General features: G+C 72.1%; 94 protein-coding genes and 2 tRNA genes (1 of these 96 running past the window's edge). 39 read left to right on the top strand and 57 right to left on the bottom strand.

The features are described 5' to 3' along the window. On the bottom strand, window positions 1–792 hold the 5' portion of the coding sequence (locus tag AB0A95_RS07695; protein ID WP_357554824.1) for a TIGR03619 family F420-dependent LLM class oxidoreductase. The gene continues 84 nt to the left of window position 1, outside the view; only the first 792 of its 876 coding nucleotides appear in the window; it begins with the start codon at window positions 790–792; the stop codon falls past the left edge of the window. A 185-nt stretch (window positions 793–977) separates the two neighbouring features. Here AB0A95_RS07695 and AB0A95_RS07690 point away from each other — a divergent pair, with 185 nt between their 5' ends. Then, complete coding sequence (locus tag AB0A95_RS07690) at window positions 978–1,844, top strand: aminoglycoside phosphotransferase family protein (RefSeq protein ID WP_357554823.1); 867 nt, start codon at window positions 978–980, stop codon at window positions 1,842–1,844. Window positions 1,845–2,016: 172 nt separating this feature from the next. Here the strand turns inward: AB0A95_RS07690 and AB0A95_RS07685 are convergent, their stop codons facing one another. Both AB0A95_RS07685 and AB0A95_RS07680 read right to left on the bottom strand, forming a co-directional pair. Further along, window positions 2,017–2,826: a DNA-formamidopyrimidine glycosylase family protein gene (locus AB0A95_RS07685; protein WP_357554822.1), complete on the bottom strand. Its 810-nt coding sequence runs from the start codon at window positions 2,824–2,826 to the stop codon at window positions 2,017–2,019. A 205-nt stretch (window positions 2,827–3,031) separates the two neighbouring features. Continuing rightward, window positions 3,032–3,208: a DUF397 domain-containing protein gene (locus AB0A95_RS07680; protein WP_357554821.1), complete on the bottom strand. Its 177-nt coding sequence runs from the start codon at window positions 3,206–3,208 to the stop codon at window positions 3,032–3,034. A 239-nt stretch (window positions 3,209–3,447) separates the two neighbouring features. Between AB0A95_RS07680 and AB0A95_RS07675 the strand changes: the two genes are divergently transcribed. From AB0A95_RS07675 to rocD, 3 genes are all read left to right on the top strand, one after another. Continuing rightward, window positions 3,448–4,371 (top strand): thrombospondin, encoded by a 924-nt coding sequence (locus AB0A95_RS07675; protein WP_357554820.1) that lies wholly within the window; start codon window positions 3,448–3,450, stop codon window positions 4,369–4,371. Between the two features lie 627 nt (window positions 4,372–4,998). Further along, a complete protein-coding gene (gene ddaH, locus AB0A95_RS07670; RefSeq protein WP_357554957.1) occupies window positions 4,999–5,814 on the top strand; it encodes a dimethylargininase in 816 nt (271 codons plus the stop codon). Next, window positions 5,814–7,028: an ornithine--oxo-acid transaminase gene (gene rocD, locus AB0A95_RS07665; protein ID WP_357554956.1), complete on the top strand. Its 1,215-nt coding sequence runs from the start codon at window positions 5,814–5,816 to the stop codon at window positions 7,026–7,028. The genes ddaH and rocD overlap by 1 nt, the downstream gene beginning before the upstream one ends. 97 nt (window positions 7,029–7,125) lie before the next feature. On the opposite strand, the gene AB0A95_RS07660 is transcribed toward rocD, so the two are convergent. From AB0A95_RS07660 to AB0A95_RS07630, 7 genes are all read right to left on the bottom strand, one after another. Beyond that, a complete protein-coding gene (locus tag AB0A95_RS07660) occupies window positions 7,126–8,280 on the bottom strand; it encodes an FHA domain-containing protein (protein ID WP_357554819.1) in 1,155 nt (384 codons plus the stop codon). Beyond that, window positions 8,277–8,570, bottom strand: a complete 294-nt coding sequence (locus tag AB0A95_RS07655; RefSeq protein WP_357554818.1) for a 4a-hydroxytetrahydrobiopterin dehydratase — start codon at window positions 8,568–8,570, stop codon at window positions 8,277–8,279. Before AB0A95_RS07655 ends, AB0A95_RS07660 begins: the two co-directional genes overlap by 4 nt. Before the next feature lie 174 nt (window positions 8,571–8,744). Beyond that, the gene (locus AB0A95_RS07650; RefSeq protein WP_357554817.1) at window positions 8,745–9,794 is read right to left on the bottom strand and encodes an acyl-CoA desaturase; all 1,050 of its coding nucleotides are present in this window, start codon (window positions 9,792–9,794) and stop codon (window positions 8,745–8,747) included. Between the two features lie 138 nt (window positions 9,795–9,932). Then, window positions 9,933–13,454, bottom strand: a complete 3,522-nt coding sequence (locus AB0A95_RS07645) for a hypothetical protein (protein ID WP_357554816.1) — start codon at window positions 13,452–13,454, stop codon at window positions 9,933–9,935. A gap of 48 nt (window positions 13,455–13,502) precedes the next feature. Next, a complete protein-coding gene (gene cutA, locus AB0A95_RS07640) occupies window positions 13,503–13,823 on the bottom strand; it encodes a divalent-cation tolerance protein CutA (protein ID WP_357066756.1) in 321 nt (106 codons plus the stop codon). Window positions 13,824–13,832: 9 nt separating this feature from the next. Further along, on the bottom strand, window positions 13,833–14,849 hold the full coding sequence (locus AB0A95_RS07635) for a 1-acyl-sn-glycerol-3-phosphate acyltransferase (RefSeq protein ID WP_357554815.1): 1,017 nt from the start codon (window positions 14,847–14,849) through the stop codon (window positions 13,833–13,835). Beyond that, window positions 14,849–15,682, bottom strand: coding sequence for a patatin-like phospholipase family protein (locus AB0A95_RS07630; protein WP_357066752.1), 834 nt, complete (start codon window positions 15,680–15,682; stop codon window positions 14,849–14,851). The genes AB0A95_RS07635 and AB0A95_RS07630 overlap by 1 nt, the downstream gene beginning before the upstream one ends. Window positions 15,683–15,847: 165 nt before the next feature. Between AB0A95_RS07630 and AB0A95_RS07625 the strand changes: the two genes are divergently transcribed. Then, window positions 15,848–17,500, top strand: coding sequence for a protein kinase (locus AB0A95_RS07625; RefSeq protein ID WP_357554814.1), 1,653 nt, complete (start codon window positions 15,848–15,850; stop codon window positions 17,498–17,500). A 76-nt stretch (window positions 17,501–17,576) separates the two neighbouring features. Here AB0A95_RS07625 and AB0A95_RS07620 read toward each other — a convergent pair whose 3' ends face one another. The 8 genes from AB0A95_RS07620 to AB0A95_RS07585 all read right to left on the bottom strand — a co-directional run bounded on the left by AB0A95_RS07620 (window position 17,577) and on the right by AB0A95_RS07585 (window position 25,971). After that, window positions 17,577–18,632 (bottom strand): glycosyltransferase family 4 protein, encoded by a 1,056-nt coding sequence (locus tag AB0A95_RS07620; RefSeq protein ID WP_357554813.1) that lies wholly within the window; start codon window positions 18,630–18,632, stop codon window positions 17,577–17,579. 160 nt (window positions 18,633–18,792) lie between these two features. Beyond that, the gene (locus AB0A95_RS07615) at window positions 18,793–19,464 is read right to left on the bottom strand and encodes a BON domain-containing protein (RefSeq protein WP_357554812.1); all 672 of its coding nucleotides are present in this window, start codon (window positions 19,462–19,464) and stop codon (window positions 18,793–18,795) included. Window positions 19,465–19,645: 181 nt separating this feature from the next. Next, window positions 19,646–21,340: a trypsin-like peptidase domain-containing protein gene (locus AB0A95_RS07610; RefSeq protein WP_357554811.1), complete on the bottom strand. Its 1,695-nt coding sequence runs from the start codon at window positions 21,338–21,340 to the stop codon at window positions 19,646–19,648. Window positions 21,341–21,402: 62 nt separating this feature from the next. Continuing rightward, window positions 21,403–22,959: a HAMP domain-containing sensor histidine kinase gene (locus AB0A95_RS07605; RefSeq protein ID WP_357554810.1), complete on the bottom strand. Its 1,557-nt coding sequence runs from the start codon at window positions 22,957–22,959 to the stop codon at window positions 21,403–21,405. After that, window positions 22,956–23,657, bottom strand: a complete 702-nt coding sequence (locus AB0A95_RS07600; RefSeq protein ID WP_355033347.1) for a response regulator transcription factor — start codon at window positions 23,655–23,657, stop codon at window positions 22,956–22,958. Before AB0A95_RS07600 ends, AB0A95_RS07605 begins: the two co-directional genes overlap by 4 nt. A gap of 73 nt (window positions 23,658–23,730) precedes the next feature. Beyond that, window positions 23,731–24,342 (bottom strand): PadR family transcriptional regulator, encoded by a 612-nt coding sequence (locus AB0A95_RS07595; protein ID WP_357554809.1) that lies wholly within the window; start codon window positions 24,340–24,342, stop codon window positions 23,731–23,733. Then, on the bottom strand, window positions 24,339–25,163 hold the full coding sequence (locus AB0A95_RS07590) for a DUF4097 family beta strand repeat-containing protein (RefSeq protein WP_357554808.1): 825 nt from the start codon (window positions 25,161–25,163) through the stop codon (window positions 24,339–24,341). The genes AB0A95_RS07595 and AB0A95_RS07590 overlap by 4 nt, the downstream gene beginning before the upstream one ends. 454 nt (window positions 25,164–25,617) lie before the next feature. Then, window positions 25,618–25,971 carry a hypothetical protein gene (locus tag AB0A95_RS07585; protein WP_357554807.1) on the bottom strand — a complete coding sequence of 118 codons (354 nt, stop codon included), beginning with the start codon at window positions 25,969–25,971 and terminating at the stop codon, window positions 25,618–25,620. Between the two features lie 609 nt (window positions 25,972–26,580). Between AB0A95_RS07585 and AB0A95_RS07580 the strand changes: the two genes are divergently transcribed. Both AB0A95_RS07580 and AB0A95_RS07575 read left to right on the top strand, forming a co-directional pair. Continuing rightward, window positions 26,581–27,390, top strand: coding sequence for a helix-turn-helix transcriptional regulator (locus AB0A95_RS07580; protein WP_357554955.1), 810 nt, complete (start codon window positions 26,581–26,583; stop codon window positions 27,388–27,390). After that, the gene (locus AB0A95_RS07575; RefSeq protein ID WP_357554806.1) at window positions 27,377–27,565 is read left to right on the top strand and encodes a DUF397 domain-containing protein; all 189 of its coding nucleotides are present in this window, start codon (window positions 27,377–27,379) and stop codon (window positions 27,563–27,565) included. Before AB0A95_RS07580 ends, AB0A95_RS07575 begins: the two co-directional genes overlap by 14 nt. Window positions 27,566–27,674: 109 nt before the next feature. Here AB0A95_RS07575 and AB0A95_RS07570 read toward each other — a convergent pair whose 3' ends face one another. Beyond that, window positions 27,675–28,619 carry a lysophospholipid acyltransferase family protein gene (locus tag AB0A95_RS07570; protein ID WP_357554805.1) on the bottom strand — a complete coding sequence of 315 codons (945 nt, stop codon included), beginning with the start codon at window positions 28,617–28,619 and terminating at the stop codon, window positions 27,675–27,677. Beyond that, complete coding sequence (locus tag AB0A95_RS07565; RefSeq protein ID WP_357554804.1) at window positions 28,616–29,401, bottom strand: GNAT family N-acyltransferase; 786 nt, start codon at window positions 29,399–29,401, stop codon at window positions 28,616–28,618. Before AB0A95_RS07565 ends, AB0A95_RS07570 begins: the two co-directional genes overlap by 4 nt. A 158-nt stretch (window positions 29,402–29,559) precedes the next feature. On the opposite strand from AB0A95_RS07565, the gene AB0A95_RS07560 reads away from it, so the two are divergent. The 7 genes from AB0A95_RS07560 (at window position 29,560) to AB0A95_RS07530 (ending at window position 39,938) form a co-directional block, all read left to right on the top strand. After that, window positions 29,560–30,207, top strand: coding sequence for a hypothetical protein (locus AB0A95_RS07560; RefSeq protein WP_357554803.1), 648 nt, complete (start codon window positions 29,560–29,562; stop codon window positions 30,205–30,207). A gap of 144 nt (window positions 30,208–30,351) precedes the next feature. Further along, on the top strand, window positions 30,352–31,287 hold the full coding sequence (locus tag AB0A95_RS07555; protein WP_357554802.1) for an ABC transporter ATP-binding protein: 936 nt from the start codon (window positions 30,352–30,354) through the stop codon (window positions 31,285–31,287). After that, on the top strand, window positions 31,284–32,096 hold the full coding sequence (locus AB0A95_RS07550; protein WP_357554801.1) for an ABC transporter permease: 813 nt from the start codon (window positions 31,284–31,286) through the stop codon (window positions 32,094–32,096). Before AB0A95_RS07555 ends, AB0A95_RS07550 begins: the two co-directional genes overlap by 4 nt. Before the next feature lie 277 nt (window positions 32,097–32,373). After that, on the top strand, window positions 32,374–36,165 hold the full coding sequence (locus AB0A95_RS07545; RefSeq protein WP_357554800.1) for a multifunctional oxoglutarate decarboxylase/oxoglutarate dehydrogenase thiamine pyrophosphate-binding subunit/dihydrolipoyllysine-residue succinyltransferase subunit: 3,792 nt from the start codon (window positions 32,374–32,376) through the stop codon (window positions 36,163–36,165). A gap of 178 nt (window positions 36,166–36,343) precedes the next feature. Beyond that, on the top strand, window positions 36,344–36,529 hold the full coding sequence (locus AB0A95_RS07540) for a DUF6104 family protein (RefSeq protein ID WP_030490374.1): 186 nt from the start codon (window positions 36,344–36,346) through the stop codon (window positions 36,527–36,529). Between the two features lie 227 nt (window positions 36,530–36,756). After that, window positions 36,757–38,826: a phosphate acetyltransferase gene (gene pta, locus AB0A95_RS07535; RefSeq protein ID WP_357554799.1), complete on the top strand. Its 2,070-nt coding sequence runs from the start codon at window positions 36,757–36,759 to the stop codon at window positions 38,824–38,826. Continuing rightward, a complete protein-coding gene (locus AB0A95_RS07530) occupies window positions 38,823–39,938 on the top strand; it encodes an acetate kinase (protein ID WP_357554798.1) in 1,116 nt (371 codons plus the stop codon). Before pta ends, AB0A95_RS07530 begins: the two co-directional genes overlap by 4 nt. A gap of 63 nt (window positions 39,939–40,001) precedes the next feature. On the opposite strand, the gene AB0A95_RS07525 is transcribed toward AB0A95_RS07530, so the two are convergent. After that, window positions 40,002–40,175, bottom strand: coding sequence for a hypothetical protein (locus AB0A95_RS07525; RefSeq protein ID WP_357554797.1), 174 nt, complete (start codon window positions 40,173–40,175; stop codon window positions 40,002–40,004). A 23-nt stretch (window positions 40,176–40,198) separates the two neighbouring features. Continuing rightward, complete coding sequence (locus AB0A95_RS07520; RefSeq protein WP_357554796.1) at window positions 40,199–40,636, bottom strand: MerR family transcriptional regulator; 438 nt, start codon at window positions 40,634–40,636, stop codon at window positions 40,199–40,201. 91 nt (window positions 40,637–40,727) lie between these two features. Between AB0A95_RS07520 and AB0A95_RS07515 the strand changes: the two genes are divergently transcribed. Continuing rightward, entirely contained in the window at window positions 40,728–41,777 is a 1,050-nt protein-coding gene (locus tag AB0A95_RS07515; protein WP_357554954.1) for an aldo/keto reductase, read from the top strand. Window positions 41,778–41,875: 98 nt separating this feature from the next. Then, window positions 41,876–42,841 carry a dienelactone hydrolase family protein gene (locus AB0A95_RS07510; protein ID WP_357554795.1) on the top strand — a complete coding sequence of 322 codons (966 nt, stop codon included), beginning with the start codon at window positions 41,876–41,878 and terminating at the stop codon, window positions 42,839–42,841. 67 nt (window positions 42,842–42,908) lie between these two features. Here AB0A95_RS07510 and AB0A95_RS07505 read toward each other — a convergent pair whose 3' ends face one another. The 3 genes from AB0A95_RS07505 to AB0A95_RS07495 form a co-directional block, all read right to left on the bottom strand. Continuing rightward, entirely contained in the window at window positions 42,909–43,871 is a 963-nt protein-coding gene (locus AB0A95_RS07505; RefSeq protein ID WP_357554794.1) for a zinc-binding dehydrogenase, read from the bottom strand. 73 nt (window positions 43,872–43,944) lie between these two features. Next, window positions 43,945–45,123: an NADP-dependent malic enzyme gene (locus AB0A95_RS07500; protein WP_357554793.1), complete on the bottom strand. Its 1,179-nt coding sequence runs from the start codon at window positions 45,121–45,123 to the stop codon at window positions 43,945–43,947. 143 nt (window positions 45,124–45,266) lie between these two features. After that, the gene (locus tag AB0A95_RS07495; protein ID WP_357554792.1) at window positions 45,267–45,617 is read right to left on the bottom strand and encodes a S24/S26 family peptidase; all 351 of its coding nucleotides are present in this window, start codon (window positions 45,615–45,617) and stop codon (window positions 45,267–45,269) included. Window positions 45,618–45,701: 84 nt separating this feature from the next. Here AB0A95_RS07495 and sodN point away from each other — a divergent pair, with 84 nt between their 5' ends. From sodN to AB0A95_RS07480, 3 genes are read left to right on the top strand one after another with little or no spacing between them, the layout of a single operon-like run. Then, window positions 45,702–46,106, top strand: a complete 405-nt coding sequence (gene sodN, locus AB0A95_RS07490; protein ID WP_357554791.1) for a superoxide dismutase, Ni — start codon at window positions 45,702–45,704, stop codon at window positions 46,104–46,106. Beyond that, the gene (locus AB0A95_RS07485) at window positions 46,103–46,663 is read left to right on the top strand and encodes a GNAT family N-acetyltransferase (protein ID WP_357554790.1); all 561 of its coding nucleotides are present in this window, start codon (window positions 46,103–46,105) and stop codon (window positions 46,661–46,663) included. The genes sodN and AB0A95_RS07485 overlap by 4 nt, the downstream gene beginning before the upstream one ends. 32 nt (window positions 46,664–46,695) lie before the next feature. Further along, complete coding sequence (locus AB0A95_RS07480) at window positions 46,696–47,103, top strand: ATP-binding protein (RefSeq protein WP_357554789.1); 408 nt, start codon at window positions 46,696–46,698, stop codon at window positions 47,101–47,103. Between the two features lie 24 nt (window positions 47,104–47,127). On the opposite strand, the gene AB0A95_RS07475 is transcribed toward AB0A95_RS07480, so the two are convergent. Further along, window positions 47,128–47,562 (bottom strand): hypothetical protein, encoded by a 435-nt coding sequence (locus tag AB0A95_RS07475; protein WP_357554788.1) that lies wholly within the window; start codon window positions 47,560–47,562, stop codon window positions 47,128–47,130. On the opposite strand from AB0A95_RS07475, the gene AB0A95_RS07470 reads away from it, so the two are divergent. Together AB0A95_RS07470 and AB0A95_RS07465 are read left to right on the top strand one after the other, a co-directional pair. After that, window positions 47,561–48,511 (top strand): diacylglycerol kinase family protein, encoded by a 951-nt coding sequence (locus AB0A95_RS07470; RefSeq protein WP_357554787.1) that lies wholly within the window; start codon window positions 47,561–47,563, stop codon window positions 48,509–48,511. The genes AB0A95_RS07475 and AB0A95_RS07470 overlap by 2 nt on opposite strands. A 451-nt stretch (window positions 48,512–48,962) precedes the next feature. After that, window positions 48,963–49,220, top strand: a complete 258-nt coding sequence (locus AB0A95_RS07465) for a WhiB family transcriptional regulator (RefSeq protein WP_088950012.1) — start codon at window positions 48,963–48,965, stop codon at window positions 49,218–49,220. A gap of 68 nt (window positions 49,221–49,288) precedes the next feature. Here the strand turns inward: AB0A95_RS07465 and AB0A95_RS07460 are convergent, their stop codons facing one another. The 5 genes from AB0A95_RS07460 to AB0A95_RS07440 form a co-directional block, all read right to left on the bottom strand. Beyond that, the gene (locus tag AB0A95_RS07460; protein ID WP_357554953.1) at window positions 49,289–50,086 is read right to left on the bottom strand and encodes a CbiX/SirB N-terminal domain-containing protein; all 798 of its coding nucleotides are present in this window, start codon (window positions 50,084–50,086) and stop codon (window positions 49,289–49,291) included. Beyond that, window positions 50,083–50,844: a phosphoadenylyl-sulfate reductase gene (locus AB0A95_RS07455; RefSeq protein WP_357554786.1), complete on the bottom strand. Its 762-nt coding sequence runs from the start codon at window positions 50,842–50,844 to the stop codon at window positions 50,083–50,085. The genes AB0A95_RS07460 and AB0A95_RS07455 overlap by 4 nt, the downstream gene beginning before the upstream one ends. Continuing rightward, complete coding sequence (locus AB0A95_RS07450) at window positions 50,841–51,002, bottom strand: hypothetical protein (RefSeq protein ID WP_167393614.1); 162 nt, start codon at window positions 51,000–51,002, stop codon at window positions 50,841–50,843. Before AB0A95_RS07450 ends, AB0A95_RS07455 begins: the two co-directional genes overlap by 4 nt. Beyond that, window positions 50,999–52,711, bottom strand: coding sequence for a nitrite/sulfite reductase (locus AB0A95_RS07445; protein WP_357554785.1), 1,713 nt, complete (start codon window positions 52,709–52,711; stop codon window positions 50,999–51,001). The genes AB0A95_RS07450 and AB0A95_RS07445 overlap by 4 nt, the downstream gene beginning before the upstream one ends. Before the next feature lie 293 nt (window positions 52,712–53,004). Beyond that, window positions 53,005–53,916, bottom strand: a complete 912-nt coding sequence (locus AB0A95_RS07440) for an ArsR family transcriptional regulator (protein ID WP_357554784.1) — start codon at window positions 53,914–53,916, stop codon at window positions 53,005–53,007. 62 nt (window positions 53,917–53,978) lie between these two features. Between AB0A95_RS07440 and AB0A95_RS07435 the strand changes: the two genes are divergently transcribed. Next, window positions 53,979–55,004 (top strand): aldo/keto reductase family protein, encoded by a 1,026-nt coding sequence (locus AB0A95_RS07435; RefSeq protein WP_357554783.1) that lies wholly within the window; start codon window positions 53,979–53,981, stop codon window positions 55,002–55,004. Between the two features lie 36 nt (window positions 55,005–55,040). Then, the gene (locus AB0A95_RS07430) at window positions 55,041–56,546 is read left to right on the top strand and encodes a glycosyltransferase family 39 protein (protein WP_357554782.1); all 1,506 of its coding nucleotides are present in this window, start codon (window positions 55,041–55,043) and stop codon (window positions 56,544–56,546) included. A gap of 182 nt (window positions 56,547–56,728) precedes the next feature. Here the strand turns inward: AB0A95_RS07430 and AB0A95_RS07425 are convergent, their stop codons facing one another. Further along, entirely contained in the window at window positions 56,729–58,321 is a 1,593-nt protein-coding gene (locus AB0A95_RS07425; RefSeq protein WP_357554781.1) for a histidine kinase N-terminal domain-containing protein, read from the bottom strand. A gap of 25 nt (window positions 58,322–58,346) precedes the next feature. Next, window positions 58,347–59,378: an SIS domain-containing protein gene (locus tag AB0A95_RS07420; RefSeq protein WP_357554952.1), complete on the bottom strand. Its 1,032-nt coding sequence runs from the start codon at window positions 59,376–59,378 to the stop codon at window positions 58,347–58,349. 190 nt (window positions 59,379–59,568) lie between these two features. On the opposite strand from AB0A95_RS07420, the gene AB0A95_RS07415 reads away from it, so the two are divergent. After that, a complete protein-coding gene (locus tag AB0A95_RS07415) occupies window positions 59,569–61,398 on the top strand; it encodes a tetratricopeptide repeat protein (protein ID WP_357554780.1) in 1,830 nt (609 codons plus the stop codon). 54 nt (window positions 61,399–61,452) lie between these two features. On the opposite strand, the gene AB0A95_RS07410 is transcribed toward AB0A95_RS07415, so the two are convergent. Next, entirely contained in the window at window positions 61,453–63,039 is a 1,587-nt protein-coding gene (locus tag AB0A95_RS07410) for an MDR family MFS transporter (RefSeq protein ID WP_357554779.1), read from the bottom strand. A gap of 112 nt (window positions 63,040–63,151) precedes the next feature. On the opposite strand from AB0A95_RS07410, the gene AB0A95_RS07405 reads away from it, so the two are divergent. After that, window positions 63,152–63,769, top strand: coding sequence for a TetR/AcrR family transcriptional regulator (locus AB0A95_RS07405; protein WP_357554778.1), 618 nt, complete (start codon window positions 63,152–63,154; stop codon window positions 63,767–63,769). Between the two features lie 15 nt (window positions 63,770–63,784). Here AB0A95_RS07405 and AB0A95_RS07400 read toward each other — a convergent pair whose 3' ends face one another. From AB0A95_RS07400 to AB0A95_RS07370, 7 genes are all read right to left on the bottom strand, one after another. Continuing rightward, entirely contained in the window at window positions 63,785–64,294 is a 510-nt protein-coding gene (locus AB0A95_RS07400; RefSeq protein WP_357554777.1) for a GNAT family N-acetyltransferase, read from the bottom strand. After that, window positions 64,291–64,512 (bottom strand): biotin/lipoyl-binding carrier protein, encoded by a 222-nt coding sequence (locus AB0A95_RS07395; RefSeq protein WP_357554951.1) that lies wholly within the window; start codon window positions 64,510–64,512, stop codon window positions 64,291–64,293. The genes AB0A95_RS07400 and AB0A95_RS07395 overlap by 4 nt, the downstream gene beginning before the upstream one ends. A gap of 415 nt (window positions 64,513–64,927) precedes the next feature. Beyond that, on the bottom strand, window positions 64,928–65,215 hold the full coding sequence (gene rsrA, locus AB0A95_RS07390; protein ID WP_030336658.1) for a mycothiol system anti-sigma-R factor: 288 nt from the start codon (window positions 65,213–65,215) through the stop codon (window positions 64,928–64,930). Window position 65,216: 1 nt separating this feature from the next. After that, window positions 65,217–66,041, bottom strand: coding sequence for a sigma-70 family RNA polymerase sigma factor (locus AB0A95_RS07385; RefSeq protein WP_357554776.1), 825 nt, complete (start codon window positions 66,039–66,041; stop codon window positions 65,217–65,219). Window positions 66,042–66,276: 235 nt separating this feature from the next. After that, complete coding sequence (locus tag AB0A95_RS07380) at window positions 66,277–66,894, bottom strand: alpha/beta family hydrolase (protein ID WP_357554775.1); 618 nt, start codon at window positions 66,892–66,894, stop codon at window positions 66,277–66,279. 52 nt (window positions 66,895–66,946) lie between these two features. Beyond that, window positions 66,947–67,339 carry a WhiB family transcriptional regulator gene (locus tag AB0A95_RS07375; protein ID WP_357403254.1) on the bottom strand — a complete coding sequence of 131 codons (393 nt, stop codon included), beginning with the start codon at window positions 67,337–67,339 and terminating at the stop codon, window positions 66,947–66,949. Window positions 67,340–67,535: 196 nt separating this feature from the next. After that, window positions 67,536–68,246 (bottom strand): SOS response-associated peptidase, encoded by a 711-nt coding sequence (locus AB0A95_RS07370; RefSeq protein ID WP_357554774.1) that lies wholly within the window; start codon window positions 68,244–68,246, stop codon window positions 67,536–67,538. 102 nt (window positions 68,247–68,348) lie between these two features. Between AB0A95_RS07370 and aroA the strand changes: the two genes are divergently transcribed. The 4 genes from aroA to AB0A95_RS07350 all read left to right on the top strand — a co-directional run bounded on the left by aroA (window position 68,349) and on the right by AB0A95_RS07350 (window position 72,635). Further along, entirely contained in the window at window positions 68,349–69,647 is a 1,299-nt protein-coding gene (gene aroA / locus AB0A95_RS07365) for a 3-phosphoshikimate 1-carboxyvinyltransferase (protein ID WP_357554773.1), read from the top strand. A gap of 147 nt (window positions 69,648–69,794) precedes the next feature. Continuing rightward, window positions 69,795–70,805, top strand: coding sequence for a ribosome small subunit-dependent GTPase A (gene rsgA, locus AB0A95_RS07360; protein WP_357554772.1), 1,011 nt, complete (start codon window positions 69,795–69,797; stop codon window positions 70,803–70,805). Between the two features lie 28 nt (window positions 70,806–70,833). Beyond that, entirely contained in the window at window positions 70,834–71,652 is an 819-nt protein-coding gene (hisN, locus tag AB0A95_RS07355) for a histidinol-phosphatase (RefSeq protein WP_357554771.1), read from the top strand. A gap of 59 nt (window positions 71,653–71,711) precedes the next feature. Then, the gene (locus tag AB0A95_RS07350; RefSeq protein WP_357554950.1) at window positions 71,712–72,635 is read left to right on the top strand and encodes a hypothetical protein; all 924 of its coding nucleotides are present in this window, start codon (window positions 71,712–71,714) and stop codon (window positions 72,633–72,635) included. Here the strand turns inward: AB0A95_RS07350 and AB0A95_RS07345 are convergent. Continuing rightward, on the bottom strand, window positions 72,593–73,792 hold the full coding sequence (locus AB0A95_RS07345) for a glycosyltransferase (RefSeq protein WP_357554770.1): 1,200 nt from the start codon (window positions 73,790–73,792) through the stop codon (window positions 72,593–72,595). The genes AB0A95_RS07350 and AB0A95_RS07345 overlap by 43 nt on opposite strands. 224 nt (window positions 73,793–74,016) lie before the next feature. Between AB0A95_RS07345 and AB0A95_RS07340 the strand changes: the two genes are divergently transcribed. The 3 genes from AB0A95_RS07340 to AB0A95_RS07330 all read left to right on the top strand — a co-directional run bounded on the left by AB0A95_RS07340 (window position 74,017) and on the right by AB0A95_RS07330 (window position 76,498). After that, window positions 74,017–75,015, top strand: a complete 999-nt coding sequence (locus tag AB0A95_RS07340; RefSeq protein WP_357554769.1) for an SDR family oxidoreductase — start codon at window positions 74,017–74,019, stop codon at window positions 75,013–75,015. After that, on the top strand, window positions 75,015–75,845 hold the full coding sequence (locus AB0A95_RS07335) for an ATP-binding protein (RefSeq protein ID WP_357554768.1): 831 nt from the start codon (window positions 75,015–75,017) through the stop codon (window positions 75,843–75,845). Before AB0A95_RS07340 ends, AB0A95_RS07335 begins: the two co-directional genes overlap by 1 nt. An 80-nt stretch (window positions 75,846–75,925) precedes the next feature. Then, complete coding sequence (locus AB0A95_RS07330) at window positions 75,926–76,498, top strand: DUF5709 domain-containing protein (RefSeq protein ID WP_112583682.1); 573 nt, start codon at window positions 75,926–75,928, stop codon at window positions 76,496–76,498. Window positions 76,499–76,502: 4 nt separating this feature from the next. Here the strand turns inward: AB0A95_RS07330 and AB0A95_RS07325 are convergent, their stop codons facing one another. After that, window positions 76,503–77,156: a response regulator transcription factor gene (locus tag AB0A95_RS07325; protein WP_357554949.1), complete on the bottom strand. Its 654-nt coding sequence runs from the start codon at window positions 77,154–77,156 to the stop codon at window positions 76,503–76,505. A 14-nt stretch (window positions 77,157–77,170) separates the two neighbouring features. Further along, window positions 77,171–78,304: a DUF5931 domain-containing protein gene (locus AB0A95_RS07320; RefSeq protein WP_357554767.1), complete on the bottom strand. Its 1,134-nt coding sequence runs from the start codon at window positions 78,302–78,304 to the stop codon at window positions 77,171–77,173. 119 nt (window positions 78,305–78,423) lie between these two features. Here AB0A95_RS07320 and AB0A95_RS07315 point away from each other — a divergent pair, with 119 nt between their 5' ends. Next, entirely contained in the window at window positions 78,424–78,879 is a 456-nt protein-coding gene (locus tag AB0A95_RS07315; protein WP_357554766.1) for an ATP-binding protein, read from the top strand. Window positions 78,880–79,095: 216 nt separating this feature from the next. On the opposite strand, the gene AB0A95_RS07310 is transcribed toward AB0A95_RS07315, so the two are convergent. After that, entirely contained in the window at window positions 79,096–80,034 is a 939-nt protein-coding gene (locus AB0A95_RS07310) for a ribose-phosphate pyrophosphokinase (protein WP_357554765.1), read from the bottom strand. Between the two features lie 77 nt (window positions 80,035–80,111). Here AB0A95_RS07310 and glpK point away from each other — a divergent pair, with 77 nt between their 5' ends. After that, the gene (gene glpK, locus AB0A95_RS07305) at window positions 80,112–81,596 is read left to right on the top strand and encodes a glycerol kinase GlpK (protein ID WP_357554764.1); all 1,485 of its coding nucleotides are present in this window, start codon (window positions 80,112–80,114) and stop codon (window positions 81,594–81,596) included. A gap of 15 nt (window positions 81,597–81,611) precedes the next feature. Here glpK and AB0A95_RS07300 read toward each other — a convergent pair whose 3' ends face one another. After that, window positions 81,612–82,445, bottom strand: coding sequence for a phosphoribosylaminoimidazolesuccinocarboxamide synthase (locus AB0A95_RS07300; RefSeq protein WP_357554763.1), 834 nt, complete (start codon window positions 82,443–82,445; stop codon window positions 81,612–81,614). 138 nt (window positions 82,446–82,583) lie between these two features. On the opposite strand from AB0A95_RS07300, the gene AB0A95_RS07295 reads away from it, so the two are divergent. Continuing rightward, complete coding sequence (locus AB0A95_RS07295) at window positions 82,584–83,912, top strand: extracellular solute-binding protein (protein WP_357554762.1); 1,329 nt, start codon at window positions 82,584–82,586, stop codon at window positions 83,910–83,912. 61 nt (window positions 83,913–83,973) lie between these two features. Here the strand turns inward: AB0A95_RS07295 and AB0A95_RS07290 are convergent, their stop codons facing one another. Then, a complete protein-coding gene (locus tag AB0A95_RS07290; RefSeq protein WP_357554761.1) occupies window positions 83,974–84,228 on the bottom strand; it encodes a hypothetical protein in 255 nt (84 codons plus the stop codon). A gap of 162 nt (window positions 84,229–84,390) precedes the next feature. Between AB0A95_RS07290 and AB0A95_RS07285 the strand changes: the two genes are divergently transcribed. After that, the gene (locus tag AB0A95_RS07285; RefSeq protein ID WP_357554760.1) at window positions 84,391–88,170 is read left to right on the top strand and encodes a S8 family serine peptidase; all 3,780 of its coding nucleotides are present in this window, start codon (window positions 84,391–84,393) and stop codon (window positions 88,168–88,170) included. Between the two features lie 64 nt (window positions 88,171–88,234). Here AB0A95_RS07285 and AB0A95_RS07280 read toward each other — a convergent pair whose 3' ends face one another. From AB0A95_RS07280 to AB0A95_RS07270, 3 genes are read right to left on the bottom strand one after another with little or no spacing between them, the layout of a single operon-like run. Next, entirely contained in the window at window positions 88,235–91,480 is a 3,246-nt protein-coding gene (locus AB0A95_RS07280) for a LamG-like jellyroll fold domain-containing protein (protein WP_357554759.1), read from the bottom strand. A gap of 21 nt (window positions 91,481–91,501) precedes the next feature. Next, window positions 91,502–97,639 (bottom strand): RHS repeat-associated core domain-containing protein, encoded by a 6,138-nt coding sequence (locus AB0A95_RS07275; RefSeq protein ID WP_357554758.1) that lies wholly within the window; start codon window positions 97,637–97,639, stop codon window positions 91,502–91,504. 44 nt (window positions 97,640–97,683) lie between these two features. Beyond that, the gene (locus AB0A95_RS07270; protein ID WP_357554757.1) at window positions 97,684–103,938 is read right to left on the bottom strand and encodes an RHS repeat-associated core domain-containing protein; all 6,255 of its coding nucleotides are present in this window, start codon (window positions 103,936–103,938) and stop codon (window positions 97,684–97,686) included. Between the two features lie 178 nt (window positions 103,939–104,116). Between AB0A95_RS07270 and AB0A95_RS07265 the strand changes: the two genes are divergently transcribed. Continuing rightward, window positions 104,117–106,930, top strand: coding sequence for a BTAD domain-containing putative transcriptional regulator (locus AB0A95_RS07265; RefSeq protein ID WP_357554756.1), 2,814 nt, complete (start codon window positions 104,117–104,119; stop codon window positions 106,928–106,930). A 78-nt stretch (window positions 106,931–107,008) separates the two neighbouring features. On the opposite strand, the gene AB0A95_RS07260 is transcribed toward AB0A95_RS07265, so the two are convergent. From AB0A95_RS07260 to AB0A95_RS07240, 5 genes are all read right to left on the bottom strand, one after another. After that, window positions 107,009–107,085: transfer RNA gene (locus tag AB0A95_RS07260), tRNA-Met, on the bottom strand. Between the two features lie 131 nt (window positions 107,086–107,216). Beyond that, a tRNA-Met gene (locus tag AB0A95_RS07255) sits at window positions 107,217–107,290 on the bottom strand. 84 nt (window positions 107,291–107,374) lie between these two features. Continuing rightward, complete coding sequence (locus AB0A95_RS07250) at window positions 107,375–107,509, bottom strand: hypothetical protein (protein ID WP_357554755.1); 135 nt, start codon at window positions 107,507–107,509, stop codon at window positions 107,375–107,377. A 95-nt stretch (window positions 107,510–107,604) separates the two neighbouring features. After that, entirely contained in the window at window positions 107,605–110,619 is a 3,015-nt protein-coding gene (locus AB0A95_RS07245) for a UPF0182 family protein (protein ID WP_357554754.1), read from the bottom strand. A 96-nt stretch (window positions 110,620–110,715) separates the two neighbouring features. Next, window positions 110,716–111,729 (bottom strand): PDZ domain-containing protein, encoded by a 1,014-nt coding sequence (locus AB0A95_RS07240; RefSeq protein WP_357554753.1) that lies wholly within the window; start codon window positions 111,727–111,729, stop codon window positions 110,716–110,718. A gap of 184 nt (window positions 111,730–111,913) precedes the next feature. Between AB0A95_RS07240 and AB0A95_RS07235 the strand changes: the two genes are divergently transcribed. Beyond that, window positions 111,914–113,134, top strand: a complete 1,221-nt coding sequence (locus AB0A95_RS07235) for a zinc-dependent metalloprotease (RefSeq protein WP_357067187.1) — start codon at window positions 111,914–111,916, stop codon at window positions 113,132–113,134. A 60-nt stretch (window positions 113,135–113,194) separates the two neighbouring features. Here AB0A95_RS07235 and AB0A95_RS07230 read toward each other — a convergent pair whose 3' ends face one another. Both AB0A95_RS07230 and AB0A95_RS07225 read right to left on the bottom strand, forming a co-directional pair. Next, on the bottom strand, window positions 113,195–113,803 hold the full coding sequence (locus AB0A95_RS07230; protein WP_357554752.1) for a hypothetical protein: 609 nt from the start codon (window positions 113,801–113,803) through the stop codon (window positions 113,195–113,197). 218 nt (window positions 113,804–114,021) lie between these two features. Further along, window positions 114,022–114,552, bottom strand: coding sequence for a M48 family metallopeptidase (locus AB0A95_RS07225; RefSeq protein WP_357524826.1), 531 nt, complete (start codon window positions 114,550–114,552; stop codon window positions 114,022–114,024). Window positions 114,553–115,065: 513 nt separating this feature from the next. Between AB0A95_RS07225 and AB0A95_RS07220 the strand changes: the two genes are divergently transcribed. Further along, window positions 115,066–115,236, top strand: coding sequence for a DUF5679 domain-containing protein (locus tag AB0A95_RS07220; RefSeq protein WP_167457767.1), 171 nt, complete (start codon window positions 115,066–115,068; stop codon window positions 115,234–115,236). Window positions 115,237–115,343: the final 107 nt, after the last annotated feature.

The following is a 115,343-nucleotide window of genomic DNA, read 5'->3' as shown; positions in this document are numbered from 1 at the left end:
TTCGGGTTGGTGGATCTCGGTCAGGTCGCCGTTGAACGGGTCGAGCACGACCGTCTCCGCGCCGAGCAGCCGGATCTGGTCGAGGTCGGCGGTGATCTGCTCGATGGTGCCCACACCGGCGAGCCGGTCGGGGCCGGTGACCGGGTCGCGGGTCTCCTGGAGTGCGATGCGCGGCATCAGCGCGGGCACGGGGAGACCCAGGTCGTCGGCGATGGTGGTGAGCCGTCCGGTCGCGTCGGCGAGGTCGCCGAGCGTGAGGCGCAGCGGATGCCAGGCGTCTCCGAGTCGAACGGCGCGGCGCATGCCGGCGTCGCTGTTGCCGCCGACCCAGATCGGGATCGCACCAGAGTCGTAGTCGTCGGCGTTCTGCCAGGCGTCGCGCATCGCGCGCAGGTAGTCGTCGGTCAGCGCGCCGCGCCGCTGGAACGGCACGCCGAGCGCCTCGAACTCCTGCCGGGCCCAGCCGACGCCGACGCCGAGGACGAGCCGGCCGCCGCTGAGCCGGTTGAGGTTCGCCGCCATCCGGGCGGTGAGCAGGGGATGGCGGTACGGCACGATGAGCACCGTGGTGCCCAGCCGGACCCGGCGGGTCACCCCGGCCAGCCAGGACAGCGTGGTGAACGGCTCGTAGAACGGCGCCGGGTATTGCTCGGCCACGTCCGGGGTCACCGCGATGTGGTCGGAGACCATCAGCAGGTCGAACCCGAGTCCCTCGATCGTCTGCGCCCACCGTCGCAGCACGTCGGGGTCGGTGCCCGGGCCGAAGTTCGGGACGTTCACGCCAATGTGCACGGGCTTACGCTAGCCACTGTGGACCGGCGTGTGAACACCATGATCCCTGCCGATGCTGGCCCTGGACGCGGATCGGCCGGCAGGTGGGGGCCGCGTACCCTGACGAGCCCTGCCCGGTCGTGGTCCGCGCCGGACGCCGGCCCGGTCCGGCGCGGCGGATGAACGCCCTGCCCCAGGATGGCCGGATGGAGCTACCCGAGGGGCTTGGTTGGGTAGGCGCGGCACCGACCGGCCGGGCCTGGCTCGCCACCCTCCCGGCCTGGTTGGTGGAGTGCGCCGAGCAGTGGTCGCTGCGTCTCGGCCCGCCCTTCCAGCAGGCGTACGCCTCGCTGGCGCTGCCGGCGGACCTGCCGGACGGCACGGCGGCGGTGCTGAAACTCCAGTACCCGGACGACGACAGCCGGCACGAGGCCGACGCGCTGGCCGTCTGGAACGGCGACGGGGCGATCCGGCTGCTCGCCCACGACCCCGCGCGACGTGCCCTGCTGGTGGAGCGCTGCCGGCCCGGCGATCCGCTGCACGAGCTGCCCATGAACCGGGCGCTGGACGCGGTCACCGGGCTCCTGCCCCGGCTCTGGCGAGCGGCCGGCACGCCGTTCACCCCGTTGGCCGAGGAGGCCGCCGGGTGGATCGACCGGATGCCTCACGCGTGGGAACGGGCTGGCCGGCCGTACGAGCGACGGCTGCTGGACGTGGCGCTCACCCTGCTCACCGACCTGGCGTCGAGCCAGGGCGAACAGGTGCTGGTCAACCAGGACCTGCACGCCGGCAACGTGCTCGCCGCCGACCGGGAGCCGTGGTTGGCGATCGACCCGAAGCCGCTGACCGGCGAGCGGGAGTTCTCCATCGTGCCGATGGTGCGCGGTCCGGAGTTGGGCCACTCGCCGGCCGCCGTCCGGCACCGACTGCACCGGCTCAGCACCGACCTCGGGCTGGACACCGAGCGGGTCCGGGGTTGGACGATCGGGCACTCGCTGGCCTGGAGCATCGCCGGCGACGTCGTCTTTCCGCACCAGATCGAGGTGGTCCGCTGGCTGCTCGGCGGCGACTGACCGATCAGTCGCTCCCGTCCCGGGTTGACTCGGCGGCTACAGCCCTAACGCAACGGTTTTGTCCAGGATGTAGTGCTCTGTCCGCTCCGCGAGGCCACGCTTTCCTTGTTCCAGCACGATCATGGGGGCAGGGCACGCGGTGGTAGCGCTGGCGTGGCGGTGGCGCTGGCGGTCAGCCGACCTGGCAGGTGCGGCACCAGTAGAGGTTGCGCCCGGCCAGCTCGCCCCGGCTGACCTCGGTGCCGCAGACGTGGCAGGGCGCGCCGGGGCGGCGGTAGACGTACACCTCACCGCCGTGCCGGTCCACCCGCGCGGCCCGGCCCATCGCCTCCGGCAGGTGCGCGTCGCGCACGGTGTCGATCCGGCCGTGCTCGACCGCGAAGCGCATCAGGGCGACCAGGTCGGCCCAGAGCGCGTCCCAGCCTGCCCGCGTCAGCAGGCGGCCAGGCATCGTGGGCGACAGTCCGGCCCGAAACAGCGCCTCGGTCACGAAGATCAGCCCGGTGCCGGCCACCACCGACTGGTCCAGCAGCAGCGCCGCGAGGGGCGTCGGGCTGCGCGAGATCCGGCGGTACGCCCGCTCCGGGTCGGCGTCGGCGCGCAGCGGATCCGGCCCGAGGCGGGCCCGCAGCGCGGCCACCTCGGGTGGAGTGATCAGCTCACAGGCGGTGGGCCCGCGCAGGTCCAGCCAGTGCCGATCGCTGGCCAGTCGCAGTCGCACCTGGCCGACCGGCTCCGGTGGCTCCCCCGAGCCGTCGGTGAACTTCCCATAAAGCCCAAGGTGTACGTGCAGAGTCAGCTCGCCGACATAGTGGTGCAGCAGGTGCTTGCCGTACGCCTCGGTGCCCTCCAGCACCGTCCCGGAGAGCCGTGCGGCACCGTCGGCGAAGCGCCCCTGCGGGCTGGCGGCGTGCACCTTGTCCCCGGCGAACAGCTCGGCGTGCCGGGCCGCAAGGCGGTGGATCGAGTGTCCCTCTGGCACGGGTCCCAAGGATAGCCAGCCGCGCCGAGACACCGACCGCCTCGGGCCATGCGCCGCGCCGATCGCCGCCGGGCACCGCCGGGCCGGGCACCGCCGGGCTTGATCGACTCGGGTTTCAGGAAATCGGGGTGTTGTGATGAGCGGGACACCGCGACTTTCAGGAAGGCGAGTCGATCAAGGCGGGAGGGCGCCCTGCACGGCGTGGTCAGCCCCGGCGCTGCCCCTTGACGCCGCCCACGAACGCAGCCCAGGTGGCCGGGGCGAAGGCCAGCGCCGGCCCGGTCGGGTCCTTACTGTCCCGTACGCCCACGACGCCGGGCAGGTCCACGTCCGCACCCACGTCCGGCAAATCGGCCCGGCCCGGCGCTGATCGACTCGGCATCAAGGAAACCGGGGTGTCCCGGTGAGGCGGACACACCGACTTCCTGCAAACCGAGTCGATCACCGCCGGACGCCGATCACCGCCGGACGCCGATCACCGCCGGACGCCGGTCACGGCCCGACGTGGCGACCCCGTACCCGGGATTGGTGTCAGGAAACGCCCAGGTGGGTATTTCAGGGCGGTACCGCGTGGATGCCACCCCTTCCGACGGCCACCACGCATTTATCAGGAGGTGTGTAGTGGTCAGGATTCCTTCGCTGTCCCGCCGGTCCGAGCCGGCACCGCCGCGGGACGAGAACCTCGACGGCCGCGATACCCCGGGCGCTGACCGGGCCAGCACGGCGACCGACACGGGCCGGTCCGACGAGGTCGCCGGCCGACCGGCGGTCACCGACCGGGACGCCGACCAGACGACGTACCGCAGCGCCGCCGCGCCCAGCGGGCAGATCGGCGAAGCCGAGCGGCGTGCCGCCGAGCGGGCCGCCGTGGCCCGAGCCGCCACCGCCCGCCCGGTCGACAGCGACCCCCGCACCGCCCGCCCGGTGGCGACCGCGACCGGCACCGCCCGCCCGGTCGACGGCGAGACCCGCACCGGCGCCGTGGTGGACACCGAGACCCGCACCGCTCGTCCGGTGGCGACCGAGACCCGCAGCGCCCACCCGGTGGCGACCGCGACCCGCACCGGCACCGCCCCGACCGTGGCCCGTACCGCCGACCGGGACGCCGACCTCGACAGCACCAGCGGCCGGTCCGACACGACGGACCGGGTCACCACCGACCGTCCGGTCGATTCGACCCCGGGCGTGACCACGCCGGAGCCGCCCGCGGCGCGCGGCCCGAAGCCGCGGGCCAGCCTGCTCGCCACCCTCGGCCTGATCGTCTCCGTCGCGGGTGCGCTGTTCGTGCTGACCGGCACTCTGGCCGGGTACGGCATCGGGCTTGGCGCTTTTGGCGCGGTGCTCGCGGTGCTCGGCCTGATGGCCACCCGCCGCCGGCACGTCGCCGGCAAGACCGACGCGCTCTTCGGTGTGCTGATCGGGCTGGCCGCGGTGGTGATCGGGGTGCTCGCGATGACCGGGCAGTTCGACTGGCCGACCACGGATGGCGACTGGGTGCAACGCTTCCGGGAGTGGCTTGACTCACAGTTTGTCGACCGTTTCTAGCGGGCACTGTTCCGCTCGCCGGTGATGCACCGGCGACAAGCCGGCGGTTCGCCGGCAGCCCGATCTCATCCGGTGGTTCACCGGCCGGGCGACACCCTTTCAGGGGCGGCGGTTCGCCGCCCCTGAAGTGTTTCCGGGGTCACGGCAGCTCCCCGTGGGATGGCTCGTCGCCTTTGGAGTGCTCGCTGGCCCGGCAGTGACCCCACCTGCCGGCAGTGGACCGGCCACCCCCTGCGTGCACCTTTGCTCTGCACCCGCCGAGGCGACGCTCACGATCTGTAGCTGGCGCCTCCGCGGGTGCAGAGCAAAGGGTGGCCAAGGCCCACCCGCCAGGAGGGGCGGGCGCAGAGCGAAAGTGGCCAAGGCCCACCGGGAGCAGCGCGTGCGGAGCACGGTGAGCCAAGGCCCCACGCTGCGGCGGGGTGGCCCAGAGCCCGAATCCCGGCTGGCGCAACCCCTGACGCAACGATTCGCAGCCGCAGACCGCCTAGACGCAACGAATGTTCGATCTGCGCAACTCTCAGTGGTGGATCCTGCCGCTGGGGCCGCATAGCGTTGAGCAACGGCGCCAGCCCGTGGGCCACGGTGGCCGGGCGCGCCCGACCCCTGGGAGCAGGACTAATGACGATGGACGCCACCAGCCAGCGCCTGTTGATGTGCCGGCCGACGTACTTCGCCGTCGACTACGCGATCAACCCCTGGATGGACCCGAGCACCCCGGTCGACGCCGCGCTCGCCGTCCGGCAGTGGGAGCAGCTCCGCCAGACGTACCTTGACCTGGGCCACACCGTCGAGGAGATCACTCCGGTGCCCGGCCTGCCCGACATGGTCTTCGCCGCCAACGGTGGCACCGTCATCGACGGCAAGGCGATGGCCGTGCAGTTCCGCGACCCGCAGCGCGCCGACGAGGCGCCGGCCTACCGGGCCTGGTTCGAGGACGCCGGCTTCGAGATGTACGACCCGAAGCACGTCAACGAGGGTGAGGGCGACGTCCTGCTGGCCGGCGACCACCTGCTGGCCGGCACCGGCTTCCGCACGGCACACTCCTCGCACGCCCAGTTGCAGGAGGTCTTCGGCTACCCGGTGATCACCATGCAACTGGTCGACCCGCGCTTCTACCACCTGGACACCGCGCTGACAGTGCTCGACGAGCGGACCGTGGCGTACCTCCCGGAAGCGTTCTCCCCCGGCAGCCAGGCCGTGCTGCGCCGGCTCTTTCCCGACGCGGTGCATGCCACCATGGCCGACGCGGAGGTGCTGGGGCTGAACGCGGTCAGCGACGGTCGGCACGTGGTGCTGCCCGCGCAGGCCACCGACCTGGCCGCCAAGCTGCGCGACCGGGGCTACGAGACCATCGGTGTCGACCTGTCCGAGCTGCTCAGGGCCGGCGGCGGACCGAAATGCTGCACGCTGCGACTTCGTCAGGGAAAGGCAAGCCAGTGATCGTGGATGACATCCTGCGGACGCCGGAAGCGGTCCGGGACGCCGAGCGCTGGACAGCGCACAACTACCACCCCCTGCCGGTGGTGATCTCGTCCGCGGAGGGTGCCTGGCTCACCGATGTGGACGGGCGCCGCTACCTGGACTGCCTCGCCGGCTACTCGGCCCTGAACTTCGGCCACCGGCACCCGCAGCTGATCGCCGCCGCGCACGCGCAACTGGACCGGCTCACGCTGACCAGCCGCGCGTTCATCCACGACCAGTTCGCCGACTTCTGCCGGGAACTGGCCGAGCTGTGCGGCAAGGACCTGGTGCTGCCGATGAACACCGGCGCCGAGGCGGTGGAGACCGGGATCAAGGTGGCCCGCAAGTGGGGCTACCAGGTCAAGGGCGTGCCCGCCGGGCAGGCCAACATCGTGGTCGCCGAGGGCAACTTCCACGGCCGGACCACCACCATCGTGAGCTTCTCCACCGACGAGGACGCCCGCGCCGACTTCGGGCCGTACACCCCGGGTTTCACTGTCGTGCCGTACGGCGACCTGGACGCCCTGACCGCCGCGATCGACGAGAACACGGTGGCCGTGCTGCTGGAGCCGATCCAGGGTGAGCAGGGCGTGGTGGTGCCACCCGAGGGCTACCTGCCGGGTGTACGCCAGGTCTGCACCGAGCGCGACGTGCTGTTCATCGCCGACGAGATCCAGTCGGGCCTGGGGCGTACCGGCAGGACCTTCGCCTGTGACCACGAGGGCGTCGTGCCCGACATGTACCTACTCGGCAAGGCGCTCGGCGGCGGCATCATCCCAGTCTCCGCGGTGGCCGCGAACGCCGACGTGCTCGGGGTGCTCAAGCCCGGCCAGCACGGCTCGACCTTCGGCGGTAACCCGCTCGCCTGCGCGGTGGCGATCGAGGTGGTCCGGTTGCTGGCCACCGGGGAGTTCCAGCGCCGCTCGGCAGAGCTGGGTGAGCGGCTGCGGGCCGGCCTGGGAGGGCTGGTCGGCAAGGGCCTCGTCGGGGTACGCGTCCGTGGCCTGTGGGCCGGTCTGGACATCGACCCGGCGCTGATGAGCGGTCGGGAGGCGTGCGAGCGGCTCGCCCAGCGTGGCGTGCTCGCCAAGGACACCCACGGCTCCACCATCCGGCTGGCCCCACCTCTGGTGATCACCGAAGAAGAGATCGACCTAGCAGTGGCCACTCTCGCCGAGGTCCTGGCCGCCTAACCCGCCACCTCCTCGCGTTGATCATGAAGTTATTGCCCGCTGCCGCGGCGTGTCGTGGCAATAACTCCATGATCAACCGGGGTTGGCGCGGGCGGGGTTAGGGGCGGGGTAGGCGCATTGCCATCGTGGGGGCCTCGGCCATCACCGAGGTGGGGGTGAACGGGGCGCCGGTCGGCAACTCCTCCGCGCGGCCGATCTGCACCCCCGGGTACAGCTCCACCATGTCGTTCTCGCCGAGCACCCGGGACTGCTGCGGGGCCAGCGGGATGCGGTCCGACTCGTTCATCGAACCGGCCGGTCGGATGCCGGAGCCGTTGGTGCTCACGTCGGTGACGATGACCTCGCCGACCCGCAGCTCGAAGCGGACGTGACCGCGGCTGATCCACCGCCGGGCCTCGTCGTTGAGCCACTGGCCGAGCATGATCCCGCCGTCCTGCTCGGGTGCCCGGCCAGCCACGATCGGCTGCTCCTCACTGAGCACGAACCGCCGCCGGACCAGACCGCCGACGCGCACCGCGAGCACCTCACTGCGCGGCCGTGGGCCGCCGTCGCCGAGGCGTACGCCGTGTCGGGGGCAGGTCGGCACGCCGTTGCGCAGCGCGGGCGGTGGCTGTGCGGCCGGACTGCGGTCGGCACCCCCGGCCAGGTCGGCGAACGCGCCACCCCCACCACCGCCGCCGAACAACGCGCATCCCGACTCCGGGCAGCGCCACTGGCGGGCCAGCAGCTTCGCCCCGGTCGGCGAGCGCTTGCCGGCGACCGGCGAGTGCCCGCCACCGACGTGCGCGATGAACACCGGCCCACCGGCGCCCGGCACCGGGGCGACCACCCGACCGGGCTGCTCGACCAGCCACGGGAACCGCCCGCGCAGCCCGTCGAAGCGGACCCGGCTGAGCACCGGCAACCCGAGCAGGTCGGCCACCTCCAACATCCGGTCGCCCGGATTGTCGAGCACCTCGACCAGCCCGTCGTCGGCCCAGCGGCGCACCACCATCCGCTCGTTGGACGTGAGGTCGGCGTCGGAGAGCAACGCCCGGTGCACGATCGCGTAGACCTGGACGCTGTCCTCCTCCAACTCGCGGGAGAGCGCGTCGATGACCATGCCCAGCCGTAGCAGGCTGGCCGGCCGCCCACCGTCGATGTCCTGGTAGCGGATCACCTCGGCCAGATCGACCACCGCCCGCGCCAGTGACGGGTCCGTGCAGACCCGACCCTCGATGGCATCCAGAACCTTGCTGATCTCGAATCTCATGACGCACTCCGGACGATGTCGTCGATTTGCCGGGCCAGCTCGACGTCCCGGTGGGTGACCCCACCGGCCGAGTGCGTGACACAGCGGAAGGTCAGGGTCCGCCATCGGATGTCGATGTCGGGATGGTGGTCAAGCTCCTCAGCCACCGCCGCCACCCGGTCCACCACCGCGATGGCGGCCGGGAAACTGCCGAGCTGAGCCGTACGACCGATGCCGGTCGGGTCGCCCGACCAGTCGGGCAACCGGCCCAGCTCTTCTCGCACCGCGTCCGCGGTGAGCAGGTCTGCCATGAGCAGACCCTACCGGTGGCGCGTCCGTCGGGCCGGACGCGCCACCGTGCCACCGACTCCACCCAGGCCAGCCAACCGTCTCGATCAACCTGCCCAGACGCGTCGATGGGGCGGCATCATCAGATGCCGCCCCATCGATCAGTCCTCGCACCAGCCGCGCAGCGGCCGTGCCGTTCAGCCGCGCAGCGGCCGGCCCACCTCGTGCAGGTGGCCGAGCGCCTGCCGGTACGACTCGATCAGCCCTGTCTCGGCGTACGGGATGCCCTGCTCGACGCAGTAGGCACGCACGATCGGCTGGGCCCGGCGCAGGTTGGCCCGGGGCATGTTCGGGAAGAGGTGGTGCTCGATCTGGTAGTTGAGCCCACCCAGCGTGGTGTCCACAAGTCGGCTGCCGCGCACGTTGCGGGAGGTCAGCACCTGCTTACGCAGGAAGTCCAGCTCGTCCTCGGCGGTCGGCATCGGCATGCCCTTGTGGTTGGGTGCGAACGCGCAGCCCATGTAGAGGCCCCACAGCGCCTGGTGCACGACGGCGAAGAGCAGCGCCTTGACCGGCGACATGACCGCCAGCAGCAGCGCCACGTAGCCGACGGTGTGCGCGACGAGCAGCGCGGCCTCGACCGCCCGGTGTCGCATCGGGACGGTGTACTTGCCGTCCTCCCGGCCGACGATCGCCCGGATGCTCGCCACGTGCAGGTTCAGGCCCTCCAACAGGAGCATCGGGAAGAAGAAGTACGCCTGCCGCTGAGCCATCCAACGGCCGAACCCCCGCGTCTCCAGCGCCTGCTCGGGCGTCCACACCAGGGCACCCGCGCCGACGTCCGGGTCCTCGTCCTCGTGGTTCGGGTTGGCGTGGTGCCGGTTGTGCTTGTCGACCCACCAGCCGTAGCTGATCCCCACCGCCACGTTGCCGGCGAACAGCCCCACCAGCTCGCTGGCGCCACGGCGTCGGAACATCTGCCGGTGACCGGCGTCGTGCCCGAGGAACGCGACCTGGGTGGTGGCCACCGCCATCACCGCCGCGAGCGGCAGCTGCCACCAGGAGTCGCCGAGCAGGAACACGGCGATCCAGCCGGCCACGAAGGCGCCGAGGGTGAGCGTGATGCGGGTGACGTACCAGCCGGGGCGCCGTTCGAGCAGGCCCGCCTGGCTGATCCGTCGGGACAACTGTGCGTAGTCACTGCCTCGCCGTCGTACCGGCGGTTCCGCCACCGCTCCGAGCGCCATCACTGCTCCCGATCCACTTGTGCCTGAACCGGTGTGGTTCGGGCCTACTGTCAAGTCTCCGGTCCGCAGTAGCGCTGAGTAACCCTGGCAACCCCCGAATCGGGGGTAGGGCGGGCACTACCCCCGATCGTGTACGGCTCAGCCCAGCCGGGCCACAGTGGCCCGCAACCGGGCCAGGTCACGTCGCCGCCGCTCGTAGGTCGCGGCGAGCCCGACCAGCGCCAGCCCGCCCGCCCCGAGGTAGATCCACCGGGGCAGCAGGTCCCAGCCTCGGGCCACCTCGTGCAGCGCCAACAGCGCCAGCACGCCGCCGCCGAGCAGCACCGGGGCCTGCCACCGGCGGGTCGCTCCGGCCAACACCGCGCCCAGGGCCGCCGCGCCGAGGAGCAGTCGCCGCCACGGCTGCGGATCCGACCCGGCCAGCACCGACACGAGGCTCGGCAGCAGCGCCGCGACCAACCCCGGGCCGAGGGCCGGCCAGCTGGTCAGCCCGGGGCGGGTGCGCAGCGCCAGCAGGCCCGCGCCGAGGGCGAGCGCCGAGGCCGGCAGGGTGTACGCCTCCAGCACCGTCACGCCACCGGCGGCCAGCAGGACCCACGCAGCGAGCAACTCGCTGCCGGCGGCGATGCCGGCGAACGCCCACCGCCGGACGGCCGGCTCACCCCGGCGCAGCAGCCGGAGCGCGACGGCAGCTCCCCAGAGCACGCAGAGGGTGGCAAGGTGCCGCGCCACCTCGACCGCGAGCACGGCCGCCACCAGCGCCACCGCCTGCGCGGCGGCGTCCAGCACCCGCCCGACCCGGACCCGCGGCCCGGTGGTCGCGGCGGCGACGGCCAGCACCAGGGTGGCCACCGCCAACAGCGGGTACGCCGCCGCCCGCAGTGGCTGCCCACCGGCGAGCGGGGCGGTCACCGCCAGCGCGGACGCCGCACCCACCCCGGCCAGGTAACCCGCCAGCCGGACCTCGACCACCCGCGCCCCGACGGCGACGACGACCGCCGCCACCAGCAGCACTGCCTCCGTGGCGAGCGTCCCCGCCCGGGTGGCCAGCAGCCCCGCCACACCGGAGGCGGTCAGCACCGCACCCACCGGCACGGCGATCGGTGCGAGCCTCGGGCGCGCGGTCAGCGCGGCGAGCAGCAGCGCGGCCAACCCGGTGAGCAGGACAACCGCCGGCAGCACCGGCCACGGCGTGCCGATCGCGACGAGCAGCACCGGCAGGGCCGCCGCGCCGAACGGCAGCGCGGGCAGCGCGCGGGCGCGGACCCCCCGACCGGCCACCACGACGGCCAGCGCCAGCACGGCCAGCGCCAACCCGCGCGCAAGCGCCATCGGGTCGGCGACGAGCGTGGGCACCCCCGACCACACCCACCCCGAGCCGTACGGCGACACGAGCGCGCCCCACACCGACGGCAGGGCCGCCAGGACCGTGATCACCGCCAGCAGGCCCCCCGCCGCCAGCAGCACGGCCCGCCGGACCGGTGCCCTGTCGCCGGCCGCCGCCCGCTCCCACCTGGCGACGAGCGCGACGCCGAGCGTCGCCGGTGCGGCGTACAGCGCAAGCGGTTCGTTCCCCGCCACGACCAGCGGCGTGAGTCCGGGAACTGTCACAGCGACCACGGCGCCGATCACCGCGTACCCGGTCAGCTCGATCCGGTGGCGACGCGCCGCGAGCGCCGCGACAAGCGGCAGCCCGGCGGCGGCCAGCGCGAGCCGCGCCTGCCACCAGGGTGGCGCACCTGCGGCGAACAGCGCCACCGCGACGGCCCCGGGCAGCGCGAGCTGCGCGACGAGCAGCCCCACCCCGGCCACCGGCCGGTACGACCCGGTACCCCGTCGCGCGGCCAGGGCCAGCCCGACCCCGACGACACAGCCGAGCGCCACCAGGGCGCCGATCGGGGTGGCCAGGGCGACCAGCAGCCCGTGCCCGAGCAGGACGGCACCACCGAGCGCGCGGGCGAGCAGCGCGGCGGGTCGGGTCGTCGGACGGGCCAGCACGGCGCACAGCAGCCCGACCCCGCCGACCAGGTCGACGGCCACCACCGCCGGCCAGGGGGCCGCCCAGCCGGCGGGCAGGGCGAGCAGCACCACCACCGCGCCGGCCGTGGCGAGCCCCGCCCGCACCCTCCGGGGCAGCAGCAGCACCGTCGCGCCGAGCGCCAACGCCACGGCGGGCGCCAACTGCCAGCCCCAGTCCAGGTCTGGTCCCGTTCCGGCCCCGCGCCAGGGTGGCAGCGAGCGGCCCACGGCGGCGACCGCGAGCACGGCGGTGATCAGCGCGGCCACCTGGGCCGTCACGCCCGCGACCAGCAGCGCACCGGCACGCGGGCCGGTACGCCAACCGCCGGCACCACCCGCCCCCGACTCGACCTCGGCGGGAAGCTCCGCCCCGGCCGGCTCCCGCACCGGCGGCTCCGCCCCGGCCGCTCCCGGCAGTAGCCGCACCGCCCCGGCCAGCACGAGGGCCACCGTCGCCGCCGCGAGCAGCAGCAGGGACGGCCGCAGCTCGGCCACCGGACGCAGCAGGGCGGCGGCGAGCACCGGCAGCAGCAACCCGCCGGCCACCGCCCGCAACGCCCGTCCGCCGACCAACCGGGCCGCGCCGAGACCGGTCAGCGCGACAAGCAACAGCGGCGACCCGGCCAGCCACGGCGAACCCGCCGCCCGCCCGACCACCAGCGGCACCAGGGCACAACTGGCGGCACCCGCGAGCGCGGCGACGTGACCGACCGCCGCCACCACCCGGCCGACCAGCGGTGCCACGCCCGCCCAGCCGCGCAGCGCCACCAGCACGGCCAGGTCCAGCAGCGCCACGGCGAGCAGGACCAGCGCCCATCCGGCCGCGTCCGGCTCGGCCCCGACGGCGAGCAGCGGCACCACCGGCTGGGCGGCCACCAGCGCGGCGAACCAGGGCCCGGTCAACCCGCTCCACCTGCCGTACGCCACGGCGACCGCCGCGCTGGCCCCCCCGACCAGCGCGGCGTACCTGCTGCCGGGCCAGCCGGCCACCCCGGCCAGGTCCACCGACCAGGCCGCGTAACCGTCAAGCACCACGAGCAGCAACCCGACCGCGGCGAACGTCTCCGCCGTGCCGCGCAACCCCCGACGGACCACCAGCAGCGGTACGCCCAGCAGAAGCGCGGTGACCGCCGCCAGGATCGACGCCCGCCCGGCGACACCCACCGCCGCCCAGGCCACTGCGGTGAACACCACAGCGGCCGTGCCCAACAGCAGTCCACCGAGGACGAACAGCACACCCTGGACGGTCCGGGTGGAGGTCTCCGCCACACCCGGCGCCGAACCCGCCGTGCCAGCCGGCCCAGCAGACGCCACCGACCCGCCGAGAGACGCCACCGGCCCGCCGAGAGACGCCGCCGGCCCGACGTGAGACGCCGGGCGCGTCGCCACGGAGGCAGCCAACCCCGCGCGGACGACAGCCGCCAGCTCGGCCCGCCGCCGCGACGCGGCCGACAGGCGTCCGGCCAACTCGGCGTACGCGCGGCGGGCCCGCTCCACCTCCGGCTCCAGCTGGGCGACCTCCCGGCCCAGCCGCACCACCTCGGCGGCGACCGGATCGGGCGCACGCCGGCAGCCGGTGCAGCCGGCACTCAGATCGGCCGGAGCACCACAGGCCGGGCAGGGATAGCGGGTGTCATCCACCCGGTCATCATCGGCAGCCGACCCGGGCGCGGCCCAGAGTCCGCGTACTCAGGGTCGGGTGTGCTCGAACACCCAGGTGGCGTACGCCGGATCGCCGCTGTCCACTCTGGACACCAGGATCTCCGGCACCTCGTACGGATGGCTGACCCGGATCTGGTCCACCAACGCGGCCAGCCGATCCGGTGCGGTCTTGAACTGCACCGACCACTCGGAGCTGGTCTCCACCCCGGACCGCCACCAGTAGGTGCTGTCCACCTGACCGCCCACCTGGGCACAGGCGGCGAGCCGGCCGGCAACGGCCGCGGCCGCCAGCACGTCGGCGACCGAACGCGCGTCCACCACAGTCGTCACCACGCAGATCTGATCCACGCCCGCACCCTACGCGGCATTGTCCCGATTAGACGCTATCCAAGCGTCGATCTGGGCCCACCAGTCGAACAGCCAGTCGATGCGTTGCTGCCGGCCGGTCGGCACGTCCTCCGGCGGCACCGACCAGAACCGCATCACGATCCGCTTGTCCATCGGCAACTCCCGCCACACGTCGGCGACGGTGAGCATCCGGTCCAGCCCGGTGTGGGCGACGAAGATGACCCCCGCGTCCGGGGCGGCGTCCAGCGCGGCGAGCATCCCGCCGGGCTGCGGGGCGAGCACGTGGCGCATCCGTTCGGCGCGCAGGGCCATCCGTTCCAGGCCGAGGGAACGCAGCCGGGCGATGGCGCGCAGTCGCCGCTTGGGGGTGAAGTTGCCACCCTCGGGGAAGATGACGAACGCGTCGTTGTCGTCCAGGCCCGCGGCCAGGTTGCCGACCTGGCGTACCGTCTCCTCGCCGCGCTCCGGCGTCGGCGCGATGAAACGGTTGGGCAGCCGGTTGAGCAGCACGTCGATCGCCGGATCCCACTGGAGGCTGTCCTTGAGGACGATCCGTGGCTCCCGCTTGAACCAGTTGACCAGGCCGTGGATCAGGATGAACGAGTCGCCCGGCCCGGCGTGCCGGCAGAGCACCAGCTCGGGCCGGCCGGGCAACGCCGTGTCCGGGTCGGTGCCGACCACGTCGATGCTCAACCGCAGTGTCCACCGGGCCTGCCAGAACAGCACCCGCAGGAACCAGCCGGCCAGCACGTAGTGGGCACGCTGGAAGGCCGGGGACCGGACCCGCCAGCCGAAGCCGGAGACGACCCAGAGCACGAAGAGCGCGAGCAGCGCGGCAGCGTTCCAGACCAGGTAGACGCAGCCGATCCAGAGCAGCCGCAACGGACGCAACCGGCCCGGGACCAGCGGCGACGCGGCTGCCGCGAGGAACGCCCAGACCGGCAACGTGGTGACCACGACGAAGGCGAGCGCCACCACGGCGGGAGCGATCAACAACCTGCGCAGCCACCTGGGAGGCAGCGGCATCACCGCTCCAGGTGGGTGGCGAGGTAGCGCCGGGAGGCGGTGTACGCCCGGCTGATCCGCCGTCCCACCGCCGCCATGTCCCGGTACGCCCACGGGGTGTCGTCTCGCGGGTTCAGCCCTCCGGTCGGCAGGACGTGCACCTCCACCCCCTCGGGTAGCGCGGCCATCTCGCGGAAGAAGCGATGCCGGCGGGAGATCTCGAACGCGACCTGCGCGATCTCCCACGGCCGCCGGGGCGGCGTCAGCTCCCGTTCGATCCGACCCACCTGGAGGACGTAGATGCGGCGGGCGCCGACGGCCACCGCCTCGCCGATCGGGATGGAGTTGACGATGCCGCCGTCCACGTAGTGCGCGCCGTTGATCTCCATGGGCGGGAGCAGGCCCGGCACCGAGGCCGACGCCATCACCGCCGGCACCACCGGGCCGGTGTCGAACCAGTGCTCGGCGGCCCGTTCGATGTGTGCGGCGCAGCAGCGAAACGGGACCCGCAGGTCGGCGAAGGTGGTGTCCACCCCCAACTCGGTCTCCAGCAGGCGGCGCAGCGGCCGGGGCGAGTGCAGGTGGGTGCGGGCGGCGAAGCGGCGCAACTGCCGGGCGACCGAGTCGCCGTACACCTCGCTCGCCTCCGGCGACGCCCAGAGCCGGACCAGCCGGTCGGTCACCGCTTCCGACGGGTCGGCGGCGACAAGCGCGCCGTTCACCGCGCCGATCGAGGTGCCGAGCACCATGTCGGGTTGGATGCCGGCGCGGAACAGCGCTCGCAGCATGCCCACCTCGACCGCGCCCAGCACTCCCCCGCCGCCGAGCACGAACGCCACAGGTCCCCCCGCCATGTCTCTCATCCTGGCACGGACCCGCAGCCGACCGGCCAGCCGCCGGCGTTGAACGGTCGGCGCACGCCAGGCACCGTCCGTCGACCGGTGGCGGCAACGGCGTTGACAGGCAGGACGCATTCGCGCAACCTGATACCGCTCCCACCCCTGAGGCAGGTGCGATCGGTGAAGGCAGCACTGCATGCGGGCCGATTGCTGGCCCGCAGATACCGGCTTCTCGACCAGATCGGCGCCGGCGGCATGTCCGTGATCTGGCGTGCCCGCGACGAGGTTCTGGACCGGGTCGTCGCGCTCAAGGTGCTCGCCCCCTCGCTGGCCGCCGACGCGCGCTTCCGCGACATGGTGCGCGAGGAGGCCCGGGCCGCCGCCCAGTTGGTGCACCCCCACGTGACCTCGGTGCACGACTACGGCGAGACGGTCGCGCCGGACGGCTCGATCACCTCGTTCGTGGTGATGGAGCTGCTCAGCGGCGAGGAGTTGGAGCTGCGACTCACCGAGGGGCCGTTGCCGTGGACCGAGGCGGTCCAGGTGGCCGCCCAGGTCGCGGACGCGCTGGCCGCCGCGCACCGACTCGGCATCGTGCACCGCGACATCACCCCGGCCAACGTGATGATGACCGGGTCGGGGGTCAAGGTGCTCGACTTCGGCATCGCCACCCGGATCGGCACACCCGACGATGACGAGGACGGCGGCACCTTCGGCACGCCGGCGTACGTCGCCCCGGAACGACTCGACGGTGCGCCGGCCCAGCCGTCCACCGACGTGTACTCGCTCGGCGTCCTGCTGTACGAGGCACTCACCGGCCGGGTCCCCTATCCGGCGGAGACCTGGGAGCAGCTCAGCGCCGCGCTGGCCAACGGTCCGGCGCCGACGCTTGCCGAGTTGCCGGAGCTGCCCCCGGCGGTGACAGGGATCTGCCTGCGGAGCCTCGCCCGCGACCCGGCCGACCGGCCGACCGCCCGACAGGTCGCCAACACGCTGCGCGACCAGTTGGCGCCGGCCGATCCGTCACCCACGACCGCCCGGCTGCCCACCCAGCCCCTGCCACCGCACCCAGTCGCCGTCCCGGCGGCCGACGGGACCCCGAACGGATGGACGCCGGCCGACGGGACCCCGAACGGATGGACGCCGGACGGCGCGACTCCGAACGGATGGACGCCCGCCGGAGCAACAGCGGGCGGCTGGACGCCGGCCGGAGCGACCCCAGGCGGATTGACGCCCGCCGGCGCGACAGCGAACGGATGGACGCCGGCCGGAGCGACCCCAGGCGGAGCGACGCCCGCCGGAGCGACGGCGGCCGGAGCGACGGCGGCCGGGTCGAAGTGGTCGCGACGGCGGCTGGCGCTGCTGCTCGTGCCCGTGGTCCTGGCGGTCACGGCGGCGCTGATCGGGGTGGCCCTGCTGCCCGACCAGCAGCCCACCCGGCGAGCGCAGCCCTCGGCGGGCCCGATGACGACCCCGACGCCCGCCCCGGCGACATCCGCGCCGGCAGCGCCGACGACGGCACCGCCGGCGGGGCCGCGGACCGCGTCGCCCACCTCGGGTCCGGGCACTCTCGTCGAGGCCGCCAACCGGGTCGACGAGCTGATCTCCGCCGGGCTGAGCGCCGGGGAGATCCGCGACGACGTCGGCCTCGACCTGCGCAACGAACTCCGCAACCTGACCGCCCGGGTCAGCTCCGGCCGCGACGAGCTGGCACCACCGGTGGCCCGGCTACGCCAGAAGGTCGCGGTCCGCCTCGGCGAGGGTGGCATCAGTCCGGCGTACGCGAGGCAACTCGACGCCGCCATCACCGAACTGGGCATGGCCCGGGTCTGACCGGGGCGACCGCGTCGCGGCGGGCCGGACAACGGGCGTCACGACGGGCCGGTCAGTGGGCGTCGCGGCTGGCCGGTCAGCGGGCCGAGACCCGGGCCGATTCGCGCACGTTTTGCCCGCCGGTGGCGAAGCGCCGGTAGATCTCCGCGTACCCGTCCGCCATCCGCTCGACCGAGAAGTTCCGGGCCACGTGTGCCGCGCAGGCGGCCGGGTCGAGCTGGTCCGCCGCGCGCAGGGCCGCGGGTAGCTCCTCCGGGCGAGCACAGACCAGCCCGGTCACCCCGGGCTGGACCAGCTCCGGCACCGCGCCCCGGTTGAGCGCGACCACAGGTGTCCCGGTCGCCATCGCCTCCAGCATCACCATGCCGAACGGCTCGTCCCACTGGATCGGCATGATCAGGCAACGGGCGTCGACGAGCATCCGCAGCGTCTCGGCGCGGTCGGCGTTGAGCACGACCGTCACGTTCTCGTCGACAAGCGGCTCGACGACCTGTTCGTAGTACCGGCGCTCGGCCGGTTCGTTGCACTTGCCGGCGAGCAGCAGGGGCAACCCGGCCTCCCGGCACGCCTGGATGGCGATGTCGGGGCCCTTGTCCGGGCTGAACCGGGCCAGCCACAGCACCGGCCCCCGGCCGGGCTCGGTCTTGCGCGGCAGGTCGTGGGCATCCAGCGCGTTGTGCACGGTGCCCGCCCAGGGCAGGCCGGGGTTCAGCAGGCGCTGGGCGTGTGAGATCGCCACCAGTGCCACCTCGGCGTCGATGGCGCTGAGCACGTCGCCGTACTCCCCCACGGGGTTGCCGTGCACTGTCGCGACAGTCGGTACGGCCCGGCGACCGGCGAGCAGCGGGCCGATCGTGGTGTGGTCGTGGATCACGTCGAAGTCGGCCGCTGTGATCAGCCGGTTCACCCGGGCCAGGTGGGCCAGCTCGGGCAGTGACTCGCCGAGCCGCTCGTACTGGACCTCGGACACCGTCGAGACGAAGCCGTCGGCGGCGGTGCCGTGGTGGCTGCCGGCGCCGAACAGGGTCACCGCGTGCCCGTGCCTGCTCAACGCGTCCACAAGTGCGGCCACGACCTGTTCGAGGCCGCCGTAGCCGGGAGGCGGCACGGACAACCAGGGCGGAACCACCATCGCGATACGCAGAGACCGCTCCGCAGGGCGGCCCGCAGGCGGGTGGTTCACGGCCACGAGTCCTCCCCGTTGCTCCCCGTGCGGCGTCACCCGCCGGCCGGCGGGTGAGGTCGGCGGCGGGTTCCCGGTGGCGTCCCGGGTAAACCGGACAAGCGGACGCTCACCCGCCGACCAGGAGTTGGTCGTGCACCACCCGCACGCCCGGCGCGCACCAGGCGACCCGCTGGACCTGGTCGCGTTCCCACCAGGACCGGACCACCCCGGCGAGGACCAGCGCGTCGCCGTCCACCTCGACTGTCACCCGATCGGCACCGATCGTGCGGGCCAGTGCCCGCTGGACGTCCCGACGGAGGCGTTCGGCGACCGGTGGGGCCCCAGGTCGTACCTCGATCAGGTTGCCGATCCCCCGGACGCCGGCAAGCCGACGCACCTCGCCCTCGGCGGCGCGGCGCTGCCAGCCGAACTCGACAACACCGCGCACCGTCAGCCAGCCGTTGGCGACTGTGACGTCCAGGCGTTCGGCCGGCAGGGAGCTGTCCCACTCCAGCGCCCGGGAGGCGGCGATGGCGATCTCGGCGTCGGTACGCCCCGGCGTGCCGGGCAGTCGTACCTCGATCGTGTCGGCCACCGCCCGTACGCCCCGAACCCGCTGCGCGGACCGGGTCGCCGCCCAGGCGCGAGCGGCGCCGTCCACGAACCCGGTCAGCGTGACCACCCCCTGGTCGACGCTCACGCCGATCTCGTTCGGTCGCAGCCGGGGGTCCCAGGCCAGCTCCGCGAGGACGTCGCGTTGGATCCGCTGGTCGTCGCGGACACCCACCACCTCGGTCATGGCACCCACCCCCGGTCTCGGTTGCGCACACTCCGCACCGAAACCTGCCTGGTGAACGGGTGACGGCGGTCCACCCGATCCGGGTGAACCGCCGTCCGGGCGGAAAAGAGCGGCGGGTGACGGAGCCGACCCCCTCGGCCCCGCCACCCGCCGCCGGAGGGAGGAGGCAGGTGGATATCTGTTAGGACGTCTCGGCGAGCGTCACGGTTGCCGACTTCTCGACGCCGTTTCGCTTGTACTGCACCTCGACCCGGTCGCCGACCTTGCCGGCCTGCACCGCGCCGACCAGGTCGTCGGAGTCGTTGACCGGCTTGTCACCGAACTTGGTGACGACGTCGCCACGCTGGAGGCCAGCCTTCTCGGCCGGGCTGCCCGGGCTGACCGACGCGACGAGCGCGCCGCCGCCCTCGGCCTGGTTGACGCCCACCCCGAGGGAGGGGTGGCTGACCTTCTCGCCGCGCTGAAGCTTGCCCGCGACGTCCTTGGCCTTGTTGCTGGGGATGGCGAACCCGACGCCGATGTTGCCGGTGCTCTGCCCGGAGGTGGCGATGGCGGTGTTGACGCCGATCACCTCACCCCGGGTGTTGACAAGCGCACCACCGGAGTTGCCCGGGTTGATCGGCGCGTCGGTCTGGAGCAGACCGGAGATCGAGCTGACCGGCTGGCTCTGCTGGCTCGGGTCCTGCTGCTGGCCGTCGCCGGCCCGGATGGTGCGGTCCCGGGCGCTGAGGATGCCCGAGGTCACCGAGCCCTGCAAACCGAGCGGGCTGCCCAGGGCGAGCACCTGGTCGCCGACCTGCATGGCGTCGCTGTCGCCGAACTTGGCCGGCTTGAGGTCGGTGACCCCGTCGGCCTTGACCACGGCCAGGTCGGTCTTCGGGTCGGTGCCAATGATCTTCGCCGGCGCCTTCGTGCCGTCGGCGAAGACCACCTGGACGGTGTCACCACCGGCGGAGGCGACCACGTGGTTGTTGGTCAGCACGTAGCCGTCGTTGGTGAGCACCACCCCGGAGCCCTCGCCACTGCCGGTGGTGATGGAGACGACGCTGTCCTGCACGGACGCGGCGATCTTCGGCAGGTCGGCGCTGTTGAGCACCGGTGCCGCGGTGTAGGTGCGGGTGACGCCGCCGCCGTCACCGTCGAGCGCGAGGGCGAGGGCGCCGCCGGCGACGCCGGAGCCGAGCATCAGCGCGAACACCGCGACGCCAGCGCCGGCGAACTTGGCGATCCGGCCCGGCCGGGGGCCGCTGCCGGGCGGCGCGACCTGCGGGCCCCACGGCGGAATCGGCTGACCGGGGTGCTGCGGGTGCTGCCCGAAGTGCTGAGCTTGCTGAGCGTGCTGCCCGGGGTGCTGCGGGTGCTGGCCGTGCTGCTGGTGCGGCGGGTACGCCATGCCCGGCTGCCCCCCGCCGGCCCAGCCGGACTGCTGGCCCGCGTACCAGGGAGCGCCGGGGTACCGGCCGGCATTCGGCTGCGGGTAGCCGGGCTGGCTTGGCGCCGGGTAGCCGGAGACCGGGTACGGCGGCGCGGAGGGCGTGGCGGCCGGCGGCTCGTACCCGGTGGGCTGCGCGGCGGTCGGCGGCTCGTAGCCGGTGGGCTGCATGACGGCCGGCGGCGTGCTGGCCGGCTGCTCGCCGTAGGCGGGGGCGCCTTCGCTGCCGGCGACGGGCTGCGTGACGGCGGTGGTCTCCGTGTCCCGGGTGGTCGCGGCGTCACCGGTGGGCTGCGCGTCACCGGTGGTCGAGACGACCGAAATGGGAGTGGTCGGGGAGTCGGACTGCGCGCGCTCGTCGCGCGGCAGCTCGGCGGTGGGGTGCGACGGCTCGGCGTCGGTGGGGGCCGGCCGGCGCTGCGGGTCGGACTCGTACTCGGTCATGCCACTACCTTCTCCCTGGGCACTGCAATCAACCTGGAACCGTCCTGGAAGTTGGCTGAAAGTCACTCGCCCGCTTCCTCGGTCTGTGGCAGCAGCGGCAGCCGGACCCGGAAGGTGGCTCCACCGCCGGGTGTCTCGGCCACCTCGACCGAGCCGTGGTGCGCGGTGACAAGCGCCGCCACGATGGCCAGGCCAAGGCCGGTGCCGGTGTTGCCGTCGGCGCGCCGGGTCCGTGCCGCGTCGGCCCGGTAGAACCGCTCGAAGACCCGTTCGGCCTGCTCCGGCGAGAGGCCGGGACCCGTGTCGGCCACCTCGATGACGGCCCGGGCCCCCGGCTCGGCCCGCAACCGCACGCGGATCTCGGCGTCCGGCGGGGTGTGCGTCAGCGCGTTGGTGACCAGGTTGCCGATGACCTGACGCAGCCGAGCGTCGTCAGCGGAGACGACGAGCGGACCGGACCCGGGCTCGATCTCCAACTCGATCCGACGATCCGGGGCCATCACCCGGGCGGCCTGCACGGCGTCGGAGGCGAGCACCGGCAACTCCACCGGGGTCAGCGAGAGCGGCCGTTCCCGGTCCAGTCGGGCGAGCAGCAGCAGGTCCTCCACGAGCAGTCCCATCCGGGACGCCTCGTCCTCGATGCGGCGCAGCAGGCCGGCGGTCTGCTCCGGCTCCCGGGCCGCGCCCTGCCGGTACAGCTCGGCGAAGCCGCGGATGGTGGTCAGCGGGGTCCGCAGCTCGTGCGAGGCGTCCGCGACGAACTGCCGCATCCGCTCCTCCGAGCGGATTGCCCGTGCCTCGGACGCCTGGGCGGCGTAGGCGGCGTCCCGGGCGGAACTCTCCGCCGAGCGTGCGGACATCTCCGAGGCGGCTCTGGCGGTGAACGCCGCCTCGATCTGGGTGAGCATCGCGTTCAGCGCGCGGGAGAGCCGGCCCAGCTCCGAGGTCGGATGCTCCTGCCCCTGCTCCGGGTCGGGCACCCGCTGGGTCAGGTCACCGCCGGCGATGGCGGCGGCGGTGCGTTCGATCTCCACCAGGGGCTTGAGGCTGGTCCGGACGATCGCCGCGCCCACCGACGCCAGCAGGATCAGCACCGACCCGCCGACCAGCAGGTCGATCCAGACGAGCTGCTTCACCGCCCGGTCGACCTCGGTGAGCGGCTGACCCACGGCCAGCACCGAGCCGTCCGGCTGTGCCGCGAAGTAGACCCGCCACCGGGTACGGCCGTCGTGCGACACGACGGTCTTCGGCTCTCCCTCCGAATCCTCGAAGCCGTCCACGCTTGTCGGGAGGGTGGGCAACTGCTCGGGGTCGAGACTCTTTTTGTCGTAGATCGCCCGGTAGACCTGGGTCTCGTCGGCCACCGACACGACGTAGTCACTGGGCAGCATCGCCCTGATCTCGCCGCTGCGCAGGCCCGGGAGCGCCTGCCCGAGACCCTGGGTGGCCGAGCGGACCTGCCCGTCCACCTGGCCCTCCAGGTAGTTGCGCAGGAAGTAGGCGGTCAGCGAGCTGATCACCAGCAGCGCGACGGCGACAAGCGCCAGCACCGACGTGACCAGCTTGACCCGCAGCGGTACGCCCCGCAGCCGTCCCTTCGCCTGCTGAACCGTGTTCACGCCGCCGGCTTGCGCAGCACGTACCCGACGCCACGGAGCGTGTGGATCAACCGGGGTTGGGTGGTGTCGACCTTGCGCCGCAGGTAGGAGATGTAGGACTCGACGATGTTGTCGTCACCACGGAAGTCGTAGTTCCAGACGTGGTCGAGGATCTGCGCCTTGGACAGCACGCGGTTGGCGTTGAGCATCAGGTAGCGCAGGAGCTTGAACTCGGTCGGCGAGAGCTGCACGCGCTGGCCGGCCCGGTGCACCTCGTGGGTCTCCTCGTCCAACTCCAGGTCGGCGAAGGTGAGCCGGGACGGGGCCTGCCCGCCGGTCGTGGTGCGACGCAGCACGGCCCGGATCCGGGCGGTCAACTCCTCCAGGCTGAACGGCTTGGTCACGTAGTCGTCGCCACCCAGGGTCAACCCACGGATCTTGTCGTCGGTGGCGTCCCGGGCGGTCAGGAAGACCACCGGGGTACGCGTGCCGCCCTCGCGCAGCATCCGGATGACCTCGAAGCCGTCCAGGTCCGGCAGCATGACGTCGAGCACCACCAGGTCGGGCCGGTGGTCCTTGGCGGCGTTGAGCGCCGCGCTCCCACTTGTCGCGGTGGCCACGTCGAAGCCCGCGAACCGCAGGCTCGCGGAGAGCAGTTCGAGGATGTTGGGGTCGTCCTCGACGACGAGGAGTCGCGCCTCGGTCTGGGTAGCGGGCATGCGCCCATCATCGGCGACATCACTGCGCCCGCGCTGGACGCTTCCTGCAAAAACCCTGTGAGTCGGATCGTGCTCAGCGCAGGAGGCGGCGCAGCCCGTCCAGAGCGCCGTCGAGCAGCCGGATCGCGGTACGCAACTGGGTGTCGGTGAACTGCCGGGCGCGCATCAGTCGGCCCACCTCGGCGGTGAACGCGGCCAACCGCTGGTCCAACTCGTCGAGCAGCTCGGCGCGTGGCCCGGTGGTCGACGTCGGCCGTGGCGGCGGTGCCGGTGTGTCCCACCGGGTGCGCCGGGTCTGCCGGGTGGCCTCGCTCAGCTCCCGCTTGAGGTCGCGGGCCGAGCCGCGTACCTCGCTGCGGATCTCGCCGGCCAGGCTGGAGAGGTCGGCCACCGAGGCCGCGATGTCCGCTTCGAGCGCAGCCAACTCGTCGGCCCGCTGGCGCAGCTCCGCACGACCGGCGTCGGTGATGTCGTACGTCTTGCGGCCACCGGCAGCGGTGTGGCTGACCAGCCCCTCGACCTCGAGCCGTTGCAGGCGGGGGTAGATGGTGCCGGCGCTGGGCGCGTAGAGCCCGAGGAAACGGTCCTCAAGCAGGCGGATCAGCTCGTAGCCGTGCTTCGGGCCGTCGTCGAGCAACTTGAGCAGGTAGAGCCGGAGCCGCCCGTGGCTGAACACGGCGGTCACGGCAGCTCCTCCCCGTCGTGGTCGACAGCTCGGGCGAGCAGGGCGATGCTCCCCGAGGTCGTGGAAGCCCAGAGCTTACCGTCGCCGGCGCCGAGCACACCCGCGCCGCTGGACGGCGGGAACGGCGAGGTGCGTACCTGCGGAAAGCCGCTGGTGATTCGCCCGGCGGCGGTCTGTAGTTCGACGGCGAGGTCGCTGTCCTCGCGGACCCGGACGGTGATGCCGCCCGTGACGGTGGTCAGCCGGATCTCGCTGCGTCGGGGATTGTCCAGGTCACAGGTGATGGCGCCGGAGACGGTCTGCGCCCGCACCCGCTCGGCGGCGCTGTCGGCGATGATCACCTCGCCGGAGACCGTCTCCAGGGCGAGGTCACCGCGGACGCCGAGCGCCTCCACCGGGCCGGAGGTGATGTGCGCGCTGGTGGTGCCCCGCAGACCCATGAGGGTGATCTGGCCGGCGGTGACCTGGACCGTGGTCTGCTGGCGCAGCCCGGAGGCGACAAGCGAGCCCGCGACCAGGCCCAGGTCGGCGAGGACGTCGGCGGGCACGGCGACGGAGACGTCCACCTTCGGATAGCGGTGGAGCATGCGGAACCACCGCAGGACGTCCGACCAGCTCCGGCCGCGTTCCTGGCGGATGCTGAGCCGCCCGTTGGAATGTTCGATCAGGACCGGCCGACGGCCGACCTGGGTGACGTCGATCCGGGCGGGGCCGTCGGCGGCGACCACGTTGAGCCGTCCGCTGATCAGGCGGACGTCCAGGCGGCTGACCGGCCCGTCCAGGGTGAGCCGCCGCGGGCTCTCGACAGTCCATCCGGCCATGGCGCGTCCTCCCTCTCGACGGCACGCCGACGCGCGCCCCACGAGCAGACAGTAACGCGATACATCGCGACAGCACAAGACAGGTCGCGCGGTCTTGGAACGATGCCGGGCACGGACGGGGCGCAGGGTGGGGCGCGGCCGCCGCCTTCAGGCCGCCAGGTCCAGCTCGCCACCAACGGCCGGGGCTGCCGTGAGCGTGATGCCTGTGAGTCATATCGATGACTCACAGGCATCAGCCGGTACCGGTCCCATCTGCGCCGCCCACCGCTACCCCGAGCCGGCACCGGCACGACGAGGTACTGACAACCCACGCTGAACGCCGCGATCGAGAGCGAGCGCGAGGGGTGCTGTCCCGTGCCAGTACTACCGGCCGTGAAGGTGATGGCGGCAGTCCTGGATCCTGGCCCGGACGCCCGCAGTTCGTTGCTTGGCCAGGGCGGCGACCAGCAGGAATCTATGAGCCGCCAGCCGTCGTCGGGAGATCGACGGCGGGCTTGCGGTACGGGCCCCAGGCGACGAAGCGCTGGAACAGGTCGGTGGGACTGGGCCCGTCGTGCGGGTTCAGGTGGTAGAGATCCTTGGTCGCCTCGTAGTACATGCCGGCCAGGAAGATCGCCAGGCCGACCGGGTTGTCGCCAAACTCGGCCTTGAGCCGCAGCCTCGCGTCGCCACATGGCCAGTGCTGCCCATCCGCTCGGCAGCACCACATCGGGCGCAGCGGAGTGTGCGGAGTCGGCCCGGCGTGGGACCTCGGAAGGTTGGCCGCTGGGCCAGCTTTCGGCGGATGGATCTGGGTGCTGAGTGTCATGTCGACTCCTGCCGTGTGGTTCGTGGCTCGGCGGCCACCGTCCAGTTGATCTGTGTTGACTCGTTCCATGCGGGGTTGAAGGGCGGCACGAAGCCGCCGGTGCGGGATGGTCCGTAGCGGTCGGTCGGCGGCTCGGGGGTGCTGGTCGGCCGCCTCGGTTTACGAGCGGTGCGGCAGGATGGGCAGGCACACTTCCGGCCCCCGGGGAAGCGCCTCGATCGGTGCGGCCGGTGCCGTGGTTGGACCAGGTCGGCATCCTCGTCGTCCACGAACGCTCCTCCTGACTGTTGCCCGGAGACCGGGCCGCGAACTGCATGTCCCCTCCACGACCCGGGCCCCGGATCCTCGGGGTGGGGCCGCCCTGCCACGGGGGGAGCAGAGCGACCCCGAGCCGTCGTGACCACGGGCGACGGCCCAAGCGGACCTGCCCGTAGCTCACCGGAAGGACCGAGGCGTATCCGCTTGGTGACAGTCTGGTGAGGACACCGCTACTGTCGGAATAGACAGACGCCAACCAGGGAGAAGTTCGGTTGACGGGGCCGCTGGTTGGTCGAGCCATGGGAGGGCTCGGGCGTGTCTGGGCGAAGGCTGGGAATCCGAGGAGGAATTGTGGAAGGTGAGCCAACAGCCGACCTGATTCGGGCTCAAGTGCGCCGGCTGCGGACGGTCGCCGGCCTGTCTCAGGAGGATCTGGGCAGGCGGATCGCCTTCAGTGGTTCCCAGGTCTCCGGCGTGGAGACGGGCCAGCGCACCCTGGACAGGATGTTTCTGGCCAGGGTCGATGAGGTCCTGGAGACCGAAGGGCTCCTGGTGTCCCTGCTGAAGCTCGCCGAGCGCGACGGGGAGCCAGTCTGGTTCCGGCCCTGGCTGGAGGCCGAGCGCACCGCTCGTCAGCTCCGGCTCTACGAGCCCCTGCTGATCCCCGGCCCCCTCCAGACGGAGAACTACGCGCGAGCGATCCTGCGGTTCAACGACACGCTGTCGACCGACGAAGTTGAGCGGAGAGTGGCCGCCCGGATGGAGCGGCAACAGATCCTCACCGCCGACGATCCGCCGCAGATCATCGCCGTCCTGGACGAGCGTGCACTACGCGACACCAGCCCCGGCCTGGCCGGGATCATGGCCGAGCAGATCGCCCACCTGATCGCGTTGGCCGAGCTGCCGCACATCCATGTGCACATCATCCCGTCCACGACGGCGCTGCACATCGGCTCGACCGGCCCGTTCGCCCTGGCTCGCTCCGCAGACGGGGGCTGGGTCGGGCACCTGGAGAACCAGCTTGGCGGGGTCGTCATCGACGGGAACGATGGTGTGTCTACGCTCTTGACGAGGTGGGAGGGTGTGCGGAACGAAGCGCTCCCGCGCCAACAGTCCATCGACCTGATGAAGGAAGTGCAGAGCCATCATGGACCTCAGTAACGCCATCTGGCGCAAGTCGAGCCGCAGCGGATCGGGCGGCGGTAACTGCGTCGAAGTAGCGGACAACCTGGTCGGTGTCGTCGGCGTGCGGGACAGCAAGGACCCGTCCGGCCCCGCGCTCACGTTCGACCCGCAGACCTGGAAAGCGTTCGTCGGCTTCGCCAAGCGCGCCTGACGTAGCGCGCAAAGAGGCCCCTCAGCGCGACGCTGAGGGGCCTGTTCGTGTCGCTTGACGAGGTGGATATCGCGGGGCAGGGCGAACGCGCCGCAGCCGACGCTCCCCCTCAGGCCGCCAGATCCAGCCCGCCACCGACGACCGGCGTCGCCGTGGGCAGTGCGCCGGCCGGGGTCGCCGTGGGGACCGGACGCAGCCGGGCCCGCGGCACCGCACCCGCCGCGGGCAACAGGTGTACGGCCGACTCGGCGGCCCGGGCCAGCAACCGCCGGTCGGCGGCACGGGCCGGGTGCAGAGCTGCGGTGATCGTCACCGACACCACAAGTTCCCGCACCGCGACCACCCTGGCGACCGATCGCAACAGCGTGTCCGCGCCGAGGAAGGCGGCTGCCGTGGTGGTCGTACCGGTGGCCGCGCAGCGGTAGGCGAGCCGCAGCGGCACCACCGGGCTGCCCGTGTCGATGGCCGCCTGGAACGTCGCGGGCCGGAAACCGCCGCCGGGGCGGCAGTCGGCGGCACCGTCACCGGCGCACCAGGTCGTACCCTCCGGAAAGACCGCCACCGACCGGCCGGCGCGCAGCGTGTCGGCGACCCGGCCGACCATGCTCGGCAGCGCCCGCGGCCGGGAGCGGTCCACGAAGACGGTCCCCGCCGCCGCGGCCAGGAGGCCGACCACCGGCCAGGAGCGGATCTCCCGTTTCGCGACCATCCGGGTGGGCGCTACCGCCAACACCGCGATGACGTCCAGCCACGAGACGTGGTTGGCGACCAGGAGCGCCCGCCGTCGGGGCAGCCGGCCCCGGATCACCAGCCGGACGCCGAAGGCACGTGCGGTGGCCCGGGCCCAGCCGCGTACCGCCGCCTGCCGTTCCTGGGTCGGCAGTACGGGCAGCAGCACCACCAGGCCGACACCGGCCAGCAGCATGCCGGTCACGGCGACCAGCCGGAGCACCCGACGGGCCACCGGCACCGTGGGCACCTCGCCGTCCGCCGGCAGACAGTCGTCGCCGCAACCCGACGAGGGACGCCACAGGTCGTGCGGTACGGCGGTCACCGCTCCGCCCCGCCGAGGAAGTGCCGCAGGTAACGCGGATTCATCCGGTCCAGGCAGAAGAGCACGTAGAAGTCCGCGCACCCGAAGTCGGGGTCGTACGACGGCTCGCCGCAGATCCACGCGCCGAGCCGGAGGTAGCCACGCAGTAGCGGCGGCACCGCGACGCGCCCGGCCGGATCGGCGGCGGCAGCGGAGGTCGGGGCGGGGGCGCCGGTCGGGTTGGCGAACCAGGGCCGCAGCGGGTGGACCCGCAGCGGCGGCGGTGACAGGTGCCGGGCCTGCGCCTGGGCCCACACGCCGGCGACCGTCCGCCCGCCGTCGTCCACCGGCACCGAGGCGCAGCCGCCGAGCCAGCGGGAGCCCCGCAGGTGCAGGTACCTGGTGATGCCGGCCCACATCAGGTTGATCACCGCGCCGGAGCGGTGGTCCGGGTGCACACAGGACCGACCCGCCTCGACCAGGTCGTCACGGAGCGGATCGAGCGCACCGAGGTCGAATTCGTCCTCGGCGTACCGCCGGTCGGTGCGCCCCGGCGGCAGCAGCCGGTACGTGCCGACCACCTCTCCGGTGCTGTCCTCGCGGACGATCAGGTGGTCGCAGTACGCGTCGAAGGGGTCCACGTCCAGCCCGGCGGTGCCGGAGAGGAGGGTGGCGCCGAGTTCGGTGGCGAACACCTCGTGGCGCAGGCGTTGCGCGGCCGCGACCTGGGTGGGGTCGTCGGCGATCAGCAGGGTGTATCCGCTGGTCGTCAAGGGTGCGCCAGCGGCATGCAGAACGGCCATGGGATCTGTGTAGGTGCCCGGGTTGCCATTCACTCAGACCACCGGTGTCGATCGGATGAACGGCGGCAGGCGAGACCGCTAGCCGCACCCCGCGGTGGGCGTGCGAGGCTGCCGGAGCGACCGGCGAAGGCGCCGGCCCGCCCCATCGGAGGTCGACGATGCGCATCGAGTCCCGCTACAACGGGCCCGCCGGCTCCGGCAACGGCGGCTGGAGCGCGGGAGTGTTCGCCGCCGAGGCGGGCGGCACCGGCCCGGTCGAGGTGACGCTGCGCCGGCCACCGCCGCTGGAGACCGAGTTGACGCTTGTCGGCGACGAGGTCCGTGACCCGGCCGGCGAGCTGGTGGCCGAGGTGCGCCCGGCCGGGGTGGTCGACGCCGTCGTACCCCCTGTCGACCTGGACACCGCGGTGGCCGCGGCGACCCGCTATCCCGGCCTGGTCGAGCATCCGTTTCCGGGTTGTTATGTGTGCGGGCCGCAGCGGACCGACGGGTTGCGGATCTTTCCCGGTCGGCTGCCGGACGGGCGGACCGCGGCGCCGTTCCGGGCGCCCGAGCAGGTCGGCGCGGCCACGGTCTGGGCGGCGTTGGACTGCCCCGGCGGCTGGGCGGTGCTGGCTCCCGGCCGCCCGTACCTGTTGGGTCGGATCGCCGCCGCGGTCACGGCGCTGCCGGACCCGGGCGACGACTGCGTGGTCACCGGGGCGTTACTCGGCGTCGATGGGCGCAAGGCGTTCGTGCACACCAGTCTGTACGGCCCGGACGGTGCGCTGCTCGGCGTGGCCCGGGCGACCTGGATCGCCAGTTGAAACCGCGGCCCGTCGTCCGCAGGGTGGAGTCGCCTCCGCCCCGCGACGGAGGCGAACATACGGACCGCGCCTGATTGACCTTGTTGCCCCGGGCCGTCACGCTGTGCCACGGCGTACCTCGACGCCGTACACGGGAGGAGAACGATGACTGACGGGCAGCGAAGCCCCACCAGCGACGGTCAGATCGTGGTGTCCGGTCTGACGAAGCAGTACAAGAACGTGCGGGCGGTGAACAACCTGTCCTTCACCGTGGCACCGGGGCGGGTGACCGGCTTCCTCGGCCCGAACGGCGCTGGCAAGACGACAACCCTGCGTATGCTGCTGAACCTGGTCACGCCGACCGCCGGCACGGCCACCATCAGCGGCCACCGGTACACCGACCTGTCGGACCCGCTGCGGCACGTCGGCGCGGTGCTGGAGGCCTCCAGCGCGCACAAGGGCCGCACCGGCATCAACCACCTGCGGGTCATCTGCGCGGCGGCCGGGCTGCCCCGGCAGCGGGCCGACGAGGCGCTGGCGCTGGTCGGGTTGACCCCGGCGGCGAAGCGCAAGTTCAAGGGCTACTCGCTGGGCATGAAGCAGCGGCTCGGCATCGCCGCCGCGATGCTCGGCGACCCCCGCGTGCTGATCCTCGACGAGCCCGCCAACGGGCTCGACCCGGAGGGCATCCGGTGGATGCGCGGGTTCCTCAAGAACCTCGCCGTCGAGGGCCGCACCGTGCTGGTCTCCAGCCACCTGCTGTCGGAGATGCAGTTGCTCGCCGACGACGTGGTCATCATCGCGGCCGGTCAGCTGGTCCGGCAGGGACCTGTCGAGCAGGTCCTCGGCTCGATGGCGCAGGGCGCCCGGGTGCGGGTACGCACGCCGCAGGCCGAGGCGCTGGTCGCGGCCCTCAAGGCGCAGTCGGCGACAGTCGACACCGACGAGCAGGGCGTGCTGCTGGTCGCCGGGGTGGACGCCCCGACGATCGGCCGGGCCGCCCTGGCCGCCGGGGTCGAGCTGCACGAACTGACCACCGAACGACCCGACCTGGAACGGGTCTTCCTGGAGCTGACGGCCGGAAAGGCGGGCATCCGATGAACCTGGTCCGAGCCGAACTGCTCAAGATCCGCACCACCAGCACCTGGTGGTGGCTGGCCCTCGGCGCGTTCCTCTCGATCGCGCTGGCGTTCGCGATCAACGCGTGGCTGCTCGTCACGACCCTCGGTGGCGACGCCGGCAACGTCGGCGTCAGCGCCGAGCAGGCGACCCCGCCGGCGCAGGCGGCGAACCTCTACACCTCGGGCCAGTACCTCGGGCTGATGTTCGTGATGCTCATCGGCATCCTGATGGTCACCAACGAGTTCTTCCACCAGACCGCGACCACGACGTTCCTGACGACTCCCCGGCGTACGTCGGTCATCGTCGGCAAGCTCGTCGCCGCCAGCCTGCTCGGCTTCATGTTCTGGTTGGCGACCACGCTCATCGACCTGGCCGCCGGCTCGATCTTCCTGTCCCTGAACGACTACGGCACCCAGCTCGGTGAGTGGCCGGTGCAGCGGGCGCTGCTGTTCAACCTGCTCGCGTACGCCATCTGGACGATCCTCGGGGTGGGCATCGGCACGCTGATCACCAACCAGCTCGGAGCGGTGATCACGGCGGCGGTGCTCTACCTGATCGGCACGCAGGTGGTGGGTCTGCTGTTCCTGCTCCTGTCGAACGTGCTCGACAGCCAGGCGGTGCTCAAGTGGCAGGTGGTCTGGCCCGCTGTGGCGTCCCAGGTCATGATCACGGAGGGCACCTCGGAGTTCACTCCGTCCTGGTGGGTCGGCGCCCTGGTGCTGGTCGGCTACGCGCTGGTCACCGGGGTCGTCGGAGTCCTGATCACCCGACGGCGCGACATCGCCTGACGGCGGTCCCGACCCCGGGGACGGCGGCGACAGTCCTGCCGCTCCGGGGTCGGCGCCCCGCCCTCGCTGGTGACCATGCGTTACCAGTCCCTCACCAGCCGCGCAGCGGTTGCTGAACTTCTGGCATCTTCTGTGAAACCGGCCACGGGACCGAGGCTGAAATGCCTGCGGGATCGGTACGGCGTAGCCTGGGAGCCGTCCAGTCCGTGCTCCTAATCGGGCACGAGGGACACACCGCGTGCCACACAAACCCGCGTGAAAGAGGCGATTACCGGCCGTGTCGACCCAGCAGACTTCGCAGGAGAACCCACTGGCGGGTTTCGGCCCGAATGAGTGGATCGTCGAGGAGATGTACCAGCGGTACCTCGCCGACCCATCGAGCGTCGATTCGGCCTGGCACGACTTCTTCGCCGACTACCGCCCGGCGCCCGGCGCGGCCACGCCAAGCGGGGCCGAGACGTCGGAAAAGCCGGCCGCCGCTCCCGAGCCGGACGGGCAGCCGGAGGCAGCCGCCACGGTCAGCCAGCCGAGCGCCACGCCGCCGGCGACCGCGAGCAAGCCCACCGCCGCCCAACCGTCCGCCGCGCAGCCGGCACCGGCCAAGCCCGCCGCCGCGCAGTCGGCGCCGACCAAGCCCGCCGCCGCGCCGGCCGCGTCCACGGCCTCCCCGGCGAAGGCCGCCCCGGCGAAGCCGGCCGCCGCGCCGAGCGCCGACGGCCCGCAGACCACGCCGTTGCGGGGTGTCGCGGCGAAGATCGTCCAGAACATGGACGCCTCGCTGAGCGTGCCCACCGCGACAAGCGTGCGCGCCGTCCCGGCCAAGCTGCTCGTCGACAACCGCATCGTGATCAACAACCACCTCGCCCGGGGGCGCGGTGGCAAGGTCAGTTTCACCCACCTGGTCGGGTACGCGCTGGTGCGGGCGCTGGTCCAGCACCCCGAGATGAACAACTCCTTCGCCGAGGCCAACGGCAAGCCGGCGATGGTCCGCCCGGCACACGTCAACCTCGGCATCGCGATCGACCTGGCCAAGCCGGACGGCACCCGCAACCTGGTGGTCCCGTCCATCAAGGGCTGCGAGCAGATGGACTTCCGGCAGTTCTGGCAGGCGTACGAGGACGTGGTCCGGCGGGCGCGGCGCAACGAGCTGACCATGGAGGACTACTCCGGCACCACGATCTCGCTGACCAACCCGGGCGGCATCGGCACCGTGCACTCGATGCCGCGCCTGATGCAGGGGCAGAGCGCGATCATCGGCGTGGGCGCGATGGAATACCCGGCTCCCTACCAGGGCATGTCCGAGGCCACCCTCGCCGAGCTGGCCGTCAGCAAGATCATCACGCTGACCAGCACGTACGACCACCGGATCATCCAGGGCGCGCAGTCCGGCGAGTTCCTCAAGGTGATGCACGAGCTGATCCTCGGCGAGCACGCCTTCTACGACGAGATCTTCACCTCGCTGCGCATCCCGTACGAGCCGGTGCGGTGGATGCGCGACGTGGCGGTCAACTCCGAGGGTCAGATCAACAAGACCGCCCGGGTGCACGAGCTGATCCACGCGTACCGGGTGCGCGGCCACCTGATGGCCGACACCGACCCGCTGGAATTCAAGATCCGCAAGCACCCCGACCTGGACGTCCTCCAGCACGGGCTCACCCTGTGGGACCTGGACCGCGAGTTCCCGGTCAACGGCTTCGCCGGCCGGCAGCGGATGAAGCTGCGCTCGATCCTGGGCGTGCTGCGGGACTCCTACTGCCGCCGGGTCGGCATCGAGTACATGCACATCCAGGACCCGGAGGAGCGGCGCTGGGTGCAGGAACGGATCGAGCGCAAGTACGAGAAGCCGGCCGCCGACGAGCAGAAGCACGTGCTCAACCGGCTCAACGCCGCCGAGGCGTTCGAGACCTTCCTACAGACCAAGTACGTGGGCCAGAAGCGCTTCTCGCTGGAGGGCGGCGAGTCGCTGATCCCGCTGCTCGGTGAGGTGCTGGAGTCCTCCGCCGAGAACGGCCTGGACGAGGTCGTCATCGGCATGGCGCACCGCGGTCGACTCAACGTGCTGGCCAACATCGTCGGCAAGCCGTACGAGAAGATCTTCTCGGAGTTCGAGGGTCACCTGGACCCGCGCTCGACGCAGGGCTCCGGCGACGTGAAATACCACCTCGGCCAGAACGGCAAGTTCACCACCCCGGACGGCGCGCACGCGGTCAAGGTGTCGGTGGTGGCCAACCCGTCGCACCTGGAGGCCGTCGACCCGGTGCTGGAGGGCATCGTCCGGGCCAAGCAGGACCGGATCGACCTCAAGCTTGAGGGCTACACAGTGCTGCCGTTGGCGGTGCACGGTGACGCCGCGTTCGCCGGGCAGGGCGTGGTCGCCGAGACGCTCAACCTGTCGCAGTTGCGCGGCTACCGCACCGGCGGCACCGTGCACGTGGTCGTCAACAACCAGGTCGGCTTCACCACCGCACCGGAATACAGCCGGTCCAGCCTCTACAGCACCGACGTGGCCCGGATGATCCAGGCACCGATCTTCCACGTCAACGGCGACGACCCGGAGGCCGTGGTCCGGGTGGCCCGGCTGGCCTTCGAATACCGGCAGACGTTCAACAAGGACGTCGTGATCGACATGGTCTGCTACCGCCGGCGCGGGCACAACGAGGGCGACGACCCGTCGATGTCCAACCCCCAGATGTACAAGATCATTGATTCGAAGCGCTCGGTGCGCAAGCTCTACACCGAGGAGCTGATCGGCCGCGGCGACATCACTGTGGAGGACGCGGAGGAACTGCTGCGCGACTACCAGGCGCAGCTGGAGAAGGTCTTCAAGGCCACCCGGGACGCCGCCTCGGCGCCACGACAGCTCAACCGGCCGCGCCGCGAGGAGGAGCCGGAGCCGCAGGTCGACACCGCCACCGACGCGGCGGTGGTCAAGGCCATCGGCGAGGCGCACGTCAACCTCCCGGAGGGCTTCACCCCGCACAAGCGGATCCAGCAACTGCTGGACCGGCGGGCCAAGATGTCCACCGAGGGCAACATCGACTGGGGCTTCGGCGAGATCATCGCGCTCGGGGCACTGCTGCACGACGGGGTCACCGTCCGGCTGGCCGGGCAGGATTCGCGGCGCGGCACGTTCGTCCAGCGGCACGCCTCGGTGGTCGACTCCCGCACCGGCGACGACTACCTGCCGCTGAAGTCGCTCACCGGCGACGGCGAACGCTCCCGGTTCTTCGTGCACGACTCGCTGCTCAGCGAGTACGCGGCGATGGGCTTCGAGTACGGCTACTCGGTGGAGAACATCAACGCCCTCGTCGCCTGGGAGGCCCAGTTCGGCGACTTCGTCAACGGCGCCCAGTCGGTGATCGACGAGTTCATCTCCTCCGGCGAGGTCAAGTGGGGCCAGCGCTCCGCCATCACCCTGCTGCTGCCGCACGGCCACGAGGGCCAGGGCCCGGATCACACCTCCGGCCGGCCGGAGCGGTTCCTACAGATGTGCGCCGAGGACAACATGCGGGTGTCCATCCCGACGACCCCGGCGAACTACTTCCACCTGCTGCGCCGCCAGGCCCTGTCACCCAAGCGCAAGCCGCTCGTGGTGTTCACACCGAAGTCGCTGCTGCGGCACAAGCTCTGCGTCTCCTCGGTGGAGGACTTCACCACCGGCACCTTCCAGCCGGTGCTGCGCGACCCGGCCGCCCCGGCACCGGAGGCGGTGAAGCGGGTGCTGCTCTGCTCCGGCAAGGTCTACTACGACCTGTTCCAGGCCCGGCAGGAGCGTGGCGTCACCGACACCGCGATCCTCCGCATCGAGCAGCTGTACCCGTTGCCGGTGGAGGAGATCCGGGCCGCCCTCGCGCAGTTCCCGAACGCGGAGGACTTCGCCTGGGTGCAGGAGGAGCCGGCCAACCAGGGTGCCTGGTCGTTCGTCGCGCTCAACCTGCTGGAGCACCTCACGGACGTCCGGCTGCGGCGGATCTCCCGCCCGGCCGCTGCCGCCCCGGCGGTCGGCTCGGCCAAGACCCACGAGGTCGAGCAGAACGCGCTGATCGAGGCGGCTCTCCCCCGCCCGTGACCTGACCTGAGCACGAAAGCCGGGGCAGGGCCGTTTCACAGCGGCCCTGCCCCGGCTCGCATCGGTCCCGCCCGGTCCGACCCGGGCCGGCCGGCGGCCCCACCCGGCCCGCCCGCCGGCCGGTCGACCACCCATCAACCCGCCCGGTCCACGCCGGGCCGAGCACGAGGACGTACCCATGTACTTCACCGACCGTGGCATCGAGGAGCTGGTCGAGCGCCGGGGCGAAGAGCAGGTGACCCTGGAGTGGCTGGGTGAGCGCCTGCGCGACTTCGTCGACCTCAACCCCGACTTCGAAACCCCCATCGAACGCCTGGCCACCTACCTGGCCCGCCTGGACGACCCAGACGACGAAGACGCCTAACCCCGCCCGCCCGCCGCCCCGCCGCCCCGCCAGAGTTGTCAGCCCGTCAGCGTTGATCATGAGGTTAGCCGCGCGTGTCGTCGGCGCGTCGGGCAACAACCTCGTGATCACCGGGGGCGGGCGCACCGGGGGGCGGGCCGGGGCCGGGGGCGGGCCGGCCGGGGGGAGGGCGGGCGGGGTTGGTGGGGGTGGGTTTTTTGGGGTTCACGATCTTTTAGGGTGGTGGCGTGGCTCGCAGTGTGTATCTGACCAGCGTGGGGTCCGGTGGGGGGAAGTCGACGGTCGCGCTCGGGCTGGCGGAGTTGCTGTCCCGTCAGGTGGGGCGGATCGGCGTGTTCCGGCCGTTGGTCTCCGACGCCGGTCCGGACCCGATCCTCGCCCTGCTCAGTGAGCGGTACCGGGTCGAGCTGCCGCTGGCCGAGCTGGCCGGGGCGAGCTACTCCCAGGCCGCGGCGCTTGTCGCCGACGGCCGGCGCGAGGAGCTGATCTCCACTGTCGTCGAGCGGTACCGGGCGGTGGAGCGGCAGTGCCCGGCGGTGGTCGTGGTGGGCAGCGACTTCGACGACCCGGGCGACCCGGCCCATCCTCGGGAGTTGGCCTTCAACGCCCGGCTGGCCACCGAGTTCGGCAGCGTGGTGGTGCCCGTGGTGGACGGCTTCGAGCAGGAGCCGTCGGCGGTGGCGGCGGCCGTGCGCGGGGCGTACCACGATCTGGCCGACCTGGGGGCGACGGTGCTCGCGGTGATCGCCAACCGGGTCTCCGAGCCGATGACGCTGCCCGACCTGCCGGTCCCCGCGTACGCCATCCCGGAGGTGCCGAGCGTGTCGGCGCCGACGGTGGCCGAGGTGGCGGCGGCGCTCGGCGCCACCCTGCTGGCCGGAGACGAGGCGGCGCTCGGTCGGGACGTCCTGGACTTCGTGGTCGGCGCGGCGCACGTGCCGACGCTGCTGGGCCACCTCACCGAGGGCGCCCTGGTGATCACCCCCGGAGACCGGGCCGACCTGCTGGTGGCGGCGAGTGCCGCGCACGTGGCCGGGCAGGTGTCGGTGGCCGGGCTGGTCCTCACCCTCGGCGAACAGCCCGACCCCCGGGTCATGCGGCTGGTGGAGGGCCTGAACACCGGGCTGGCGGTGCTCTCGGTGCGCAGCGACAGCTACGACACAGTGGCCGCGTCCAGCCGGATCGAGGGCCGGCCCAGCACAGCGAACCCGCGCAAGGTGGAGGCGGCGCTGGGGGCGTTCGAGCGCTGCGTGGACACTGACGACCTGGCCCGCCGGCTGCGGGTCAGCCGGTCGACGCGGGTGACCCCGCTGATGTTCGAGAACGAGCTGATCGACCGGGCCCGGTCGAAGCCGCGGCACCTGGTGCTGCCGGAGGGCGCCGACGAGCGGATCCTGCGCGCGGCCGAGATCCTGCTGCGCCGGGGCGTCGCCGAACTGACCCTGCTCGGCCGGCCGGACGACCTCGCCCGACGCACCCGCGAGCTGGGCATCGACCTCGGTGACGCGAACGTCGTCGACCCGGTCACCAGCGGGTGGCGTGACGACTTCGCCGCCGAGTACGCGCGGCTGCGCGCCCACCGGGGCGTCAGCGCCGAGTTGGCGTACGACATCGTGGCCCAGCCCAACTACTTCGGCACGCTGATGGTGGCGACCGGACGGGCCGACGGCATGGTCTCCGGCGCGACGCACACCACCGCCGCGACCATCCGACCGGCGTTCGAGGTCATCCGTACCGTGCCGAACGTGTCGGTGGCGTCCAGCGTCTTCTTCATGCTGCTCGCCGACCGGGTGCTGGTCTACGGCGACTGCGCGGTCAACCGCGACCCGGACGCCCCCCAGCTCGCCGACATCGCGATCTCGTCGGCCGACACCGCCGCCCGGTTCGGCATCGAACCCCGGGTGGCGATGCTGTCGTACTCCACCGGCAGCTCCGGCGCGGGCGCGGACGTGGAGAAGGTCGCCGTGGCCACCGCCCTGGTCCGGGAGCGCCGGCCCGACCTGCTGGTGGAGGGGCCGATCCAGTACGACGCGGCGATCGACCCCGCGGTGGCGGCGACGAAGCTGCCCGGCAGCCCGGTCGCCGGGCAGGCCACGGTCTTCATCTTTCCGGACCTGAACACGGGCAACAACACGTACAAGGCGGTGCAGCGCTCCGCCGGGGCGGTCGCCGTCGGCCCGGTCATGCAGGGCCTGCGCCGTCCGGTGAACGACCTGTCCCGCGGCGCGGGAGTGGCGGACATCGTCAACACTGTGGCGATCACCGCCATCCAGGCGGCAACGGAGGAGCCCTCGTGAGTCGGGTGCTGGTGCTCAACTGCGGGTCGTCGTCGGTGAAGTGGCGTCACTACGACGGGGACCTGGTGCTCGACCACGGCACCGTCGAGCGGGTCGGTGAGCCCGGTGGCGGCCCGGCGGACCACGCCGGTGCGGTCCGACAGATCCTGGACGGTCTGGACCTGACCGGGCTGACCGCGGTGGGGCACCGGGTGGTGCACGGCGGCCGGAGGTTCACCGCACCGGTGCTCGTCGACGACGAGGTGCTGGCCGCGATCAGGGACCTGGTGCCGCTCGCCCCGCTGCACAACCCGGCCAACCTGGCCGGCATCGAGGTGGCCCGCGCGGCGCTGCCGGACGTCGCGCAGGTCGCCGTCTTCGACACCGCGTTCCACCACACCCTGCCGGAGGCCGCCGCGACGTACGCGATCGACCGGGACACCGCTGAGCGTTACGACATCCGCCGGTACGGCTTCCACGGCACCTCGCACGCGTACGTGTCCCGGCGTACGGCGGAGCTGCTGGGCCGCCCGTACGAGCAGGTCAACACGATCACCCTGCACCTGGGCAACGGGGCCAGCGCGTGCGCTGTGGCACAGGGTCGCAGCGTCGCCACCTCGATGGGCATGTCCCCGTTGCAGGGGCTGGTGATGGGCACCCGCAGCGGCGACGTGGACCCGACAGTGATCTTCCACCTGCGCCGGGAGGGTGGGCTGTCCGTGGACGACATCGACGACCTGCTCAACCACCGCAGCGGCCTGTTGGGGCTGACCGGCGCCAACGACATGCGCGAGGTGCTCGAACGCCGGGCGGCCGGTGACCGGGCTGCGGCGCTGGCCTTCGACGTGTACTGCCGGCGGATCACCGAGTATGTCGGGGCGTACTACGCGCTGCTCGGCGGCGTCGACGCGATCGCCTTCACCGCCGGGGTCGGCGAGAACGCCGCGCCGGTGCGGGCTGCCGCGCTGGCCGGTCTGGACCGGCTCGGCATCGCGGTGGACGACGCCCGCAACGACGGCACGGGCGACCGGTTGATCTCACCCGAGGGCGCCGAGGTGAGCGTCTGTGTCATCCGGACCGACGAGGAACGGGAGATCGCCCGGCAGACCCGGGACGTGGTCGGGGCGGCCTGACGTCACACGGGCGCGCACCCCCGGAAGGCCCGAGGGTGCGCGCGCGAGTCGGTTGCGACTCGATCAGCCGGTGGCCAGCCAGGTGACGAGTGCGACAAGCACCACGACGACCACTGCCGCACCGATGATGAGCGGCAGGCGGGACGGGGCCTCCGTCGGCGCCGTACCCTCCGGCGTCTGGTTGAAGGCGCGGAACGCCTCGGTGTTGCCGCTGGGGTCCGTGTAGTTCTCAGGCATGTCGGTGACCCTAGCGAAGCTGGTCAGGCGGCACCGTCCCCGGCCCACTGATCCTGCCGGCCTGGCGCGACCGCGGGCCGGGCCTCGTCGAGCAGATCCTCGTACACCCCGACCTTGAAGGTGATCAGGTCCAGGCTCTGGGTGAGCCTGCCGATCTGCTCCGTGACGCGCCCGTGGTGCTCACGCATGAGCGCGAGTCTCTCCTCCTCGTTGCCCGCGCCCTCGCGGACGAGTTCGGTGTAGCGGCGCAGCGCCGGCAGTGGCATGCCGGAGGCGCGGAGGATGACGCAGACGGTCAGCCAGTCCACGTCGTCCTGGCTGTAGAGACGACGTCCGGTGGACCCACGGCGTACCGGGCTGACGAAGATGCCCTCCTGCTCGTAGAAGCGGAGGGTGTGCACGCTCAGACCGGTGCGTTCGGCGACCTGTCCGATGCTCAGCGTCTCGGTGACCTCAACCATGCCGAGCAGGGTAACGAGGGTTGACCTAGAGCCGACTCCAGCTCCTACGGTGCCAGGTGATCACTACTGGAGCATCGAGGAGAACATCGACATGCGCTATCGCACCCTCGGCGGCACCGGCATCGAGGTGAGCACCCACTGCCTCGGGACCATGATGTTCGGTGCCGTCGGCAACCCCGACCACGACGACTGCGCCCGGATCATCCACACCGCGCTCGACCAGGGCATCAACATGATTGACACCGCCGACATGTACGGCCGGGGCGAGTCCGAGGAGATCGTCGGCAAGGCGCTGCGGGGGCGCCGCGACGACGTCGTGCTGGCCACCAAGGTGCACTTTCCGATGGGCGAGGGCCCCAACCAGGGCGGCAACTCGCGGCGGTGGATCCTGAAGGCGGTCGAGGGCAGCCTGCGTCGTCTGGACACCGACTGGATCGACCTCTACCAGATCCACCGCCCCGACCCCTCGACCGACATCGAGGAGACGCTCTCGGTGCTCACCGACCTGGTCCGCGACGGAAAGATCCGCGCCTTCGGCTGCTCGACGTTCCCGGCCGAGGAGATCGTCGAGGCGCACGAGGTGTCCGAGCGTCGCGGCCTCGGACGGCTGCGCACCGAGCAACCGCCGTACTCGATCCTGGCCCGCGGGGTGGAGGCCGCGACCCTTCCGGTCTGCCAGCGCTACGGGATGGGAGTGCTGGTCTGGAGCCCGCTCGCCTTCGGGTTCCTGAGCGGGAGGTACCGCAGGGACCAGCCCGTCGACCTGACGACCGGGCGGGCCGCGCTGCGGCCGGCACAGTTCGACCCCACGATCGCCGAGAACGCCGCGAAGCTCGACGCCGTCGAACAGCTCGTCGACCTCGCGGCAGGCCTCGGCTGCACGCTTGCGCAGTTGGCCATCGCCTTCACCGTGGCCCACCCGGCCGTGACCTCGGCGATCATCGGACCGCGGACCCTGCCGCAACTGGAGGATCTGCTCACGGGCGCCACGCTCACCCTGGACGACGCGACCCTCGACCGGATCGACGAGATCGTGCCGCCCGGGACGAACCGGTACAACCCCAACGCCGCCTTCCCCAACCCCGCACTGACCGACACCGCACGGCGGCGACGCCCTTTCGCCGAACGCGCCGCCGCCTGAGCGCGCCCGGTGCCGACCGTGCGACGTCGGGTGATCGAATGGACACACCGCGCCAGAACGCACCGGGCCGGCCCGGTGGGCGAGGCACAATCGGATTCATGTCCCGTCGCGTCACCCCGGCACTGCTGGCCGGCACCGTGCTGCTGTCCGGTCTGGTCGGTTGCTCCACTGACGCCCGGAAGACCGAGGGCCGGCAGGCGCCCGTCGAACGGCCGCCCGCCGCCACACCGACCCCGAAGGTTCCGGCCGGCAGGGCCCCGCAACGCAGCTTCGCTGTCGGCGTACGCCAACTGAAGCTGAACCGGGACGGCCGGGCGCTGCCGACGACGCTCTGGTACCCGGCGGCCGGGGAATCCGGCGGCGCGGCCAGACGGTCCGCGACGGCAGCCGAGGGCCGGTTTCCGGTGGTGATGTTCAGCCACGGGCTGGGCGGGCGGCCGGACGACTACGCCACGCTGCTGACCCGATGGGCGGCGGCGGGTTTCGTGGTGGCCGCGCCGGCGTTCCCGCACACCTCCTCCGGTGGCGACAAGAACGTCCTCGACGTGCTCAACCAGCCGGCCGACGTGTCGTACGCGCTAGATCGGGTGTTGGCGCTGGACGGCACCGCCGGCGACGCGTTGCGCGGCCGGGTGGACGGGGAGCGGGTCGCCGCGGCCGGGCACTCGGCGGGCGGGGTGACCACCATCGGCCTGTTCACCGCGAGCCGGGACAAGCGGCTGGACGCGGGCGTGGTGTTCGCCGGCACGGCCCTTGGTGTGGGCACCGCGTTCGCCGGCGCGTCCGCGCCGCAACTGTTCGTGCACGGCGAGCTGGACGAGGTGGTCGACTACGCGGCGGGCAAGGCGGCGTACGACAAGGTGCCCTGGCCCAAGGCGATGCTGAGCCTGCCCAGGGGTGACCACGGGCGGGCGCTGCTTGGCGACGGCGCGACGCTGCGGGTCGTCTCGGACACGACAGTCGAGTTCCTGCGCTGGTCGCTCTACGGCGACGCGGCGGCCAAGAAGCGCATCGCCACCGACGCCACCCGCGGCGACATCGCCACCTTCGACGACCACCTGTGACCCGGCCAGCCTCAGCGCGGCCCGAGGCAGCAGTTTCCCCGATGTTGCGCGGATCATGAAGGCGGCGTCAGGCGGTGTGGTCGATGACGACCTTGCCGAAGGCGTCGCCGGAGTGCAGGCGGGCGAAGGCGTCCTCGACCCGACTGAACGGGACGACTGTGTCCACCACCGGGCGCACCTCGTTGTCCGAGCAGAACGCCAACAGCTCGTACAACTCACCCGGCGTGCCCATCGAGGTGCCCAGGATCTCCAACTGCATCGCGAAGACCCGACGCAGGTTGACCGTCGGCTCGTGCCCGGCGGTCGCGCCGGAGACCACGATCCGGGCCATCGGCGCTGCCGACTTCAGCGAGTGGTCGAAGGTCGCCGCGCCGACCGTCTCGATCACCACGTCGACCCGTTCCGGCAGCCGGGCACCGGGTTCCACGGCGGTGGCGCCGAGGGCCGAGATCCGGTCCCGCTTGACCGCGTCGCGGCTCGTCGCGTACACCCGCTTGCCCATCGCGACGGCGAGCGCGACGGCTGCGGTGGCGACACCGCCGCCCGCGCCCTGGACCAGCACGCTGTCGGCGTCCGCGACGCGGCCCTTGGTGGTCAGCATCCGCCACGCCGTCAGCCAGGCCGTGGGCAGGCACGCCGCGTCGGTCGCCGCCATGCCGTCGGGCAGCGGGACCAGATTCGACCGGGGTACGGCCACCCGGTCGGCGAGTGTCCCGGCGAAGTGCTCGGAGAGGATGGAGACCCCGCGCGGGTCACCCGGAGTGACCACCACCGGGTACACGACCACCGGACGGCCCTCCGGGTCCAGCCCGACCGCGTCGCAGCCGAGGATCATGGGCAGCTGGGCCTCGGCGAGCCCCACCCCGCGCAGCGACCAGAGGTCGTGGTGGTTGAGCGAGGTGGCTCGCACCCGCACCGTCACCCAGTCGTCGGCCGGATGGGTCGGCTCGGGCCGCTCGCCGACGGTGAGCGCGGCGAGCGGGTCGGCGTCGTCGAAGCGGGAGGCAAAGGCAGCACGCATGATCGGCACGGTAACAAGCTGAGCGCTCGTTAAGAAGCCGTGTGGCGGGCCGCGCCCGAGCGACCCCGGCCAACGCTCGCGGCTACCGGCGGGCGACGCCGTCGCGGCGGGCGGCTTCGGCGACCGCCTCGGCGACGGCCGGCGCGACGCGTGGGTCCAGCGGCGAGGGGACGATCGCGTCGACGGTCAGCGACTCGGCCACCACACCGGCGATGGCGTCCGCGGCGGCGACCTTCATCGACTCGGTGATCCGGGTCGCGCCGGCGTCGAGCGCGCCGCGGAACACGCCCGGGAAGGCAAGCACGTTGTTGATCTGGTTGGGGTAGTCGCTGCGCCCGGTGGCGACCACCGCGACGTGCCGGGCGGCCACCTCGGGGTGCACCTCCGGGGTCGGGTTGGCCAGCGCGAACACGATCCCGCCGGGTGCCATCCGAGCCACCGCCGCCTCGGGGATCTGCCCGCCGGACACCCCGATCAGCACGTCCGCGTCGCGCAACGCCTCGGTGATGTCGCCGCGGCGGCCGTCCGCGTTGGTGCTCGCCGCCAGCTCGGCCTTGGTGGCGGTCAGCCCGGTGCGGTGCCGGCCGATGATCCCCCTGGAGTCGCAGACCACCACCTGGTCGGGGTTGACGCCCCCGGCGACGAGCATCTTCGTCACTGCCACCCCGGCCGCGCCCGCACCGCTCACCGCCACCCGCAGGTCACCGAGCTTGCGGTCGAGCAGGGTGGCGGCGTTGCGCAGCGCGGCGAGCACCACGATCGCGGTGCCGTGCTGGTCGTCGTGGAAGACCGGGATGTCCAGCGCCTCGTCGAGCCGGCGCTCGATCTCGAAGCACCGGGGCGCGCTGATGTCCTCCAGGTTGATCCCACCGAACGAGGGGGCCAGCGCCCGGACCACGGCGACGATCTCGTCCGTGTCCTGGGTGTCCAGACAGACCGGCACGGCGTCCACCCCGCCGAACTGCTTGAACAGCACCGCCTTGCCCTCCATCACCGGCAGCGCGGCGCGCGGGCCGATGTTGCCGAGCCCGAGGACCGCCGAGCCGTCGGTGACCACGGCGACGGTGTGCGACACCCAGGTGTAGTCGTCCACCAGGGCGGGATCGGCGGCGATCGCCTCGCACACCCGCGCCACCCCCGGGGTGTACGCCAGGGAGAGATCTTCCCGGCTGGTGAGCGGCACTGTCGAGGTGACTGCCATCTTGCCGCCCCGGTGCAGCAGGAAGACGGGATCAGCGGGGTCCACGGTGGACGAAGACATGGTGGTGACTCCAGGATCTGTCGAGCAGACGAAGCGGGCCAGCCCGGCCGCGAGGTGGGCGGCGAGCGATGGCGCGCGGTGCAGGGGGTCACCCGGTCACTTCCGAGCATAGTGTCGGCCCTACCCCTCGGGTGTGAGCAGGGTCATATCAGGTGGCGGCGCACCCGGCCGGGGCGTGGCCAGTAGCGGACCAGCACCCGCCCCCGCACGTCGGCCACCCCGTACACCCGGGAGTCGTCGGTGACCAGATCGTTGTCCCCGCGCAGCCACCAGCCGCCGTCCTGTTTCCGGACCGCCCGCTTCACCACCAGCAGGTCGGGACGGCTCCGGAAGACCGCGACCACCACGTCCCCGGGTCGGATTCGGCGGCCACCGGGGCGGACCAGCACCGAGTCGCCGTGCCGCAGGGCGGGTGCCATGGACGGGCCGACCACCAGAACGGCGGTCAACGGCCCCCGCAGCCGAGGCGCCTCAGCCGGGTGATCGGTGTCCATTGGTTTCACCTCCACCCGGTTAGGGGAGCATCCCCAGGAGTAATGTCGCCTTTGATCATCGCAAACTTCCCATGGAGGATCCCGATGCGATTTCTGCGCATCCTTGCGCCCCGCGTGACCGCGAGCGCTCACTGCGACCTACCGTGCGGCGTCTACGACCCGGCCCAGGCCCGGATCGAGGCCGAATCGGTCAAAATGATCTGCGAGAAGTACCAGGCGAACACCGACCCGGAGTTCCGCACCCGCGCCGTCATCATCAAGGAGCAGCGCGCCGAGCTGGTCAAGCACCACCTGTGGGTGCTGTGGACCGACTACTTCAAGCCGCCGCACTTCGAGAAGTACCCGAACCTGCACAGCCTGTTCAACGAGGCCACCAAGCTCGCCGGCGCCAGTGGCGTCAAGGGCAGCCTCGACCCGGCCACCGCCGACAAGCTGCTCGCGAAGATCGACGAGATCTCGAAGATCTTCTGGGAGACCAAGAAGGCGTGACCGTACCGGTCACTCCGACGATCCGGCCGGCACGTCCCGAGGACGTGCCGGCCGTCGTCGCCATGGTGCACGACCTGGCGGAGTACGAACAGGCCCCGGACCAGTGCCACCTCACCGCCGAGCAGTTGACCTCGGCCCTGTTCCCGACCGCTCCGACCAGCGGCGTGGCCTCGGGAGCGTCCAGCCCCGCGCCGGCGCTCTTCGGTCATGTCGCGGTCGATGAGCAGGACGAACCGATCGGCTTCGCGTTGTGGTTCCTCAACTTCTCCACCTGGGCCGGTGTGCACGGCATCTACCTGGAAGACCTCTACGTGCGGCCGGCCGCGCGGGGCACCGGGGCCGGTCGGCTGTTGCTCGCCACCCTGGCCGAGATCTGCGTACGACGCGGCTACCGGCGACTGGAGTGGTGGATGATCCACTGGAACCCGGCCGCCGGCTTCTACGCCTCGATCGGCGCGCAGCCGATGAGCGAGTGGGTCCCCTATCGGCTCGGTGGCGACGCGCTGCGCGAGTTGGCCGACCAAGCCGCCACCGCTGGCACGCGTACGGGCGACTGACCGGGTAGAGTCCCCGACCGGGGGGATGAGGCGTGACTCAACTGACTGGCCAGCCAGCGACCGACGACGACGTGGTGCACCTCACGGTGCCTGCCGACGGCGGTTACCTCGGCGTGCTCCGCACCGCCACCGCCGGGCTCGCGGCCCGGTTGCAGTTCGCGCTCGACGAGATCGAGGATCTGCGGATCGCTGTCGACGAGGCGTGCGCCATGCTGCTCGCCATCGCCACCCGCGACGCCGAGTTGGAGTGCCGCTTCAGGGTCACCGAGGACGCGTTGACGGTCGAGGTGACAGTGCCGACAGTGCGCGGTGCCACGCTGCCCGCCGAGTCGTCCTTCGCCTGGAAGGTGCTCACCGCGTTGACCACGTCGGCGTCCGCCACGGCCGTCGACGGTCGTGCCACTATCGCGTTGCTGACCCGCCGCTCCGGCGGCTACTGACCGGCTCGGCGCACGCCGGCCCGGTCACTCGAAGCCGAGCGCCCGGGTCGTCGGTGGGCTGACCAGCAGCCAGCCCACGCCCAGACCGAGCGCCATCAGCGGCACACCCAGCCAGCCCAGCCCGCCCTGGATCATGAACCAGCCGATCGGCAGCAGCATCAGCTGGAGCACGATCGCGGGAGCGCGGGCGCCGGCCTTTCGGCGCGACAGCGCCCGGCCCAGTGCCCAGAGCACGACGGCGGCCCCGATGGCGAACGCTGTCACCAGCAACGCCGACGCCAGATCGGTGGTGGTGGCCGTGAGGTCGGCCCAGACCAACCACGCCGCGATCAGCCCGACGGCGACCGCTTCCGCCCACAGCAGCCGCACCGCCCAGCGGAGCGTGACGGGAAACGGGGCCGAGTCGATGGTCACGCGCGCCACGATACCCGGGCTACCGAGAGGTACAGTGCCGCCCATGCGCGCCGTCCTGGTGGTCAATCCAAAGGCCACCACCACCAGCGAACGCAGCAGGGACGTGCTTGTCCGGGCGCTGCGCAGCGAAGTCGACCTCAGTGTGCGCTACACCCGCCGACGCGGGCACGCCATGGCGTTGGCGCGGGAGGCCGCCGCCGAGGGCGTCGACCTGGTTGTCACCCTCGGTGGCGACGGCACCGTGAACGAGGTGGTGAACGGCCTGATGACGGCCGACCCGCCGACCCGCGCCGACGACGCGCCGATGGCCGAGCGGCTGCCCGCCCTGGCGACAGTGCCGGGTGGCTCGACGAACGTGTTCGCCCGTGCGCTGGGCCTGCCCCGGGAGTGGCCGGAGGCGACCAGCATGATCCTCGAAGGGTTGCGGCTGGGTCGGAGCCGGACGGTCGGGCTGGGCCGCGCTGACGACCGCTACTTCACCTTCTGCGCCGGCTTCGGCCTGGACGCCGCAGTCATCCACCGGGTGGAGCAGGCCCGGCGCAAGGGCCGGGTGTCCACACCGACGCTCTATCTGCGTTCGATCATGAACCAGTACTTCCTCGCCTCGGACCGCCGACACCCGGCGATCAGCCTGGAGCGTCCGGGCGAGCAGGCCGAGGCCGAGCTGGCCACCGTCATCATCCAGAACACGGCGCCCTGGACGTACCTGGGCGACCGGGAGGTCAACCCGAACCCCGCCGCGTCGTTCGACCTCGGGCTGGATGTGCTGGCGTTACGTCAGCTCCGGGTGGCTAGCACAACACGGACAGTGACGCAGTTCCTGTCCCGGCAACCGGATCCGCGCGGTCGGCAGGTGTTACGGCTCCATGACACACCGGAGTTCACCCTGGTCTCCAGCCATCCGCAGGCGTTTCAGCTGGACGGGGACTATCTCGGCGAGCGGGAGAAAGTCAGATTCACCTCCGTTCCCGCCGCACTGAGAGTAATCTGCTAGGTCTCGGGTACTGCCCTAGGTCGACACGGTGGCCACAACCGCATCGATCTGGTCACCGCCACACCGAGGGGGCAGGTGCCGGAAATGTCAGCAATGTCACGCGGACTGTACTATATTGATCCTCGACTGTGGCACGGCGGGTAATCGGGAAGGCCCCGAAAACCGGACAAAGGGGCTGTGGGCTTGCTCACCGCCCGGAGTTTTTCCGAGCGTCACCCTTGACATCACGAGCGTTCGTGAAAGTATTCACAAGCGGACTTGAGTTACCGGGACATTGCCTGGATATGCTCGTCAGGTTGAGCTGTTCCAGCAGGTCCCCGGCGCTGAACGCCTGCTCACGCACTGCCGAATGGACGGATGCTAACTGTCACCATCGGCACTGCGGATGCATATAGGAAAAGCACGACAAGCAATTGTTCGCCACCCATCCAGAATGAGGAGTGTTGCCGCCATGGACTGGCGTCACCATAGTGTCTGCCGCGACGAGGACCCGGAGCTGTTCTTCCCGATCGGGACGTCTGGACCGGCTCTGCTGCAGGTCGAGCAGGCAAAGGCCGTCTGCAGGCGCTGCTCCGTGACCGACCAGTGCCTGCAGTGGGCGCTCGAGTCCGGTCAGGACGCCGGCGTCTGGGGCGGGATGAGCGAAGAGGAGCGGCGGGCCGTCAAGCGGCGCGGCGGCCTCCGCGTGCTGCGCGCTCACTCCGCCTGAACCCCAACGACACGCTGTACGCCCCGGTGGGTTCGCCCACCGGGGCGTTCCGCTGTCCGGTACCGGTTTCAGCCCGCCGGCGCCACGACACGGCCGGACGACCCGTCGTCGACCCGGCGCAGCACCACCTCGACCAACTCCGGCGCGTCGGTCAACGGGGCGGCCACCGCCACCGCACCGGCCGCCCGAGCCGCCTCGGTCACCGCGTCATGGAACAAACCCGGTGCCAGGAAGTACGCGGACACCGCGACCCGCCGGGCGCCGGCCGCCCGTAACCGGGACACCGCCACGCCGGCCGCCGGTGGAGCCGCCGAGGCGTACGCCACCCGGCAGGGCACACCGAACTCCGCGCCGAGCGCGTCCGCGACCCGGCCCACCGAACGGCGTGCCCGCGCGTCCCTGGTGCCCGCCGCCGCCAACGCCAGCGCGTCGAAGCGGCCCGGCCGCGCCTCCGCGAGCCGACGGCGCAGCCCCGCCATCAGCCCCGGGTCGACAGTCCCGTCCGCCGGGCCGAGCACGTCTGTCACGCGTACCGCCAGGGGTGACTCGGCCCGCACCGCCGCGGTGACCGCCGCCGGAATGTCAACCCGATGGTGGTACGCGGCGGTCAGCAGCAGCGGCACCAGGACCGCCCGCGAGTGACCGGCCGCGGCCAGCCCACCGAGCACCTCGGTCGGCCCCGGCTCGGTGTGGTCCAGCCAACTCGCCCACACCGGTGTGCCCGGCCGGGCCGCCGACACGGCTCGGGCCAGTGCCCGGGTGGCGTCGGCCGCCCGCGGATCCCGGCTGCCGTGTGCGACGAGCACCACCGGGTCCGCCCCGCCGGCCGCCCCTGGGCCGGTCGGGGCCGTCGCCGGCGAGGTCAGACGTGCAGCCCGCACTCGGTCTTCTCGAACATGGCCCACCGGCCGGCGCGCGCGTCCTCGCCGGCCTTCGTCCGCCGGGTGCACGGCCAGCAGCCGATCGACCCGTACCCCTGCTTGAACAGCTCGTTCACCGGCACGTTGAAGCGGGCGATGTAGGCGTCGACGTCCTTCTGCGACCACGCCGCGATCGGGTTGACCTTCACCCTGCCGCGCCGCGCGTCGAAGGTCACCACCGGCGTGTTGGCCCGCGTCGGCGACTCGTCCCGGCGCAGACCCGCGGCCCAGGCGTCGTACGCGGTCAGCGCCCGCTCCAGTGGCTCCACCTTGCGCAACTGGCAGCAGTCGTCCGGCGACTTGTTGAACAGCCGGGGGCCGTACTGGCCGTCCTGCTGACCCACTGTGAGCCGGGGACGGATCGACCGGACGTTCACCGGAAGCGTCCGGGCGACCTCGTCGCGGACCCGTAGCGTCTCGGGGAAGTGCAGGCCGGTGTCGAGGAAGACCACGTCCACACCCGGGGCCACCCGGGACACCAGGTGGGCCAGCACGGCGTCGGCCATCGAGCTGGTGACGCAGAACCGGTCGCCGAAGGTCTGCGCCGCCCAGCGGGCGATCTCCAGCGCCGGGGCGCCCTCCAGGTCGCGGCCCGCCTGCTCGGCCAGCGCCCGCAGCTCCTCCGGGTCGCGGCGCGCCGGGTCGGCCTTCGTCGACGCACCGGGCCCGACCAGGCGCAGGTTGGCCGCGGAGACGAGGCTCATCGGGTCACCGCCCGCGAGAGCAGCCCGGTGAACTTCACCGAGAAGACCCGGGTGCAGGCGTGGCACTCCCAGGCGCCGTGGCCCGCCTCGTGCGGCCGCAGGTCTTCCTCGCCGCAGTAGGGGCAGTACAGAGGTGCCGCTCGGTTCTCGCTGCTCACCGCAGTGCCTCCTCGTCGACTCTGATCACCCAGTTGGCGAAGGTCTCGCCCTCGCTCCGGCCGGCCAGGTAGCGGGTGGCCAGCCGTTCCACGTACTCCGGAAGCTCGTCGGCGGTGGTCTTCAGCCCGCGCAGCTTGCGACCGAAGCCGGCCGTCTGCCCCTGGGCCATGCCCAGCCCGCCGCCGAGATGCACCTGGAAGCCCTCCACCTGCCGGCCGTCGGGACCGACCACCAGCTGCCCCTTGAGCCCGATGTCGGCCACCTGGGTGCGGGCGCAGGCGTTGGGGCAGCCGTTGATGTGGATCGAGATGTCCGCGTCGAAGTCACGCAGCCGCTGCTCCAGCCGGGCCACCAACTCCTCGCCGCGGGCCTTCGTCTCGACGATCGCCAACTTGCAGTACTCGATGCCGGTGCACGCCATCGTGCCGCGTCGCCACGCTGACGGCCGGGCCTCCAGGCCAATGCCGCGCAGCGCGTCGACAAGCGACTCCGTCCGCTCCGACGGCACGTCGAGCACCAGCAGCTTCTGGTACGGGGTGAGCCGCACCCGGTCGCTGCCGTGCGCCTCGACCACGTCGGCCAGTTGGGCGAGCTGCCCACCGGAGACCCGCCCCACCACCGGCGCGGCACCGACGTAGTTTCGCCCGTCGGACTGCTCGTGCACCCCCACGTGGTCGACCGGCTTCGACGGCAGGACCGGCGCGGGGCCGTCGAGCAGGGTACGGCCGAGGTACTCCTTCTCCAGGACCTCGCGGAAGCGCTCCACACCCCAGTCGGCCACCAGGAACTTCAGCCGGGCCCGGTTGCGCAGCCGGCGGTAGCCGTAGTCGCGGAAGATGCCGACCACCCCGGCCCACACGTCCGGCACCTCGGCCAGCGGCACCCAGACGCCGAGCCGCTTGGCGAGCATCGGGTTGGTGGACAGACCTCCGCCGACCCAGACATCGAAGCCGGGCCCGTGCTCGGGGTGGTCGACGCCGAGGAAGGCGATGTCGTTGGACTCGTACGGGGTGTCCACCAGCCAGGAGATGGACGTCTTGAACTTGCGGGGCAGGTTGGAGAACTGCTTGTCACCGACGTACCGGGAGACGATCTCGTCGATCGCCGGGGTCGGGTCGAGCAGCTCGTCGCGGGCCACCCCGGCGACCGGGCTGCCCAGCACGATCCGCGGGCAGTCGCCGCACGCCTCGGTGGTCTGGAGGCCGACCGACTCCAACCGACGCCAGATCTCCGGCATGTCCTCGACGCGGATCCAGTGGTACTGGATGTTCTGCCGGTCGGTGATGTCGGCGGTGTCCCGCGCGAACTCCCGGGAGATGTCCGCGATCACCCGCAGCTGGGCCAGGCTGAGCTGGCCGCCGTCGATGCGGACCCGGAGCATGAAGAACTCGTCCTCCAGCTCGTGCGGCTCCAGGACGGCGGTGCGCCCGCCGTCGATGCCCGCCTTGCGCTGGGTGTAGAGGCCCCACCAGCGGAACCGGCCACGCAGATCCTGCGGGTCGATCGAGGCGAAGCCGCCGTGCGCGTAGATGTTCTCGATACGCGCACGGACGTTGAGCGGGTCGTCGTCCTTCTTGATCCGCTCGTTGGGGTTGAGGGGCTCGCGGTGGCCGAGCGCCCACTGACCCTCACCCCGTGGCCGGCGCGGCGCCCGGGCCGGGCGGGTCGTCGGGTCCTCGGAACGGGCAGGAGTGCTGCTGACCGCCATCGCGGCGTCCTCCGTTGTCTGCGGTGCCTCGAAGCAGGCGGGGCGCGACGGCCGGCCCGGCGGAAGCGGGCGGGACAACGGTGTCTGAGACAGCCGGCGCGGAGCGCACCCGAGACAGATTGGTCGGGCGTCGTCAGGAAGCCGGACAGATCGCGCTGCGCACGCGGCCGTAATCGACGTGGCGACGGGCCACGAAGCGGCGGACGACAGCGGCGGTCATGCCCACCATGCTGCCACACGACATGAGCCCCGGCCAATGTCCACGTGCTGGATCCCACATCACGGGCCGGGGATCAGCCGACGAGCTGGTCACCGAGGACAGTCCGGGCATAGCGCACCACTCGCCCCTGTCGTACGCCGACGACCAGGCCGTTGTCCCGCAACGTGGTGAGGTGGTGCGACGCGGTCGCCGCCGCGAGGCCCAACATCGCGGCCAGCTCGCCGGTGCTCAGCGGTGTGTCGAGCAGGGACAGCGCCGCCGCCCTCGTACTGCCGAGCAGCGCGCCGAGCGCGGCGCTGGGCGGCGGCGAGGCCCACAGCCCGCCCAGACCGGCGGGCGGATAGCAGAGGGCCGGGCCGGCGTCCCCCTCCATGATCGCGTGCACCGTCGGGCCGGAGAACGAGGTGGGTAGCAGCGTCCACGGGCGGTCGTCCAGACCGGCCGGTCGGGTGGCGCCGACGGCGACCCGCAGCGCAGCACCGTCCCAGCGGATCAGCGGGTGCAGCTCGCGGAGCAGGGTGCGCCCGCCCTGCTCGCCGGCGAGCAGCGTCCGCCGCCGGATGTCGGCCAGCGCGAGCGCCCGCAGCCGGGGCCAGTCCGGCGCGATCAGCAGGGCGAAGTACCGACGTAGCTGCGCCACCAGCTCGTCCGGGGCCAGCCGGGGCGCGCCGGCCCGGTCCAACTGCCGCCGTACCCGGGTTGGGTCGGTGCTCGCGATCGCCCGCAGCTCGGCAGCCAGGTTCGGGGCCACCCCGATCGGGGTGAGGAAGTCCGGCACGTATCCGTTGGACGACCTGAGCACCGCCAGCAGCGGCTCCAGGCCGGCACCGGGAAGCAGCCGCTCGGCGCGCTCCCGCCAGGGGCGGTGCATCCAGTACTTCGCGGGCTTCCGCAGCGCCCAGGAGCTGGCCACCAGCTCGGCCATCGGCGAGTGCACGAACCGGACCCGACTCAGGTCGTCGGGCGTGAACCGAACCTCGATCACCGACAGATTCGATCACGTTCGAACGGTTCGGCGACAGCGCGCGACCGGTCGAGGATCCTGGCATGGAATACAGGCAACTGGGCCGGTCGGGCCTGCGCGTCAGCGCTGTCGCGTACGGCAACTGGGTCACCCACGGCAACCAGCTCGACGACGAGGCGGCGGGCGCGTGCGTGGCCGCCGCCCTGGACGCGGGCATCACCACCTTCGACACCGCCGACCGGTACGCCCAGGGGCGGGCCGAGGAGGCGCTCGGCAGGGCGCTGAGCGGCGTCCGGCGCAGCTCGATCGAGCTGTGCACGAAGGTGTTCCTGCCGGTCGGACCGGGGGCCAACGACTCCGGGCTGTCCCGCAAGCACATCATCGAGAGCTGCCACGCCTCGCTGCGTCGGCTGGGCACCGACTACGTCGACCTCTACCAGGCACACCGGTACGACGACAGCGTGCCGCTTCCGGAGACGATGCTCGCCTTCGCCGACCTGGTCCGCCAGGGCAGGGTGCTCTACGTCGGCGCCTCCGAGTGGACCGCCGCGCAACTGCGTGCGGGCCTGCGGCTCGCCGCCGACCTGCACGTCCCGTTCATCGCCAACCAGCCGCAGTACTCGATGCTGTGGCGGGTGCCGGAGGCCGAGGTGGTGCCCACCAGCGCCGAGCTCGGGTTGGGTCAGCTCGCCTGGGCGCCGCTCGCGATGGGCGTGCTGACCGGCAAGTACGAGCCCGGCCAGCGCCCGCCCGCCGGCTCCCGGGCCACCGACGGCTTCGGCGGGTCGTTCATCGCCCGTTACTCCTCGGATCTGCTGCTGTCCCGGGTCCGCCAGCTCCGACCGGTCGCCGATGCCGCCGGCTGCACGATGGCCCAGCTGGCGGTGGCCTGGGTGTTGCACCGGCCGACAGTGGCCAGCGCGATCGTCGGCGCGTCCCGACCCGAGCAGCTCGCCGAGACGGCCGCCGCCACCGCGCTCCGCCTGGACGACGAGCTGATGCGGCACATCGATGCGGTGCTCGGCGACCTCGTCGAGCGTGATCCGGCGAAGACCGCCCGGCCGAACGACGTGCCGCCCGCCTGGCGCCCACCGCCTGCGGCCGGCTGACGCCCACGAACGGCACGGCCGTGGCAGGCTCGAACCGTGGGCAGATTGTCCGAGTCGACCGGGGCGGCGTGGGAGCACCTGCGCCGCGTACCGGTCTGGCTCGCCCCGGCGCTGCTGACCCTGGCGGTGACAGTCACCGGGTTGGGCTCCGCCCAGCTCTGGCGCGACGAGTTGGCGACCTGGAGCGCGGCCAGCCGGTCGCCAACGGACCTGGTCCGGCTGGCCGGCACCATCGACGCCGCCACCGGGCCGTACTACCTGCTGATGCACGGCTGGACCGCGCTCGTCGGCGACTCCACGATCGCCCTGCGCGTACCTGCCGTGCTGGCGATGACAGTGGCGGCCGGGTTGCTCGCCGTGCTCGGCGCGTGGCTCGTCGACCGGCGCACCGGTCTGTTCGCCGGGCTGCTGTTCGCGATCCTGCCCGGCACATCCCGCTACGGGCAGGAGGCCCGCCCGTACGCGCTGGCCACCATGCTCGCGGTGCTCGCCACAGTGCTGCTGGTGGCCGCCTTGCGCAGACCGGGCTGGGCCCGCTGGGCCGGGTACGCCGCCGCCGTCGCCGCCCTCGGACTCGTCCACCTGATCGCGCTCACCCTGCTCGCCGCGCACTGCCTGGTCGTCCTGCTCACCTGGTGGCGCGGCCCGGCCACGGCCGGCGTAGCCAGCCGGGACCGGGACGGCGCCGCACGGGACGGGCGGGTGTGGCGGTGGGTGGTCTCCGTGGCGCCGGTCGCGCTGCTTGTCGCCCCCCTGCTGCTCAAGGCCCGCGCGCAGCGGTCCCGGCAGCTCAACTGGGTCCACCTGGTCCGTCTGGACGACCTGACCGCGCTGCCCGGCGGGGTGGCACAGAGCAGCGTGGTGGGTGGCCTGCTGGTCGGGGTCGCCGCGCTGGGTGCGGCCCGGCTCGGTCGACGCGCCGTGCTGCCGGTGAGCGCGGTGCTGCTGCCCGTGCTGCTGCTCTTCGCCGCCGGCGAGGTCGTACCGCTGTGGGTGCCCCGGTACCTGGTCTTCGTTGTGCCCTTCGCCTGCCTGCTGGCGGGCGCGGCGCTTGCCGCGGTGTCCGTGCCGGCCGGGCTAGCCGTGGTGGTCCTTGCCGGGTTGCTCGGCCTTCCCGACCAGGCAGCGCTGCGGCGGACGCACGAGTGGCCGCGCAGCGCGCCGGTGGACTACGCGGGTGCGGCCCGGGTCATCGCCGACGGTCAGCGGCCGGGCGACGCGGTGGTCTACTCCCCCCGGCAGAGCTGGCTCTTCCTCGACCTCGGCATCGAATACCACCTCGACGACCCACCACGCGACGTGCTGGTCACCGAGGACGAGGTCCGCCGGGGCGACCTGTGGGCCGCCGAGTGCCCCCAACCGGCGGGGTGCCTGGCCGGCACGACACGGGTCTGGCTCGTCGTCTCCGGTCGGCACGCCGAGCCGCTGTCCGCCGTGACCGGCCCCAAGGGCGAAGCCCTGCGCGCGGACTTCACGGTCGCCCAGGTCTGGCCGCGCCCCGGCCTCACCGTCGCCCTGCTGACCAGCCGCCCCAACCGCTGACCGGCTGCTCCAACCGGTGACCCGACCAACCCCGGCAGGCCGACTCCCGGCCCACCCGCCTCGATCAGTGTGATGCCGGTGAGTCATCTTGATGACTCACCGGCATCAGGCTCGTTCTGGTGCCCGCACCCCCCGCGGCGGACCCGCCCGGCACAGGACGGACCCGCCCGGCAGGAGGCGGCTCAGCCCGGTGAGCGGACGTCGTGGGCGTTGCGGGCCAGCGGGACGACAAGCACGGCCTCGGTGCCGCCGTTGGCACCGGCCCGCAGCTCGATGGTGCCCCGCAGCTCACCGGTGACCAGGGCGCGGACGATCTGGAGGCCGAGCCGGCTGCCGCGTTCGGCGTCGAAGTCCGGTGGCAGCCCGCGCCCGTTGTCGGTCACCGAGACGTGCAGCATCTTGCGGAACCGGTGCGCCGCGACCACCACCTCCGGCCGGTCCGACGGGTCGACCTCGGCGACGGCGACCGGCACCATGCCCGAGGCGGCGGGGGTCGGGGCGTCCTGCGCCTCGTCGGCCGGCGGGAAGCCGTGCTCGACGGCGTTGAGCAGCAACTCGTTGAGGACCATCACCAGGGAGGTGGCGATCTCCGCCGGCAGGACGCCGAAGCTGCCCCGCCGCCGCATGCCGACGCTCACCTCGGTCGCCGCGACCTCGGTCGCCGCGCTGGCCACCCGGTCGACGATGCCGTCGAACTCGACCGCCTCGTCACTGGACATGGAGAGCGTCTCGTGCACCAGGGCGATCGAGGCGACCCGGCGGACCGACTCCTCCAGCGCGACGCGGGCCTCCGGCATGGCCACCCGGCGGGCCTGCAACCGCAGCAGTGCGGCAACGGTCTGGAGGTTGTTCTTCACCCGGTGGTGGATCTCCCGGATGGTGGCGTCCTTGGTGATCAGTGCCCGGTCCCGGCGGCGGACCTCGGTGATGTCCCGGACCAGCACCAACGCTCCGATCGGCACCCCGGCCGGCATCAGCGGCAGCGCCCGGGTGAGCATCGTGGCGCCGCGCGCGTCGATCTCCCGGCGGGGCGGCGCCTCACCGCGCAGCGCGGCCAGGATGCCGTTCGCCGCCTCGGTGCCGTCCAACGGATCGCCGGCGAGCCGGCGGTGCAACGCGGCCAGGTCCTCGCCAACCAGGTGCGAGGCGTAGCCCAGTCGGCGGTACGCGGACTGCGCGTTCGGGCTGGCATAGGTGACCTTGCCGCCGGCGTCGAGCCGGACCAGGCCGTCGCCGACCCGGGGCGCCGACGTGGTCTCGCCCGGGTGCCGCGGCGGCGGGAAGGTGCCATCCGCGATCATCTGCGCCAGGTCGTCGGCGGTGGTCAGGTAGTTGAGTTCCAGCTGGCTGGGCGTACGGGCGGTGGAGAGGTTGGTGTCCCGACCCACCACGGCGATCACCTCGCCGGCCTCGCCCTCGGCGGTCCGCAGCCGGACCGGGATCGCCTCGTGCCGGGCCGGCACGTCCCCATACCAGACCGGGTCGCCCTCCCGCCAGATCCGGCCCTGGGAGTAGGCCACCTGAAGGTGGGCCACCTCCGGCCCGCCGACGATCCGCCCCACCTGGTCATCCTGGTAGGCGGTCGGTGCGGTGGTCGGTCGGACCTGGGCGACGCACAGGAACGTGCCGTCGGCGTCGACGGGCACCCAGAGCAGCAGGTCGGCGAAGGACAGATCGGAGAGCAGTTGCCAGTCGCCGGCGATGCGGTGCAGGTGGTCGATGTCGGCCGGACGGAGATGGGTGTGCTCCTCGGCGAGGTCGCGCAGCGTGGACACGGTGACCAGGGTGCCACGCCGTGCCTCACATCGTCGCGGTGACCTTCTTCAAGCCGCGCGGCGCGTCCGGGTCCTCACCTCGGGTGAGCGCCAGGGCCAGCGCCAACCGCTGCAACGGCAGGATGTCCAACAGTGGTGCGTACCGTTCGTCGACCTCGGGGACGGCCAGCCGGGTGGCACCCGGCACGTCGGCCGAGCCGACCACCACGACGTCGGCGCGGCGCTCACCGAGGCGGGGCAGCACCTCACCCATCGAGCGGCCACCGGGGCCGGAGCCGACCACGGCGAGCACCGGGACCTCCGGGTCGGTCATCGCGAGCGGGCCGTGCAGCAGGTCGGCGCCGGAGAAGGCGAGCGCCGGCAGGTACGAGGTCTCCATCAGCTTCAGCGCGGCCTCCCGGGCGGTCGGGTAGGCGTACCCCCGGCCGGTGGTGACCAGTTGGCGGGCGAACCGGTAGCGCGGCGCGAGCCGCGCCGGGGTGTCGTCGGCGAGGGTGCGGGCGGCCAACTCGGGCAGCGCGTCGAGCGCCTCCCGTTCGGCAGCGGGGAGCACGCCGTCGCCGGCCCGGATGCCCTCCACGAGCATCAGCAGGGCGAGCAGCTCTGCGGTGTAGGTCTTGGTGGCGGCCACTGCCCGCTCGTGCCCGGCGGCGATGTCGACGCTCAGCTCGGCCACGTCCACCAGCGGCGAGTCTGGCGCGTTGGTCACCGCGAGGGTCAGCGCCCCGGTGGCGCGGGCGGCGCGCAACACCTCGGCCAGGTCGGGCGAGCCGCCGCTCTGGCTGACCCCGACGACGAGCGCGTCGGACAGGTCGGGCCGGGCCCCGAACAGGGTGACCGAGCTGGGCGAGGCGAGCCCGGCGGGCAGGCCGAGCCGGATCTCGGTCAGGTACGCCCCGTAGAGCGCCGCGTGGTCGGAGGTGCCCCGGGCGGTGAAGACCACGTGCCGAGGACGACGTTCGGCGATGACCGCCGCCACCCGCGCGATCTCGGCGGCGTTGGCGGTCGAGAGCAGGCGGGCGTAGCCAGCGGGCTGCTCGTCGATGTCGGCGGCCATGCCGGCCCCTGCACGTGTCACGGAAACCCCTCCCCTGCGCGGTTGCCGCGCAATTCTTGCTCAGTCTTGCACGTTTAACCGTATCTCAGTAATCGAACGAGCAGGAGTGCGCAGATGATCACCAGTTGATCTCAATATCAACTAAGCTTGGCGTGTTGTGTTGCACCCAGCCCAGCGACGAGAGGACGACGTGCCCGAGGGAACGGACGACCCCGCGCTCTCCGTGACGGAGGAACTGGCGCTGGCCCGGCTGGCACTCGACGACGGTGACCTGCACCATGCCGCCGGCCACCTCGCCGGCGCGCTGGCGCGGGCCCCCACCCTCCCGGAGGTGCACGAGACGCTGGCCCGGCTCGCCGCGGCGAGCGGCGGTGGCCTCGACCTCTTCCCGATCAACCACCACACCTTCGTGGGCGCCGTCGTCGCCCGCGCCCATCTGCTCGCCACCGCCGGACGCCCCGCCGAAGGGCTGGAGCTGCTGGCCGCGGCGACCACGTACGCACCCGGCACCGAGTGGGCCGAAGTGCCCTGGGTCACCGCGCCCGAGCTGGCCGAACGGCTGAACCCGGAGCACATCGCCCGCGTCCTCATGCAGGTCTGCGCCGCGCTGCCCGACCCGGTGCCGCGGGTCGACCGGGGCGCCCTCACGCCGTACCTCACGCTGGCCCGCAACGCGATCACCGTCCACCCCGAGCACGGCCTGCTGCTCGGTGCGGCGTCCGCGCTGGCCCGGCGTCTCGGCGAAGCCACGCTGGCCGTGCGCTGGGCCACCCGAGGGGTACGCGCACAACCCTCGAAGATGGGCGAGGTCTGGCTCGGGTACGCGTACCGCAGCGCCGGCCGGACCCGCGACGGCCTGGCCGCCCTCGGTCGGGCCGTCGAGCTGGACCCCGACGACCTGGCGATCTACGCGGACATCGCCGGCACCCTGGCCGACATCGGCCGCCTCGACGAGGCACTGGAGTGGACCGAGCGGGCGCTGGCGCGCGACCCGTCGTTCGACTGCGCGGTGCACACCGCCCACCGTCTACGACACCTGCGCGACGGTGACCTGGCCCACCTGGTCGCGCTCGCCGACTTCGTACGCGACCACCCCGACGACAGCCACGAGCACGGTGACCTGGCCCAGTGCTGTCGAGGCCGGCCGTGGCTCGGCCAACTGACCCCGGCCGGCGGCCCGCTCGTCGACGCGATGCGCCAGGCGGTGGCCGATGACGACAACGGCTCCGGCAGCGCCGTACGCCTGGCCGCCGCGGCCCCGCCGAGCGCCGTCCGGACGGCGACGTCCACCGCCCCCGGGCTGCGGATCGACGTCGTGGGCACGCCCGATCCGGACCCGCGCGAGCCCCGGCGCGCGTCCGCCCAGCGGTTGTGGCACTACGCGGAGAACGTTCCCACGCCCGCGCTGCCGCCACCCTCGGCGACAGCCGTCGAACGGATCGGTCAACTCGCCCACCCGGCGTGGCCGCACCCACCGGCGGCGTACGACGCGGCGGTGGGTCTCGCCGGCCTCGACGTGGCGGACCTGCTCGGCCTGCTGGTGCACCCGCCGGCGGCACCGGCCAACGCCGTGGGGCGGCTGCTGGCCGCCCACGACCCGTCGATCTGGGTCCGTGGCGTGCAGGTCTGGGCCTGCCTGGGGCTGCTGCACCACCGCACCGACGAGCCGTGGGAAGGCTCGACCCGGCGCCGCGTACTACTCGACCTGATCTGGGACGTCGAGGACTGGGTCACCGAGGCGGCGTTGTTCGCCCTGGTCACGGCCGCCTGGGTGGATCCCTCGGTGCGGTCGGACGTGGCGCGGGTGGTGGCGGATCGGCTCGCCGACGCGGCCGCCGTCGCGCGGGCCCGACCGGTCCCGATCGCCGTCTCGCTGGCCCACCTGGCGCTCGCCGTCCCGGAGCTGGACAAGGACACCGCGGCACTGGCCACCCAGCTACTCGGCACCCGACCCGCCAACCTTCCCCGCCCCCGCAATCCCCTCCGCCGCCTCTGGCAACGCCTAACCCGCCGCGACTGAACGCGCCGCGCCGTCCCCGAGGGGGACGACGCGGCGCGTCGGAACAGTTGCGGGTCAGGCCACCGGGGCCGCCTTGCCGAGGGCGACCTCGGCGTCCTCCTCCGGAGTGGCCTGCGGCGGCGCCTCGTTGGCGGTACGCAGCGGGATCTCCTTGATGAACCAGGCGAGCACCGGGATCACGATGGTGAACAGCACCGCCCACAGGAAGACGTGTGAGATCGCGTCGGAGAGACCGCCGAGCACCGCCTCACGCGCCTGGGCCGGCAACTGCTTGAGCTTCTCCAGGTCCATGCTGCCACCGGACTCGTCACCGAAGGCCGCGCCCGCGGCGGAGTCGGCCAGCCGGTTGGCGAAGATCGCGCCGAACAGCGAGATGCCGAACGAGCCGCCGATCGACCGGAAGAACGTCGCCGCGCCGCTCGCCGCGCCGAGATCCTTCTGCTCGACGCTGTTCTGGGCGATCAGCATCGACGTCTGCATCAGGAAGCCCATGCCGACGCCGAGCACGACCATGTACAGCGAGGACGTCAGCTTGCTGGTGTTGGTGTCGAGCATGGACAGCAGCGCCATGCCGGCGGTCATCACGACGCCACCGATGATCGGGTACGCCCGGTACTTGCCGTTCTTGGTGATCGCCCGGCCGATGACAAGCGACACGACGAGCATGCCGAACATCAGGGGCAGCAGCAGCAGACCGCTGTTGGTCGCCGACGCCCCCTGCACGGTCTGCTGGTAGAGCGGCAGGAAGTTCATCGCGCCGAACATCGCGAAGCCGAGCAGGAAGCCGATCACCGAGATCAGCGCGAAGTTGCGGTTGGCGAAGAGCGCCAACGGGAGGATCGGCTCCTGGACGCGGCGCTCCACCAGGCCGAACGCCACAAGCGCGAGCACGCCCAGCACGGCCAGGCCGAGGATCTGCGGCGACGTCCAGTCGTACTCGTTGCCGCCCCAGGTGGTGATGAGCACGATCGCGGTGATGCCGACCGAGAGCAGCCCGGCGCCGAGCCAGTCGATCCGGTGCTCGGTGCGGTATTTCGGCAGGTGCATCGTGCTGATCAGTACGAGCAGCGCGACCCCACCCAGCGGCAGGTTCACGTAGAACGCCCACCGCCAGGACAGGTGGTCGGTGATGAAGCCACCGGCCAGTGGCCCGGCGACCATGGCGATGGCCATGATGCCGGCGATCATGCCCTGGTAGCGCCCACGCTCGCGGGGCGGGACCAGGTCACCGATGATCGCCATCACGCCGACCATGAGCCCGCCCGCGCCGAGGCCCTGCACGGCACGGAAGGCGATGAGCTGGACCATGCCGTCCTGCGGGCCGCCGAGCATCGCGGAGCCGGCCATGCCGCAGAGGGCGGAGCCGACGAGGAAGGTGACCACCGAGGTGAGGAAGACCGACTTGCGGCCGTAGAGGTCACCGAGCTTGCCCCAGATCGGGGTCGAGACGGTGGTGCCCAGAACGTACGCGGTGACCACCCAGGTGAAGTGGTTGAGGCCGCCGAACTCGCCGACGATCCGCGGCAGCGCGGTGCTGACGATCATGTTGTCGAGCATCGCGAGCATCATCGCGATCATCAGCCCGAACAGCACGACCCGGATGTTGTTGGGTCGCACGCCGGTCTGGGTTGCCTGAGTCATGGGTAAGCTCCCCCTGAGAATTGCCATACTTACTTGCCGCCCGGCTAGTCACCTTACTAGCCGCACGGTAAGTTGGGTAGGAAGTACCGGTCAAGTCAATTGGAGGGCGTGGGTGAGGGAGAGCACAGGCGGGACGCGAGAGCGGATCAAGGCCGTCGCGCTCGAGCTCTTCACCGAGCAGGGGTACGAGAAGACCTCGCTGCGGGAGATCGCCGAGCGCCTCAATGTCACGAAGGCCGCGCTCTACTACCACTTCAAGAGCAAGAACGACATCGTCGCCAGCTTCGTCGAGGACCGGCTGGAGGGGATGGACGCACTGATCGCCTGGGCCGCCACCCAGCCCGCCACCCTGGACACCCGGCGCGAGCTGATCTCCCGGTACGCCGACACGATGTTCGACGGGACCCAGCCGTCGGTGATGCGCTTCTTCGAGCAGAACCAGACCGCGCTCAAGAGCCTCTCCTCCGGCCAACAGATGCGCGGTCGGATGTTGGAGCTGGCCGACGCGCTCTGCCGGGGTGACGACTCCCCCGCAGCCCAACTTCGCGCCGCGCTGTCGATCTTCGCCGTGCACACGAGCTGGTTCGCCGTCCGCGCGCCGCTCATCAGCGACGACGAACGCCGCAAGCTCGCCCTGGAGGTGGCCGACGAGCTGCTGGCCGCCATCGGCACGCAGCCCGACGAGGCCGCGCAGCCCGACCGGGGCGCGGGTCCGACCGACCTGGGCTGATCGGTCGACGGCGGGTCAGCCGCGCGTCAGGTCCAGTCGCAGGCCGAGCAGGTCCACGTCGACCGCCGGCGACCAGTCCTTCTCCGGAGCGCGGACGAACCCGAGCCGCGAGTAGAGCCGGTGCGCCGCATCGGCCATCCCGGCCCGGACGCAGATCACGACCGCCGTGCAGCCGAGCTCGGCCGCGCGCTCGACGCACGCCCTGGCCAGCGCGGCACCGACGCCCCGCCCCTGAGTCCCGGGGTCGACCGCGAGCATCCGGAACTCCGCCTCGCCCGGCCCGGACAACTCGGCGAACGGGGTGCCCGGCAGCACGAAGGTCACCGAGCCGAGCACCGCCCCGGTCACCTCGTCGACCGCGACCAGCACCTCGCCGCTGTCGGCCCGGGTCGACACGTCGGCCAACACGGTGCCGTACCCGTGCTCGTCCTTGAGCTGGCCGTCCGCCTCGTACGCGGCCACGGTCAGCCGGGCCACCACCGGGAAGTCGGCCGGCTCGGCCCGCCGGACCCGCACCCCGGTCAAGCAATCACCGCGATGAGGTCGCCGTCCTGCACGACGTCGCCCTCGTGGACCACAAGCTGCTCGAGCACACCGTCGGACTCGGCGACGACCGGGATCTCCATCTTCATCGACTCGAGGATCACCAGGGTGTCGCCCTCGGTCACCGTGTCACCTGCCGCGGCGACGACCTTCCAGACGTTCGCCACCATCTCGGCGCGGATCTCCTCGGCCATGTCCAGGCCCTCCCTTTTCGCGATGTGCCTGCCGACGTATCCAATCATGCGGCCACCGGCCCCGGGTGCGCAGCGGCCCGGTCGGAATGGCGTACCCGCCCTGGGGAAGGCGACGGGTGCCGACCGCACTACCATCAGCGGGTCGGACCCGTTGCCGGGCCGCCGGTGGGTGCACCGGCGCCGAGGTCGTGGGCAGCACGGATCCGACCCAACACGAGGAGGTCAGCATGGCGAAGAAGTCCCGGAAGAAGAAGGCTCGTAAGAAGAGCGCCGCGAACCACGGCAAGCGTCCCAACTCCTGAACGGGTCGACGGGCCGGCGGCCCGTCGCCGATCAGCTGGACCCGGCCGACGCCGGACACACCGGTGGCCCGGGTCGATGTCGACCCGGGCCACCGGTGTTGACGCTGTCGTGCCGACGCTCAGTCGGCCAGCTCGCGGGAGTCACTGGTCTCGAAGACCACCAGCTCGGTCAGCTTGACCCGCAGGCGCTCGCGCAGTTCGTCCGGCGCGGTCTCGTTGCCGCAGCAACGAGCGACCAACGCCCGCACCTCCTGCTCCAGCCCGTACTCGCGCAGGCAGGGCCCGCACTCGTCCAGGTGGTGCCGGATCAGCGAACGCCGCTCGTCGGCGCACTCCAGATCCAGGTAGAGGTAGACCTCCGCGAGCACCTCGCGGCAATCCGTCTCGTGCGGCTCCCCACAGCTCACGTCACACCTCCCGGCCGGCGGCGGCGGTCGAGCCCTTCGACGAGCGGGCCGCACTGAAGCCCCGCTCCCCGGCGTAGCGCTCAAGCAACTTGCGCAGATTACGACGCCCCCGGTGCAGACGTGACATCACAGTGCCGATCGGCGTACCCATGATGTCCGCGACCTCCTTGTACGAGAAGCCCTCGACATCGGTCAGGTAGACGGCCAGCCGGAACTCCTCCGGCAACTGCTGGAGGGCTTCCTTGACGTCGCTGTCCGGCAGTCGGTCAAGCGCCTCGGTCTCGGCCGATCGCAACCCACTGGAGGTGTGCGACTCGGCCTCGGCGAGCTGCCAGTCGGTGATCTCCTCGGTGGGCGCCTGGATCGGCTGGCGCTGCCGCTTGCGGTAGGAGTTGATGTAGGTGTTGGTCAGGATCCGGTAGAGCCAGGCCTTCAGGTTCGTGCCCTGCTCGAACTGGTGGAAGGCCGCGTACGCCTTCAGGTACGTCTCCTGGACCAGATCCTCGGCATCCGCCGGGTTGCGTGTCATCCGCAGCCCAGCAGCGTAGAGCTGATCGACGAATGGCATCGCGTCCCGTTCGAATCGGGCCCTGCGCTCGTCCGTCTTCTCGGTGGTCAACCGCACATCCCCTCGCGTCGGATGCTTTCCCGCCGAGGATACGCGCACGGACCTGCCCGCAGATTCACTTCCGGCCGGTGTGCCCGTGCTCACCGCACCCACCCCGCCCGGTCCCGCCGTCGCGGGCCACTCCGGGCCATCCAGCAGCCGCTTCAGCTGCCGGGCGTCCCGTTCGCCCCGTTCCAGGCTTCGTGTCTCGGTCGGCACCGGTCACCCCCCTCGCAGAAAACTCGTCCGGGGTTAGTAACGCGAGATGACCACCGGGGCATTCCGGCTGACCTCCCGTTCCTGGTCCCGGCCCCGACGGCGGCCGGCGCTGGGACCAGGAAGGGCCTGGGAGGACTGGTGTCGCAGGTCCGGATCGGGCCGGCGGCACCATCGGATGCAACGACCCGCGCCCGGCACCGGAAACGGTCGTCCGGGCGCGCCGGGGTCGGCCGGATCAGTCGGGTGCCCAGCCCTGGGCACGCAGCCAGGCCCGGACGGCGGCGGCGGTGCCGGCCGGGTCCCGCCGCAGGTCGTGCGTCTCCCCGGGACGGGTCACCACCTGCACTGTCGGCCCCGGCTCGGGTGTCCCGAACGGGTCCCGGTCGCCGTTGACGACAAGCGTCGGCAGGCCGGTGGCCAGTTCGGCGGCGCGCGAGCGCTCCGGCCGCCCGGGTGGGTGCAGCGGGAAGGCCAACGCGACAACACCTGCCGCACCCACCGCACGGGCCGTGCGGCAGGCCACCCGAGCGCCACTGGAGCGACCACCGACCAGGACCGTCGGCACGTCGGCGTGCCTCTCCCGCAGCACGGCGAGCACCGCCGTCCAGGCCTCGTCGAGATGACCCGCCGGTGCCGGCGCACGTCGACCGGCGACCCGGTAGGGCTGGGTCACCCGGACCACCGCCAGGCCGGCCGCGACCGACGCGTCCCGGACCGCGAGCAGGTCCGGGGCGTCGACGCTGCCGCCCGCGCCGTGCCCGAGCACGAGCAGCGCGGTGACCCGGCGGGTCGGCAGGTCGGTGTCGATCCGCGCCGAACCGCGCGGAGTGTCGATCTCGTCGCTGGGCAGCACCGACCCATTCTGCGCCGCCTGGCCGGCGGCGGGTGCCGGCCGGGTGAGCTGATCAGCTCAACGGGACCAGAGTGAGCAGGCGATCGCGCACCGGCGGGCCGGCGTCGTCAACGGCGTCCGGGTCCGGATCGACCTCGCCCCGCCAGGCGACGAGCATCGCCCGCCGCTCGCGGGGTGTGGTGGCACCCCACACGCCGTGGCAGTCACCGACGTCGAGGGCCCAGGCCAAGCAGGACCCCTGCACGTCACAACTGCGGCACAGCGCGACGGCGGCGTCCGCCGGCTCGTTCGGTGCCGGAAAGAACGTCTCCGGATCGACGCTCTGACAGGTGCCTCTGGTGCGCCACGCGTCGTCTTGTCGTCGTTCCCGCACGGCCCGCAGCAGTCGCGGATCTCGCCGCGCCGCAGCCACCTCGTGCGGGCGAGGCATACGCGCCCGTGTCATCCACCCACCTCCCCCGTGGGACCGGCAAGATCGGTAGACGTCGTTCGCCCCGTGCGAATCGACGGCCACTACCGGCGCTGTGTTCTATCGCACTTCACAACACCGGGACAAGGGTCTGCCGGGAACATGACTGAACAGCTGGGAGACGAATCGCGCGCAACAGTGGCAAATCGGCGCCCGACGATGTGCGCCGATCTCAGAACAGGGTCAAGTCCTGCGGCGTCACCGTCGGCGCCACCGACACCCGCTCGGTCAACTGCGGCCCGTCATTGCGGACGTCGCCCACCGCGGCCCCGACCGGGCGGATCTCCAGGCCGGCGAGCCACTCCGCCGACGCCGGCACGAGCAGCCGCTCCGGCGCGTCGGTCGGCGCCAGCCACGACGACCACCGCTCGGGCGGCAGCAGCACCGGCATCCGGTCGTGCACCTCGGCCAGGTCGCCGAGCGCCGCGGTGGTCAGCACGCTGAAGGTGAGCCGGGTCTCGGCATCGGACTCCCAGACCGACCAGATGCCGGCCAGTGCGAGGACCGAGCCGTCCCGGGGGGTCATGAAGTAGGGCTGCCGCCCGCCGTCGGGCCGCCGGACCCACTCGTACCAGCCGTCGGCCGGGACCAGGCAGCGCCGTCGGGAGAACGATCCGGCGTACGCCCGGCTGGTGGCCACCGTCTCCGCCCGCGCGTTGATCATGCGGGCTGCCCCGGCCGGAGACCGGGACCAGTGCGGCAGCAGACCCCAGCGACCGACACACAGGCTGCGGTGCCCCTCGGGGCTGACCCGGACCAGCGGCACCGGGTCGGTCGGCGCGACGTTGTGATCCGGTCGGAGCGGGCCGTCGGTGTCGTCGGACGACTCGAACAGCGCGCTCAGCTCACCGGAGCTCCGGGTCGTCGCGTACCTGCCGCACATGGGCCACACGCTAACGCGTCGGAGCCCCGTCGGCTGTCCCGCCAACCGGGAGCACGACCACCGCCCCCCGCCGCCGACCTGTGGACGCGGCAGAATGTAACAGTGGGGAATCTGACCGCGACCCGGCCGCCACAGCCGTGGACCGCACCGACCGCATCCGACCCGGTGTCGACGACGCTGCGTCTGCCCGGTTCGAAATCGATGACCGCACGTGCCCTGGTGCTCAGCGCGCTGGCCGCCGGGCCGTCGACGCTGGCCCGGCCGCTGCGCGCCCGGGACACCGAGTTGATGGCCGCCGGGCTGCGGGCGATGGGCGCGCACGTGTCGATCAGCGACGACGAGCGCTGGCTGGTCCGGCCGCGCCCGCTGGCCGGGCCCGCACACGTCGACGTGGGGCTGGCCGGCACCGTGATGCGGTTCGTGCCACCGGTGGCCGGTCTGGCCGACGGGCAGGTCACCTTCGACGGCGACCCCTACGTCCGCACCCGGCCGCTCGGCCCGCTCGTCGGCGCACTGCGTTCGCTGGGCGTCCGGATCGACGTCACCGGCACCGGCAGCCTGCCGCTGACCGTGCTCGGCACCGGCCGGGTCACCGGGGGCGAGGTGGTGCTCGACGCGTCCGTGTCCAGCCAGTTCGTCTCCGCGTTGTTGCTGGCCGCTCCACGCTTCGACAGGGGCGTCGTGGTCCGCCACGTCGGCCCGCCGGTGCCCTCCGCGCCACACCTGCGGATGACCGCGCGGATGCTGCGGGCCGCCGGCGCGGCGGTCGACGACAGCACCCCGGACGTCTGGGCTGTCGAGCCCGGCCCGCTCACCGGGCGCGGCTGGGACATCGAGCCGGACCTCTCCGGCGCCGTGCCGTTCTTCGCCGCCGCCCTGGTCACCGGTGGCGAGGTGACCCTTCAGGGTTGGCCGCACAGCAGCGCGCAGCCGGTCGAGCAGCTCCGCTCGCTGCTCCAGCGGATGGGCGGCGAGGTCACCCTCTCCACCAATGGGCTGACCGTGCGCGGCACCGGCGTGGTGCACGGCCTGACCGCCGACCTCTCCGACGTCAGCGAGCTGACCCCGGCGCTCACCGCGTTGGCCATGCTTGCCGACTCGCCGTCGGTGTTCACCGGCGTCGGGCACATCCGCGGCCACGAGACCGACCGGCTGACCGCGCTCGCGCGCGAGTTCACCGGGCTCGGGGCGGACGTCACCGAGGCACCGGACGGGCTGGAGATCCGGCCCCGGCCGCTGCACGGCGGGATGTTCCGCACCTACCACGACCACCGGATGGCGCACGCCGCAGCGGTGGCCGGGCTCGCCGTTCCCGGCATCGAGGTCGACGACGTGGGGTGTACCTCCAAGACCATGCCCGAGTTCCCGGCACTATGGTCAGCGATGGTGACCGGAAAGTGAGCCTCCAGACGCTCACTAAGAGCTGACGCGAGAAGAGGACAGGTCCTGGCGACCAAACGGCGGGAGTACGACGAGGACGACGTTCGGGTCCGGCCCGGAAAGTCGTCGCGCCCGCGTACGCGCACCCGGCCCCAGCACAGCGACGCGGTGGACGGCTTCGTCATCGCCGTCGACCGGGGGCGCTACCAGTGCGTGCTCGCCGGTGCCGAGCGCGGCGTGGTGGGGGCCGAGCTGCCCACGGTGAGCGCGATGCGAGCCCGCGAGTTGGGCCGCAAGTCGGTGGTGGTGGGCGACCGGGTCAGCCTGGTCGGGGACACGTCCGGGGCGGAGGGCGCTCTCGCCCGCATCGTCCGGATCGCCGAGCGCCGCTCGGTGCTGCGCCGCACCGCCGACGACGACGAGACCACCGCCGAGGGCCGACTGGAACGCGTGGTGGTGGCCAACGCCGACCAGCTGGTGATCGTCAGCGCGCTGGCCGACCCGCCGCCGCGCACCGGGTTCATCGACCGCTGCCTGGTGGCCGCGTACGACGCGGACGTCGAGCCGCTGCTCTGCCTCACCAAGGCCGACCTGGCCGGGCCGGAGGAGGTGCTCGGCTACTACACCGAGCTGGAGCTGCCGTACGTGCTCAACCGCCCCGACGGCGACCTGGGGGCCCTGCGGGCGTTGCTCAGCGGCAAGGTGTCGGTCATGGTCGGGCACTCCGGGGTGGGCAAGTCGACACTCGTCAACCGCCTCGTCCCGGACGCGCTGCGCGCGGTCGGCGTGGTCAGCGCGATCGGCCGTGGCCGGCACACCTCCACCAGCGCGGTGGCGCTGCGGCTGCCACCGGTGCCGGGCGTCGACACCGACCCCGGTTGGATCATCGACACTCCCGGAATCCGCAGTTTCGGGCTGGCGCACGTCTCGGCGGACAGCCTGTTGCACGGCTTCCCCGACCTGGTCGAGGGCACCGTCGACTGCCCGCCCAACTGTCAGCACACCGCCGACGAGGCCGCCTGCGGGCTGGACGCCTGGGTGGCCGCCGGTAAGGCCGACCCGCGCCGGTTGGCCTCGTACCGCCGGTTGCTCGCCTCGCGGGCCGGCGAGGGCGACTCGCGCGGCGAGACCGACCAGCGCGGGCCCGGCGAGGGCGACCGGCGCGGGCCCGACGAGTGACCCGGCGGGCGTCGGCTAGGTTGCCGGCATGACCGGGTACGCCGACGACCTCGCCCTCGCCCACCTGCTCGCCGACCGGGCCGATGCCATCTCCACGGCCCGGTTCCGCGCGCTCGACCTGCGGGTGGAGGCGAAGCCCGACCTGACCCCCGTCTCGGACGCGGACACCGCCGTCGAGCGGGAGATCCGCGCCGTGCTGGCCGAGCACCGGCCGACCGACGGGCTGCTCGGCGAGGAGTACGGCGCGCAGCCGGCCAGCGACCCGGACGGCCGCCGCTGGATCATCGACCCGATCGACGGCACCAAGAACTTCGTCCGTGGCGTGCCAATCTGGGCCACCCTGATCGCGCTCTACGACGGTGACCTGCCGGCGGTCGGCGTGGTGTCCGCGCCGGCGCTGGGCCGGCGCTGGTGGGCCAGCGCGGGAGCGGGCGCGTACGCCGGTACCGGCCCCGCCAGCGGCGAGCGGATCGGGGTGTCCGCGGTGCGCGACATCGCGGACGCCAGCTTCTGCTACTCGTCGCTGGAAGGGTGGGAGCGCGCCGGTCGGCTCGACGCGATGCTCGACCTGATGCGGGCCACCTGGCGCAGCCGGGCGTACGGCGACTTCTACGGCTACATGCTGCTGGCCGAGGGCGCACTGGAGGTGATGGTCGAGCCGGAGCTGTCGTTGTGGGACGTGGCGGCGTTGGTGCCGATCATCACCGAGGCGGGTGGCACTGTCACGGATCTGTCCGGTCGACCGGCCCCGGCCGGCGCGCCGGGCACCGAGAGCAGCGTGGTGGCCACCAACGGTGTGCTGCACGCCGACATCCTCGCCCGGCTCGATCGTCCAGCCGAGCGCTGACCGTCGCCAACCTCTATCCTCGCCAGGTGGTCTCCTCCGGCTGGTGCTTCCTCGCGGCGATGATCGTCGCGTACGGCTTCGCCAACCTGCTCCAGTCGGTGGCCGCGGCCCGCACCACCGTCCACCACACCTTCGACCCGGGCCTGCTGCTGCGTCTCGCCGGGCACCGGACGTACCTGGTCGGCCTGGGCTGCCAGATCGGCGGGTTCGTGCTCGCCTTCCTGGCTCGACGCGACCTGCCGCTGTTCCTGGTCCAGGCGAGCGTCGCGGCCGGGCTCGGGGTGACCGCCATTCTCGGCGTGCTGGTGCTGAAGTGGCGGCTGCCGATGGCGGAGGTGGTGCTGCTGGCCCTGCTCTTCGCCGGGATCACCGCCCTGGTGCTGGCCGCCCGCCCGGCACCGTCGAAGCAGCTCGGCACCGCTGGCTCGATCGCCCTGTTGGTGGCGCTCGGTGTCATCGCGGTGCTCGGGGTCTTCGCCGTCCGGCTGCACGGGGCACCCGGATCGGTGGCCCTCGGCTCGCTTGCCGGGTTGGCGTTCAGCTCCGCGGCGGTCGCCGCCCGGCCCCTGGCGTCCGCGTCGTCCGCCGAGGCGTTCCTCTCGCACCCGCTGTTCTACCTGCTGATCGCCCACTCGATCGTCGGTCAGCTCCTGCTCGGGCTGGCCATGCAGCGTGGTTCGACGACCGCCGCGGTCGCCGCGATGGACGCCGCCGGCGCGGTGCCAGCAGCGATCGTCGGGCTGCTCCTGCTCAACGACAAGATCTGGCCGGGGCGGGAGTGGCTGGCCGCGGCCGGTTTCCTGGTCACCCTGGCCGCGGTGATCGGGCTGACCCGCTACGCCGAGCCGCAGCAGCAACGCGCGATGGCGCACCACCGCGACCAGGCCACTGCCGTCGTCGGGCGGTCCGGCCGAGACACCGGGCCGCCCGACCGGCCCGCTCAGGCCTCGACCGGTTTGCGGCGACTCACCACCCGCTCGTAGAGGCGCTCCAACGCGCCGGCGGTGCGCTCCCACGTGTAGCTGCTGCGCACCCGGTCCACCGCGGCGTGCCCGTACGCGAACCGGCCGGCGTTGTCGGCGAGCAGCCGGCGCAGCGAGACTCCGAGCGCCCGTACGTCGCCGGGGGGCACCAGGCGGCCGGTGACCTCGTCGACGACGGCGTCCGCCAGACCGCCCATCGCGTAGCCGATCACCGGCACACCGCAGGCCATCGCCTCCAGCGAGACCCGGCCGGCGGAGGAGTAGTGCGGCGTGCAGGCGACCACGTCCGCCGAGCGGTACCAGGTGGCCATCTGGTCGTGCGGCACCGCGCCGACGAGTCGTACCTGGTCGACGACGCCGACCTGCTCGGCCAGCTCGCGCAGCCGCCGTGCCTCGGCGTGGTTGGCCAGTTGGTCGGCCGGCGGCCCGCCGGCGATCACCAGCTCGGCGTCACCGACCAGTCGCATGGCCCGGATCAGGTCCTCCTGGCCGTGCCCGGCGGCGAGCGAGCCGACCGACAGGATCCGGGCCCGCTGTTCGCGCGGTGCCGCCTCGCCGTCGGGTTGGAACTGCTCGATGTCCACCCCGGCCGGCACCAACGCGACCGAGCTGCGTTGCAGACCCATCCGGGTCAGCTCGTCGACCTCGTCGTTGGACTGGGCGACGGCGATGTCGACAGCCCGGGTCAGCGCGCGTTCCAGCGTGATCCGCTCCCCCGGCCCGTCGTAGTGGCCGCCCAGGTGGCGTAGCTGCTCGACGCCGAGCGAGTGGAACGTCTGCACCACCGGGATGTCGGTCTCCCGAACGGCGTGCGCGGCGGCCAGGCCACCGACCCAGTAGTGCCCGTGCACCACCTCGGGCCGCCAGACGCCGGACCACTCGTCGGCCAGCCAGCGGCCGAACTCGGTCACGTGCGGGATGAGCTCGGCGGTGGGTAGCGGGGTGGGCGGGCCGGCCGGCACCTGGTGCACCTGATAGCCGTCGATGTCGGCGACCGCCGGCAGCCCCGGGGCATCCCGGCGCTCGTAGAGCCGGACGTCATGGCCCCGCTCGGCCAACTCGGCGGCGACCCGTGCGATGTGCTGGCGGGTGCCGACCGGTGGGCCGTCGGCGTGGCGGTACGAGCTGGCGTGCGCGCAGACGAGGCCGACGCGCATGGGTCACCTCCCTGCGATCTTTCCTCGGCGGTGGTCCTCCCGTTTCAGAGCGTCCCATTAACCTCGGGGGCCGGAGTCGAAACCTGGCAGATCGGGAACAGTCCCCGCGAGTGCCACCGACGCTTGCGCCACGACAACCACAATGGCCACGCCGGTGGACGGGTTGCGAAGATCGACAATGGGTACGTTGCATGACCAGGCCCGGGCGGGGGTACCGCTCAGGAATGCCGCTGACCCGCAGCCTCGACGATTCGACCGTGGTGATCACTGGCGCGTCCAGCGGGATCGGCACGGCGACCGCGTACGCGTTGGCCCGCCGTGGTGCGGCAGTCGTGCTGGCCGCCCGCAGCGAGGCGGCCCTCCGACAGGTCGCGCTGCGCTGCGTCGAGTTGGGCGGTCAGGCGCTTGTCGTGCCGACCGACGTGACCGACCTGGAGTCGGTGCGACGGCTGGCCGACCGGGCGGCGGCCGAGTTCGGCCGGATCGACGCCTGGGTGAACAACGCGGCGGTGAGCGCGGTGGGTCTGTTCGACGAGATCCCGGTCGCCGAGTTCCGCCGGGTGCTGGAGGTCAACCTGCTCGGCGCGGTGCACGGCATCAAGGCCGCACTGCCGCACCTGAGCGCGGCCGGCGGCGGTGTGCTCGTCAACAACGCCTCGGTGCTGGCCGAGGTGGCAATGCCGTACCAGTCGGCGTACAACGCCACCAAGCACGGCATCCGCGGGCTGGCCGACACGGTTCGACAGGAGCTGCGGGTCACCGGTCGCGGTCAGATCTCCGTCTGCACGGTGCTGCCGGCCACCATCGACACCCCGTTCTTCCGGCACGCGGCCAACCACACCGGCCGCGAACTGGTGCCACCACCCCCGATCTATCCGCCCGAGGTGGTCGCCGAGACCATCGTGCGGCTGCTGCGCCGGCCCCGCCGTGAGGCGTACGCCGGCGGGGCGGCCCGCCTGCTCGGCCTCCAGTGGCGGCTGGCGCCCGCGCTGGTGGAGCGCACCCTCGGCTGGTACGCGCAGCGCACCCAGTTCGGCCCGGGGGCCCGGGCGGACAGCAGCGGCAACGTCTTCCACGCCGACGCACAGGCGCAGCGGGACGGCGGCTGGCACGGTCGGCGGCGCCAGTTGGTGCGGATGACCGCCGCGTTCGGCCTGGCCGCCGCCGGCACCGCGGTCGGCACGATGGCGGCGATCAACCGCCGTTCCCGGTTGGACCGCTGATGACCGGCATCGACCGCCCGAATGCGCGAACCGTCACCGACGCGCACACTGGGACGATCATGTCGAGCTGTCTGGTGGACATCGACGACTCGTCGGCGGTGGTCCGGCTGACGGGCACGCTCGACGTCGCCGGCACCGAGGCGGTACGCGGCGCGCTGCTCGCCCGTCTCTGGGACCGTCCGGGCCAGGTGGTGGTCGACGTGACCGGACTGCGGGTCGTGGAGCCGCGGGCCTGGGATGTCTTCGCCGAGGTTCGGCGGGAGGTCGCCGACTGGCCGGCCGCGAATCTGCTGCTCTGCGACCCGAGCGTCGACCGGCCCGAGCAGGCGACCAGCGCGTTGGCCGGTGTGTCGGCCTGGTCGACCACGACGGCCGGCGTGCCGGCCTGGCCCACGCTGGACGGCGCGCTGGCCGCGGTCGCGGCGGTGCCGCCGGCGGGGCTGCTCAGCACCGACCTGGCCGCGACAGTGGTGGCCGCCCGGGAGGCCCGCGAGCTGGTCACCACCGGTTGCCGTACCTGGGGCATGCCGACACTCGTCGACCCGGCGGGCATCGCGATCACCGAGATGGTCAACAACGTGGTGGCGCACGCCCGGACCCCGATGACCGTGCGGCTGGCCGCGCGGGACGGCGCCCTGCACCTGGCGGTCCGCGACTACTCCTCGCGTCGGCCGACGTTCGTCGGATTGTCACCGCCGACGAGGGTGGGCGGCCGGGGCCTGCTGCTGATCGACACGGTGGCCCGTCGCTGGGGCAGCAGCGCCCTGCCGGACGGCAAGGTCGTCTGGTGCGTCCTGCACCCGGACGACGAGGCCGCCGCTCTCGGCTGACGGGGCGTTTCGCCGTCGGTGCCGGTTTCGAGCCGGCGGTGCCCCGGTTACGGCGGGAGGGCAGCGGGTAGTGATCAGACATGCGCGACAACGAGTACCCGACCCCCGTGTCCGACACCGAGGCGCAAGGTCTGCCCGACACCGCCGATGACGACTCGACCGCCAACGACGACGTCCTCACCGGGCGCGAGGCGGACGGCCCGGACCCGGCCCAGCTCCCCGGCGACCGGACGCCGGTGGCGGTGGACCGGTTCGGGACGACCGCCGAGGAGCAGCTCGACGGTGAGTCGTTGGACTACAAGCTCGACCGCGAGGTCTACGAGCGTCCGGCGGACGACCCGCTGGCCGGAACGATCGACCCGAAGATCGCCTTCGAGGCGGACAATCTGGAAGCCGCGGCGGAGGCCCAGCTGGACGCCGACGTGATGGACCCGGGGCCCACCTCGGACCCGAACTCGCCGGTCTCCCTCTACGACCACGGTCAGCTCGGCACGGTTGCCGACGCCACGGTGGGGCGGCTGGTGGAGCCGGACGAGGGGTCGCACACCGACCAGGAGACCGACTCGGTGGCGTACGACGCCGGTTCCGCCGGCGGCGGGGCGACCGCCGAGGAGTTGGCCATCCACGAGACGGAGCCGCCCCGCTCGGTCTGACTTCTCAGTCGTCCAGGCCGCGCTCGATGGCATAGCGGGTCAGCTCGACCCGATTGTGCAGTTGCAGCTTGCCCAGGGTGTTCTGCACGTGGTTCTGCACTGTGCGGTGCGACAGCCCGAGCCGCTGAGCGATCTGCTTGTACGACATCCCCTTCGCCACCAACCGCAGCACCTCGGTCTCCCGGTCGGTGAGCCGGGGCGTCGCGGGCTCCGCGCCGCCGGCCGGGTCGGTGTCCCGCCCCGGCCCGGCGGCCAGCCGCCGGTACTCGCCGAGGACCAGCCCGGCGAGGCCGGGGGTGAAGACCGCGTTGCCGGCCGCGGTGCGGCGGACCGCGTCGAGGAACTCCGCTGGCGCTGTCGACTTCACCAGGTAACCGGTGGCACCGGCCTTGACCGCGTCCAACACGCTCTGCTGTTCGCCACTGGCGCTGAGCATCAACACCCGCACGTCGGGCAGTGCCGCGCGCAGTCCCAGGATCACCTCGACGCCGGAGATGTCCGGCAGTTGCAGGTCCAGGACGACGACGTCGGGCCGGGCGGCGGCGGCCACCCGGATGGCCTGTCGCCCCTCGCCGCTTGTCGCCACCACCAGGAATCCGGCCTCGGTCAGGTCGCGGGCGACCCCCTCGCGCCACATCGGGTGGTCGTCGACGACCATGACCCGGGGCTGGTTCACCGCACTGCCCTCGGCACTGTCAGCTCGATCTCGGTGCCGGCGTCGGGGGCGGACACGATCCGAACGGTCCCGCCCAGGTCGGACACCCGCCCCCGGATGGACTGGGTCACGCCGAGCCGGCCCTGAGCGGCGGCCTCGGCCAGCCGGCCGTCCGGGATGCCCGGACCCTCGTCACGGATCGACACCGTCACCGTCGCCCCCTCGTCCTCGATCAGCACCCAGGCCCGCCCACCGGCGTGTCGGCCCACGTTGTCCAGTGCCGCGCCGGTCGCGGCGGCCAACTCTCCGGCCACCCGGCGCGGCAGCGGGACCGGCGTGGCCGGGGCGGAGAGCGCCACCGCCGACGACGCGTACCGGCTGAGCAGGGTCCGCAGGTCCACCGCCTCGGGGCCGGCCGGGAGGCTGACGGCGGCCGGGCCGCCACCGGCGATCAGCGCCCGCAACGCGGCCTCCTGCTCGCCGGCCAGCCGGGCCAGCTCGCCAGCCTCGCCGGGCAGGTCGGCGCCGCGCCGCTGCACCAGCGCCAGCACCTGGAGCACCGAGTCGTGGATGTCCCGGGCCAGCCGCTCCCGCTCCCGGGTGGCGGCCTCCAACTCCACCGCACGTTGCAGTCGTTCCTCGGCGCCCGCCGCGAGCCGGGCCACGTGCCCGACCACCACTCCGGCTAGCAGCATGAGGATCACCCCGGTGAACGACGACTGGCCGATCCGCTCCCGGGTGGCCAGGTCCGCGCCGGCGACGAGCAGCGCCGCGACAGTGCCCCGCCGTCGGCCGCCGGAGACGGCCCAGGCCAGCACCGGGCCGGCCATCCAGGCGACCCCCATTGTGGGTACGCCGTGGGTGAGCGCCGTCCGCCCGACCACCCACGGAGTGGCCAGCACGACGGCCAACACCACCCCGAGATCGGCAAGCAGCAGCGGCCAGCGCCGCCAGGCCGGCCGCGCGTACCCGACCGATGTCGCCCCGGTCCAGATGATCATCACAAGGACCAGGCCGGCGACGGCGTACGGGTGGGCGTACCGGTCGGCGTCGCGTACCGCGAGCACGCAGACGTACGCCAGGGACGCCATCCGGAACACCGCTAGCGCACGCCACAGCGGCACCTCGAACCCACCCGACGGCGACGGCATGGCGGTCACGATGCCACACGCGGCAAGGGGCGCGGCGAGCAGCGAGTGCGGTTCGGGAAACCCTGACGTACGGTGGAAAAGCCGCGAAAGACTCCGAGATCCGCCGCCGGGACGGGGCCATGACGAATGCAGATCCGCACGCACCGCGTACGGTTGTGCCCATCGAACCTGCCCTCCTGATCGCCGACGCCTTCGACCAGGCCCAGGTGACCGAGATTCGACACTCGGTCACCTCCTGTGCGCATGCCTCCGGGCTCACCGGCCAACGGCTCGACGATTTCGTGCTCGCGATCAACGAGTTGATCACCAACGCGGTGCGGCACGGCGGCGGGCGGGGGTGGTTGCGACTCTGGCACGAGTCGGACCTGCTGGTGTGCGAGGTCGCCGACCACGGGCGCGGGATCAGCCCGCAGCGGCTGGGCGACCGCAGTCGACCCACCCCGGACACCGCCGGCGGTTGGGGCCTGTGGCTGGCCCGCGAGCTGACCGACGCGATGGAGGTCGTCACCAGCACCGCCGGCACCACAGTCCGCGTCAGCACAAGCCTCATCCAGCACAACCACACCCCGCACTGACCTCCACCCCACCCTCCCCGCCCGCGCCCCCGCTCCGCCGCACGGAGTCGTGGTGGGCGACAGCTCCGCATCCGAGCGGGAGGGCCTGCCGCCGGAGGGCCTGAAGTCAAAGGGCGTTCGCTACTTTCAGCGTGATGCCGGTGAGTCATCATGATGCCGCACAGGCATCACGCTCAAACAGCCCGTGACGCCCGGCGCCACCATGATCGACGCAGGTCAGGCGAACAGCGCGGAGACGGATTCTCCGTTGTGGATTCGGCGCATCGCCTCGGCCAGGGCGGGAGCCACCGACAGGACCTGTAGCGCGGGGACCCGCTTCGCGGCCGGGATGGGCACCGTGTTGGTGCAGACGATCTCCAGGACGCCGTCCTGCTCGCTGAGCCGCCGCAACGCGTCGCCGGAGAAGAGCCCGTGCGTGCAGGCGAGCCGGATCGAGCGGACCTTCAGGCCGCGTAGGTGCTCCATCAACTCGACAACGGTGCTGCCCTTGGCGATCTCGTCGTCCAGCACGATGACGTCCCGGTCGGTCACCTCGCCGATCACCGCACTGATCTTGACCAGGTCGTCGCTGAACCGCTGCTTCGCACCGGCCGCGACCGGCGTGCCGAGCAGCCGGGCGAAGGCCGCCGCCTCCTTGGCGTTACCCAGGTCGGGTGAGACCACAACGGTGTCGCTCAGGTCGTAGCGCTGGAAGTGGGTGGCCAGCTCACGCAACGCGTGCAGATGATCCACCGGAACGCTGAAGAAGCCGTGCACCTGCGGCGAGTGCAGCGTCATCGCCAGCACCCGATCCGCCCCGGCCGACGTGAGCAGATCGGCGACGAGCCGGGCGCCGATCGAGATCCGCGGCGCGTCCTTCTTGTCGGACCGGGCGTACGCGTAGTGCGGCAACACCACGGTGATCCGGCCGGCGGACGCGCCCCGGGCGGCATCGATCATCAACAGCAACTCGACCAGGTTCTCCTGGACGGGCGGCACCAGCGGCTGGATCAGGAAGACGTCGCGCTCCCGGCAGTTGGCCTGCAACTGCACTTCGAGACAGTCGTTCGCGAATCGGGAAACCCGCACCGGGTGCAGCGGCACCCCGAGGTGGGCACAGATCTCGGCAGCCAGGTCGGGATGGGCGGTTCCACTGAAAACGGCGATGTCACGCACGTTCGCACATGGTAGGCGAAGCGCAGGCCACCGTGACGCCTGTCGCACCGCGCTGCCGGTTTGGGTACGGTGCTGCGGTGACCCCCCAGTACGTCGCCGCCATCGACCAGGGCACCACCTCCTCGCGGTGCATCGTCTTCGACCGGGCCGGGGAGATCGTCGCCGTGGCCCAGCGCGAACACCGGCAGATCTTCCCCCGCCCCGGCTGGGTGGAGCACGACGCCGAGGAGATCTGGGACAACGTCCAGCAGGTGGTCGCCGAGGCGTTGCGGGCCGCCGGCACCGACGCGGCCGGGCTGGCCGCCGTCGGCATCACCAACCAGCGGGAGACCACTGTCGTCTGGGACCGGGCCACCGGCCGCCCGGTGGCCAACGCCATCGTCTGGCAGGACACCCGCACCGGGCCGCTGCTTCGCGAGCTGGCCTCGACGTACGGCGAGGAGCGGTTCCGGGCCCGCACCGGCCTGCCGCTGGCCACCTACTTCGCCGGGCCGAAGCTGCGCTGGCTGCTCGACGAGGTCGACGGCCTGCGCGAGCGTGCGGAGCGCGGCGAGGTGCTCTTCGGCACCATGGACAGCTGGCTGGTCTGGAAGCTGACCGGCGCGCACGTCACCGACGTGACGAACGCCAGCCGCACCATGCTGATGGACCTCACCACCCTGGACTGGGCACCGGACCTGCTGGACGCGATGGGTGTCCCGGCGGCGATGCTGCCGGAGATCCGCTCGTCCGCGGAGGTGTACGGCCACGCCACCGGTGTGCTCGCCGGGGTGCCGGTGGCCAGCGCGCTCGGCGACCAGCAGGCCGCCCTGTTCGGGCAGACCTGTTTCCAGCCGGGTGAGGCCAAGTGCACCTACGGCACCGGCAGCTTCCTGCTGCTCAACACCGGGGCCAGCCCGGTCCCGTCCACGCACGGCCTGCTCACCACCGTCGCCTACCAGATCAAGGACCATCCTCCGGCGTACGCGCTGGAGGGCGCGATCGCGGTCACCGGCTCGCTGGTGCAGTGGCTGCGGGACAACCTCGGGCTGATTTCGACCGCCGCCGAGGTGGAGGAGCTGGCGCGCACCGTTGACGACAACGGCGGCTGTTACATGGTGCCGGCGTTCTCCGGGCTGTTCGCCCCGCACTGGCGCAGCGACGCGCGTGGTGTGATCGCCGGCCTGACCGGCTACGTCACCAAGGGGCACCTGGCGCGGGCGGTGCTGGAGGCGTCGGCGTGGCAGACCCGCGAGGTGGTCGACGCGATGGACGCCGACTCCGACGTGGCGCTGCGCCGACTTCGGGTGGACGGTGGGATGACCGCCAACGGGCTGCTCATGCAGTTCCTCGCGGACGTGCTCGACGTGCCGGTGATCCGGTCGCGGATCACCGAGACCACCTGCCTGGGCGCCGCGTACGCGGCCGGTCTGGCGGTCGGCTTCTGGCCGGATCTGGCCACCCTGCGGGCGCAGTGGCGCTCCGACGCGCAGTGGGAACCGGCGATGGCGCCGGAGCTGCGCGAGAAGGAGCTGGGCCAGTGGCGCAAGGCCGTGCGCCGCACACTGGACTGGGTGGAGTGATGGCCGGCCCGGCGGTCACTCCCAGCGGTTGCCGGTGAGCTTCTCGTACACCTCGACGTAGCGGGCGCGGGTCGCCTCGACCACCTCGTCCGGCACGTCCGGTGCCGGGGCCTGCTTGTTCCAGCCGCCGCCGGTAGCCCAGTCCCGCACGTACTGCTTGTCGTAGGAGAACTGCACGCGGCCCGGCTGATACGACTCGGCCGGCCAGAACCGCGACGAGTCGGAGGTGAGCAGCTCGTCGGCGAGGACCAGGGTGCCGTCCGACGCCCAACCCAACTCGATCTTGGTGTCGGCGATCAGGATGCCCCGGTCGGCGGCCACCTCGGCCCCGCGCCGGTAGACGTCGATGGTGATCTGCCGCAGTCGCTCGGCGGTGGCCTGGCCCACCTTGTCCACCACCTGGTCGTACGTGATGGGTTCGTCGTGTTCGCCCATCGGCGCCTTGCTGGACGGCGTGAAGATCGGCTCGGGCAGGATCGACGCCTCGCCGAGCCCTCGGGGCAGTGCCACGCCGGAGACGGCGCCGGTCTTCTCGTACTCCCGCAGGCCGCCGCCGGTGAGGTAACCGCGAGCGACGCACTCGACCGGGAGCATGTCCAGCCGCTGGCAGCGGATCGCCCGGCCGGCGAACTCGGCGGGCACGTCGGTGGCCGAGATGACGTGGTTCGGCACCAGGTCGGCGAGCTGCTCGAACCACCACAGCGAGAGTGCGGTGAGCAGGCGACCCTTGTCCGGGATCGGCGTCGGCAGCGCCACGTCGTAGATCGAGATGCGGTCCGAGGCGACCAGGATCAGGTCGTCGCCGTCGGCGTAGACGTCCCGAACCTTGCCCGAGTGCAGAAGTTCCACGCGCCCTAGTACACCACGCGACATCGGGGGGCCTGATTCGACCACCCGCGCCGGGGGTGACCGGACCGACGTTGACACCTTCGTGCGCTCCCTGCGTGAATGGTCCGACCGCCGCCCCCGCAGGTCCAGGAGACCCTTGTGCCCGTTGTTCCACAGCCGATCGACCGCCTCGGCGCGGACCCGGGCCGGCGCCGACTGCTCACCGCGCTGCTCGGCGCACCGCTGCTCACGTCCGGTGGGCTGGCCGGTTGCAGCGACGGGGCCGACACGTCGACCCAGGACGGGCCGGTCGAGCTGTCGGTCTTCTGGTGGGGCGGGACCAGACGGGCCGAGCTCACCGAGAAGGTGCTGCGGCTCTACTCGGATCGCAACCCCCGGGTCACCTTCCGGGTCACCTGGCAGGGTGCCGACGGCTACTACGAGCGGCTGGCCACCCAGGCGGCCGGCGGGAACGTACCGGACCTGATCCAGATCGACGACGCGGTGTTGACCGAGTACGCCCAACGCCAGATCATCCTCGACCTCACCGACCGGGTCGCCGACCACCACCTCGATCTGCGGGGCCTGCCGGAGGGCCTGATCCGCTGCGGCACCGTGGAGGGGCGGACGATGGCGGTGGCCGGCGGGCAGACCCACGCCGCAGTGGTCTTCAACAGGGACCTGCTGCGGGACCTGAAGGTGCCGGAGCCCCGGGCCGGCATGACCTGGGCCGACTACATCGCCTGGGCGGAGCAGGTCACCGAGACCAGCGACGGTCAGGTGGCCGGCACCGCGGACGCGTCAGGTGACCACCGGGCGCTCTGGCTGTGGCTGCGGTCGCAGGGTGGCGAGTTCTACCGGGGCAACCAGCTCGGTTTCGGCGCGGACGAGCTGATCGCGTGGTTCGAGCTGTGGCAGCGGGCTCGCACCGCGCGGGCCACACCGGGCGCCGCGCTCGTCGAGCAGACCGACAGCAGGGAGCTGAACCGGCAACTGGTGGTGACCGGGATGACCGCCGCGTCGTTCGCCTGGTCCCATCAACTACCGGAGTTGCAGCGGCTCACCAAGGCCGAGCTGGGCGTGGTCGGCCTTCCCGGGTCGCCGGGTGCGCAGTGGGCGCGCGCGTCGATGTACTGGGCCGCGTTCCGTGGCACCCGCCACCCGGACACCGTCACCGACGTGATCAACTTCTTGACCACGAACGGCGAGGCCGGCACCGTCCTCGGCCACGAACGCGGCCTGAACCCCAGCCTCGCCGTCCGCCGCTACGCCGAGGGCAGCATCACCGACCCGGCCCAGCAGCGCGCCGCCGCGTTCGGCGCCAGCCTCGCCGACCAGCTCGGACCGGCGCCGGCACCACCGTCGAAGGGGCACGCCAGGGTGCGTACCCTGCTGGTCGCCGCCGCGGAGAGCATCCGCGCCAAGCGGGCCGGCACCCGGGCGGCCACCGCACGTTTCCTCTCCCAGGCCAACGCCGCACTGGCGTGACCACCGGCGGCCGGTCGACGGCCCGCCGCCGTCGACCGACCGTTGGGGGCGGCCCGCTGGGTCAGCGCGGCGGACCGTTGCGACGATTGCGGGTCAGACGCAGCACCAGGAACACGATGACCCCGACCACCACCAGGCAGCAGAGCAGGCTGAGGATGCCAAAGCCGCCGCCGCCACGGGACCGCCGCCGCGCGGCCTCCACCACCACCTCGCCGGTGCCCGTGGACGCCCACGCCGCGACGGGCACGAAGACCGCCAGTACGGCCGCACCGAGGACCGTGCTCAGCCGGCCCCACCACTTACCGAAAGAAGACATGTGCCCATCCTCGCCGAAGGACGCAACCGGGGCACGTCGGTCCACGCGGAACCAGGGGACCGAGATCGTCCGAAGCACCCCGGACCGCTCGCAACGTGCCCGCAACCTGCCGGCAAAGGTGACGATCTTTACATGAATCTCCGGGGGTGATCGGATTCGCACATGATCAACCCTGGAGGCGATGTGCGGCTCTCTCTCACCCGAAGATCTGCGGCAACAGCGGTCGGCGTCACCCTCGTCGCCGCTCTTCTGACCCCGACGACGGCCCACGGCGCCCCACCGTCCCCACCCCCTCCGACGCCACCCGCCGCGACCGGCCACACGCCGCCCGCACCCGTCACCGTCACGCTGATCACCGGCGACCGGGTGACGGTGACCCCGGGCGTCGACGGCGCGGCCCCCGCGGTGGACGTCACCCGCGCCCCGGGCGCCACCGGCTCGGTACGCGTCGCCACCGAGGGCGGCGACACCTACGTGTATCCCGACGAGGCCCTGCCCTACCTGGCGACCGGCCGACTCGACAAGCAACTGTTCGACGTCACCCGGTTGATCGCGCAGGGCTACGACGACGCGCGGACCAGCGAACTCCCCCTGATCGTCACCCGCACGACGGGCTCGGCGACGCTGCGGACCGGCACCACGCTGCCGGGCGCGCGGACCACACGGGAGCTGCCGTCCGTCCGGGGCGAGGCGATCGGCGCCCACCGGTCCACGGCCGCCGACTTCTGGTCGGCCCTCACCAGCGGACCGGCACCGACCAGCCGCGGTGCCGCCCCGTCCACGCCGGCCTTCACCGCCGGTGTCGACAAGGTGTGGCTCGACGGCAGGGCGAACGCGTCTCTCGCCGACACCACCGCGCAGGTCGGCGCACCCGCGGCCTGGGCGGCGGGCGGCACCGGACGCGGTGTCCGGGTCGCCGTCCTGGACAGCGGCGTGGACACGACCCACCCGGATCTCGTGAACCGGGTCGTGGCGTCCCGCAGCTTCGTCTCCGGCCAGGACGTCGTCGACCGCAACGGGCACGGCACCCACACCGCCTCCACCGTCGCCGGCACGGGCGCCGCCTCCGGCGGCAAGGAACGCGGCGTCGCTCCCGACGCCGACCTGGTGGTGGGCAAGGTCCTCGACCAGAACGGCAGCGGGTCCATCTCCGGGATCATCGCGGGCATGGAGTGGGCGACGCGCACCGAGCGCGCCAAGGTGGTCAACATGAGCCTCGGTGTGAGCGCGTGGCACACCCAGGACGATCCACTGAGCCAGTCCGTGAACCAGCTGACCGCCGAGACCGGCGCGCTCTTCGTCGTCGCCGCCGGCAACAGCGGCCCCGACCCGTACACCCTCGGGGCACCGGCCACCGCGGACGCCGCACTCACCGTCGGCGCGGTGGACGGCTCCGACCACCTGGCCGACTTCTCCAGTGCCGGGCCGCGCATGATCGACGAGGCGCTGAAGCCCGACCTGACGGCTCCCGGGGTGGACGTGTTGGCGGCGCGCTCGCAGCAGATCCCCTGGGGCGAGGGCTACTACCAGACCGACAGCGGCACCTCCATGGCCGCGCCGCACGTCGCCGGGGCGGCGGCCCTGCTGGTCCAGAAACACCCGACGTGGAGTGGGCAGCAGATCAAGGACGCGCTGATGAGCACAAGCGTGCGGACGCCCGACTACAACGCCTACCGGGCGGGCAGTGGCCGGCTGAACGTGGCCGCCGCCTACCACCAGGACCAGGTCATCGCGACCGGCTCGGTGGACGCCGGCCTGGTGAGGTCGTCCTCCGGGGCGCGACAGCGGCCGATCACGCGGAAGATCACCTACACCAACACCACTGCCGACCCGATCCCGTTGGCGCTCTCCGTCGACGGTGGCACCTCCCCCGCGCAGACGTTCACCGCGGCCACCGACCACCTCACCGTGCCGGCGAACGGAACCTCGACCGTCGACGTCGTGGTGAACCCCGGGGGCCTCCCGCCCGGCCGGTACTCCGCGCAGGTCACGGCCCGCTCCGCGACCGGCGCGGTACACACGGCAGTGGGGGTCGCCGTCGAGGCGAAGAAGTACGACCTCACCATCCACCTGAAGGACCGCGCCGGCCGACCCATGAGCGGCGAGGTCGAGATCGTCAGCGCCGACGAGGGCTCCACCTTCGTGTGGGTGCCGGACGGCAGGCTGACCAGCCGCTGGGCCCCCGGCTCCTACACTGTCGTCACCGCCGCCGACGTACAGGGCCGCAACGGCCCCCGCTCCCTCGGGCTGGCGATGCTGACGGTTCCCGAGGTCGACCTGTCGACCGACCGGGTCGTGGAGCTCGACGCCTCGCGGGCACGTCAGGTGAAGGTGGCCACCGCCCAGCCGACCGCTGTCACCAACACCAGGATCGACGTCTACCGCTCCTTCACCTCGCCGGAGCCGACGCCCACCGACTGGGCCGCGCTGCGCGAGACCTTCTGGCCCGGTGCGACCTACGACAGCCTGTGGGCGCTGCCGAGCAAACAGCGGGTGACGAGTGGCAGCTTCGTCCTCACCACCAGGATCCGCGCCGTGCAGACACCGTTGGAGATCAGCTACGGCGGCCGACGCATCAGCGATCCCCTCGTGCAGCCCGGTGCACGGCCGCTGGCCGACGGCGCCGCCCGCCTCGACGCCGTCTTCGCGGGCAACGGGGCGACGAGCGACTACGCCGGCCGGTCCGTCCGTGGCAGGGCCGTTGTCGTACGCGCCAACGACTCGGTGCCCCCCACGGACCAGGCGGAGTCGGCACACGCTGCCGGCGCGGCGATGCTTGTCGTGGTCAACGACCGCGAAGGTCGCCGGAGCGACTGGTACGGCAAGCCCGACGCCGTGACGACCGGGCCGATCGCTGTCGCCTCGGTGAGCATGGACGAGGGCGAGGCGTTGATCCAGAGGATCGCCGCCGCCGGGCGCACCACGGTACGGCTTGCCGTGGTGGCCCACCCCGCACCGACATACCTGTACGACCTGGTGGACTACCACAATGGCGGAGTGCCCAGGGACCCCTCCGCCCGGACCGGTCCCCGCGACCTGGCCCGGATCGACCTGACGTTCGCCCCGCCGCCGGGGAAGCGGTCCAGCGAGACGCGGACGGACTTCCCGCCCTACGAGTACGCGGCGGCCCGCTCGTTCCCGTTCGAGCCTGTCGCACCGGGGCTGCGGACCGACTGGGTCTCCGCCGGCAACGGCGTCAGGTGGATGCAGTACGCGGACGTCGCCGACTGGGCGCGGTCGAACACGGAGGCGATCGCCTACCGGCCGGGCAGCGTCCAGCAGGACCGCTGGTTCGGGCCCATCACCCGGCCGCGCCTGCTCAGCACCGAGATTCCGTTCCGCGGTGAGACCGCCATGAGCGCGTACATCCAGGGGTTCGGCGACGCGGGGGCCGCGCACAGCGGCGGGGCCAGCATGCCGCAGGTCGTCACGTTCTATCAGGGCGACAGGGAGCTGACCCGCTTCGACGGCTGGCCGAAGGTCGGCGCGGGTGACCTGTCGCCGGAGAAGCTGCCGTACCGGCTGGTCGTCGAGACCACTGGCAAACCCGAGTTCAGCCCGTACTCGACTGCCACGCACACCGAGTGGCGCTTCGTCTCCGGTGGCACCACGGAGGTGCAGGCCATCCCGCTTGTGCAACTGGACTACGGAACGGACGTGGACGCGGCGGGTCGTACGACGCGCAGGACCGACTTCTCCATCACGCCAGTGGTGGTGGGCAGCACCGCGGCGCGCGACGCGGTGTCCTCGCTCACGCTGGAGGTCTCCTACGACGACGGGGCGACCTGGCAGCGGCAGGGCTTGACCGAGAAGAGTGGCACCTGGCGGGCGCACCTGAACGCGCCGCACCGGGCCGACTTCGTGTCCATCCGGGTCACCGCCAGGCAGCGCAGCGGCGACGGCGTCACCCAGAGCGTCACCCGGGCCTTCGGCCTCCGGTAACAACCGGGTGGGGCCGGTGCCCGGCGGGCACCGGCCCCACGACGACGTGCCGTCCGGCGCGGCCTCACCGGCTGTCGAAGAGGAACACCTGACCCCGCGCCAGGGAATCACAGGCGAGCTGGACGAGTTGGGCGTCCGCCAGCTCGGAGTTGTCCCGGAAGCCGACGCACAGGTTGCTGTGCACCGGTCGCAGCCGATAGCCCCACAGCGGCGCGGCCACCGGCTCGACGCGGAACAGTTGCCCGCGCCCGGCGGCGCAGTAGTCGTCGTAGAGTGGTGCGCCGACACTCACCGAGCCGTTCTGCACCCCTGTGCAGCCAGGCCCGTAGACGTCGTGGTCGGTCGCGATCCGGTAGGTGCCGCTCCCGGCCGCCACCAGAGTCATCCTCGGGTACTGGCTGCCGCACGACGGCTGCTGGTAGAGGTAGCCGCTGTCGCCACCCTGCTCGGTCAGGCACATGCCGCTGTGGACGGCACGGATCCGCACCGGCCCCGGGGTGACGGCCGGTGGCAGACCAACGAGACCTGGCACCTCCGGCGCGGTGACGGCACGAGGGAGCACCCGGACCTCGTCGACGTCACCCGGCCAGAAGTCCGCCGCCGAGCCGTCGCGCAGCCCCCGGCCCAGCACGAGGGCACCGGTGGCCGGCCAACTCGCCACGTGGCTGGCCGTGCCGGCAAGCGTCCCGTTGACGTACAGCCGCAGTTGGCCGGCGGCGGCGTCGAAGACACCGGTCAGGTGTGTCCAACTGTCGACGCTCGCCGACAGGGACACCGCCGCATCGGTGGCCGCGGTCCCACCCTGCTCGTCGACCCGGTCCATCCGGAACGCCCACCGGCCGGTCGCGGCCTCGTAGCGCAGCCGGAACCGGCTGTTGTGCTGCCCGTCCTGGCCGACCGCGACGGCATCCCGACCGGCACCGGCGAGCCGTACCCAGGCCGACACCGTGAAGCTGGCGTCCCCCGCCACCACCGGCCCCGCCGTGTACGCCACTCCGGACGTCCCGTCCAGGCGCACGCCCCCGTCGCGCACATCCTTGTCGAATGCCGCACCGGGTGCCAGGTAGAGCGAGTGGCCGTTCCCGCTGGCATCGGTGCCGACCACACCTGTCGGCTCGTTCAGGTGCCACCACGCCTCCGGGCCGAACGGCTCGCCGGCCATCTCCTCGATGATCTTCTTGGGCGCCGCCGGGTAGTCGTAGAGCTGAACCTCGTCGAGCGAACCGTTCCAGGCGCCACGCGCGCCGGACACACCGTTCGCCTGGCCGACCAGGAGGGGGCCGGAGGCGTTCCAGGTGCTGCGGTACGGCGTACTGCCGGCCAGCCGACCGTTGAGGTAGATCCGCAACTCGCCCGCCTCGTGGTCGTACACGCCGGCGAGGTGGGTCCAGGTGCCGAGTTGGGGAGCCGTGTTCGCCACCGCGACCCGCTCCGCCGCCGCCGCGCCGTCCGCCTCGGGAAGCACGAACGCCCAACGCTTGCGGGCACTGTCGTAGCGCAACACGAAACCGTTACCGGCGACCCCGGCCTGGGCCACCGCCACCCGGTCCTGGCCGACCTGGTCCAGTCGGACCCAGGCCAGCACCGAGAAGCTCTGACCGGTGTTCGCCACGGGTCCGGCGGACCGACCGTAGCTGCTCTCGGCACCGTCCAGCAGTACCGCGCCGCCGTGCCGCCCGGACTCCTGCCACGACGCCCCGCCGCTGAACGTGACGCTGCCGTCGGGGGCGCGTGTCGCCACGTCCCGGCCGATGACGCCCTGCCCCTCGTCGAGCGGCAGCTCGACAAGCGGCGTCGGCACGGAGCGCAGCTTGAAGCTGTACTTCTGCGGCCAACCGAAGTTGTCGGCCCGGTCCACCGCCAACACGTCGAGCTGGTAATTGCCGGGCGTCTGGGCGGTCCAGCGCAGCACCCCGGTGCCACCCGGCCGGTCGGCGGCCACCCGCCCGGTGAGGTAGCCGTCCTGGCCGCCGAGCTGGTATTCGAAGCCCACCACGTCCTGGTCGCCGTCCGCGTCGAACCGGAACACGCCAGTGCGGTCGACCCTGGCCCCCGGACCGGACGAGGGGAAGTCGACAGAGGTGACAGTGGGTACGGTGGTGGGACCCGTCATGTCCACTGTGAACTCGCACCAGGGCCCCGGAGGGCCGGTGTCGACCTGGTCGTTGACCGTCGCCCGCCACCGGTACGTGCCGCCGTCGGCGAGCACCCAGTCGGGCACCTGGTAGGTCTTGATGTGCTCGGGCAGCCTCTCGCTGGTGTGCACCGGGGTGCCGTCCGGGGCCTGCACCTCGAAGGTGACCTGTTGGCCGCCGCCCTGGCTGCCCGTCGCGGTATCCTCGGCCACCTCCACGGCCAGCACCGGCCCGAGGGTCCGTACCCAGGCCGTCGCCCCGGCACCGGAACAGCCGGGCATGCTGTCGGTCGGCGTCATCACCGGCGTTTCCGGCACTGTGTTGAACTGCACCGCGAGCACCGGCTTGTTGTCGAAGGCCATCGCCCCGGAGATGCTCTGGTCGTCATCGGTCAGGCCCAGCGTGAGCTGTCGCCAACTGTTCGCCGCCGCCTCGCGCATCAGGGCCCGCACGTCCACCTCCACAGTGCCGCCCGGACATTCGGGGCCGCCGCCCTTGCCGGTCCGCACGGTGCCCAGCAGCCGCTGCTCCGCCGGCGGGTTCGACCAACTCGTCGACGGGCTGATCGGACCGGTGAGGTGCAGTTGCAGGGCCTGCGGATAGCACGAGTAGGAATACAGTTGGTTGAGGCTGAAGGCGGTGTTTTCCAGGATGGTCTTGCCGGCGAAGAACGCCGTGTCCATCTGGAAGTACGAGTGGTACATGTTGTACGAGGACTCCTGTGGGTCGTGCCCGACCCGGGCGTGGTAGTCGTCCATGTCCCACCACACCTGGGAGGGCAGCTCCCGGGAGGTCATCGCCCAGTGCTGGCGCTGGCCCGGCGAGGTTGGGTCGGCGCTGGCGGTGCCGGCCCGCAGCTCGGCGGTGAAGGTGCGGTCCGGGTTGGCGAAGACGGTCCGGTCCGGCGTACGCAGTGTGGGCATCTCGACCCGGCGGCCGAGTCGGACTGCCGACGCCGTTGCCGCCGACGCCGTGGCCACCGGCCAGGACGACGGTGCCCCGGGGGCCGGTCGAACCGTCGACCGGACCGGTCCCGGCGGGGCGACCAGCGGGGTTGCCGCCGCCCGGCCCTGCGGAGCGGGGAAGGGCACGGTCATGGCGGCGGCCACCAGGACGAGCACCGCCACTGTGGCGACAGCTCGTCCGACCACGCCGAGCCTGATCATTCTCGACATTCGCCCTCCCCCGTCCCCGCGTCAGCCGACGATCACGACGCCGCGTGGCGACCCGGCCGTCCGGGGGATCACCAGGCCACCCGACGAGCTTCCGGACCCGCCACCGACCGGGCGCAGCGGCGACGACGAGCCCTTCGGCACCCCGTACGGCCCGCCGTACACCTGTGCCGGTCCCGGGCACGGCAACGGATACCCGCAGGACGGCGCCTCCGCCCGCTGCTTCAGCCAGCCAGTCGCGCTGACGAATCGCGGCCGCCACGAGCGCACGTCGATCGGTGCGCGCTTGGTGAGCGTCACACCGCCGTCCCCGCTGCTCGACGCCGCACCCGCCCAGACCCCGCCCGCCGACGTACCGCCCGCGCTCTTCGCCGGGTGGGCCAGCGTCGCCGCCAGCGACCGGCCACCACCGCTGGTGGAGGACATCGTCGATTCCACCTCGTCCGCCGGTTGCCACTCCACCGGACGCGGCGAGATGCACTGGTCCCAACCACGGCAGGGACGCTCGGCCAGGACGTACGCGCTCTGGCTCGGACTGCGCTGCTGGCAGGCGACGGCCGGCCCGGGGTTGTCGTACGAGCAGCCGTAGACAGGTGACTTCGACGCGTCCCGGGTGGAGTTCGGGGTGTAGACCTCGTGGATCATCTCCCAGCCGAGGTCACCGTTCGGGTCGACAGTGCCGCTGCACATCGACCCGAAGTTGGCGCAGGCCCACGGGTCGTAGAGGCCGTCCGCGGCCGGCGCCGGAATGCCCCGGTAGACCTTCAACCCGTTGGCGTCGCTGAACGAGAGCGGGTTGCCGCTGGCGTACGAGTAGCCCTGCACCTGCTGGGGGTCTTCGTGGTCAACGATCGGGTCGGCCGAGACGAACCCGCCGGTGTCCGGGTCGTACTCCCGGGCCCCGAGGTGGGTGAGACCGGACGGGTCACCGGCCCCGCCGACGAAGTCCCGCTCGCCGGGCCAGGCGGCCGGGTCCACGCCGCGCTGTCCACCGAACGGCAGCCGGTGGCGCCGGGTGACGCCCAGGTCGTCGGCGTCGACGCTGACCCCGGCCGTGCCGTGCAGGTCGGTCACCAGCCAGCTCAGCTCGGCACCGACGCGTACCGCCACCGGGTCACCGCCGAACCGGTAGTACCGGGTGCCGGTCACCGTGCCGGTCCCGGTCGCGCGCAGTTCGGTGTCGCCCAGGTACAGCGTCGTACCGCCCGCGTCCCGACGCAGCAACCGGGTGCCGTCGGCGTCGTACACGTAGCTGGTGCCGCCGGCATCCGTCGTGACCGACCCGAGGTGGCCTTCGGCATCCCAGTCGAGCTGCTGGGAGATGCCGTCGACGCGACGACTCGTCTGGTTGCCGCTGGCGTCGTACCCGAAGGTGTCGGTCCCGGATTCGCCGGGGCCGCTGCTGGTCACCGACCGCACTGTGTGCGGCTGGGCCGTTCCGGCGGCCGGGTGGTCGAACGTGCGGGTGACGTCCCCGCCCGCGAGGTGCCGCACCTCGGCCAGGCGGTTGCCGGTCCGGTCGTAGCCGTACGAGTGCCAGTACGGCGCCGCGCCGCCGAGTCCGGCCACCACGGGTGTCGTGCAGCCGCCGGTCGGCGTCCAGGCGTCGGTGAGCCGGCGCAGGTGGTCGTAGCCGAAACACTGGGTGTCCGCCGCGCTCCCGTCGTCCGGTGCGTCAACGACGGATCGGACGTTGCCGGCGGGATCGTAGGTGTAGCCCAGCGCGGTCACCCGAGAGGTGGACTCGTCCTCCACTGTCGTCGACGTGGCGGTCAGCCGCCCGCTCGCGGCATCCCACTGCTGCGCCTGCCAGAGCTGCTGACCGGATGCACCGGAGGTCCGCGAGATCGGTCGGCCGACGCCGTCCCTGGTGGTCGCCACGACGTACCGCCCGGCGCCGCTGGTCATCGTCGTCGGCAGGCCGAGCCCGTCGAAGCCGTAGGCGAGGGTCTCCGCCGGCAGGCCGCCACCACCGAAGATCGTGGTGCTGGTGACCTGGTCGGTCTCGTCGTACTGGTAGCCGGTCGCGTAGGTGCCGCCCAGGCCGGTCTCCGCCGCCGGGATCGTCACCGCCGTCCCGGTACGCCGGCCACGAACGTCGTAGCCGGTCACCGCGCTCACGTACGCGTTCGCCCCCACGTGGCGGGTGGAGGAGGCGAGCAGCCCCCTGCCGTTGGGCGCCGTGTCGTACGCCCACCCGGCGAGCCGGGTCGCACCCTCGTCGGTGCTCGTCCGACGCCCGAGCGCGTCGTAGGTGTGGCTGAGTGTGCGCCCACGGGCGTCGGTGGTGGAGAGCACGTGCCCCTCGGCGTCGAACGTGCGCGTCGTCGCGCCGGTGTCCGGAGTCTCGGCCCGGACCTGGCGGCCACGCATGTCGTACGCGTACCGCCAGGTGTTGCCGGCCGGGTCGACAACTGTGGCCAACTGCCCACCCCGGGTGTAGCCGTACCGGGTGGCGTCGTAGGTTCCGCTCGGCGTGTCACCCACGTACTGACGCCGCTCCACCACTCGGCCGGCCGCGTCCGCGAGGGTCATCGTCGCGGTGCCGCCCTCGGGTGGGTCCACCGCCGTCCAGTCGCCGCCGTACGTGGTGCTGGTGCGCCACTTCTCCACGCCCCGGGACAGGAGGATCTCCGCCGTCGGCCGCCCGGCTCCGTCGTACACGGTGCGGGTCTGCGACTCGGCAACACTGTCGGGCAGGCCGAGCAGCGTGGTGCCGGGCGGTCCGCTGCGGTCGTACTGCGGTCCGGATCTGCGGTCCACCCGGCCCACCGGGTCGTACTGGACGTCGGTGAGCACCCGGCCACCTGCCGGCGAGGGGTCCTGGGTCTGCCGCAGCCGCAGCAGCCCGTCGTACACCTCGTAGCTGGTCCGGTAACCACCGCCGGCCAGCAGACTGCGCGTGGTCACCGCCGCCCCGCTGGAGCGCAGCAGGTACTCGTAGCGCAGGCTGGCCGGATCCGTGGTGGCCCGGCCGGGCAGCCAGACCGCTGTCGCCCGACCAAGCGCGTCGTACGCCCGGCTGGTCCGGCCGCCGTTGGCGTCCACCTCCGCGGTGACCGCACCGCGCAGCGGCTCCAGTGTCGTGGTGGTGGTGTGGCCGAGCGGGTTGGTCCGGACCAGTTGGGTGACCGGGCCACCCAGGGCCGGCGTGTAGGAGATGCCGGTCCGGTTGTTGCGGGCGTCGAACTCCTCGATCGGCCGTCCGTGTTGGTCCACGACGACCCGGGACAGGGTCTGGTAGACCGGCGCCCCGGAAGCCCAGGCGGACGCCTCCTCGGTGCGGGTCAGGTCACCCTTCGTCGGCGCGGTGCCCCAGGCGTCCGCGCCGTCGTAGAGGTAGCGCTGGTCGGAGATGAGGTCACCGGGGTACGAGACGTCGCCGCCGCACCGCACGCCGAGCTTCTCCACCCGGAAGGCCTTGTCCACGATCCAGTCCGTGGTGTTGCGGGCATAGGTGTACCTGGTGCAGGTGTCGTCCCCGGCGGTCGACACGTCACCCTGGTCGTCGACCTCGGTCAGCGTGCCGTGGTCCGGCTCGTGCTTGTAGACCACAGTGGTCCGGCGCACCCCACCGTCGGCCAGCGCGGTGTAGGTCTCCTCGGCCCGCTCGGCGACCAGGTGCGACTCCAGCGGGTTGCTCGTCGGCCGGTCGCGGCTGGCAGTCTCCCGGAGCTGCGTCGGCTCGGAGATCACTGTGGACACCCACCCGCCACCCGCTCCCCGGTAGGTGGTCGTCTCGCGGGCGAAGCCGCGCCAGTAGGCCCGGTCGGGAATGCTGCCACCACGCGAGTCGACAACCGACGCGGTACGGGTTCCGCCCGCCGTCCGGTCGCCGTCCAGGCCGCGCAGGAACAGGTGCTCGGTCACCGTACGGAGATCGGGTGCCCCGGCCGCCGGTGGGGCGCCGGTCAGCACCCGGACCCGCTGGTAGCCGCGCCACTGCCCCCAACTCTTGCGGTCGGCGGGCACCAACTCGGCGTCGTCGTACGCCCAGGCGGCGGCACCGGCGCTGAGGTACTGGTACTGGGTGATCCGGTCCGGGCCGGTCGTCGCGTCGTCCTCGACGACCTGGGTGACAGCGGTCTTGATGAACCAGTCCGGCACGAGCGACCCGCCGTCCGGCGTCCACTTCACCGGGAAACACCTGGTGGTGTTGGTGTCCGGGACCGGCAGGGCGGACCGGTCACACGGCTCCCGACCGTAGGAGACGGCGATCCGGCCACCCGTCTCGTTGGTGATCGTCGTGATCCGCCACTTGTTCATGGGCGAGATGTTCTCCAGCCCGTCGACCCGGTTGGCCCACCGCGAGCCGCCGAACGTCACGGCGGGCAGGCTGGTGTTGCCGCCCACCTGACCGGTGCGGACGACGGACTGCAACCACAGCCCGGGGCTGGTGCCGTCACCGGTGTCCAGGTAGCCGTGGGTGAGCGTCCAGGAGTCGGCGTTCTGGTAGGCGGTGCCGACGCGCACCTGCGCGGTCACCGTCGCCAGTCGCTTGGTGCTCCAGAAGGTCGGCGTGGTGATCGCGCAGGACGTCGCCGAGCAGGCGGTGTCCCACGGCACGTCCGGCCAGTTCTGCGGCTGCGCCTGGGTGCAGGTGGTGCCCGGCAGGCACCGGTCGGCCGCGGTGAGCACCACCCGCGCTCCGGCGGGGGCGCTGGATCCGGCACGCAGCCCGTACTCGATGCGCGCGAGGTTGCCACCACGCACGTACGCGGTCGGGGTGGTGTCGTTGCGCGCGTAGTAGTTGATCTCCTGGTCGTAGTGGTAGGCCACCGCGTCGCCGTGCCGGTCGAGCACGTAGTCGAGGTTCCAGCGGTACGCCTGCTGGCACCACGATGTCGCGAACGTCGACTGGTGGCAGGGCTCACCCGACCCGTTGCCGAAGACCGGGACGGTGAACGCCGAGTTCGCCGCAGTGGCCCGGCCGAAGAAGTACTGCGTCCCGTCCGGTGCGGTCACCCGCCAGTGCTCGCCGTTGTCGTCGCCGTTCGACGCCCCGGTCAGCAGTGTGATCCGCCAGCCCCGGTCGTCGGCGAGGTGCCAGTTCTTGTTGTCGGTCGCCGATGTCTCCGGCACCAGCTCACCGGAGGCCAGGCCGGGCAGCACCAGCGTGGCGTTGGGGGCCTCCCAGCACAGGTCGCCACCGCTGCCCGTCCCACCGTCGTCGCGGCAGGCCCGGTACGACCGTTCGACGAACCCGCTGGGCAGGTCGAAGCCCTCACCGACCCAGGACGGTTGGTTGTTCGTCGCCACCACCCGGCCGTCCACGCTGCCGGAGGAGTAGGCCAGGGAGACCTCCGGCGCGCGGCCCGGCATGGGCGGCAGTGCCATCGGGTACGACCAGTTGAAGTCGCCGGACTGGAGCCCCACCTGCCAGGTGGCCGAGGGGGCGAGCGACGTCGGCTGGAAGGTGCCCGCACTGCCGCCGGGCGCGGCGGCCACTGCGTACAACCCGTCGCTCAGCTTCGCCCGCACCCGCCCGGTGACCGCGTCGTTGGTGCTGGCCACCGGGGTTGGCGCGCAGTTGCCGGCGGTGGCGGTGGTCAGCCCGGTGGTCGGCGCGGTGGTCAGCGCGCACTCCGGCAACCGGAGCAGCCGCAGCCGCGAGCCGTAGTCACCGCCGTAGGCGTGCCGGAAGCCCGAGTAGTCCACCTCCACCGACGCCGGGCCGGCTTGATCGCCCACGTGCGCGAGCCGCAGCACCACCCCCCGTACGCCGGCCGCCGCACTGGCCTTGCGGTCCAACACCTCGACCCGGACCGTCGTCTCCGCCCGAGCACTGGACACCCGAGTCGTCGACGGACCGGCCGCGTCCGGGTGGCCCACCCGGATCGGCAGGTCACCGGCCCGCTGCCAGGACGCCGTGGCGTCCGACTTGACCGCCGCCGCGCTCACCGCGGGCAGACTCACCTCGGCGGTGCCGGCGGTCGGCCAGCTCACCGCGGGCGCCTTCCGCAGGGCGCTGGTGGCGCTGGGATCGTCGGCCGGCACGGGTGCCGGCCGGGCCGCCGAGAGCGCCGGGCCGGACGGTATCGCCTGTGGTCTCGGGGCCGCCGGGCGGGCGGCCAGGGCTGGCCCGCTCCCCAGCGACGACGCGACCAGCGCTACTGCCACCCCCGTGGCCATCATGGACAGATATCTGCGCGGTACGCGCATCTCAACCTCCGCTAAACCCGCTGCCAGTTGTTTGCGAGCCATGATCAGTCGTCACCGAAAAAGTGGTCGGACGCGCCTTCAAGTACTTTGCCCACGCCGAAGCCCACGATCATCCCGGCAGCCACTCCGCATATGGCCAATCCGCCACACGCTGCCGTAGCCAGCAACCCCGCCCCAAATCCCGCCACGACTGCCACCACGTTGGCGGCCGCATGAAGAGCGACCGTCTTCCCCGACTTGCCCTGTGACACGTCGACGGCGACCCCGATCGCCAAATTCGCCCCGCCAGACACACTCCCCATAGCAAACTTGCCGACTTTCCCGTACTTGCCCACCGTCTCCCACGCGGTGTAGCCGTTCTTGCTCTTCGACCAGTCGATTACCCTGCGACCCTCGCCTGCGCCGCTGCTCTCCCAGATGCCACCATTGGCACCATCCAAGGCCAAGCCCAGGAGATCCTTGGTCGGGAATTCCGCGCCCTTCGGTTTTGCCTTGCCCGCTGCGCCGCAACCGTTATGGCCGGTGCAGCCGCTTTCCTTTCTCGTCTTGGCCGACTGCGCCTTGGCACTGGCCTTGTCCGCGAGGTATTTCTTCTTCATGGCGGCGGCTTTTTCTTTCCACTGCTGCGCCTGGATCTTGCGCGCCTTCGCTGCCGCCTTCTTGTCCGCCAGGTACTTCCGCTTCATCGCGGCGGCGTACTCCTTGGCCTGCTGGGCCTGGATCTTGCGCGCCCTCGCCGCCGCCTTCTGTTCGGCCAGGTACTTCTTCCGGAGCGCGTCCGCCCGAGCCTTCCACTGCGCCGCCTGGATCTGCCGCGCCCGAGCCGCCGCCGCGGCCGCACTCGACTTCTTCGCCGCATTCGGCTGGGTGAACGTGGTGCACTTCTCGTTCGCGCAGGCGCGCAGGCCGTCGGCGTCGGCGTAGGTCGCCGGGCTGTTGTTGGCGTACGCGTACCCGTGCATCTGCTGCGGGTCCTCGTCGTCGATGACGGGGTCGACCGAGAGGAACCGGCCCGTTGCCGGGTCGTACTCGCGGGCGCCCAGGTGCACCAGGCCGGTGGGGTCCGCCGACCCGCCGACGAAGCCGCGCTGACCGGGCCAGGTGGTCGGCTTCGCTCCCCGGGACTCGCCGAACGGCAGCGAGTAGCGGCGGGTGACGGCGAGGGTGTCCGCCCGGATGGCGGTGTCGGCGGTGCTGTGGTGATCCGAGACGAGCCAGCTCAACCCGTCCGAGCCGGTGCCGGTGCGCACCGCGAACGTGCCACCGCCCTGGCTGTAGTAACGGGTCGCGTTGACCAGCCCGCTGCCGGCCTCCCGGCGCAGTTCCGTGCTCCCGAGGTAGACGGTGGTGCCGGTCCGGTCCCGGCTGAGGATGCGGTTGCCCTCCGCGTCGTACAGATAGTCGGTGGTGGTGCCGTTCTCGGTCACCGACACCAGGTGGCCCTCGGCGTCCCAGTCGAGGGCCTGGGTCCGGCCGGCGACGGTACGGGCTGTGGTGTTGCCGTCGCTGTCGTAGCCGAAGGTGTCGGTTCGCGAGCCACCCGGCCCGGTGGTGGCGACCGACCGCAGCGTGTGCGGCTGGGCCGAGCCGGCATCCGGGTAGCCGTAGGTGCGGGTGGTGTCACCGGTGGCGGCGTGTTGCACCTCGCCGAGCCGGTTGCCCACCTTGTCGTAGCGGTACGAGTGCCAGTACGGGGCCGGCCCGCCGAGCGCCGCTGTCGTCGGGGCCGCCGCGCAGTCGCCCGACGCCGGCGTCCACGCCTCGGTCATCCGGCGCAGATAGTCGGCGCGGAAACACTGCGTGTCGGCGGTGACCCCGTCGGGGGCGTCGGTGACCGAGAGCAGGTTGCCCGCCGGATCCCAGGTGTAGCTACGGGCACTGACCTGCGGATCGTCGTCGGTTTCCCGGATCACCGACGTGCTGGCCAGCCGTCGGGTCACCTCGTCGCGCTGGTACGACTGCCAGACCTGGCTGCCCGCCGCCCCGAGGGTCACCGAGGACACGTCGCCGAACCTGTCGTAGGAGGTGCCGGCCACGTACTGGGCCAGCCCGGAGAGTGTGCTGGGCAGGTCGGAGGAGGGGTCGTAGCCCTGGGTCAGGGTCTCCGCGCCGAGCCCGCCGGCCGCCGGCAACGTGGTCCTGGTGATCCGACCGGACGGGTCGTACTCGATTGTCGTGTCGTAGCTGCCGCCGAGCCCGGTCTCGCTCGCCGGGACGGTGACCCGGGTCCCGGTGGGCAGCCCGGTCGCGGCCAGGTAGCCGAGTGCCTCGCTGCTGTAGACGTCGGCGCCGACGAACCGTTTCGCGGCGACCGGCAGCCCCTTGCCGCCGGGCAGCGAGTCGTACGTCCACTCGCTGAGCTTCGTTCCGGTGGCGGACCCCTCGTGGACGGCGGTCCGACGGTCGAGCGCGTCGTAGGTGTTGACAAGGGTTCGGCCGCGGGAGTCGGTGCTGGAGACCAGCCGGTCACCGTTGTCGTAGGTGAAGGTGTTCGTCCCGGTGTCCGGGTCCTCGGCGCGGATCTTGCGGTCCCGCAGGTCGTAGCCGTACCGCCAGGTGTTGCCGGCCGGGTCGGTGATCGTGGCCTGCTCCCCCGACCTGGTGTAGGTGTAGTGGGTCGCGTCGTAGGGGCCGGTCGGGCCGGTGCCGGTGTACTGGCGCAGTTCGACAGCCTGCCCGTCGGCGTCGAAGATCTCCATGGTCGGGGTTTCCCCGTCGGGCGGATCGACCGCCGTCCAGTTGCCGCCGTAGGTGGTGGTGGTCCGCCACTTCTCCACACCCCGCGACACCAGGATCTCCGCCGTCTGCCGACCCGAGCCGTCGTAGAGGTAGCGGTTCTGCGCGGCCAGGTTCGAATCCGCCGGCGGGGCGACGAGTGTCGTGCTGGGCGCGGCGCTGTTCCAGTACGCCGGGTTGGTCTTCACCACCTCGCCGCGACTGTTGTGGAACGTGTCGGTGACGAGCCGGCCACCAGTGGCGGAGGGGGTCTGCGTCTGGCGGGCCCGCAGGAAGCCGTCCATGATGCTGTGGCTGTCCCGGTACGCGCCGTTGGGTCGCAGCGTGCTGGTGGTCACCGCGCTGGCGCCGTTGTTGCGGACCAGGTAGGCGAACTTCGCGTGCGGGCTGTCGCCGGCGGACCTGGATCGACCCGGTGCCCAGGCGGCGACGACCCGGCCCAGCGGGTCGTAGCTCAGCTCGGTACGCCGGCCGTTGGCGTCCACCGTGGCCGTCGCGTCGCCGAGCAGCGGGTCGAGGTCGACGGTGCTGGCGTGCCCGAGCGCGTTGGCGGTGGTCACCCTGGTGACGGGCCCACCGACGGCCGGCGTGAAGGTGACCTGGTCGGTGTTGCCGAGCGCGTCGGTCGCCGTGGTCGTGCGGCCGTGTTTGTCCAGCTTGACGCTGCCGCCGCTGACGTACACGGGGCCGTTCGACCAGGAGGCGAGTTTCTCGACCGCTGTGACGTCCCCGGTGGTCGGCGGCGCTCCCCAGGTCTTGCTGTCGTCGTAGTAGTAGCGCTGGTCGGAGAGCAGGTCCCCGGGGTAGGACACGTCCGCGCCGCAGCGCACCCCGACGGTACGGACCCGGGACTCCGCGTCGATGATCCAGGCGTCCCTGTTGCTGGTGTAGGTGTAGTCGGTGCAGGTGTCGTCGGCGTCGGTGGCGATGTCGCCGAGGTCGTTCGTCTGCTCCAGGGTGCCGTTGGAGTCGAACTTCTGGACCGACTCGGTGACGCGTTCGGTGCCGTCGGCCAACGCGACGTACTCCCGCTGGGACAACTCCTCGACCAGGTACGCCTTGAGCTGCGTGCCGTCGCGGCGGTCCCGGGCCGCCGTCGTGGCCAGCATCGTGGGCTCCGAGATCGTCCGCTCGGTCCAGGCGCCGCTGGTGCCGTTGTACTCGGTCACCTCCCGGGCGAAGCCACGCCAGTACGCCTCGTCGACCTTCGTCTTCCCGGTCGAGTCGGTCACCTTCACGTCACGAGTGCCGGTGGTGGTCCGGTCACCGTGCATGCCCCGCAGGAACAGGTGTTCCGTCCGGGTCTGCTCACCGCCGTTGGGGTCACCGGTGCGCACCACCACCCGCTGGAACCCACGCCACTGCCCCCAGGTGCGGAACCGGTTCGGGGTCAGTTCCGTGTCGTCGTGGTGCCAGGCCGCCGCGCCGACGTACTCGTACTGGGTGATCTCGTCCGGGTTCTCGACCAACCGGTCGTCCTCGACGACCTGGCTGACCACGAACTTCCGGAACCAGTCGAGCTGTGGATCGACAGCGCCCGACCGCCCCCAGAAGGCGGGGAAGCACGTCCCGGCGTTCTGGTCCGGGGCCGGCAACGCCGACCGGGTGCAGGGCACCTCGGTGTAGCTGATCCGGACCTGACCGCCGGTCTCGTTGGTGACCCCCACCAGGCGCCACTTGTTCATCGGGGCGTCGCCGTTGTCGTCGACGGTGTCGACCCGGTTGGCCCTGCGCTCGCCCGTGAAGGTCGTCGGCGGCAGGCTCGCCGTACCGCCGACGTGCCCGGTTCGTACTATCGAGTCGAGCCACAGTGAGGCGGTGGTGATGTCACCGGTGGCCGGGAAGGAGTGGGTGAGCGTCCACGACTCCACGTCCTGGTAGCTGCCACCGGAGCGGACCTGGGTGGTGACCCTGGCCAGCCGCTTGCTGATCCAGAACGTCGGCGAGACGACCTGGCAGGGCGTGCCGGCGCAGGCCCGGTCCCACGGCGTGTCCGGCCAGTTCTGTGGTTGCGCCTGGGTGCAGGTGCTGCCCGGGACGCAGCGGTCCGCGACGGAGAACACCACTCGCGCCGACGCGGGCGCGGCCGAGTCGGTCCGCAGGCCGTATTCGATCCGGTCCAGGTAACCACCCCTGGTGTACGGCGTGGCAGTGCCGCCGCCACGGGCGTAGTTGTTCGTCTCCCGCTGGTAGAAGTACGCCATCGCGTCGCCGTGCCGGTCCACGACGTAGTCGAGGTTCCACCGGTACGCCTGCTGGCACCACGACGCCGCGAACGTCGACTGGTGACACGGCTCGTTCTTGCCGGCCGCCACGTTGTTGCCGTAGACCGGCACGGTCCAGGTGGAGTTCGCCGCCGGGGCACTGCCGAAGAAGTACCGCGTGCCGTCCGGCGAGGTCAGTTTCCAGTGTTCGCCGTCGTTGTCGCCGTTGCCCGCGTTCGCGTCGGTCAGCCGCTCGATGCGCCAGCCCTCGTCGTGCTCGGCGTGCCACTGCCCCGACGTGTCGTCGAGCACCAGCTCACCGCTCATCCCGGGCAGCGACACCGTGGCGTTGTCGGACCGCCAGCACAGCTCCTCCGAGCCGGCCTGCCCGTCCTCCTTGCACGCCACGTAGGACCGTTCGATGAACCCACCCTGGAGGTCGAAGCCCTCCCCCGCCCAGGACGGCTGGTTGTTCGTGGAGGCGGTCCGCCCGTCCACCGCGCCGGAGGAGTAGCCGAGCGCGATGCCGGGCGTCAGGCCCGGCATCTCGGGTGCGCTCATCGGGTACTGCCAGCCGAAGTCGCCCGACTCCAACCCGACCGACCAGGCGGCCGACGGGGCGAGCGACGTCGGTTGGAAGCTCCCCGAACTGCCACCGGACGCGGCGGTGACGGCGAACAGGCCGGTCTCGACCCGCGCGCCGACCCGCGCGGTGCGGGTGTCGTTGCGGGAGGGCACCGGTTCACCCCTGGCGCATCCGGCAACCTCGGGAGTGGACAGCACGCACTCGGGCAGTCGCACCACGCCGAGCCGGGCGGCCCAGTCGCCGCCGTACGCGTTGCGGAACCCGGAATAGTCGAACTCCACGTCCAACGGGGCGACAGCCGCGCGGGCGCCTGCGGTCGCGCCGCCCGACGCCAGGCGCACCAGCACCCCGGGTACTCCGGCCCGACGCGCGGCAGCCTGGTCCAGCACCTCCACCCGTACCCGATCTGCTGTGGTGTCGGAGCGCCGCGTCGCCGCACCGCTCTGCCCGGCCACCCAGACCGGCAGGCTTCCCACCCGGGCCGGCGTCGCGCCTGACCCCGGCCGGTCGACCTCGACGGCACCCGGCGCGGGCCAGGTCACCGCGGGCGCCGACCGCACGGCCGCGACGTCCTCCGGGCCGGGCCGCGCGGCGGCCCAGGTCGGTGCCGCCCGCAGCGGCACCGAGGCGGGTGCGGCCTGCGCCCGCGGAGGCCCGGCCCGGTTCGGACCCGCGTACGCGGGTGCGACGCCGCACCCCGAGTTGACAAGGACGACGGCCAGGAACCCGGCCGTCGTGGCGAACAAGAATCGGATCCCCCGTGCAGCCGTCATTCGCGTCTCCCCGATGTCAACCAGCCGCCGTCCGCGCCCACCCGGCGCGGGATCGCAGCGTGGCATCCGGGTTCTCACAGGTCGCTCACAGCGACCTGACGGGCAGGTGCGCGAGATGACCGGGGCCGCGGGCTTTCGGGCCAACGGGTACGCCGCTGGCCGGCTTAGAATTTCGCCAATGCAGGAGGACGTCGTTTCCGTGGCTGTGCTGGGGCCACTGCGGGTCAGCGTGGGCGGCAGCGCTGTTGCGCTACCCGGTCCGGGGCCTCGCATGCTGCTCGGCGTGCTGGCGTTGTCGCCGGGCCAGCCGGTGAGTCCGGACCAGCTCGTCGAGCTGATCTGGGGCCCGGAGCGAGGCACGCATGCCGCACTGCACACGAGCGTCTACCGGCTGCGCGCCTGGCTCCGCGACAGGTTCGCCGACCGCGTCACCCTGGAGCGGGCCGACGACGGCTACCTGTTGCGTACCCCGCGCTGCGAGGTGGACACTGCTGCGTTTCGCGACCTTGTCGTCCAGGGCGCGGCGGGCACCGAGAGCGAGCGGATAGCCTCCCTGGACCGCGCCCTGGACCTGTGGCGTGGCCCGGTCCTCGGCGCGGCGGCGAGCTGGCTGCACGACGCTCCGATGGTGGTGGCCCTCGAACGCGAGCGGCAGGCCGCCGCCCGCGACCTGGCCGAGCTCTGCCTGCGGGTGGGCGACCCCTCGGTGGCGGTACGACAACTGCAACGCCTCGTCGACGCCCACCTGTTCGACGAACCACTGCACGCGCTGCTGATCCGGGCGCTTGGCGCGAACGGCGCGGTGGCCGATGCCCTCCGCCTCTACGACCAACTCCGCGCCCGGCTGGCCACGGAACTGGGGATCGACCCGAGTCAGGAGCTTCAGCGCCTGTACCAGCAACTGCTCCGCGTCGAGACGCCGCCGGCCGGCGGCGATCCGGGCGCACCGGAGCTGACCCACCCGACACCGCGGCAGCTGCCCGCACCGCCACCCGAGTTCACCGGACGCGACGAGGAGGTCGCGGCGCTCTGCGCGGCGCTGCTGCACCGCCGCGACGACCACCCACCACTTGTGGCGGTGGACGGGGTGGCGGGGGTCGGAAAGTCAGCGCTCGCCCTGCACGTGGCCAGCCGCGTCGCCAGTTCGTTCCCGGACGGTCAGCTCTACGTCAACCTCCGGGGCGCGGGCGTCGGGATGCCGCCCCTGGAGCCGTCCGCGATCGTCGGTCGATGGCTGCGGCAGCTTGGCGTCGCGGGCAGTGCGGTGCCCGCGCAGCTTGCGGACGCGACCGCGCTGTGGCGCTCACTGCTGGCCGGTAAGCGGCTACTGCTGCTGTTCGATGATGCCGTGTCCCCGGAGCAGATCCGGGCCCTGCTGCCGTCGGGGCCCGGTTGTGCCACGTTGGTCACCAGCAGGTCGGTGCTGTCGACACTCGACTGCACGAGTTTCGTTCGGCTACAGCCACTGAGCACCGACGACGCTGTCACGCTGATCAGCCGGCTGGTGGGCGAGCGGCGGGTGTCCGACGATCCCGCCGCCACCGACATGGTCGTCAACCTGTGCGAGCACCTTCCGCTGCTCCTGCGGATCGTGAGCGCCCGGCTGATGGCCCGCCCGTCATGGACGATCCGGGCGATTGCCGACCGCCTCAGCCAGGAACAACGACGCCTGGACGAGTTGCAGGTCGACAACCTGAGCATGCGGGCCAGCCTGGCGGTCGGCCTGCGGGGCGCCGGCGACGACGCGATACGCGGGTTCCCGTTCCTCGGCCTGCTCGGCGTGCCCGAGGTCGACCTCGCGCTCGCCGCGGCACTCGCCGGGAGCACGCTCACCGACACCGAGGCCGCCATGGAGCGGCTCGTCGACGCCCGACTTGTCGACTCCCCGGCGCCGAATCGTTTCCGGATGCACGACGTGATCCGCCTCTACGCCCGCGAGCAGGCCGAACGTCACCTCGCCGACGGCGAGCGGCGGGCTGCCCTCGGTCGTGTGTTGGCCCACTACCTCTCGGTCGCCGAGCAGGCGAGGTTCCTCCTCGATCCGAACGAACCGGTGGACGTCCAGGTCGGCCCGGCTCCCCCCCACCCCGCGGGGTTCAGCCTGCCCGACCAGGAGGCCGCCAGGGAGTGGATCGACTCCAACGCCCCGCACCTGCCCGATGTCATGGCGGGCCTGGCCGCCCGGCCGGAGCACACCGCCGGCGCCGCCCGCCTCGCCCTCCTGGCCTACCCGGCCCTCGCGATCCGCGACCACTGGCCCGAGATGATCCGCCTCGACCGGATCGCGATTCGCGCCGCGCAGGCCTCGGGCCAGCCGGAGGTGGAGGCGTTGGCGCGCAACCACCTCGGCATGGCGTACGGACAGACCAACCAACTCGACGAGGGCCTTGCCGAGTTCCGCACCGCCCTGGAGTTGTGGGAAGGACTCGACGACAGGCACCACACGGCAAAGGTGCTCAACAACCTCGGCATCCTCAACCGCATGCGGGGTGACCTGGCCGAGTCCGCGCGCTGCCACGAGCGCTGCATCACCCTGTTCAACGCTCTGGGCGACAGTAACAACGAGGCGCGCGGCCTCCAGAATCTCGCGGTGGTCGAGCGCCGTCTCGGTCGGTACGCCAACGCGGTCGCCGCCTGTGAGCAGGCAGTCGAGATCTTCCGCTCCCTGGGTGACGACTACCGGCTGGGCCTCACCCTGGGCGCGCTCGCGGACTGCGTCCGGCTGATCGGGCGTCCTCGGGACTCGGTCGCCATCTTTGAGGAGGGCCTGGTCGTCCTGCGGCAGTGCGGCAATCGCTTCGGGGAGGCCCAGCAGTTGTGGGGGCTCGGTCTTGCCCTGGACGACTTGGGTGATCGACTCCAGGCCCGGTCGCACTGGCAGTCGGCCCTCGATGTCCTGCGCGAGTGCGGGTACGTCGACGACGACGACATCAGGGCGATCATGGCGGAGCCGACGCCGAGCCCGCCGGCTGCCATCCGCAACAGCACGTAGCTCCGACAAGGGGCGGGCCTGGCCGCCAACGAGCGAGGGCCCGTTCCCAGAAATCCTGGGAACGGGCCCTCGCCGATGTGGTAGCGGGGACAGGATTTGAACCTGCGACCTCTGGGTTATGAGCCCAGCGAGCTACCGAGCTGCTCCACCCCGCGTCGACTGGTTAACCCTAACCCATCCCGCTCAACGATGATCAGCCGGGGGGTCGGCACCCGTCGTGGGCGCGCCGCCGCCCGCACAAGAAGAAGCCCGCCTCCCCAAGGTGCGGGAGGCGGGCTTCGCTTTGTAGCGGGGACAGGATTTGAACCTGCGACCTCTGGGTTATGAGCCCAGCGAGCTACCGAGCTGCTCCACCCCGCGTCGGCTCGCTAACCGTAGCGCACCACCCCCGGGCCCCGCAAAACGACATCCGAATCCGCCGGTTCGCAGCCCGGCACTGTGGGGTCAACCGAGCCAGGCGTCGATGGCGGCGACCGCGCGGCGACTGTCCGCGTCGACCTGTGTACGCGGGCTGGACCCGGTTCCCCAGCCCTTCTCCCAGAGTGTGGTCACCACGTCGCCGACCCGGATCGCCCGCACCAGCCGCACCAGGACCTGGCACAGCGAAGCCCCCGTCGTGCGGACCGGGAGGGTCCGACGACGGGGGCTCCGCGAGTCGCAGCCGAGGACTGCGGTCAGCCGCCCGCGCTCGGGCTGCCGCTGGGCGACGGTGACGCGCCACCGCTCGGTGCCGCGCTGCCGCTTGGCGCTCCGGTCGGGTTGGCGGCCTGTTGCGCCTGCTGGAACGCGGTCAGCGCCTCGTCCAGGGCCTTGAGCGCGCGGCCGTACCGCTCGAAGTCACCAGAGGTCTGCGCGGCCCGCACCTCGGTGATCGCGGTTCGCACCCGCTCGGCGGCGGTGGCCACCTCACCGGTCGGCGGCGGGTTGCCGGTGCCGGCGCTCGGCGTCGGCGTCGGGGTCGTCGGCGTCGTCGGATTGCCCCCGGTGGTCGGTGGCGGCGACGTGCCCTGCCCGGCTTTCTTGCCCTGCTCCACCAGCTGCTTGATGCCGTCGTTGATGTTGTCGGCGAGCGCCACGAAGGAGCCACCGTCACCGTAGGAGAGCAGCACCTTCTGCAACAGCGGGTACGCGTCCTGCTGGTTGCTCTTCACGTAGACCGGCTCGACGTACAGCATGCCGTCGGCGAAGGGCAACGAAAGCAGGTTGCCGTACTGCACCTGCGCCTGGTTACTGGAGAGCAGGTTGAGCTGCTGACGGATGTTGGCGTTGTTCGTCATCTGCTGGTGCACCTGCACCGGGCCGGAGATCCGGGTCTGATCCGGCAACTCCAGCACCTCCAGCCGGGGATTCCCGTCGACGTACGACCCGGAGATCAGGGCGGCCAGGTTCTGCCGACCGTTCGGGGTGACCGCGGCGGTGAGCTGGAACCGGGGGCTCTCCTGCCCCGGGAACTGGGTGAACAGGTAATAAGGAGGCTGCTTCTGGCCGCTGTCCGGGGCGTCCGGCACCGTCGGCACCTGCCAGAAGTCCTGGGCGGAGTAGAAGTCGCCGGGGTTGGTCACGTGGAACTTGGTGAGCAGGTTGCGCTGCACCTTGAACATGTCCGCCGGATAGCGCAGGTGCTCGGTCAGCTCGACCGGGATGTCCGCCTTGGGCAGCACCAGGTCACCGCCGAACGCCTTGTTCCACGCCTTGAGCACCGGGTCGGTGTCGTCGTACTCGTAGAGCTTCACGGTGCCGTCGTACGCGTCGACGGTGGCCTTCACCGAGTTCCGCATGTAGTTGACGTTCTCCCGGGCCAACTGGAAGGTGCCCCGATTGGTCAACTCGTCGGTGGTCTCGGTCTGTAGGTTGACCCGCTCGGCGTACGGGTAGGTGGCCGCCGTCGTGTAGCCGTCGACGATCCACTGCACGCGACCGCCGACCACCGCCGGGTACGGGTCGCCGTCCAGGGTGAGGAACGGCGCGACCTTCTCCACCCGGTCCCGCGGATTACGCACGTAGAGCAGCTTGGAGTCCTTGTTGACCGCCTCGGAGAGCAGGAAGTTCGACTCCTGCTCCTTGATGGCGTACAGCAGCCGGCGGGCGAAGGAGCCGATCTTGACGCCGCCCTCACCGGTGTAGGTGTAGGACTCGCCGCCGCCCTCGCCGACCGGCCTGTCGAACTCGGCCTTCTTGTTCGGGTCGGCCTGACCGACGATCGCGTAGTCGTCGGGCGCCATCCGCTCGCCGTAGTAGATGCGCGGCTGCTTGGCCGGGATCTGCTCGGTCTGTGAGGAGCACGCCTCCTGGGTCTTCTCGCCGAGGAAGCCGGAGACGAAGAACGGCTGCCCGCCGCAGACCACCTGGTTGGCCGGGGCGGCCACCAGCCCGTACCCGTGGGTGTAGACGGTGTGCCGGTTGATCCAGGTGTTCTGCTGGTCGGTCAGCTCACCGTAGTTGATCTCCCGGACGCCGACCACGTAGTCGGAGACCTTCCCGTTCACCCCGTAGCGGTCGATGTCCAGCTTGGGGCCGAAGTCGTAGAAGCCACGCACCTGCTGGAGCTGGGTGTACGTCTCGCTGACCAACTGCGGGTCGAGCAGCCGCACGTTCGACACCACCGAGGTGTCGGTGGCCAGGTTCGCCGGTGGGGTGAGGTTGTTCGCCGCGTACGGGGTCGTCTGGGTGGCCCCCAGCCCGAACGCCGCCCGCGTCGCGTCGATGCTGCGCTGGATGTACGGCGCTTCCTTGTCCTTGGCGCTCGGCTTGACCTCGAAGGTCTGCACCGCCCAGGGGTAGATGCCGCCGATGGCCACCGCTGACACACCGAGCAGCGCCAGCGAGATCCCCGGCCAGACCAGGTTGCGCATCCAGGCATTGGAGAACACGACGATCGCGATCGCCACCACGATCGAGATGTAGGCCAGGATCTCCTTCGCCGGCAGCAACGCGTTGACGTCGGCGTAGCCGGCGCCGTACAACTTGGCGCCCTCGTTGTATTCCAGCAGCATCGCCCGCCGGTCCAGCACGTACGCGACGGCCTTCAACACCACGAACACCGCGACCAGGCTGCTCAGGTGCGCGCGGGCGGCGTTGCTCATCCGGTCACCGACGCCCTGGAGACGGACCCCGCCGAAGAGGTAGTGCACCGCCAGCGCGCCGATCACGGCCAGCACCACGGCGGTGAAGGCGACCCCGAGCAGGTAACGCCAGAACGGCAGTTGGAAGACGTAGAAGCCGATGTCCACCCCGAACTCCGGGTCCTTGATCCCGAAGTCACCGCCGTTGCGGAAGAGCAGCCACTGGTTCCACCGGTTCTGCGCGGAGAGACCGGCGAAGAGCCCGACCACCGCCGCGACCAGCGCGATCCAGGTGCCGAGTCGCGGGCTCAGCGCCATCCGGTAGCGCTCCAGGGTCGCCTGCTCCACCGAGTGCGGGCGCAGTCGCGGGCGCAACCGGTGGGCCAGCCAGAGGTTGCCACCGACGACCACCGCCATGCCGAGCCCGATGGCGAGGAAGAGCACCAGCCGGGTCAGCAGGACACCGGTGAAGACCTCGGTGTAGCGGACCTCGTCGAACCAGAGCCAGTCCGTCCACGCCTGGACACCCCAGCCGAGCAGGGTGAAGAGCACGAACACCCCGACCAGGACAGCGATGGTGACGCGCCCGCGCCGGCTCATCCTCGGAAGGGGGCTGCTGCTACGCATGACCACTGTTGGCTCCGCACGCTCGATGTGATCGGCTCCGACCAGGCACCCAGAGTACGGGGTGTTCCTGAGCGTGTCGGGGCACGGTCACACCGGTCAGCAGCGGGTCGGCTGACCCCCCGCGCGCAACGTCTCCAGAGCGGTCATCGCCTCGTCCAACGAACCCACCCGCAACAACGGCAGACCCGGCTGCGGATTGCGGACGGCCTCGGCGCAGTTGTCCGCCGGCACCAGGAACACCTTGGCGCCGGCACGCTTCGCGCCGACCAACTTCTGGGCGATCCCGCCGATCGGGCCGACGGTGCCCTCGTCGTCGATGGTGCCGGTGCCGGCGATGACCTGGCCGCCGGTGAGGTCGGCCGGGGTCAGCTTGTCGACGATCCCCAGGGCGAACATCAGACCGGCGCTCGGCCCGCCGATGTCACCCAGGTCGATGCCGAGGGTGAACGGGTGCGGCTGCTGCTGGTCGATCTCGACGCCGATCCGCGGTCGGCCGTCCTGCTCGCGACTTGTCACCGTCGCCGTGGCCGCCGCCCCGTCCCGGACGTAGGCGATCGTCAACGCCGTGCCCGCCGGCTTGGCCCGCACCAGCTCGGTGACCTTCGCGGCCACCGGCACCGGCTGACCGTCGACCGCGGTGATCACGTCGCCGGCCTTCAGCGTCCCGGCCGCCGGGCCGTCCCCGGCCACCGTCTTGATCACCACCTGCACCGGAAAGCCCAGCTCCCGCAGCGCGGCGGTCTCCGCGCTGGTCTGCGACGCCTTGAAGTCCTCCGCGTTGCGCTGCTCGACCTGCTCGGTCGACTCCCCCGGCGGGTAGACCAGCTCGCGCGGCACCACCGCCTCGTCGTCGGAGAACCAGCCGGCGATCGCGCCGCGCAGCCGCACCGTGGGCTGCACCCCCACCGTGGTCAACCGCAGCTGGCCCGCCGAGGTCGAGGTCTCCCGTCCGGAGACCTGGATGACCTCCTTGCCGTCGGCCGTGCCGAGGGTGTTGACCGTCGGGCCCGGACCGAGCACCACGTACGGGATCGGCACCCGCAGCACCCCGATGCTCAGCAGGGCGGTGAACAGGGCACCGAGCAGGACCGTCAGGCCACGACGTCTCATGCCGCAGAGCGTACCGACCGGCCGGACGCCTCCTGCCGGATGCGCCACGCGACTTCGCCCTCAGCGCAATGCCAGCGGCGGCGACCTGGGGCGCGGTCCGCGTACCGTAGACGTCGTGCCTGATATTCCGTTCGGTTTCGCGCTCCCGGGTGGGCAACCACCAGACCCCAACGATCCCGCGCAGATGCAGCAGTTCATGTCGCAGTTGCAGCACCTGCTCTCCGCGCCGGGCAGTGGTCCGGTCAACTGGGACCTGGCCCGGCAGGTAGCGGCCAGCCAGCTCGCGGCCGCCGGCGACCCGGCGGTGTCACCGTATGAGCGCAACGCCGTCGAGGAGGCGCTGCGCCTGGCCGACCTGTGGTTGGAGCCAGCCTCGGCATGGCCGTCGGGCATCCAGTCACCTGTCGCCTGGAACCGCAATGAGTGGATCTTCAAGACGCTCGACGTGTGGCGCAAGCTCTGCGACCCGGTCGCCAGCCGGATGGTCGGCGCGATGGGCGACCTGGTGCCACCGGAGGCGCGCGCCCAGCTCGGGCCGATGCAGTCGATGGTGGCCACCCTCGGCGGCGCGCTCTTCGGCGGTCAGCTGGGTCAGGCCCTCGGCTCGCTCGCCGCGGAGGTGCTCTCCGCCGGCGACATCGGGCTACCGCTCGGCCCGGCCGGCACGGCCGCGCTGATCCCGGCCAACATCCGCGCGTACGGCGAGGGCCTGGAGCTTCCCGAGGACGAGGTCCGCCTCTACGTGGCGCTGCGCGAGGCCGCCCACCAGCGGCTGTTCCAGCACGTCCCGTGGCTGCGCGGGCACGTGCTCAGCGCCGTCGAGATGTACGCCTCGGGCATCCGGGTCAACCGGGACGCGATCGAGGAGGCGATGGGCCGGGTCGACCCGACCGACCCGGAGTCGATGCAGGCGATCGCCCTGGAGGGCATCTTCACCCCGGAGGACACTCCGGCGCAGAAGGCCTCCCTGGCCCGACTGGAGACCGCACTCGCCCTGGTCGAGGGCTGGGTCTGCCACGTCGTGGACAGCGCCGCCAGCGACCGGCTGCCCAACGTCGTCCGGTTGGGCGAGGCGTTCCGCCGCCGCCGTGCCGCCGGTGGCCCCGCGGAGCAGACCTTCGCCGCACTCGTCGGATTGGAGCTGCGCCCGCGCCGACTGCGCGAGGCCGCGGCGCTCTGGGCCGCGCTCACCGAGCACCGCGGCATCGAGGGCCGCGACGCCGTCTGGGGTCACCCGGACCTGCTCCCCTCGGACGACGACTTCGCCGACCCGGTCGCCTTCGCCATGAACGACATGGACCTGAGCGAGCTGGACAGCTTCGACTTCAGCGCCCCCGGCGGCGCGGAGGAGAAGGCCCCGGGCCAGCCCGACAAGACCGACGACGAGGGCGACGCCAAGCCCTGACGCCAGCGCCCGGGTGCCCGCCCCGATCGACAGCGGGCACCCGTCGGCACGGCGGGCTGGTCAGGTGGGTCGGCGCGAGCCCGAGAGAAGAGCGCGTGTCGCTTCCCAGCCCTCGAAGGCCGGGTCCAGCGTCGCCAGGTCTGCCGGGCCGCGCAGCCGTCGCCACCCGGCGGTGACCGCCACGTCGCCTGGTGCGGGGGCACCGGAGCGAACGTCAGCCGCCACCGTCGTTTCCAGGTCGAGCGCGGGGAGCCAGCTCGGCACCGGCAGTCGCACAGCCACCCCGAGTAGGCCCGGACCGCCACCCTCGACCGGAGCCACCGCGACCGGTCGGGTGGTGAGCGGGCGCAGCAACTTTCCGACGGTCAGTGCGGGTAGGTCGGGCACGTCGCTGGCGAGCACGGCTGCCTGGTCGTAACCCTCCAACGCGGCGAACACGGCGTTCGGCGTCGGCTCGGCCACCTCGTACACGGCTGTGCCGGGCCACACCAGCGCATCGGCCAGGGCACGATCGGCCGGCGTCACCGCGACTGCGGTCTCCACCTCGTTGAGCGTGGCGAGCAGGTCGACGACGTCCTCCGCGAGAGCCGCTCGCCACTCCGCCAGGTCGATACCGGGCGGCGACCAGTGCACCGGCCCCAGTAACGCCACCACCACCCGTCGCGCCATCCCCCGACCCTAGCGCCCTGTCCCGTACGGCCGCCTGACCCCACCCTGGCGCGGCTCGACCACATGATCGACTCGGGTTCATTGACGTCGCGGTGTCCCGGCGGCCTGGACAGCGCGGTATTCAGGAAGGCGAGTGGATCTAGGCGCATGCCCCAGCCAGCGGCCGGCGCTCGGAAGGTTCGACACGCTACGGCCAGCGGCTCGGCGGGCAGGCAGAATCAGGTCGGGACCGGGGCGCAGGAGGCGGCGGCGACACCTTCGAGGTAGCCACGGGCGCGTTCCGCTTTGGGGTAGCGACCGACCAGCGCCCAGAACCGGGCGTTGTGGCTGGGCACGATCAGGTGCGTCAGCTCGTGCAGCAGCACGTAGTCGATCACCCAGTCGGGCATTTCCTGAACGCGGTGCGAGATCCGGATGCTGCGGTCGGCCGGCGTGCACGAGCCCCACCGGCCGTTCTGGTTGGTGACCCACCGGACGCTGGCCGGGACCGCCTTCGTGGCGTACCCGGGGAGGTAGAGGTCGATGAGCCGGGTGGCACGGGCCAGCAGCTCGGCGTCGGAACGCGCCAGGCGCCCCTCCCGGGCGGCGAGCCGGGCGAGCATCCGGTCGACCCACTCGCTCTCCTCGGCGCGGGAGAACTGGTCGGGGATGAGGACGACGACCCGCTCGCCGTCACGGTACGCAGACACCGTGCGTCGCCGACGCTGACTGCGCCGCACCTCGACGACAGGCTTGCGCGTCCCCGCCATCACTGGCCCGCGCAGCCTCGGCTACGTGTCACGAAGGAAAGCTAATGCCCTCTGACCAGGGGTCCGCAAGAGTCAACCACCCGACACGCGCCCGGAAAATGGTGATTGGTCGTCAGGTGTCCCGAAAATTTCTTGAGCGCGACGCCATCGCACCGTCTCGTCACCCTTGGTGAACACCGACGGCACCGGTACGCGCCACTCCTCCACCGTAGGTGATCACGATGGCGGATGCCGCCGCGGGGGCACTCGCACGGGTGGCTGTGGGGGTTTGGTCGGCGTGTCCCTGCCAAACTGACTTATCCGACCTATTTCGCCATGCACACTCTCGACGTCGACTTGCTCACAGTGTCGATGCACAGCTGACATGGAGCCGCCCAGACCTGGGTAGGGTCCGCGGACCAGCGGTCACGAAGGTGGCCGTGGAGTGAGACCCAGCGCCGGCGCCCCGTGTGGCCCGCCGCCGGGCACCCCGCCGGGACGGCATCGACCGGCGGACGAGACGAGGAGGGCACCGTGGCCGACCAGGCCCAGACGACCTACAACGGTTACTGCGTGAAGTGCAAGGAGAAGCGGGACTTCGAGGGGCACGTGGAGGTCTCGAAGACCGGTATGAACATGGCCAAGGGCAAGTGTCCGGTATGCGGAACAACAGTGAACCGCATCCTGGGCAAGGCCAAGGTCTGACCCGAACGAGTGACGGGGGCGGGGCTCGAGGACACCACCGCGTCTCCGCTGGCCCCCGCCGCGGAGCGGGGCATCACGGACGCCAACGAGCGCGACGACCTGCCCAA

Source organism: Micromonospora sp. NPDC049230 (assembly GCF_040647875.1).
GTDB lineage: Bacteria > Actinomycetota > Actinomycetes > Mycobacteriales > Micromonosporaceae > Micromonospora.
Note: the sequence above shows the minus strand (reverse complement) of the source record. Positions and strands in the feature narration are given on the sequence as shown.

Coding starts and splice junctions, on each gene's coding strand:
- AB0A95_RS07690 (WP_357554823.1), top strand. CDS start 978: ATGGAGCTACCCGAGGGGCTTGGTTGGGTAGGCGCGGCACCGACCGGC.
- AB0A95_RS07680 (WP_357554821.1), bottom strand. CDS start 3,208: ATGCCGAGTCGATCAGCGCCGGGCCGGGCCGATTTGCCGGACGTGGGT.
- ddaH (WP_357554957.1), top strand. CDS start 4,999: ATGGACGCCACCAGCCAGCGCCTGTTGATGTGCCGGCCGACGTACTTC.
- AB0A95_RS07660 (WP_357554819.1), bottom strand. CDS start 8,280: ATGAGATTCGAGATCAGCAAGGTTCTGGATGCCATCGAGGGTCGGGTC.
- AB0A95_RS07655 (WP_357554818.1), bottom strand. CDS start 8,570: ATGGCAGACCTGCTCACCGCGGACGCGGTGCGAGAAGAGCTGGGCCGG.
- AB0A95_RS07650 (WP_357554817.1), bottom strand. CDS start 9,794: ATGGCGCTCGGAGCGGTGGCGGAACCGCCGGTACGACGGCGAGGCAGT.
- AB0A95_RS07635 (WP_357554815.1), bottom strand. CDS start 14,849: ATGCCGCTGCCTCCCAGGTGGCTGCGCAGGTTGTTGATCGCTCCCGCC.
- AB0A95_RS07630 (WP_357066752.1), bottom strand. CDS start 15,682: ATGGCGGGGGGACCTGTGGCGTTCGTGCTCGGCGGCGGGGGAGTGCTG.
- AB0A95_RS07620 (WP_357554813.1), bottom strand. CDS start 18,632: ATGGTGGTTCCGCCCTGGTTGTCCGTGCCGCCTCCCGGCTACGGCGGC.
- AB0A95_RS07615 (WP_357554812.1), bottom strand. CDS start 19,464: ATGACCGAGGTGGTGGGTGTCCGCGACGACCAGCGGATCCAACGCGAC.
- AB0A95_RS07610 (WP_357554811.1), bottom strand. CDS start 21,340: ATGACCGAGTACGAGTCCGACCCGCAGCGCCGGCCGGCCCCCACCGAC.
- AB0A95_RS07600 (WP_355033347.1), bottom strand. CDS start 23,657: ATGCCCGCTACCCAGACCGAGGCGCGACTCCTCGTCGTCGAGGACGAC.
- AB0A95_RS07590 (WP_357554808.1), bottom strand. CDS start 25,163: ATGGCCGGATGGACTGTCGAGAGCCCGCGGCGGCTCACCCTGGACGGG.
- AB0A95_RS07585 (WP_357554807.1), bottom strand. CDS start 25,971: ATGACACTCAGCACCCAGATCCATCCGCCGAAAGCTGGCCCAGCGGCC.
- AB0A95_RS07575 (WP_357554806.1), top strand. CDS start 27,377: ATGGACCTCAGTAACGCCATCTGGCGCAAGTCGAGCCGCAGCGGATCG.
- AB0A95_RS07565 (WP_357554804.1), bottom strand. CDS start 29,401: ATGGCCGTTCTGCATGCCGCTGGCGCACCCTTGACGACCAGCGGATAC.
- AB0A95_RS07560 (WP_357554803.1), top strand. CDS start 29,560: ATGCGCATCGAGTCCCGCTACAACGGGCCCGCCGGCTCCGGCAACGGC.
- AB0A95_RS07555 (WP_357554802.1), top strand. CDS start 30,352: ATGACTGACGGGCAGCGAAGCCCCACCAGCGACGGTCAGATCGTGGTG.
- AB0A95_RS07550 (WP_357554801.1), top strand. CDS start 31,284: ATGAACCTGGTCCGAGCCGAACTGCTCAAGATCCGCACCACCAGCACC.
- AB0A95_RS07540 (WP_030490374.1), top strand. CDS start 36,344: ATGTACTTCACCGACCGTGGCATCGAGGAGCTGGTCGAGCGCCGGGGC.
- AB0A95_RS07525 (WP_357554797.1), bottom strand. CDS start 40,175: ATGCCTGAGAACTACACGGACCCCAGCGGCAACACCGAGGCGTTCCGC.
- AB0A95_RS07520 (WP_357554796.1), bottom strand. CDS start 40,636: ATGGTTGAGGTCACCGAGACGCTGAGCATCGGACAGGTCGCCGAACGC.
- AB0A95_RS07515 (WP_357554954.1), top strand. CDS start 40,728: ATGCGCTATCGCACCCTCGGCGGCACCGGCATCGAGGTGAGCACCCAC.
- AB0A95_RS07510 (WP_357554795.1), top strand. CDS start 41,876: ATGTCCCGTCGCGTCACCCCGGCACTGCTGGCCGGCACCGTGCTGCTG.
- AB0A95_RS07500 (WP_357554793.1), bottom strand. CDS start 45,123: ATGTCTTCGTCCACCGTGGACCCCGCTGATCCCGTCTTCCTGCTGCAC.
- AB0A95_RS07495 (WP_357554792.1), bottom strand. CDS start 45,617: ATGGACACCGATCACCCGGCTGAGGCGCCTCGGCTGCGGGGGCCGTTG.
- sodN (WP_357554791.1), top strand. CDS start 45,702: ATGCGATTTCTGCGCATCCTTGCGCCCCGCGTGACCGCGAGCGCTCAC.
- AB0A95_RS07470 (WP_357554787.1), top strand. CDS start 47,561: ATGCGCGCCGTCCTGGTGGTCAATCCAAAGGCCACCACCACCAGCGAA.
- AB0A95_RS07475 (WP_357554788.1), bottom strand. CDS start 47,562: ATGGGCGGCACTGTACCTCTCGGTAGCCCGGGTATCGTGGCGCGCGTG.
- AB0A95_RS07465 (WP_088950012.1), top strand. CDS start 48,963: ATGGACTGGCGTCACCATAGTGTCTGCCGCGACGAGGACCCGGAGCTG.
- AB0A95_RS07455 (WP_357554786.1), bottom strand. CDS start 50,844: ATGAGCCTCGTCTCCGCGGCCAACCTGCGCCTGGTCGGGCCCGGTGCG.
- AB0A95_RS07445 (WP_357554785.1), bottom strand. CDS start 52,711: ATGGCGGTCAGCAGCACTCCTGCCCGTTCCGAGGACCCGACGACCCGC.
- AB0A95_RS07435 (WP_357554783.1), top strand. CDS start 53,979: ATGGAATACAGGCAACTGGGCCGGTCGGGCCTGCGCGTCAGCGCTGTC.
- AB0A95_RS07420 (WP_357554952.1), bottom strand. CDS start 59,378: ATGGCCGCCGACATCGACGAGCAGCCCGCTGGCTACGCCCGCCTGCTC.
- AB0A95_RS07410 (WP_357554779.1), bottom strand. CDS start 63,039: ATGACTCAGGCAACCCAGACCGGCGTGCGACCCAACAACATCCGGGTC.
- AB0A95_RS07375 (WP_357403254.1), bottom strand. CDS start 67,339: ATGACACGGGCGCGTATGCCTCGCCCGCACGAGGTGGCTGCGGCGCGG.
- AB0A95_RS07370 (WP_357554774.1), bottom strand. CDS start 68,246: ATGTGCGGCAGGTACGCGACGACCCGGAGCTCCGGTGAGCTGAGCGCG.
- hisN (WP_357554771.1), top strand. CDS start 70,834: ATGACCGGGTACGCCGACGACCTCGCCCTCGCCCACCTGCTCGCCGAC.
- AB0A95_RS07350 (WP_357554950.1), top strand. CDS start 71,712: ATGATCGTCGCGTACGGCTTCGCCAACCTGCTCCAGTCGGTGGCCGCG.
- AB0A95_RS07345 (WP_357554770.1), bottom strand. CDS start 73,792: ATGCGCGTCGGCCTCGTCTGCGCGCACGCCAGCTCGTACCGCCACGCC.
- AB0A95_RS07340 (WP_357554769.1), top strand. CDS start 74,017: ATGCCGCTGACCCGCAGCCTCGACGATTCGACCGTGGTGATCACTGGC.
- AB0A95_RS07335 (WP_357554768.1), top strand. CDS start 75,015: ATGACCGGCATCGACCGCCCGAATGCGCGAACCGTCACCGACGCGCAC.
- AB0A95_RS07330 (WP_112583682.1), top strand. CDS start 75,926: ATGCGCGACAACGAGTACCCGACCCCCGTGTCCGACACCGAGGCGCAA.
- AB0A95_RS07325 (WP_357554949.1), bottom strand. CDS start 77,156: ATGGTCGTCGACGACCACCCGATGTGGCGCGAGGGGGTCGCCCGCGAC.
- AB0A95_RS07320 (WP_357554767.1), bottom strand. CDS start 78,304: ATGCCGTCGCCGTCGGGTGGGTTCGAGGTGCCGCTGTGGCGTGCGCTA.
- AB0A95_RS07315 (WP_357554766.1), top strand. CDS start 78,424: ATGACGAATGCAGATCCGCACGCACCGCGTACGGTTGTGCCCATCGAA.
- AB0A95_RS07290 (WP_357554761.1), bottom strand. CDS start 84,228: ATGTCTTCTTTCGGTAAGTGGTGGGGCCGGCTGAGCACGGTCCTCGGT.
- AB0A95_RS07285 (WP_357554760.1), top strand. CDS start 84,391: ATGATCAACCCTGGAGGCGATGTGCGGCTCTCTCTCACCCGAAGATCT.
- AB0A95_RS07280 (WP_357554759.1), bottom strand. CDS start 91,480: ATGTCGAGAATGATCAGGCTCGGCGTGGTCGGACGAGCTGTCGCCACA.
- AB0A95_RS07275 (WP_357554758.1), bottom strand. CDS start 97,639: ATGCGCGTACCGCGCAGATATCTGTCCATGATGGCCACGGGGGTGGCA.
- AB0A95_RS07270 (WP_357554757.1), bottom strand. CDS start 103,938: ATGACGGCTGCACGGGGGATCCGATTCTTGTTCGCCACGACGGCCGGG.
- AB0A95_RS07265 (WP_357554756.1), top strand. CDS start 104,117: ATGCAGGAGGACGTCGTTTCCGTGGCTGTGCTGGGGCCACTGCGGGTC.
- AB0A95_RS07245 (WP_357554754.1), bottom strand. CDS start 110,619: ATGCGTAGCAGCAGCCCCCTTCCGAGGATGAGCCGGCGCGGGCGCGTC.
- AB0A95_RS07240 (WP_357554753.1), bottom strand. CDS start 111,729: ATGAGACGTCGTGGCCTGACGGTCCTGCTCGGTGCCCTGTTCACCGCC.
- AB0A95_RS07235 (WP_357067187.1), top strand. CDS start 111,914: ATGCAGCAGTTCATGTCGCAGTTGCAGCACCTGCTCTCCGCGCCGGGC.
- AB0A95_RS07230 (WP_357554752.1), bottom strand. CDS start 113,803: ATGGCGCGACGGGTGGTGGTGGCGTTACTGGGGCCGGTGCACTGGTCG.
- AB0A95_RS07225 (WP_357524826.1), bottom strand. CDS start 114,552: ATGGCGGGGACGCGCAAGCCTGTCGTCGAGGTGCGGCGCAGTCAGCGT.